Consider the following 115,343-nt stretch of genomic DNA (forward strand, 5'->3'; position numbering starts at 1 on the left):
GCCCCGAAATACTGCCCATTGAAACATGATCTTCTTGCCCCATTGAGGTTGGCACACTGTCAGCGGAAGGAGGGAAACACAGCGATTTGTTTTCTGTTACAAGTGCTGCTGTGGTGTACTGCGGGATCATCATGCCCGAATTCAAACCACCCGATGAGGTCAATAAGCGTGGCAAGCCATGTAAACCTTCAAGTAATAAATAACAACGACGATCGGCTATATTGCCCAGCTCAGCAGCTGCAATTGAGGCATAATCAAGCACCATTGCCAACGGTTGACCATGGAAACTACCACCAGAAATCGCCTCTTCACTGCTGATAATAATTGGGTTATCTGTCACTGAATTCATTTCGATTTCAGCTAATTCTTTAAGGTGATTAAACGCGTTACGCGATGCGCCATGAACTTGAGGAATACAGCGTAATGAATACGGATCTTGGACACGATCACAATTGCTGTGTGCCGCCATATTATTTGAGTCTTTAAATAATCGTCTCATGCGTTTAGCCACTTCAATATTCCCGGCAAAGGCTCGCAATTGATGAAGCTCTTCTCTAAATGGCGATTGGCTGCCTTGCATCCCCTCAATACTCATCGCCCCAGCGACATCAGCTAAATCAAGTAAATAACGCATTTTGGTTAATGCGGTAATTGCATGAGACAAAATAAACTGGGTGCCATTAATCAGCGCTAAGCCTTCTTTGGCATGCAATTCTAGCGGCTCAAGGTTATGTTCTTTGAGTGCTTGCGCAGCTGGCACGGTAGCGTCACCTTGCCAAAATTCACCTTCACCAATTAAGGGTAAAAATAAGTGTGATAACGGTGCTAAATCTCCCGATGCGCCGACCGAGCCTTGCTCTGGCACAGTTGGAATTAAATCAAGCTCAATAAACTTTAACATCCGTTCAACAACGGCTAAGCGAATACCCGAAAAACCTTGGCTTAACGCTTGGACTTTGGTGATCAGCATCAGTTTTGAAATCGGTTTTGCAATGGATTCACCGACGCCAACGGCATGGGTAATTAACAGGTTTTTTTGCAGTAAATGGGTTTCTTCTGGAGAGATTTGCGTGTCACACAAGGGGCCAAAGCCAGTATTAATACCATAAACTGCTTTGTCAGAAGCGGCCATGACATCAACGTTTTGTCGGCTTTTATTTATATTATCAATTGCTTGCTGGCAAAGTTCAGCTCGAATGCTGCCATCTACGATACCATTGACAATTTCTAAGTTTAATTGGTCAATTCCATATCTAAAGGTCATGTAACTTTCCTCTCTCATTATTCTTTATATGCCCTTTTGGGCGGTCAATGGCGTAATGCTAGCTTGCTGTGGTTGTTTTATAAATGCATAATAATCGATGTTTATTCCGATATTATCGAACTAATAAGGAAAGTGCCGATGCAAGTGCATGATGTTGACCTACGCCTTTTGCGTATTTTTGTTGCGATTGTTGAATGTGGCGGGTTATCGGCGGCTGAATCGCGCTTAAATATTGGCCGTTCGACCATTAGTTCGCATTTATCGGACTTAGAAGTCCGCTTGGGGATTACGCTGTGTAAACGTGGGCGCAGCGGCTTTGAATTGACCGAGTCAGGGCGGATCACTTATCAGGCATCGCTTGAGCTATTGCAACAATGTGGTGCCTTTGCCAGCACTGTTGCGAGTTCAAAAGATGAGTTATCGGGCCGAGTGACGCTTGCGATTATCGATACTTTGGTCAGTGATCCACGCTGTGGCGTTGCACAAGCCATCGCCGCACTTAAAAAGAACAGTAAAAATATTCAGTTTGACATCAATGTCTGTGAAGCACGCGAAGTAGAAACATCCGTGGTGAATGGCCGTTCATTAGTGGGCATTGGCGTGAGCCGTCATCATTTGCGGGGCCTCAATTACACCCCGCTGCATAACGAAAAAAACTATTTATATTGCGGGATCGGCCATCCTTTATTTGATTGCTCAGCCTCATCGGTGAGCAAATTACTGACCGAGGCCGAAGTCATCACCAGTAATTACATGCGCGACAAAGAGCTTAGAAACGATGGCTTAAACTACCAAAACAGTGCAATTGCCTATCACGACGAAGGGATTGCACACTTAATCTTATCGGGTCAGTTTATTGGCTACTTACCTGAACACTATGCAGCTCATTGGGTCGATAAAGGTCTCTTTAAAGCCATTAACCCCGCGCAATACTCTTATCAAATACCGGTGATGCTCATTACGGCAAAAACGGCCACCCCCTCGCCCTTAGCTGAGGCGATCATCAACGAAATAAAACGCAGCCATCAGTAACGTCTCGATGGATTAGGTATACTTGAAGCAATGAAGCAACGCGGGGACAACACGCCTGTTTTAATCATCGCCTCCTTTGAAGATTACGATGTATTGGTCAAGGCCATTAATTTAGGGGTGAAGGGGGATGTAATCAAAAACATCGAGTTAGAAGCGTTTATCGGTGCAATTACTACCGTCATCAGCGGTCAGCTCGTACTGCAAGATGCGGTCACGCACTATTTACTCAATCAACAAAATACCCCAAGTTATCATTTAACAGCAAAAGAGCTCAGTGTATTGCGCTGTATGTCGCTAGGAATGGCCAATAAAGCCATCGCGCTTTATCTCGATAATTCAGAAGGCACCATTCGAAATCACGTATCGCAAATCATCGGTAAATTAGCCGTGCAAGACAGAACGCAAGCGGTGATTAAAGCGATTCAAAACCAGTGGGTGTAAACCAGTGAGTATCAGCGTGAGTACCACGCCACATCTGTGCATGATACTCGCCGCCTAAACGCGAATTAGCGTTTGCTAAACAATAAAGTCATGCGATTAGATTCGCCGACGTTCTTGAATTTTTCTTTATCCGCTTCTTCTTTCACATTTAGCGAAGGAGGTAACGACCATACGCCGCCTTCAACACCGTCGACAATAATGCGGTCTTGGCTATTGTTATGAAAATACGCTTCCGCTTCTAAATCAAACCCGGCAGCATTGGCCACTTCCACAACATGCGACTTAGGTAAATACCCTTTTTTCGCCGTTTCAACAGCATCGTAACCTTCAGGCGCTTGATGTTGAACCACCCCAAGTTTTCCGCCTTTTTTCAGCATTTGGTTAAATTGACTGAATGCAGCAGCTAAATCGTTACTATTTTGTAAGCCATGTAAACCGCGAAATGTCAGCACGACATCTGCATCTGTGGTGGCTGTATCGACGCCTGCTTTAGGGTCAAAATCGGCCACAATGACTTTGCCATACACGCCTTGGTTGTCTGCCAGTTTCTTTTCAAAATTAGTGCGTGAGCGCTTACGGTATTCAGAGGCAACATTCGCTGGGTAATGAGCTGCGACTAACGTGCCTTGCTCTTTTAACATCGGCGCTAAAATCTCAGTGTACCAACCGCCACCCGGCATAATTTCAACCACTTTGCTGTTTGGTTTGACACCAAAAAAATCAAGCGTTTGATAAGGCTTACGGAATTCATCTCGCTGCTGATTTTTGTCACTACGGTGGGTGTTATCAACACTGTGATGACCATGTCCATCGGCCAATGACGCAAAGGGCACTGAAGCACACAGTAACAATGCTGCTGGAAGGAATCGCTTAGAATTGTTCATTTTAGTTTCCTGAGTTGAGAATAATTAACCCAGTTATACACTGACATTTGAATAATAGGTCACTGTTTGCGATGAAAAATTTTACACTTTACGCTAAATGACCCTGACACTCATTTCCTTACTCTGCGCGATACGCTTGCCCGGCCTGTAAACCGCACTGATGTGGCGCAGTATTTTTAAACGTAACAGGTATCGTTTGTCCGCACGGAAGCTGATTATAATTTGGCGGTAAATTTGGCCCACATTGTTGCACATCAAAATGCAAGTGATGCCCACCCGTTTGCCCAGTATCACCACTTTTCGCAATTAACTGCCCAGTTTTAACTCTTTGCCCTTCAGAGACCAACGCCCCATCATGGGTTAAATGGATATAGCGTGCAATTGAGCCATCATCATGGCGAATAAAGACATAATTTTCGTGAAGATCTTGACCATTACCATCATGAAACTGCTCCCTGATAGCCACGACAACACCTTCTCTTGCAGCAACAATCTCAGTCCCTATCGGCATGATAAAATCTAACGCAAACAGCCCAACGCCTTGAGTGGACTCTCGGTAATGTCCAGTCGACACCACCACTTCGTGAGTGGTACCAACTTGGTAAGGGAGCACATAAGGCGATGCTTCCTGACTCGAAAAAACACGGCAATCGAGGGCTGGCTTGGCAAACACTGCGGCACTACTGAATAGTAAGGAGCTTAAAATAAATGAAGTTTTTGTCATTGAACTGTCCATGATTAAAAACTAATTAGGCGAAGCAAAAATATAAAAGGTTTAAATAAGGAACAGACAATTAAAATTAATTGCATCAAACTGAATGACGCTGTCTAGGTGAAGTGGCTCACAAACAAGAATGCTCAAAGGAAGAAAGGCTGCCGATGACACTCAACAGCCGGGCACAATTAATGTGGTTTTTTAGCACCAAACTGGACGATTTCTTTACCGTTTTCAAATACTTCTTGTGTCACCCAACGGCCAAGTAGCAACTGATGGTTATTATCAAGCACAGCAACAAATGGGCGACCATTACTATTGTTGGTTGCCAATGCGATGCCTGCTACATCTTTGAGACCTAGGCCGCCTTTATCAACTAAAAGAACAAATGCTTCGAGTTCTTCAAGGGTTTCAATTAAGTCGTTATCATTAATCATACTGAGTTGCTCCGCTATACTGCGCCAATTCTGAAAGTGTGTAGAATAACAGGATTAAATACCGCGATAAACAATCAAAGCCCGTGAAGGGGCTTAACCTTTCAGATATTTAAACACTGTTTGATAGCAGCAACTCTTCGTCACGGCTAAGCTGAGCGTGATATTAGAGAAATGAAACCAGCATTTGCCCTCAACATCACTTTTCAAATTCACACTCTTGTCGCACTAGATACAGCAAGCCCCTTCACTGTTGTAACCTCAATGATGTTGTGCAATAGCCGTCGAGCTAGACCACTATCAACAATCGATAATATTACTTACATCATAGCTAACTTCAAAATACATCGGCTGCGATTTCAGCGATAGTTCAGATCTTGTTGTTTGTTTTTAAACCATGCAGCCCTTAAGGCGCTTCAACATCATACTGCGGATAGCTCCTGTTAATTGACGGATAAAACAAAAGGCAGTGCCATTGCGCAATAAAAACGTGATAATATAACATAACCAAGTGAGGCTAATCTGTTGGAAATGGCCCCCCTCAACCCTGCAGCCTTAACACTGGTGCTGACTGATTTATCTATCACTGATTTTACTGAAACATTTTTCGATTGGAGCAAGATATGAGTTTAAAAGAACGTATACCGGTCTATTTATTAACGGGTTTTTTAGGGAGTGGAAAAACGACCTTGTTAAATTCGCTGGTCAAACAACCTGGAATGGAGCGTAGCCTCATTTTAATTAATGAATTTGGTGAAGTCGGTCTGGATCATCTTTTAGTCAGTCATGCCAAAGAAGATGAAAATTTAGTGGTTGAGCTTGGCAGCGGCTGTCTGTGCTGTGCAACTCGAGGGGATTTTGCAAAGACATTGCGAGATACTCCGTGGCGATATGCTCGTGATGGCCAACCCCTTTTTGATCGAGTCATCATTGAAACCACAGGTTTGGCCGATCCGACTTCGATCATTCAGACACTCATGCGCGACCGAACAATCCATTTGCAATTTCGTTTACAAGGGGTTGTCACAGCAGTAGATGCCATCAATGGTGCGTCAACTATCACCCAGCACATTGAAGCACGTAAACAGGTGAGCGTTGCTGATTTATTATTAGTGACAAAAGCCGATTTAAATGTTGAAAAACACACTTTAGATACCTTATTGCAACAACTTGCTGAGCGCAATCCTACGGCCGATATTCAAATGACAAACAATGGCACTGTGGCCGCCAATTTAATTTTGCAATTAGATCACATCGAGCCAGCAGATTCGTCAATTCCACTGAAAAAATGGCTTAATATCAGTTCTGTTTCTGCACAACCCACAGGCAATAACCTCAAGGCATTTGCACAACTAAACCCGATTAGCGAGCCTCAGAATGATATCAATCGCCATAACGACCATATTCAAGCCCACAGTTTTATTTTTGATGAGCCCTTGAGTGAAGCAAAATTTGGTATGTGGGTGGACATCATGGTGCCACTTTTTGGTAAAAATTTGCTGCGTTTAAAAGGAATTATCAACATACAAGGTCATGCAGGCCCGGTTGTGATACATGGTGTTCAACACACCTATCACCCTGCGGCCTATTTACCTGAATGGCCAGATGACGACCGTCGTTCTAAATTAGTCTTTATCACCTACGATATCGATCGCCAAACGTTAGAGCGCACTTTTGAAGTGTTTAAAGAACGCAATTATGAAACTGAGGCCAAATTTCTCTCTGAAGCTCAAAACGAAGAACACTCAAAACAAGAATCAATCAGCGTGTAACCTGTCACCTCCTCTCTTTTTTCATCGCAATCGAGCGGATTGCTATAACAAATAAAGAGGAGGTAAAAACCTGTCGAGCTAAAGTGCGCAATCCAAGCCCAAAACGTCAAGTCAAAGCATTATTACTAAAGACAATAAAACACTTCGATAACAACAATTAACACTAGCGGGATCATTAGATTATTCGATAAGCTTACTGCTTAATTGGCCTAAAAAGAAGAATGATAACAGCATGACAAAAATGAAAGCCAAAGTATTGCGTTATGACGCCATTGATGTCGAAACCGTCTTTGCCAAAGAATCCGAGCTGCTTGATGCCATCAAACTCGGTCAACTCGACCAAGCCCTCTTATTATGGCAAAGCTGTGATCGCACTCTCGTATTGCCTGCTGGGAATAAGTGGCCGCAAACAGTGCTTCTGAACAATGCGCTCAATCAGATCGGTTGGCAGGTTTTAGCTCGCAAAACGGGCGGCGCACCTGTGCCACAAACTCAAGGGGTGATCAATGTTTCTTACCTTTATGCCCTTAATAACGATCAGCCTTATTCTATTCCTGATGCTTATCGTGATTTTTGCCAAATTTTGAGCTCATTTTTCAGTCATTGGGATATAAAAGTTGAGGTCCATGCGACACCTGGGAGCTACTGCGATGGTGACTACAACATCAATATCGCCGGTAAAAAAGTGGTTGGCACCGCCCAACGTGTTGTACTCAAAAAAGGCGGTGGTAAAGTGGTACTGGCACAAGCCTGTATTTTAATTGATGTTAATCCCGTTCAACTCGTAGCACCAGTCAACACTTGTTATCAACACAATCAGCAAACTGAACGTGTGCAGGCCAACGTGCACACTTGCTTATTTGATCACACCCCACACCGTCCAGAGCTTGACCAACTATATCAAACCTTGTACCAGTGTTTCGCTCAAGCACAGCGCACCCCAGCATAAGAACATGATAGAAAACGTGAAAACAATTTAGCCCGGATGATTATTTAAGCGCCGCATGATGCTACAATTGCTGCGTTTTTTTATCATTGGAGTGTCCCCCTTGAAATACTCGTTGTTCAGCTGTACCTTACTCTTGGCTCCCTATTCTTTTGCCGCAGATACTCAGCAACCAGACGCTTTGGCTCAGTACGCGGTAGAGCAATACCAAAATGCGCAAATTCATACCTTAAGCAACATGGTGTCATTTGAAACGGTCAACAAGCCAGGCACAGATACCCTGACCAATCCAGAGTTTATTGGCTTTAAAACCTTGCTCAAAATTAAAGCTGCAGAGCTTGGGTTTGATTATCAAGATCAAGGCCATACCGTTTTAATCGGCCTGGGCAACCAAGCCGAAAAAGTCACCGTTGTGACTCATGGCGATGTCCAGCCGGCAGATGCCAGCAAATGGCAGCACAGCCCATTTAGCATGGACATGACCTCAGAGCCGGGCAAAATGATTGGCCGAGGTACCGAAGACGACAAAGGTGCCATCGCCACCGCTCTCTATGCCATGAAAGCCATCAAAGACCAAGGCATCACACTCAATAACCGTATTGAATTGATGATTTACCTTGCTGAGGAGTCAGACTGGGAGCCATTAAAAACCTTTATGACCACTTATCAGCAACCTAAATATGCAGTAACGATTGATGCTTCTTATCCTGTTGTTGTCGCAGAAAAAGGCTGGAGTTTAATTGCACCTACGTTTTCGGCCGATTCAGCACAAACGGGCGTATACGTCACTCAATTGCAAGGCGGGGCGTTTGTCAGTCAAATCCCAGAAGACGCAAGCCTAATTCTTCATAACAGCACTCCAGAAACCTTAGCCCTAATAAAGGCCAATCTTGCACGTATGCCTGAGGTCAACGTTAGTTTGCACACTCAAGACAGTGGTCTGCTAATCAGCGCTAAAGGCGAATCAGCTCATTCATCAGAGCCTGAAGCAGGTCGTAACGCCATCGCCTATTTAGCCGAAGCATTAAAAGGTTTAGAACTTGAAAACAACAGCGATGGCCAAGCAATCAAGTTTATTAACCAGCTGATTGGATTAGATTTATATGGCAAACAGTTTGGTGATATTGCCTACGAACACGATTTTATGGGCCCAATGACAGTGTCACCCACATTAATCACCCGTAGCAAAAACGCAATCAAGCTATCGGTCAATATGCGCCGCCCAGTTGGTAAAGACGAAAACGTACTAAAAAGTCAAATCGATACCGCGCTCAACCAATGGCAGACCCGTAATCAAGTGGTATTAAAAGACATCACGATCAGCCTAGGTAAACCTATGCTGCTCGATAATGCGCCTCATGCCCAGGCCTTACTGGATATTTTCAAGCATTTTACAGGTGATCACGACGCTGGATTTGTCTCTATCGGGGGAGGAACCAATGCTAAATTATTCGATAACGCAGTATCATTTGGCCCTTCCATGCCGGGTAAAAAGTACACAGGCCATTCTGAGCACGAGTTTTTGACCGTGGAGCAAATCAAGCTCAACTTAAAAATGTACACCGCAATGCTGGTTAAGCTGGGCAATATGTAAACCACAGCACAATGCACTGAATCAGTCGCAACACAACGACTGAATCAGTGCACTTCATTCATCCAGTGCATCTGACTCTGTGTGTTGATATTTCCCCAATTAATGAAGGATTGATTATGATAGTGATATACGGAATAAAAGAGCAGTTAAACCCTGTCAAAGCAAGGCTTTCTGATGCCATTCATACTGCGATGACTGACGTATTAGGCCTACCCGAAAACAAACGGGCTCATCGATTTATCCCAATGGATAAATCAGACTTCTATTACCCCGAAGGCCGAAGCGACGCCTACACAGTCATCGAAATAAACCTGATGGCTGGACGTAAAATCGACACTAAGCGTACGTTAATTAAAGCTCTTTTTGCTTGCATAGAGGCCCAAGTAGGGATTTTACCCATTGATATTGAAATTACCATTAAAGAGCAACCCGCTCATTGTTGGGGATTTAGAGGGATGACAGGTGATGAAGTTCAAGATCTCGCGTATAAAGTGAATGTGTGAACAAGGACGATTTAGAACATGAATAAGCGTTTCATTTATCTCATTCTTATTTTACTTGGCGTAAGTATCGCCGCATGGCAGCTCACTGTCTCTGAAAAAGCCCCCCTACCTTCAACCGTAAAACCTGCGGTGACCGACTCTTTTTCCGCCGCTATACCTCACAAGCAAACCGAAAAACAGACATCGATCAACCCAGAAGACACTTCGCCCAATCCACAATTAACAGCTAACAACGGGCAAGCGCTTATTATCATGAATACGCCAAATTGGAAACTGGATGGCCAATTAGCTGACCACCTGCTCCAATTAAAAACAGCAGCGGATGCGGGAGATATTGACTCAACATATATCCTGGCTGAAAACCTCCAATACTGTTTTTCCGCCCCCCTTAACGATCAAGCTTTACAAGCAAAACTCGAGACAATTGCCACATACAGTGATGCTGGCGAAGCTGCTGAGCAAGCAATTGAAAAGTACACTTATTGCCAACACATCACGCAGAATGAACGCAACCAGTTTTATCACTACCTAGCCGATGCCGCAAAGCTCGGCTCTGTGGCAGCCCAAGCACGGTTTTCGAGCCTGACGCCGGAGTTTTATATGCAATCTCAAGGCTTTAAAACTCTGCAACGAGAGGCTTACCTTGCCAAACGAGATGCATTTAAGCAGCAAAAATTAGCCTTTTTAAGCCAAGCAGCCCAGCACGGCAATGAAATGGCCCTGATGACGTTATCTAACTTGCACCACACTCAGCAAACAGGTGAAAACAGCTTAGCTCACTCTTATGCTCTAAATAGGCTACTTATGGACATCACTCAAAGTGATGAAGTCTATAATCGCTATGCGTATTTTGAACAGCGCCAATATCCACAACTGTCTGAAAATGACAAGATGATTGCTGAAGAACTACTCACCCAATGGCGTGAAATCATTGAGCGTAACGGCACGCTCTACCCACATCCTAAATTTAACTAAGTTGCTATTTTAAAAAGCAGCAAATAAGAAAAGTACTAAATAAACAAATTATCTGCTTTCATGCTCTTTTGTAAGCCATCGCTATCACAACCAAACCGATGCAAGCTGATCTCTAAACGATCAGCGAATTAATTGCTCAACAACCCCCTTATGGTATGAATATCACCCCCCATAATTGAAAAATATTCACCTATTGGTGTTTTTAATTTATGCTTGAATCAATTCCAACTTGGCGCAAGATTGATGAAACATAAATATCCTCCTCTTCACTTACTGAGTATTTTTGAAGCCGCAGGCCGGTTAGAAAACTTCAAAGCAGCCAGTGAAGAGTTGTTTCTTACTCCCTCTGCGGTAAGCCACCAAATAAAAGCCCTTGAAGCCCATTTAGGGTTTGAGCTATTTCAACGAAAAAGCAGGGGCGTTAAGCTAAATGTCGCAGGTGAGGTATATTTAACGTTTATTCAACACGGGCTGAGCCAGTTTGAAGAAGGGACAAAAAAAATTACCCATCGCTTCTCATCGCCCTCTTTGAAGATATCATGCTTTACCACCTTGGCCAGTAATATCATTATTCCACAGTTAGGCGCCTTTCAAGCTGCACATCCAGAGATTGAAATTCGAATCGAGATTGGTAATCAATTAGTTGATTTACGTTACGATGATATTGACTTAGCCATTCGGTTAGGAGATGGAAACTGGCCCAATACAGTCACAGAGAAACTCAGTGATGTGAGTATTTCAGCGGTGTGCTCCCCACAATTTGCTCTGCAATACCAGCCACAATTACTCACAGATTTTAGCGAGATCCCGTTGATTGATGTAAGTTATATAGATAATGCCTGGCCAAAATGGGCACGCACTGTAGGAGTAAAACTTGGCTCCCGCGAGCACGCACTCACTTTCAATGACTACGATTCTGCAATGAATGCAGCAACGCAAGGCCTAGGCATGACACTGGCCATGTTTCCAATAGAAAACGCCTCATTAAGCCGTGGAGTGATTGTCGCACCATTTAATGAATTTAAGCCTTACCCGAAATCACTGTATGCGGTCTATCGCCAAAAAGATGCCAATCGCCATGATATTCGATGCTTTATAAAATGGCTAAAACAGTCTGAACTACTCACCCCATAATAGATGAATATGATTCACCTATTAGGTGAATATTTTCCTTTTGTCCCACCGCGAGTTTGTTTCTAAGATGCTCCTATTCCCTTAGCAAGCAAAATGACTTTTATTATGTTCAACCTAATCTGTCTTACCTCTTACCGTCTGATCGCAACTTTGGCGGTTCTGACACCATTGGCCATCAATTTAATCACACAAGGTGGTTTGGTCACGTCTTTGCTTTATGCACCCTTATTGACTTTGGTGCTGCTACTCCTTAGTGTCTATTGCGATACAAAACTAGTCGCAATGATCGCACACAAACAATATCTTTCCCGCTCCAACCAACTGAAAAAACAACAACTTGGCTTTTCAGCTATAGTAAAAACGAGTAATGAGCAGCAATAAAAACTAATTCAATATGCGGGAATAACCGACCCCTAATCAATAAATAGAGGCTCGGTTATCGATTTTGATAGTTGCTATTGATGCTGATTTAACAAGGTTTTCGCCCAGCCATAATCAGGGTTGATGTCTAATGCTTTTTGCCAATCTTGCTTAGCCAGTGCAAGCTTGCCTGATTTCATATTCACCACCCCACGCCAAGTATAAGTTTCAGCAAAGCCCCAGTGATAATTCGAATTCAAATCTGATTCGTAGGCGCTTATTGCATCAGTGAATGCGTCTTCAGCCTCTTTGCGGCTGCCACCAAACATACCCGGCGTATTAAATTTGGCAATACCTTGAATTAAATGCACCCGAGGATTATTGGGTGAAAGGGCTTTGGCTTCCTCTAGCATCGCGCTCGATTTTGCGCCATAAAACATCCCTTTCATTGGCTGCATGGCAATTTTATACCCATACACTTGCGCCAATAATGCTTTGATTTCAACTTCATTGGGCTGCGCTGTATCTAATGCTTTAAGCAAAACAATGGCGTCATCAATCCATTTAATGGCTGACTCTGTTTGCCCTTGTAAGTTAGCACTCAAAGCTAAACGGTACAAAGCAAACCCCTTATCATACCCTTCAACTTGCCCCACGAGTGCGGTTAACGCTGGTAAGTCTAATTGCCCTGCCGCAACTTCTATTTGATCGATTTCGTATTGACCTGCTAATGCGTGTTTACTGCTCAACATCGCCAGTGCAATACCACATACTGTAATGATTGATTTCATGTTGTTTCTCCTTTTAAGTTACGTAATGAGTATGGATAAAACAACACAGATAATTGAGGGTAGTTTGTCACCAATATACAATGACAAAAGTCATCAATTCACTTAGCGTAAATCTTCAAGAAAACAAGGCAAGTAAGCCTGGGTTCGATCACATAAGTTTATGCGTAAAAAGAAACTAATTTAGATGTAATGGCACGTATTGATGATGACGTTCTCTAAACGGTACGGTGTTTAGAGAACGTGACACCGATAGCTATAAGCGAATGCAATGGCCTAATGAGGGGAGATATTTGACTTTTTAAGCGCCTCTAAGATGGCAAATTTAGTGGCTGGTTTGACAATATAACCATTCAAACCTTGTTGGGCCCATTTTTTAATCATCTCTTTGTCTGTATTGCCGGTCAAAGCTATAATGGGTAGCTTCTCATACCCTTTGATAGTTCTGATATTTTTGGTGGTGTTATAACCATCTAGGCCAGGCATAAATAAGTCCATAAAAATGGCCGATATTTGATCTTCTTTTAAAATCTGAATGGCTGAATTGCCATTTTCAACCCCAAGCGCGCTGTACTCAGCATCCCTGAGAACCTTACAAATCATTTCTCTGTAAATTTCATTATCATCAACCACCATGACCTTTTTATCTTTTGCCGATACTGGTACCGGTGGTGACACTGGCGGGGCTGCTTTTTTAACTGGAGCAGCCGCTTTTAACTTTTCTTTTTCTAAGAACTCTTCTGAATACTGTTTTTTATTTTCTATGTTTTCTTTTTCTACATTATTTAACTCAGCATCACAGTGTTTAAGTGCTTGTTGATTGGACTTCAATCGACCTAAAATCTCGATGATATTATGAGATAGTTGGCCTTCTAGAGCCGAAATTAAAGGATCGAGGTATTCCTCACGCAAAATGTTATACAGCTCAGGTTCCGCACTTAACGAGTCGTCGTTAGGTTTTATCGTTTGCGCTTTAGTTTGTTCAAAACTGAGTTTAATTTCTTCGTGCTGCACAACGACTTGGTCAATAAGCGAAGACAGACTTTCATCTATTTTGCCAAAATGCTCTTCGCGGATCCGATTGATATTTTCTTCGCCTTCAAGTGTGTCGAACATACGTTGTAAAATTAACCTGAGTCTGAAATTTTCATACATAGGTTTATTAACAAAATAATCATCAAACAAGCCTTTGCTACAACACTTAAACGCGATGCCTGACTCTTTATTATCACAGAGTAAAATTGTTTTATGCCTATAATTGAACAGTTTTTTTTCGATAAGTTCTGCATATGTTTGCACGCAACTCGATACATGGGTATAACCCAAAAGCACAATAGGCGGTTTTGAATCAATCAACACTTGGTAAATATCCGCAGGCTTGACTAAAGCCCGAAAAGCATCAACCTGTGATGAAATAAGCTCACAGACTCCTCGGTTATCATCGATATCATTTGTCAGGAGGATAACTTGAGGATGGCGCTCAGCATGATCTAAAGATCGACTCATCTATTAACTCCTAATTTAGTTGTCCCATCTATACAGTGCACAAGATTAACTACCAATCCACTTTTAGCCGTCGATTGACACTCAACCAACGCAGAGTAAATCAGGGGGAGGTCAATGAATGAAAACTGCAGTTGAGCAAACTTTTTAGGGAATAAAGTTGCTTGTTTCACTATCAGTGCGGGTTTTTGACTGCTTGAAAAAAGCAATTTTTTCAAGCGTTCTACTGTAAAGAAAACCGATACAAAATGGCCGTTCCCCCTCCAAAATGAGCTGAGCACCTGACCAAATTTGAGCGCAAATATAGGCAAGAATAAAACGCTACAACACAACACTTTAAACAATAAATTCATATATTTATTTCTTTTTAATGATTAGTGAAACTCAGAAGTACCGACTCGCGATAGAAAAAACAGCTCTATTTTCGATGCGATTAATCTTCACTTTATAACATCGTAAAAACCAATTAAAAAATCAGTACGCTAATCAATTTAATATTATCAGAGCTTTTTTATTTTGCTGACGATACACGACTTATTATGTACTTTTTAACTTTCTTAAAAATGCGACTTAACAGCTCATTGTCGTCTTTTTTAAGTCAAGCTTTTCATCAAGTGAGGCATCCACTCACCTGCGAGCAATAACATTGCAACAAGCTCAACAGACATCTTTTTTACCTATTTGGCTTTAAAAAATCAGGATGCGCCCTTGCCATCAATCCAGCGATTAATTTCTTTGGCTTGTCTTGTTAACTCCCTATGTAAACTCTAGTATAAAAATCTCACAAAAGTATTAAGGTACGATTATTTATACCTTTTTTACAAACACTCTCCTTAAAAGTGATGACCAAGTGCGTTAAACGACTCTTGAGCATTAAAACCCTCAATACTCTCATTCAAGATCTGAGTCACAATCAATCTAATCAAACATTATTTCAACTGGCTATTCTCACCTCCCTTCTTAGCATTCAAGTGTTTGTCGCACGTATTAACTTTCTGACCATACATAAGATCATTTTTTATCCTAAGACTTCATGCAGCAATGTAATCAATGCGCTATATCGTGCAGGTAGCACCCTATTTTTCTTTTTTACAATAAAGAGCGTTTCGATCACAGGGGAAGCGGGAGTAAACACTGTCAACAAGTGAGCCTGTTCAAAGCTTTCGATTGCACGTTTAGGTAACACAGTAAAGCCAATCCCTTTTGCGATAGGCTGTAATATTTGACTGATCTGATTGATGTAACCAACTTCTGGTATATCTGAAATCACTAAAGTTTTTAAGTGCGGATCATGGGATTGCTCAATATAGATTGATAAGTAGTGCATTAAATCTGGGTGAGTAATCACTCCCATTTTAGTCAGTTGCTGAGCCAATCCCTGATTCTTAGCGAGCGGTTGCCCTAAAACCAAACACAACTCTTCATGGCCCAATACTTCTGTATCAAACAGGCTGCTATTTGGTGCATCTGTGACAATACCAATATCAATTAGGCCTGCTTGAAGATCAGCTAAAATTTGATGATTTGGTGCCGCTTTCAGCTTCATCACTAAAGACGGATAATTCAACTGTAAGTCAATCAGTTGCGTATACAGTGCCAGCGCCACAGCCCCTGACGACGCGACTAAACAACGCCCAGAGTGAGGGTCATCAAACGACAGCTGCGCCATTAATGCTTGCTCATTTTTAACTGATTTTTTAGCGTGTTGGTACACTAACCGACCCTGCTCTGTCACCTCAAAGCTCTTTTTGTCTCGATTAATCAACACAAAACCACACGATTGTTCGAGTTTACGAATATGCTGACTCACTCCTGGCTGAGTCATAAACAGCTTTTCTGCCGTTTTTGTAAAGTGGCCAGTCTCTATCAACGTGATAAAAGTCTGTAACCAAACTGGATTGAGCATGCATCACCATAATTAAACGTTATCAATTTAATTATAATTGATAATTTTAATTAATAAAAAATGATTCATACAATGAGTCCGTCACACATTAATCACGTAACAATGCAAGATGGAGCACAAAATGAAAATGAATCATATCGGCATAATGGTCGGCGACATGAGTCAAGCCGTTGAATTTTATACACAGGTATTGGGTCTTCGAATTATTATGAACACGACCCAAGTAAAAGAAGAACGCCACACTGCAATTGGCAAAATGTGTATCGCAGTATTTGGTGAAGGCTTCAAAGAGTTCAATATTGCCCACCTTGTTACTTCAGATGGGATTGGGGTGGAGCTATTTGAAATGAAAGAGCGCGATGAGCGTCATGAGGTCAACTTTTCTCGTGTAGGAATTTTTCATTTTTGTTTACAAACTAACGATTTTGCAGGTGTAATCGAAAAAACGCAGCGCTTTGGCGGCAAAGTGAGAATGGATATCATGCGCTATCATCCCGAAGACGACAGCAAACCCGCTAAAATGGTTTACCTTGAAGACCCCTTTGGCAATTTATTTGAGCTTTACTCGCATAGTTATGAACAAACTTATTCATCAGATTACGAGTAACCCATCCGTCCTATTATTTAACAGAACCACCTAACAACTGAGGGCTGAATAAAAGGCAAGCTTTTGTATTTACAAAATAAAACATCTTGAGCCATACAATAAACCGAGCTGATGTATCAGTTTTTTAAGTTCTGTATTGGCTCACTATTTCTTTAAGAGAATGTGACAATTCATTGAGGTTAGCAGCCGCTTGACGAGTCTCCTCAGTTGATTCATTAACATGAGTCACAGCCCCATTCACCTCAATGATACTCGCTCGCATATTAGTTGCATCTGTATGATTTTCTTGTGCTAACTGGGCTAACTGGGCATTTTCGTCGCTTAAAGTCATCACTGTGGTTTCTAACTCATGGAGTGATGTCACTGTGGTTTGCGCAGCTTCAACGGCGTCACTGGCTTTATTTTGATTATGTGCCATCGATTGAACCGTTGACGATATAGAAGAGACAATTTGATCTAAAATAGAATTAATTTCATATGTTGATGTGTGCGTTCTGGTTGCTAATGTTCTGACTTCGTCAGCCACTACAGCAAACCCACGGCCAGACTCTCCTGCTCTTGCTGCTTCAATCGCCGCATTGAGTGCAAGCAAATTAGTTTGCTCAGCAATTTCTGCAATTGTTTTAACCACAGAACTGACTTTGTCTCCGGCATTTTTTAGCTCTAATAACATCTCGGCCGACACTTGGATATCGTTTGACAGCTCGGCGATAATGCGCGCTGTTTGAGATAAGTTTGCCGATCCTCTGGCAACTTGCTCCGCCCCAACCAACGCCTTTTGCGAAGCTGAACGAGAGCGATGAGCACTATCACTTATACCCAGTTCTAGTTTACCCACTCCCTCATCTAAAGCATCCGAGGTGTTGCTAAGAAGACTAATTTGCGCTTCAGCGTGGTTACTGCTGTGATCTAATAAATTAATCGAATCAAATACTAACTTCGTAGCGTCGTTAATATTTTTGCTGGTTTGACGATAAGCATCAAGTAGCTGGTTGAAGCTTGCTGCCGCCACGTTAATTTCGTCTTTTGAATTTACTTCAACCGTTTTAGTTAAGTCCTTTGAATCCGCAATCTCATCAATTTGATTAGCCAAAGATAAAATGGGTGACACTATATTACTTTTAGCAAACCAAATAGCGCCAGCTGTTACCACCAGTACCGTAGCGATGATTAACCACAACCAAAGAGTCATATTATCGATTTCGCGAGACACTTCAGCAACGCTGGCTTCGGCATCTGATTTGACGGTTTGTTGAACCCGATTCATCGCTTGAGTAAAGCTATCCATCATTTGCTGTAAACTGGCGAGGTTTTCCCGCGCGGCATCCCAATCGACATTGGCTGCAGACATTATGACAGCCAAGTCGTTGAGTCGGCTAAAAAATAGTTTCGGTTTAAATTCAGCTGAAAAAGCCTGCAATGATGACATATTAGCCAATGAACGATTTAGCTTATCTTGGTTTGTATCGACAATGTCTCTAAATGCATCGGCATCAATGGTGTAACCATACAAACCGAATGCAGCCATCATCAGTTTATTGGCACTATTTGTTGCTGTGTTTACTGCTTGCAAACTAGGGAGGGATGCTTGAATAAATACATCGTTTGATTTGTCGACCATATACAGTTTTGAAGACAAAATAAAAGTAGCGACAACAATGAGCGCTAAGATAGCTATGTAGCCTAACAACACTTTTTTACTGATTGAGTTTAGTAAGTTCATAGTCCGTTCTTATATTGATGCGTTTGATTATGTATCGTTCAAATTTAAATGAACGGGCTTTTTGCAACTTAATTTCACAATATAGCTTAACTTTCTTGATTTGGTTGGAAACGACCAAAACAAGTGCCCGCGATATAATTGAAAAATAGAAGGTCTATTTAAGCGCCCATCCCTCCTTAAAATGATTGGTGAATCAATGTTTTGTTACAAACAAACTGTTGCTCAAGGCAAAACATAACAGGTAGATTATCGTAATTTAAATTTTTGATAGACAGGGAAAATCATGAAAGCAACGCTCAGCGTATTGGCTTTAACGGGGTTACTTGCCAGTAATATTGCACATGCAACGACAGTCGACAAAGCGCAAATAGACAGTGTATTTAAAGATATCAATCCGCATAATCCTGGTTGCAGCGTTGGCATTATTAAGGATGGTAAGTTAATCCACAAAGCCGGTTATGGCTTAGCGAATATGGAGCTAAATGTGCCCCTCGATGGCTCTCACGTTCACCGAATAGCTTCTGTCTCTAAGCAATTCACAGGCTTCGCTGTTCTGCTTTTGGCCGATGAAGGAAAAATTGATTTAAACGCAGACATTCGAACTTATTTACCCGAGCTCAGAGATTATAAAACGCCCGTCACAATTAATGCGATGTTAGGACATTTTGCTGGCATGGGCGATTACGACTTTGTCGATGAAAAATTAGATAAAGACGCATTCGTCCTTAAATCAACCATGGGGGGAGAGTTTCGCTTAGGTAACGAAGATTATTTAACAATTAATGAGTTTTACGATTACGTGAAAACCTTGCCTCTTCGCAATCAACCAAACAAAACTTTCCGCTATAGTAACTACGCCTACTTCTTACTCTCGATGCTGGTAGAACGCGTATCAGGTGAAAGCCTTCGCGATTACAGTGAGGCCCGCATCTTTAAACCTCTAGGTATGAGCCACACCTTTTTTAGCGATGAACCAACCGAAATTGTTAAAAACCGCGCCAGTGGTTATAGCAAACATGACAATGGGCACTACATCACCAGTATGACCAACCTATTTTGGGTCGGTGATGGCGGCTTACATACCTCAATCGAAGACATGGCTAAATGGGATGCTTATTTTTACAACCCTACTCTGGGTCAACACCCTAAAAAACTGTTAGCGCAGTTTTTGCGCCCAAATAATGTTGATATCACTATTGAAGGCCGCAAATACGCTAACGGCCAGTTTATTACTGAAAAAGATGGCCTACAAATTATTCACCACAGTGGCGGATGGCTGGGCACGGTCACTAATTATGAACGAATTCCTGAGAAGCAGTACGCGTCGATTTTATTTTGTAATGACACATCGTTAGATATTTCTAAATTTACAAGTAAGCTGCGCCAACTCGTTTTATGAACCGCCACATAGATAAACCGGACCACGCAGCAAATATGTACTGGCGAGTTTAACACTCGCCTTTTAGTAAGCTGTACTAAACTGGGTGGGGTTACAGCACAACCCAACGGCACGCCAAGTTAAATCTGAGGACTGGTATCGTCTTTATTGCTGGATCTCACCTAAAACCCAATGATTCTTTATACTTGCCCTGGGGTTGTACATGCGATAACACGAAACTCTCGTGTCATATGAGCCTGATCACTGAACCCAAATGACTGAGAAACATCCGCCAGATTTACTTTGCTATGTTGGCGTAAAAAATAGACTGCTTTTTTTATTCTTAAAATACGCTGGTACTGTTTAGGAGTCATCCCCAACCAGCGTTTAAAAAGGCGCTCAATTTGTCGTTGACTCAGTTCAACACTCTCATTCAGGTGACTCAACGAATCGTCTTGATCGATACATTCTAACGCTTTTAGCAAAGAACTAGGTATCAAATTAGTCACAGCCAGATTTCTGTCAGCCCACAAGTACAAAGCGTCAATTTGACTGTCGTGATCTTTTTGCACTCGCAGTTCAGAAAAAATTTGATAGAGGTTATATAGCCGATCTTGTTCTGGTGGTAATAGCGTTGGTTGATCATAATGCCGCCCTAATACACCATAACCCATTGCTGGGTGAAAGCGAATACCCGCAAGTTGCGCTCCTGAAGACAAAATAATCTTTTGTGCCTGTTTATTGGTAGGTAGCATTATCACACCTTTCGGCAGCACACTCTGACCAATTTGAATCTCGCCAGCAAGATTAAAAATAACACCACTGCCTGCATCAGAATACAGTGATTTTATTACCGGATCGGGTTGATTTACAGATGCAGACCATATTCCCTGCACAAAAGCAGACAACTGCCCCGTTGGCTGAGACAGCCGAAAATTGAAAGCTCTGTTAATGGAGTTATTACGGTTTATAACTGCCTACCTCTGGCTTAAATGTTTTAGCTATTCGGTTCCAGCTGATGATCGCATTAATTGCAATCGTCAAATCGACAACGGCTTGTTCACCCAATGCTTGTACCACTTTATCATAGCATGCATCATCGATTGGTTTTCCCAAAGTTAATTGCTCAGCCCAATCTAGCGCAGCGACTTCGGTTGGTGAAAATAGAGGCATATCACGCCACGCACTCAAACCGATAATACGTTCGGGAGTTTCGCCTTGATTTTGTGCTTCCTTACTGTGCATATCGATACAAAACGCACATTGATTGATCTGAGACACCCTGAGTTTAACTAACTCCCACACATGAAGTGTAACTTTTTTAGAAACATTAAACTGATCACGTAAATAACTTTCCTGTTCCATTAAAATCTGCATAGCTGGAGCAGCGAGGCCAAAATAGTTTGCACGTAAAGTCATCGTTTATCTCCTCAATAATTGAGGGAACAAAATAGCTTGTGGCTCAAACCAAGTATTGAATATTTCCGACATGCACAGGGTAACTACACGGGCAGCTGTTGCAATTTAGCTCTGAGCCAAAAAAATCACATGTCAGGTGCAACAGCTCAACTATTTCTTTTCTTCTCTTGTCTTATCACAGTTCAATTTCATATAAACTCGAATGACCATGAGTTTTGTGATCGTATACGATCGACGACTGTGTCATATCAGTTACGAAAACATCGTTAGGAATTTCACTGATAGCTTGTCGCTTTTTATCTCTAATATTAATGCTGTAGACTATTTGCTTATCTTGTTGTTGCTCGCAAAAATAGAGTTGCTGTTTGTCTAATTTAAAACACGAAGGTAAGCTTTTAATCCCTAAATCAGTGAACCTAATAAGCTCATTTTTTTGTCCAGTTCGATTATTTTGCACCAACGCCTTTGAGTTCAGATCATAATAGATCAGCCCTTTATCATTTCTTGTGGCAATATAGCCTGCATCTAGCGCAATGGTTTTAAGTTTTTTATCAGACAGATTTAAACTCAGTAAATCATAGGACTCTGCTGATTTATTACTAAAAAATAACTCATCTTCAAATTCAGACCAGCCAATCAGATTCGACCCATGGGGGAGCTCTGTTTTTGAGACTAATTTACTGTCACTGTTAGCGTAAATAATCAGGAACTTTTTTTGTTTTGAGAGCATAGAAAAAGCAATGAGATTTTCAGATGGTGAGAGCATGACTTTATCAATCAAATCGGCTTCGACTTCAGACACTCTGGCACTCCCAGATGCGTCCGCATTCCAAAGTTCATAGCTGCCAGTTCGGTTTGAAGCGAAATATAACCGCTGAAGGTTATGAGAAAGCACACCGTTAAAATCGATGCTTGGATGAGCAATATTAAGCGTTGTATGCCCTTTTGTCTGTATATCTAGTCGGCGGCTTTGAATGTTAAGGATCAAATTATCAAGGCCTGTAGACATATCGCGAATGGTGTCTTCAGGTTTGAGGGTTTTGATCAAACTAAACTTGGCCGTAGCTAAGTCATATAACCACACACCATTTAGTTTGTTGTTTTTACCCGCGATGGCTATTTGGCTGCCTTTTATATGTGCAATAGCCGATATTCGTGTCAGCGTGCTGTCTAAAAAAGTCGATTTATGATTTTTTACATTATAATGTGCCAGCTTTAATTTGTTTTGCTCGTCATTAGCGATATAAATAAGCGTTGTATCGTCAACGAATATAGGGTTCCAAGCGTTTAAACCCAGACCGATATATTCATATTCATTTTGCGCGTTGCCTACTTTCGTTAAAGCAATTTGTTGAGCACCATTTACACGGATGTTAAGCGCTAAATACGCATTATAAGGGCTAACTACAAAATCAGAGATCTGTTCTTGAAATGTTCTGATTGACAGCCATTGATTATCAACATATTGAAGTAATTGACACTCATCTTCACACTTTATTGTCGCTAAATGGTTATTTAGAAAAGCTAATCCGTGATAGCTTCCTGCTTTAGTTGTGAGTTGGGTTACTTTTCCTGAATTGTGTTCTTTTCTGAATATATGCCGACTTTGTTTGTTTCCTGCTGTAAATACTGAGTAATTATTTGTTGGTGCTTGTATGAAGTCAAACATAGAGTCACTTCTCGAATAAGACAGCTTCTCTTTGTAATCAAAGTCTTGACCTTTATTCGTCCAATAATAAAACCCTGTAATTATGACACTAAAAATAAAAAGCATCATCGCAAGGTGAATAGTATTGAAAGTGAGCTTTAAGTGTGCCGGATTGACTGAACGATGCACGCCATCAGGAATAAGCATATAGCCTTTTCTGGGGATTGTTTTTAAGTATTTGGGCTGTTTTGGATCATCGCAAAATAATTTTCTTAATTCAAAAATTGCACGAGTCACCAGTTCAGGGTCAACAATTTGATTGGGCCAAACCTGTTCTAAAATCTCAGCCTTGCTAAAGACCTTACCAGGCTCTTGAGCCAACAAGCACAAAACACTCATGACTTTAGGTTCGAGTCTAAATTCGCGATTAAGTAATTTTACCGAACTGGTTGCGGGCTCAATTTGATAGTCATAAATCTTGAACGAGTGCTTCATAACTGCATGAATTATATCTATATAGTTTCTCAATACTAACTTTATAAACTCTTCATTGCAATTAGGTCACTAATTTTTCATGCTGAAAAACACTTCCCTTGGATATAGGCATAAAAATGAAAACTAAAGTGTCATTAATAACATTGTGTTTGTCTGTGAATTGTTTTGCTGGTGAGATAGACCTTACTGTAAACAACAGCGGAACAATAAAATACAGCGATGCAACTTGCTCCGATAACTGTAAAGTCAATACTTCCAATAGTCGTGTTTTGTTTGAGCCTAATGCTGCCACAGCAAGTCGATTTTCTGATTGGTCAGGCCATATGTGTGACTATGGCAAAGGCGCAAAATTTGTTGAATCGCCAAAGCGAGTAAGTAATATCAACGGAGGGGCAAAAACCTTACAAGTGTTAGATATTGATAATGATGGGCAACCAGATTTGTTTGGCATTAGTCTTTTTTCTGGCGAAATTACCCAATTCGTAAATAAGGGAAATGGCGAATTTGAACCTAAAACAATTATTCAAAATTTAATCTACCCTGCTGCGCTAGACAGCATCGATTGGAATAATGATGGTTATGAAGATTTATTAGTCAGTGACTATGAAGCTTCAGTGATCAAAGTTTATCTAAATGACGGAAATGGTCATTTAAATTTCTCTGAAGATGTAAAAATATCGGGTGTAAAACCTTATTCATTTAGTGCCTTCAAGTCGCAAGATTCAGAGCATCCAAAGTTAGTAATTTCTAGTTTTTTTGCAGATACGAGTGGTGATTTATTTAAATTGGTAAATAGTATTTCTAACGAGAAAACAGCTATTTATAAAAGGCAAGGTGACCAATACAAAGAAACCCAAGTGGTAGCTGAACGAGGAGGCATTACCTTAGACTCTTATTTAGATAATGAAGGAAAACTGACAATCGTGTCGGCGGAAATTTCACACAAACAAGTCGCGACTTATTCAGAATCAGATAATTTCGCATTAAATGTGGTTGATACGAGTCGTGCACCATATGGTGCAGGTTTTGCTGATTTAGATAAAGACGGACTGCAAGATATTGTCACTGCTCATTATGGCCCTTTTAGTTTAAGAGTTGCTTTTGCAGCAAGCGCAAATACCTTTACAGCGACACAAGAAATAGCAACGGGTAATGATGGCTTGACTGCTGTCGCCATTGATGATTTTGATGCAGATGGACTGCATGACATTGCCACTGGGGAATTCAATAGCAATAAGTTTGAATACTACTCGATGAGCTCATATGTCGGCTGTGGGTTTAACAAAGACGCCAATGCGACCATTACAGCAAACTTTAGTCAAGCAACATCTACTGAGACGCCAGCCCCAAAACCAACACCAGAACCCAACTCTTCTGACTCAAGCTCAGGCGGAAGCTTTCCGCTCTGGTTGTCTTTCTTAGCTGGCTTATTATTTTTAAGACGCATTAAATAAGAAAAAAGCACCTGTTTAAGGTGCTTTTTTTCTTTTTAAGAAGGTGCAAATGTAGCTCCACCCCATTAAAGAAAAATGAGTCAGAAAAGAAAAAAAGGGTTACCCATTAGTTTCGCGAAATTGTCCCCCCAAAATTGGTCTTCTTAGAAATAAATATGCTTGGCGTGATAATCAACAACCAACTTACCACCTTTAAAATCTGCCAGTCCCATAAGTAGCATAGGCTCATTCTCATAGCCAAGCTTTTTAAATACAGGCATATCTGATGCAATTGTTTTAACACTGTTGATTATATGCTCACCAATATTGAATCTTACCTCGCCTAACTTTTGTTTTTGTATTGCTTTGCCATGCAAACCCTTAAGATAATCTTTGTCTTTTTGCTCTACATCAAGCTTTGCCAATAAATGTGAGTTGATAATGTTTACAGGCGAGCCTGTATCTAATACCGCATCAACACTGTGGCCATTAAACTCAACTTTAAATTTAACAAACTCTTCATCAAGCCAAAACGCTTGCGACTTTAAATCTTGAGTAACTTGCTCAGAGCAGGTTTGCTCATAAAAAGTGACTTCGTTTTTAGTAAAGTCGAATACTGTGCAATATTTTTCTAAAAAGCCATATCCTAGAATGCCCGGCACTTTTCCTTGCGCAGTTGTCAACACACTGAGATCTTGGGTAACGTAAGGAAGATCGGTGACTGACGTAAGGCCAACTCGCGTGTTGTTAACCTTAGCGAGTGTCAACATCTTCTTACTTGTTGCACTCGTTACTTCTTCTTGTTCAAGCGCGCTTTCTGGCAAGGCCAATTCGGCTAATAGGCTGTTTGAAATAACGCCTGCTGTGGCTGCGGTATCCAAAACCATAGGTACAGTGTCGGTATTATTTAACTGCGCATCCACCATAACATGACCATATTGTGTTAGCTGTATCGGCATAGTAACCGACTGCGTTTTTACTTGGTTTGCATTGCTTGAAAAAGCCAAAATACCCATGGCTACTGCGCTTAAAGTTGCTTTCATAAATCACCTGTTGTGTTCTTATTTGCTGTTGTTAGGTGTACTTTAAAAAGCAATTGTTAAGCAATTATCAAGATTTTTTAAAAAACCTTAATGAAAACCGAGCCCCTTGATTAGGCGCACTTTCCACTGTCAGTTCTGCACCTAACAGTTCGGCAAGTTGCTTGCAAATTGGCAACCCAAGCCCAAGGCTATTAAAATCGTTGCGTGACGTTTGTGCGCGGTAGAATCGCTCAAAAATATTATCGAGCTCATATTGAGTCATGCCTATGCCCTTATCTTCCACTACGATATCAATGTGTGTAGCAAAAGACTGTAAAGTTACCCTAATAACCTTTCCTGCTGCGCCATATTTAAACGCATTATCAAGTAAGTTAACTAAGATTTGCCTTAACCTTCTACCATCAGTGTGTAGCGTCACATCTAGTGCTAAATCTGCGGTTAAATCAATGCCAAGGGCATTTGCCTGAAGTTGGTACTTTGCCATCAAATCGGTAATAAGCTGCGTTATTTCAACTCTATTATTTTGTAACCTAAGTTGGTTTGATTCGGTGAGCGACAGCAGGCTTAAGTCATCTACTAGCTGGCTGAGCGAGTCAACCTCTTTACCGAGTATTCTTAGCTGCTCTGGCTCCATGGGTAGTATTCCATCTTCCATTGCTTCAACGCGCGAACGTATTGCGTTGAGTGGCGTCCGCAGTTCATGAGATAGGTCTGAATTCATTTGTCGATATTGCTGATGCAAACCTTGCAACCAAGTCGCAAGACGATTGAAACTCGCCATAATTTCACCCACTTCATCGTGCTTGGTTACGTTAATACGTGTTTCTAATTTGCCATTTTCGATGTCTTTAAAACTGTATTTAAGCTGCTTTAGTGGCTTTAAAAAATACCATGCCCCCAACCACGACAACAGCGCAGCAAGCAGCGATAACCCGAGTAAACTCAGCATAAATGCATCGGACAAACGCGACATCAACAAAGACTCTTGATGCTTTCGCTCCAACATGTTTTTTGGTAACCAAAACAAGGCATAGTCACCCGTAGCATCGCTGATTAATAACTGATCTTGGCTAAATTGAATTAATAATGGTGACTGATTTAACTGAGCAATTTTAAACTGATGCCCGCGCTCTACAGGAATATACTTAAGGCGTAAATTGGCCTCTGCCGAGGGGAGAATAATTTGCCCACCTTTCACTAATATAAACAACTGCTCAGCAAAGGCGTTAGATAACGCACTAAACTGCTGCTCAACAGTCGTGTTGGCTGGCAGAGTGTTCAGATGTGCTTCAACATCATCATTATCTAATAACTCTGTCGTCATTTGTACGACACTTCTTTGGTTAAACTCTACGAATGCATTACTTGCTGAGTACACACTTAAAAAGTAGTAGATTCCTAAAAGTGCAAAGGTGCAGCTCGCAACTAACAACGTAAACTTAGTGCGTAGCTTCATTGTGTTTTACTCGCAATAAACTGATAGCCTTGACCATAGTGCGTGGCGATGTAGGTTGGGTCTTTTTTACTATCACCTAATTTTTTGCGTAAATTGGCTAAATGAGTATCAACAGCCCTATCAGTAATATCACTGCGCCCCTGCCACACCAGCTCAATTAATTGCTCTCGCGAAATAATTCGCTTTGCATGGGTAACTAAACTAACCAGTATCGCAAATTCAACTGCTGTGAGTTTTATAGGCTCACCTGCCAATCTAACCAATTTGGCATCACTATCAATCTCTAACTGACCACATCGCCATACTTGGTGTGCACCTGTATGCTTGTAACTCCGTTTGAGTAATGCTTGTACACGCGACACCACTTCTCTTGGGCTGTAGGGTTTACACACATAATCATCAGCTCCTAAATCAAAGCCATGAATACGGTCCCTTTCCGATACCTTAGCTGTCACCATAATACTAGGAATGTCTTTATTGGTTGCACACTTTAACAAAGAGAAACCATCGCCCCCAGGCATCATCACGTCGAAAATAGCCAACTGAAATGCCAAGTTATCTAATGCTCGCTGCGCATCGACTGCGTTATCAAAATGGCTAACATGGTAGCCTTGCTTTTCAAGATAAAGCGTTAGGATCTGCGCACTGGCAATATCATCCTCAACATACAAAATTTTAATGGTGCTACTCATTGCTTTCCTTATGCGCGTTACTGCAAAGGAGACAACCTACAACAGCCATTCAATTATTGCAAAATCAGTGAGTGAAGAAAAAACGGGCGCGAGTAAAGATAAAGTGACTTTTGCTTGATACTCATAATAATTCAGCAAACGCCGACGGGGTCAGGTATTGTATCGTGTAACCGCCCGACTCACCGTTGAATAAAAGAAAAAGGGGTCAAAGAAAAAGGGGTCAAATCTTGACTTCACCCATCAAGCAACCTCGTAGCTCTTCCAATTGTAATTCAACCTTCTTATTTTCAATCATTAACGCATTTAATCTACCGACGGTTTTCGATATCGCCGAATAGTGTTTAACATTAAAAATATCTGCTAATGCCTGCAAATTTAATCCCGTTAAATCTTGGCACAATTTAATAGCAAACCAACGGGGTAAGTTTTTCTCTTTTCGCCCCTTTTTAACCATTACTATGCCACCTACCTCAACACTAAAATATTTAGCTACGTAAGCAATTACATCATCTGCTGAATGCTTTTTACTAACAAACTTTTTTTCGCTATTTGATGTTGCAATATAGTCCTTTATGTTTTCAATAAAGCCCTCACAACCGAGCACCGACAATAATTTTTTAGCACCATAAAAAGCACTTATTTCTTTGTTGTTTTCAAATTCCACAAACTGCTTATAAGCTGCATATTGACGCTTTTTACCTTGCAGCGAAAATATAAAATCTCGAACGAGCCATTTAGGCGTCGCTCCCCTTTTAATGAACGCTGAATAGCTAGACCATTTATACTTAGCCAGAACATCTACCAACGGGGTGCTCGTTTCAATTGGATTACGATGTATATACCGACTAACATGCAATAAGTAGTTATCGGCATCCACCAACACCGCTTTGTAGCGCCCTCTAAACAGCGTGCCATCTGTATTATGTGTTCTGTTAAAGTATTGAGTATAAAGGCCATTAATATGCTTCATTGCTCGGCCTAAATTAGCATCGGGGGTTTTAATTAGCAGGTGGTAATGATTAGTCATTAAACAATATGAATGCACCTCAATATTAAAGCGAAGGCTTGCTTGCTCAATGCAATATAAAAAATACTTAAAGTCGTCATCGCTCAAAAAGGTATTTTCACGCCCTCTTCCACGATTCATGACATGATAAAATGCGTTCTCATACTCTATTCGCAACGGCCTAGACATAGCAATTAACTCAATAAGCAGTAAACTATAAATCTAGATCCTTGATGTCTGAAGTCAAGATTTGACCCCTTTGATTCATAAATCTAAACCCTTGGTGTCTGAAGTCAAGATTTGACCCCTTCGGTTTTTTAATTCTTAGAGAACCTCCAAAATATACAAATAAAAAAGATTTTGCGAACGCACTTAAACATAGCTCAGTTAACCCTAGTGAGAGTAAGTTCGTATCCGAGATAACAGGGACAGTTTTTGCGTGTACTGGTGCTATAATTTCTTGGATTGTTTTTGTTGCCTCAGGTGTAGCTACACCAATATCTTTTGGAAGTAGCGCCGCAGTCTCTGTTTTATCCTTTAGTGCAGCGTCTGCAACAACACTCCAATGCGCGAACGGAGTAATGAGAAGTAGTGCAGAGAAATTTTTCCCTGAATTTAATAATTGGCTAGATTCTGAAGATTGGTATGTAAACACCGCAAAAGCTTTAGATTATATCTCCTTAGCTGGGGCTACGGCTGCAAGTGCTATCGCGGTAAGAACTCTCAAAATTGCAAACTCTAGTGGTGTCAGTTTTAAACAACTATTAGCAAATAAAAGTAGGCAAGAGAGAAGTCGAATAACTAGAGAAATAATAAGGCTTAAAGTACCTGGGATATCAAATAAAATGCTTAAAAAAATGCTTAAAATTAATGCGGTACCAAAGAGGTTTAATAACATACAAATTAATAATGAACTAAGAGCTCGTTTACGAGATTCAATAGCTTCCGCGCTAGCATTTACTGGCAGTGCGTTTAATGGCGAAATAAAAGGAATTGCAATTGGTGTTTATGAGAGCTTAGAAAGTGAAGGTTGAAGATCTCCCTGTCAGTGACTCTGTTCCCAAGTTAAAATATAGCTTAACTTGCGCTTTGTCTATCGTTGCTAGTGTTCTTAGCTACTCATCAGCGGCATTCTTAATATTAATAGTTCTTTGGCCTTATGAATCCGTTAAAGATTTAGCTCCTCGAATAATTGTTTTTTTCACTGGAGTATGCGCATGTATAACACTGGGTGTACTTTTGTCTATTGGAAAAACATGGGTCATAAAAATTTATAAAACTCTGGGCCTTACAGCGGTTTTGATCTCTACTTATGCGTTATTTATAATCATATTCCCTGCATTTCACACCCATCCTGTTTATGGTTTAAATATATCAGCCTTTATGATTTTTCTAAATTTACTGCTAACGATGTTGTTTTTTAGTAAGCAACTTAGAACAAGTGCGCTTGTTATCAAAAGATATAAAAGACGTCACAAACAGCAACTAATGTATCTTAAAGATCAGTTGCAGAAATAACTATTTGACCACTGATTTATACAGCCACACCTTAGATGACCAAACTTACAGATTTTCACGCCCTCTTCCACGATTCATGACATGATAAAATGCGGTCTCATACTCTATTCGTAAGGGCCTAGACATAACAACTCACTCAATAAGCAGTAAACTATAAACCTAGACCTTTGATGTCTGAAGTCAAGATTTGACCCCTTTGATTTTCATTGATTTTCTTTTTCAGTGAGTCGTTGTTTTTTCATTGTGGTGCTCCGTTGGTTTTAGTTTAAAGGAAAACTCTAATAACGAGATTCTGATTTTATGGGAGGGTTACAAAACCAATATAACCCCGTAAAGCTGATAATAAGGCATAACAACTGCTCATTACGCTTTTTCCTGCTGTAATAGTCTGTAATACGTTAGCTTCCACTCTTCTACTAAAGTTAATTCCGGCACTTAATGAGTTACCACAAAAAATTGAACACTCAGTTAGATAAACGATGATGTTATCAATTTAACTGGAGCAAACAGCAAAACTAAATGGAGATTACAATGGAATTATTAACTAATACAGCTCAAGTCTATTTAAATGGCAGTGATGATCGTGAAACGTATACCTTATATAAAGCGTCTTCTGCACAGAACCATGCGACCGCAGATGACCAAACATTAAAGGCAGCGTTGATTCGGGCCTTAAGTCAAGTTATCAGCGCAGATAAGGTTGAACAAGATCCTGGTGTTTTTAGAGTAAGAATTAATAGTGGAAACGGCTATTTAGTTTACAGAGTCGACGCGTCGGCATGCAAAGCGGTGATTTTTCATTATCATTGGAATTACAATTTAGATTTACCACTTAATGCAGCTTAAACATGAAAAGTAGGAGAGGTGACAAGCCTTTATTTATTAATATCAAAGGAAAGATAAAATGAATATAAAATTAAGCAAGCAACTACCCGCCATAAAAAATATTGAGCTAACGTTAACGACCATTCCAAATACTCAAGAGAATATTAAAGCGTTATATGCCGATGGTGCCGTTCAAAAGTTATTTAATGAGTTTGATCAAACAACCAATATTGCTGCAACGGTTCGCGATTTAACGCAAGCCGTTGACCTAGTTGCGCTTGCTTATCAAAATAGTTTTAATCATGGGCTTAGCTGTGCCCCCGTTGTTGCCCAAATAAAGTCGGGGTATTTAAGTTTAGTCAGTGAGTCTACTAGCAGCATATTGAATTTTAAAGACAAAAGTCAGTTAGCACTATTTAAACTATCAAGCGCAGGTATGATGTTAGATCGCATCAAACGCATAGAGGTTGGTGATCGAACTCAATATGACTTATGGGATAGTCAACTGGATGGTTTAATTGAAGCTAGCGGCACGGCGAGTAATAGCGATGAGTTTGAATATTTATATGAAGAACTAAACATTATCGCGAAAAACCTTGAACAACCTACGAGTGAAGTAAAGTCATCAGCTTTTGCTTTTAAATTAGCGGTCAATAAAATTAAACCGGCTATTGCAGCAAAAATTGAAGGTATTTCAACGGCTCAAAATCAAGTCAAACAGCACTTTGTGGCTACGCTGCAAGAAATTTCTGATTGTTCACGTTACGCCTTAGAAATGGAAGCGCGTACAGACAACCTTGTAAAACAATCTGCTGGGTTAAAGGATCAAGCTGACACAGCTTTCAAACAATGTGTTGAACAAGACGTTACAGAGAAAGAGAACCAGCGTCAGTTAGAAGCTCAAATGGCGAAACAACGCCAACGTCAGGTTGAATTGACCACACGAGAAACGGAATTAGAAACTGCGATTAGTGATGTTTTAGAAGATGAAAAACGGATAGAGAAAAAGCTAGAGGCTGCTTCTTCTCGAGCATTTTGGTCAAGTATCGTTGGAGCGGTGGGAAATGCCGTAGGCTCCGGCTTAAATGCTTATGCAAATTACAGCACTGGAGGGATGAGCAACTTAGCTGCTAGTTCTCGCATTCAGCAAAAAGTTGACCAAGCAGATAAAGAAGTTGATAAACAGAAAGAAAAGGCAGCGCAAGCAGAGAAAGACCAGCAAGCCGCTTCAGATACATACAAAGAAATACAAGCAGAGCATGATGCACTAGTTGACGCCCACGAGGAAATTGAAGAGCAGGTTAAGCAGAAAAAAGACGCACTGTCTGATGCAAAAAATAAGTTACCAGGGCTGAAAAAAAACTTAGCTGACTTACCTTCTATAGATGATACTGAAGCCGCAGATAAAACTAAGATTGATGAACTCAAGGAAAGTATTAGTGAGCTTGAAATCGACATTGAAGCGAAACAAAAAACACTTGATGAAGCCTTGAACAACAGTAAAGACCAACAGCGAAAAATTGATTTGTCTGCAAAGAAAGTCGCCCGTTCGAAAGTGACGAGTGAAGAAACAAAGCGAGCAGCTAGTGCAGCAGGGGCCGCCTTAACGTCCTTATCAGCGAGTATGGAACAATTTCATGAATCAGCTAAAACAGAGCTTGAAGCACTGAGTAATAAAGAAGAGTCAATAATTAAAGAACGCCGTGTATTACAGAAAGAGCGTCGTGATGTGGTAGTTGAGTTGGCGGGAATTGTTGTAGAACTTCAGCAAGCAGATAAAGCGAATGCGCAATTAGACCAATTAATTCAAGCACTGCGTATTACTGCACAAACCATGCAAAAGATTTTAGTATCGTTTAATCGCATAAAACGATTTTGGACATCCATTAAAGATAAGTGCCATGAGCTTTCAGAAAAAGGTAACACCTTAACCAATAATGTTACGCTTGCTCAAGACAGTGATTTTAAAGAAATGCAGGGGGTTATTGATGAAGTTTGTCAATCAAGCTTATTCAATTTAGTGCGCTCGTGGGCTGCGTTGTCTGCCTTGAATGAAATCACGCATTTTCATATGGTTAAAATATTAGACGACTTAGAAAAGAGTTTCGAACAAAGTGTCGATGTACAACAGCTTTGTTTAAAACTTAAAAATATTTTGGAAGAAGAAGTTCAGAGTATCGATAAAGCCATTGACAATAAGGCCGCTGTCATTGATGGAGAAGCGACCAAGGTGGTTAGTGAAGATGCTCGTGAAGCTGAAACAGTATAAAAGGAGGGGATTTTGAAAGCATTAGACTTTAATCAACAAAGCGCTAAAGCAGCGTGTCAAACCTTGCTTAACAAAGCCGATGCGCTGGCAGACCAATCTGGCGAACGGGCTAAAAAAACCAACGATGAAATATTTCAAATATTACATTCACTATATATTGCTTGTGATGAAAAAAGTTTTGAAGTTCAACATCTTGTTCAAGTTAAACGCGATCAATATCTTCAAATCAATCAACAACAGGTTAATCTGACCAAAGCTATTGATGACCAGCAAAATCAACTTAATCAAAATCAACAAGAACTTGCTAAAATAGACACCAACATTGCTCAGCTCCAAGATCAATTAGAACAAGAAAAGAATAAGTTAAAACAACTGCATGATAAAAAACACGAGCTAGAGCAGCGTCGTCTCGACCTGGCTAAATATTTTTGGGTACCATTTTATAATTATTATCTGATTGGTCGAACAATTGACGATGCCGTTGCGCAAATCCCCGCGGTTGAAGCAAAAGCCAAAGAGCTATCAGGTTATATAAAAAGATTGAGTAAAGAACGTGATCAGGCTAACACCCAGCATGACCAACATGAGGCGAAATTGCATGATCTTAATGGTCAAATGCAAAATTTATCAGCTAAGCAAAAAAACTTGGTCGATCAAGAGTTACACCTTTCTCAAGATTTAGCCATGCTTGAACGTGCTAGTAGGTTATTAACTGAATTTTCTGATGCTAGCGTTAATGCAGAAGAGCGTAACCGAGGACTCGACCGTTTTATGCAATTACTCAATAGTGACGAAAATATTGCACAAGCCAGTGGGTCGTTGTTTGTCAGCTATCGACAAGGTATCGAAATGCTTGGTGATATTCTTGATAAATATCCAAGATTAAACAGTCGAGAGTCCATCAGGGTCAAGTCTTGCATTGTGCAGCCCTAGACTCAAAAGAAGAATCAATGGGATTGCTTTTTACCTTTGACTAAATAATTTAATTTATCTTAAAGAAACAGCGGCCGAGCTGCGCCCGCTTTCACAAGCAGGCTTGCACCTACAACCAATTTCAAAGCAAACGAAGGTACTGATAAATTCCCCGTTATCATGCCCTGAAAATAAATCATTGATGAGTAATTTCGCGCATGGATGCGAGATAAGCCATGCTTGTATATGGATGTACTTTCATGGCGTTTACATTCACATCAATTAATTATTTGAAGGATTAAGCATGATGTCGGTGGCGCTGGGTGAGTCCAGAGAGGGGTGAGCGCTAGCCCCTCTCTGGCTGCAGTCGCCAGCGCGACAACAGTGCTAATTTAAAAAGTGGTTTTTCAATTTTAAAAGTAGATGTTTATTTGAAAACGGCTTTTAAAAAACTGTCGGGCTAAAGCCCAACCTACAAAAAGCGGGCTTGCACCTACACTCCCAATATCACAATCACACATTTCGCCCAACAAAAAAGGTAAACCGAGGTTTACCTTTTTTATCAAATCAAAATTTTAAAATTTCAATTATTCAGCGTAGCTGTCTACCGGTGGGCACGAACAAATTAGGTTACGGTCACCGTATACGTCATCGATGCGCGTCACGGTTGGCCAGAATTTGTTTTTCGCCACTGCTGGCACTGGGAAGGCAGCGTAGAAACGGTCATATGCACGATCCCACTCATTGCCAAGTACGTCACCTTGTGTGTGCGGTGCAAACACCAGTGGGTTGTTGTCTATTGTCCATTCGCCATTCACGATCTTATCGATTTCGCCTTTGATAGACACCATCGCTTCAATGAAACGGTCAATTTCAACTTTGCTTTCTGATTCAGTTGGCTCAATCATTAATGTGCCCGCTACTGGGAACGACATTGTTGGAGAGTGGAAACCATAATCTTGTAAGCGTTTTGCAACGTCCATTTCTGTGATACCAGAAGCTTCTTTTAATGGGCGTAAATCAACAATACATTCATGCGCAATGCGGTTGTTTTGACCACGATATAAAATCGGGTAATGCTTGCTTAGCTTTTCAGTTAAGTAGTTTGCATTCACAATCGCCATTTCTGTGGCTTGTTTTAAGCCTTCGCTGCCCATCATGGTGATGTATGCCCATGAAATAGGTAGAATTGCCGCTGAGCCGTAAGGCGCTGCAGACACGGCTCCATTGCCTTTGGTTGTACCCGGTACGTTAATTACGCTGTGGTTTGGCATAAATGGCGCTAAGTGTGATTTAACTCCAATTGGGCCAACACCTGGGCCACCGCCACCGTGTGGAATACAGAATGTTTTGTGTAAGTTTAAGTGCGATACGTCTGAGCCGATTGAACCTGGGCTTGTTACGCCAACTTGCGCGTTCATGTTCGCGCCATCCATGTACACTTGACCGCCGTGCTGATGCACGATGTCACACACGTCTTTGATGTTTTGCTCGTAAATACCGTGAGTCGATGGGTAAGTCACCATGATGCACGATAAGTTTTCAGCAACCGATTCAGCTTTAGCTTTTAGGTCTGCCATGTCGATGTTACCGTTTTTATCACAAGCAACGACTACTACTTTCATGCTGGCCATTTGCGCAGACGCTGGGTTAGTACCGTGCGCAGAGCTTGGGATCAAACACACATTACGGTGCGCATCACCACGAGACTCGTGATATTTGCGAATCGCGATTAAACCAGCGTATTCACCCTGTGCACCTGAGTTTGGTTGCAGTGATACGGCATCGTAACCGGTGATATTCACTAACCAATCATGTAATTCGTTAATCATGATTTGGTAACCTTCTGCTTGGTCTAGCGGGCAGAATGGGTGAAGATTGGCAATTTCAGGCCATGTAACAGGGATCATCTCTGCGGTTGCATTGAGTTTCATGGTACATGAACCTAATGAAATCATAGAGTGATTCAATGATAAATCTTTGTTTTCTAAACGCTTGATATAACGAAGCATTTCTGTTTCGCTATGGTACGAGTTGAAGTTCGGGTGCGTTAAAATCGCATCGTCACGAACCAATGCCGCAGGAATTGACTCAGACCCATTAGCTGTAATTGCCGCATCCAGTGCTGCGACATCTAAACCGTGGCCTTCGCCTAAGATTACATCAAATAACTGTGCGATGTCTTCACGAGTGGTTTCTTCGTTCACTGAAATAGACAGCTCACCGTCGTGGTTGGTCGCAAAGTTGATTTCAGCCGCTAATGCGCGCGCGACGATCTCGTCTTTGTTTTGCGTCAGCGTGATGGTATCAAACCATGTGTTGTGCTTTAAGCTCACGCCTTTTGCTTGTAAACCTGCCGCTAAAATATCAGCAAAACGGTGAATGCGCTCTGCAATCACTTTTAAGCCTTGTGGGCCGTGGTACACCGCATAAAACGCAGCCATGTTGGCCAGTAATACTTGTGCTGTACAAATGTTTGAGTTGGCTTTTTCGCGGCGAATGTGTTGCTCGCGTGTTTGCATCGCCATACGTAACGCATCGTTACCTAAACGGTCTTTTGAAATACCGATGATACGACCTGGTAATGAGCGCTTGTATTCGTCACGGGTGGCAAAAAATGCCGCGTGAGGACCACCATAACCCATAGGTACACCAAAACGCTGCGCAGAACCAAGCACTACGTCTGCACCTAATGAACCCGGTGATTTCAGTAATAATAAGCTCATGATGTCTGCTGCAACACAGGCGATGGCTTTTTTGCTGTGAACCGTTTCAATTAACCCTTGAACATCAACGATTTCACCAGAAGTCGATGGGTACTGGAATAACGCACCGAAAATGTCGTGGTTCGCTACGTCGGCCGCAGGAGCAACCACCACTTCAAAACCAAACTGGTCTGCACGCGTGGCCACTACGTCAATTGTTTGAGTGTGCACGTCGTCAGCGATGAAGAAAATGTTCGCTTTTTTCGCTTTTGCAACACGCTTTGCTAAAGCCATTGCTTCAGCCGCCGCAGTTGATTCGTCAAGTAATGACGCGCTGGCAAGATCTAACCCTGATAAATCAATCGATAAGGTTTGGAAGTTTAACAGTGACTCTAAACGACCTTGTGCGATTTCTGGTTGGTACGGCGTGTACGCGGTGTACCAGCCTGGATTTTCAAGTACGTTACGTAAAATAACGTTCGGTACTAATGTCGGGTGATACCCTTGGCCGATGTATGATTTGTATAGTTTATTTTTAGATACAACCGACTTTAAGTAACTAAGCGCTTCAACTTCAGTGCGGCTTTCACCGACTGTTAAGCCCTGCTCTAAACGAATACTTGCAGGCACAGTTTGAGCGATTAACTCTTCAACACTTGATACATTTAATTCAGCTAGCATGGCTGCAGTTTGTGCTGCGTCCGGGCCGATATGGCGACGGATAAAATCTTGCTTTTGCTCGAGTTGATCAAGAGATTTGGCGTGTGACATTAGTCCAGATTCCTATTAATCCAAAAAAAATTAATGTTGCAAGTTAGATTGGTTAACTTGCTAACAGCAATGCCGTTTTAAAATGGGGTTAAACACGACATTTTAAATCTTGTGTAATTTTAACAATTACTTAGTTTGTATTTAGCGTGTAATAAGCTAAATAACTAAACTATAAAAGCCCCTAATTTGGGGCTTTTATAGTCGAAGAAAAGCTTATTCTTCGTCGATAGATGCTTCGTAACCTTCAGCGTCTAGTAGGTTATCAAGCTCAGACACGTCTGATGCTTTAATGCGGAATAACCAACCGTCAGTGTACGGATCTGAGTTAACAGTTTCAGGCGCATCTTCAAGTAGCTCATTGATCGCGACCACTGTACCACCGATTGGTGCATAGATGTCTGACGCCGCTTTTACTGACTCAGCCACTGCACAGTCTTCACCAGCATCAACTTCGTCGTCTACGTCTGGTAATTCAACAAATACCATATCACCTAAAAGTTCTTGCGCGTGCTCCGTGATACCTACTGTGAACGTACCGTCGCCTTCATCGCGAACCCACTCGTGAGAAGATGCGTATTTTAATTCGCTAGGGATATTGCTCATTCTACTGTTCCTTCGACTAAATTATTTTGGGCCTTGACCCGAAACTGATTAAATTACTTTTTTACCGAAACGTACAAATGATGGAGCCACCACTTTTACGTCGACTAATTTTTTACGCATTTCAACTTGCGCTGTTTCACCAACGGTATTTGGTACGCGCGCAAGCGCAATACTGTAACCTAAGGTTGGTGAGAATGTACCAGAAGTGATTACACCTTCGCCACCTTCTACGATGACTTTACTGCCTGCGCGTAATACACCTTTATCTTCATAGACTAAACCAACAAATTTATCGACACCATTTGCTTTTTGTTTAGTTAAAGCATCACGACCGATGAAATCACGATCAGCGGGTTCCCATGCAATTGTCCAACCCATATTTGCGGCAAGTGGCGAAACTGTCTCGTCCATATCTAGGCCGTATAGGTTCATGCCCGCTTCTAAGCGTAATGTATCACGTGCGCCTAAACCCGCTGGTGCAACACCTGCGTCTAATAATTGCTGCCAAAGATCGGCTGCGTCATCGTTATGCACAACGATTTCATAACCTGCTTCGCCAGTGTAACCAGTTGTTGCGATAAATAAGTTGCCTGCTTGCACACCAAAGAATGGCTTCATGCCTTCAACTGCGGCATTTTGCTCAGCATTTAAAATCGTGGCTGTTTTAGCTTTTGCGTTCGGGCCTTGCACAGCAATCATTGCAAATTCAGGGCGCTCAGTGACTTCGACAGAAAAATCAGCAGAGATTTGTGCAATCCATGCTAAGTCTTTTTCGCGTGTGGCTGAGTTAACAACTAAACGATATTCAGTCTCAGAGAAGAAATAGATGATTAAGTCATCAATTACACCGCCGTCATGGTTTAACATGCCGGTGTAAAGTGCTTTACCTGGTACAGTTAATTTAGCAACATCGTTCGCAACTAATTTACGTAAAAATGCTTTTGCATCAGCACCTTTTACATCAACAATGGTCATGTGAGACACGTCGAACATACCTGCATCGGTGCGCACCGCGTTGTGCTCTTCGATTTGTGAACCGTAATTGATTGGCATTTCCCAGCCGTGGAAATCTACCATTTTTGCGCCAGCTTCGATGTGCTTAGCGTGAAGAACTGTTTTATTTGTCATAATATTCCTGCACTTAAGTAAAAGCCCTAACAGTCAGGCCGCTTCCTCATCATTGAGGGGAATAACATGGGCGGCGATTATACATAAGTTAATAATCTCTACCACTGATTTTCTATCTCGAATCATTCACTAAAGATGAGCCATTTGTTCAGATTTAAAACCTGTAAAAATTGCGCTACAGCAGTGAAAAACTCTAAAACTATCGCTACGTATTTGAAAACGTATAAAAAGCAAAAAAGCGGCTAAGCCGCGTTTGCATTAAATCCTAGCCCTGTAAAGCGAGATTGCCAGCTGGCTAATTCACTTTCGCTGGCTATGAGTTCATAGCGATGCACATTATCGCTGGAGATCGCAGTTAAAAACACCGCGCCGCTTTGGGCACCAAAACGCAACTGCTGATCAGATAAGCGTAAGCCTGGAGTTAATGAAAACTCCTCAACTAGGGTGGCAAATGCATCAACCCCTTGAACGGATAGCACGGCTAAATCTTCGCGAGCAATCACATCAATATCGAAATAACTTTCGAACTGTGTCAGCCAATTGGCAAACGTTTGTGGTTGGTTCGTATCGACCACAATGCGAAACGCAGATTCAGAAAAATAATACACGTCGAGCACAATATTTTGATGCGCACAAAACCCATTTACACGGCTTTCTAGGCCCATGCCCGCAGAGGTGAGTTTGGCCACATTGGCGACTAAAATCTGACGTAAAAAAGGTAACGCGGCACTGCCACCGATATCAAACACCCATTTATTGGTGATATACGCCGTGCTATTTGGCTGTGAGAGGACAGCACGCGAATCTAAGATATGGCTGGCAAACATGTTGGATTGAAACGCCATGGTCGTTACCTATTTTAATTGAATGTAAAAATTATATTGCGCGCGCAGATGAACAACAAATTGTAATTTTAAATATACTGATTAATAATACTTATATTAAAAGACGTTTAAATTGATAATGCTAATATGAAAAACATTCCATCGGATAGCCTGCGAACACTGGTGACCGTGATTGAAGTCGGCGGGTTTGCTAAGGCGGGCGAGCTTTTAGGCCTTTCTCAGCCTGCCGTGAGCTTACAAATTAAACGTCTTGAAGAAATGCTCGATACCAAGCTATTTAAAAAGCAAGGGCAGCGCCAAGTGCTGAATCACCAAGGTGAGTTACTGTTGCCTTTGGCAAAACAAATGTTGCAATTAAACGATGGTATTTTACAACAATTTAGCTCTGAAATTATCACGGGCAAAATCCGCCTTGGGATCCCCAGCGAATTTGCCGCCACCATTTTACCCGCCATAATTGGTGACTTTGTTTCGCTCTACCCTGATGTGTCACTCGAAGTAAAGTCAGAGCTCAGCAAGCAGCTGATGCATGTCAGCAACCGCGAGCAATTTGATTTAGTGCTGACCCTAATTGAACAACTTGATCAAAACGAACACCCTGTTTTTATGCAAGACGAATTGGTGTGGGTTGGAGATCTCAATTTAGCCCAAGAGCCTGTGGTGAAATTAATTGCCGCGCCTGAGGGCTGTATTTATCGACGCCGCGCAATTAAAGCCCTCGAAAGCGCCGGATTAAAATGGCGGGTGGTCTACACCAATGCAGATTTAGCCGGCCTCACTGCGGCACTCAAAGAAGGCCTCGGCATCACGGTGCTGGCCAAACAAACCGTGCCGAGTGAATTGACTTTTCATAAATCGACTCATACCTTGCCAGCGCTCGGTAAAATTGGCATCAGCTTGATTAAAAAAGCCCATGAGAGCGATTCTGCGGTCGATAAACTGGCCGAGTTTATCGCCCTGCGTTTGAAGTAAGTCGGCTTATTTAAACTATTACAGGAGTTTTTATGTTTGGTTGGTTAAATTGGTTTAAAAAGAAAGAGGCCTACCTTTGCCCTGTCGTGAATGGCATCATTAAAGAAAATGGCCTGCCGCTTGCGCATATTCAAGTGTCTCGAGAACTTATTTATATCGATGACGTCGAGCGCCTCGACCACACCACCACCGATGAACAGGGCCGTTTTACTTTCCCTGAAAAAACCATCATGTCGCGGTTAGCGGCTAATCCAATGGCCGAACAACGCGTTTCACAATATATTTATGTCGAACGAAATGATAAAAAGTATCAATTGTGGGGTACCTCCCAAACAGCCTACAATGAATTGCCTGAATTCAGTAAAAAACTGGCCTTTTTAGACTGTGATTTATCTAACCGCATGTTTTCTTTTGAGTTTAAGCGTCACCAAGGTGTAAACATGAAATATGTTTCAACCAGTATTTGCACTTGGGAAGATGATTATAATCCTTACATGCTTTATGATCACGATGGTAAAAAATATTTAATCAATAACAATGATATAAATGACTTAGAGGAGTATTAACAATGAATGGAACTCTTTCACCTGCCACATAAAATACTCCTAGGTGCATTGCTGACACAATAAAAGCACTTTTCAATGTTCCTGTTTTTAATTTTTTCTTGTAGACTATTTGCTCGATATTTTTATGGATTAGAAAATGTTTAATCGCAAGGAAAGCGACCCATCTTGTTTGCGCTTTGTTTTTCTTTTGATCCCCTTTTGTATTACTCACTCTCTTATAACCTTTATTCAAAAACAGGAGTTTTTATGTTTGGTTGGTTCAATTGGTTTAAAAAGAAAGAGGCCTACCTCTGCCCTGTCGTGAATGGCATCATTAAAGAAAATGGCCTGCCGCTTGCGCATATTCAAGTATCGCGAGAACTTATTTATCTCGATAAAATCGAAGTTGAGGGTCTTAACCACACCATCGTCAACGAAGTTGAGCTTATCGACTACACCATCACCGACGAACAGGGCCGTTTTACTTTCCCTGAAAAAACCATCATGTCGCGTTTAGCAGCAAACCCGATAGCGGAACACCGTGTCTCGCAATACATTTATGTCGAGCGACATAATAAAAGATACCAACTATGGGGCGCATCTCAATATACTTATAAAAAAGTACCTGAATTTATTAAGAAACTGGCATTTTTAGACTGTGATTTGAGTCATCGCTTATTGTCGTTTGAGTTCAAAAAAGAAGGGTACAATCGAAAATATGTGTCTACAAGTATCTGCTCTTGGAAAGACAATTACACACCTATTTATTTATACGATCATGACGGTAAAGAATATTATATTAACAATGGTGATTTAAATGACCTTACGGAGCGTTAAGATATGAATGGTACTAGATTTGTACTGCTAAGCCCACGTTGTTTATTTTGTAAAGGTTGTTAGATGTTCCTGTTTTGATTATTTTATTGTAGCCTATTTGCTTGATATTTTTATGGATTAGAAAAAGTTTAATCGCAAGGAAAGCCACCCATCTTGTTTGCGCTTTGTTTTTCTTTTGATCCCTTTTTTATTACTCACTCCCTTTAACCTTTATTCAAAAACAGGAGAGACGATGTTTGGTTGGTTAAATTGGTTTAAAAAGAAAGAGGCCTACCTCTGCCCTGTCGTAAATGGCATCATTAAAGAAAATGGCCTGCCGCTTGCGCATATTCAAGTGTCTCGAGAACTTATTTATATCGATGACGTCGAGCGCCTCGACCACACCACCACCGATGAACAGGGCCGTTTTACTTTTCCTGAAAAAACCATCATGTCGCGGTTAGCGGCTAATCCAATGGCCGAACAACGCGTTTCACAATATATTTATGTCGAACGAAATGATAAAAAGTATCAATTGTGGGGTACCTCCCAAACAGCCTACAATGAAGTGCCTGAATTCAGTAAAAAACTGGCCTTTTTAGACTGTGATTTATCTAACCGCATGTTTTCTTTTGAGTTTAAGCGAAACCAAGGTGTAAACATGAAATATGTCTCGACCAGTATTTGCACTTGGGAAGACGATTACAATCCTTTTTATTTATACGACCATGATGGCAAAGAATATTTTATCAACGATGGCGATTTAAACAACCTTACGGAGCGTTAAGATATGAACGGAACTCTTACACCTGCCACTTTAAATACTCCTCTGTGCATTACTGACACAATAAAAGTACTTTTCAATGTTCCTGTTTTGAATTTTTTCTTGTAGACTATTTGCTCGATATTTTTATGGATTAGAAAATGTTTAATCGCAAGGAAAGCCACCCATCTTGTTTGCGCTTTGTTTTTCTTTTGATCCCTTTTTTATTACTCACTCCCCTTAACCTTTATTCAAAAACAGGAGAGACGATGTTTGGTTGGTTAAATTGGTTTAAAAAGAAAGAGGCCTACCTCTGCCCTGTCGTGAATGGCATCATTAAAGAAAATGGCCTGCCGCTTGCGCATATTCAAGTATCGCGGCAACTGATATACATTGATGATGTAGAGCGCCTCGACCACACCACCACCGATGAACAGGGCCGTTTTACTTTCCCTGAAAAAACCATCATGTCGCGGTTAGCGGCTAACCCAATGGCCGAGCAAAATGTCTCACAACACATTTATGTCGAGCGGGATAATAAAAAATACCAGTTATGGGGTACATTTCAATCAGCCTACAATGAAGTACCTGAATTCAGTAAAAAACTGGCCTTTTTAGACTGTGATTTATCTAACCGAATGTTTTCTTTTGAGTTTAAAAAAGAAGGTTTCAATCGAAAATATGTCTCAACCAGTATCTGCACTTGGGAAGATGATTACAACCCTTACATGCTTTACGATCATGATGGAAAAAAGTATTTAATCAATAACAATGATATTAATGACTTAGAGGAGTATTAACAATGAACGGAACTCTTACACCTGCCACTTTAAATACTCCTCTGTGCATTACTGGCACAATAAAAGTACTTTTCAATGTTCCTGTTTTTAATTTTTTCTTGTAGACTATTTGCTCGATATTTTTATGGATTAGAAAATGTTTAATCGCAAGGAAAGCCACCCATCTTGTTTGCGCTTTGTTTTTCTTTTGATCCCTTTTGTATTACTCACTCCCTTTAACCTTTATTCAAAAACAGGAGAGACGATGTTTGGTTGGTTAAATTGGTTTAAAAAGAAAGAGGCCTACCTCTGCCCTGTCGTAAATGGCATCATTAAAGAGAATGGCCTGCCGCTTGCGCATATACAAGTGTCGCGGCAACTGATATACATTGATGATGTAGAGCGCGTTGATCACACCACCACCGATGAACAGGGCCGTTTTACTTTCCCTGAAAAAACCATCATGTCGCGGTTAGCGGCTAACCCAATGGCCGAGCAAAATGTCTCACAACACATTTATGTCGAGCGGGATAATAAAAAATACCAGTTATGGGGTACATTTCAATCAGCCTACAATGAAGTACCTGAATTCAGTAAAAAACTGGCCTTTTTAGACTGTGATTTATCTAACCGAATGTTTTCTTTTGAGTTTAATCGTAACCAAGGTGTAAACATGAAATATGTCTCAACCAGTATCTGCACTTGGGAAGATGATTACAACCCTTACATGCTTTACGATCATGATGGAAAAAAATATTTTATTAACAATGGTGATTTAAACGATCTTACGGAGAGAAAAAGATGAACGGAACTCTTACACCAAACACTGCAGCCACTGTTGCGGCTCGAGTTTATCAAATCAGAAAATCAGGCGACTTTTCTGGGGAGTTTCACACAGATTTTGAGAAAAATTTTGATTTAACTAATAACCAAATAAAAGGTATCAGTGGTGGATTAATTAACCAACTGCTCAACCGCCAAACCGGTTTTGCTTTAACTGCGGAGGGCATCACACCGGCTTTTAAGCAACATCATATTATTGCGATACGTGGTACACATTTCCCTTCTCTTTCAGACTGGCTAACTAATTTAAACATAGGGATCACCGGCGGCCCAAAAGGTGTTAAAGGCCATGCCGGTTTTCAAAAAACCTTTCGTAGCCTGCGCCCTGCTTTTAATGAATATATAAATCAACACCAACCCCGATGTATTCATTGTGTTGGCCATAGCCTAGGTGGCGCTTTAGCGCAGCTTACCGCTTTATGGGCGAGTGAGCGTGGCATTCCTACAAAGCTGTATACCTTTGGCGCCCCAAGAGTGGTGTTAAATCATTCTGTGCCGATAGCGCAAGCAAAAATTGAGCACCATCGTATGGTGCATGGAGCTGACCCTGTACCTAAAGTGCCTCTTTGGCCTTTTTCGCATACTACTGGCGAATATTTACTGGGCATGGGCAATAGCGCACGCATGAGTATTGGCGCGCATTTAATGGATAAATCACCAGGGTATTCCATTACTTCTTCTGCGTATTCTGATTTCGGCAGTATGTCGCATCGGTTTACCCCTTTGCATACCCAACGCGTAGAATTACGTTATGAGAATCGTCATCAAGTGAATTTTAGCCAACGCTGGCAGCAACGTATCAGCGATGCATTAATTTCTTTACTTAAAGATACAGGACAATATTCGGCGATTAGTTTACAAGCATCTCTAGGACTTGGCTTAAGTTTTTATGATATTTTAGCGCGCTGCTTAGAGGAAGTTGGCAAAGCCTCTTCGATTGCTTACGAGCAACTAAAAGGTCTGCTGGGCCATATGTTAGTATTTGTTGGTAAAACAGGCCAAAAAGTTGGAGAAATAACTGTGCAATTTATACGTTGGGTATTTGAGCTAATGGTTAAGTCACTTTACCGCTTGGCTAAATCAGCCATTAATAGCGTGTTTTAGCTAACTAGGTTACTTACTTTAAAATTTCAGGCTGTTTCAGTGCTTTTGAAACAGCCTACACACTTTTATTTACCCAGCGCTTGATCGGCAAATAGTTGCTTGAGCGGGCTGAGATTATCGACCAAGTTTAAACCGACACCACGAATGAGCTTTTTAAGCGGGTGTTGGCCTTCAAATAACTCTTTTAAACCCTGCATCATCGCAATATGGGTTTGCGCATCGGCTTTGCGGCCACGCTCATATTGGCGCAGCAGTGCATGGGGAGCAAACACGTGTTGTTTACTGCTTGGTGCATCAGCTAATAATTGCAACAAATAGGCGGCATCTTTTAGGCCTAAGTTCATTCCTAAGCCTGCCAAGGGGTGAATGGTGTGCGCGGCATCGCCCATCAGAATAACGCGATTATCAAGCCATGTTCGGGCATAACGCATTTTAAGCGGGAATGCTTGACGAGCGCTAATCACTTCACACAAGCCACATTGGCCATCAAATTCACTCATCAATGCTTTATTAAATTCCTCATCGGGAAGCGCCAACAAGGATTTAGCGCGACTGGGTGACGTTGACCACACGATGGAGTGAGTGTTGGCCTCGGGTAAAGGTAAAAAGGCCAATGGGCCATCGGGTAAAAACACCTGACGCGCCACTTGTTGATGCGGCAACTGGGTTTTGATCGTGGCGACAATCGCATGGTGATCATAATCCCAAAATGTCATGGGCATTTTGTATTGCTGGCGAATCGCTGAATTTGCACCATCACAGGCCACCAGCAATTTTGCGATGATCGGGGTGCCATTTTTTAGGGTTAAAAAGACATCTGTGTCGCTTTGATGAATTTGCTGATACGGACTATCAAACATCACTGTTGCATGGCTGTATTGTGCCAATGTTTCGAGTAATGCTTTGCGGATCACATCGTTTTCTACAATGTGGCCTAAATGACTGAGATCTTGCTCATTGGCCGCAAAACTAATTTTGCCAAACGAGTCTTTATCACGTACATCCATAGTGGTGTAAACCTGCGCACGCATCGCCATCATGGCTGGCCATGCGCCCAGTTCTTCAAATAATGCCTGACTGGCTAAGCTCAACGCGCTCACTCTTAAACTGTATTCATCAGTTAATTGCTCGGGGACGCTACTTTCGGGTGCGGCGTCCAGTACAACCACTTCGACCCCTTGTTTAGCCAGGCCTAAAGCCAGTGTCAGACCCACGCAACCTGCGCCCACAATACACACTTGGGTTTGTTTCATGATCGAAATCCTTGACGGGTATGTCCCATTAACTGCTTAGCCAGTGGCTTTTTAAACCTAGGGCTAAGCTCTAAACTGGTTAAGCCAATACTGCGGCCCAGCGCAATCATGCGCGATGGATTTGAAAAGAGTTTCACCAGCGAATCGGTTAAGCACAGCACAGTGCCAATGTCTTGTTTCCGCTGTGCTTGGTATTGTTTAAGCACCCTGTACCCACCGATATCTTGCCTAGAAGTAAGTGCTTGAGCGATGATATCAACTAAGAGTTCAATATCGCGCACCCCTAAATTAAAACCTTGCCCTGCGATGGGGTGCACCGCATGTGCGGCATTCCCAATAATAACCGCACGATGGCTGATAAACTGGCTGGCTTGACCTTTTATCAACGGATACTGAGCGCGCATACCCACTTTGCAAAAATGCCCAGCTCGATAACCAAAAGCGTGTTGCAGTTGCGCTAAAAACTCGGAATCACTCGCCGTGATCAGTGACTCAACATCTTTTGGAGCTGCGCACCAAACCAACGAATAGCGATTTTCGCTCATCGGCAGCAATGCCATGGGTCCTTGCTCTGTAAAGCGCTCAAAAGCTTGTTGTTGATGACCACCACTGACTTCAACATTAGCAATCACTGCCGACTGTTCATAAGCGTGTTGGCTAAATTCAATATTAAGTAAGCTGCGCCCAACAGATTGAGCGCCATCAGCAATGATGACTAAATCAGCACTCAGTTGGGATCCATCCTGCAAGGTCAAATGATTTGCGTGTTGTTGCTGTGACATTGCGGTGACTTTATTCGGGCAAAAAAGCGTAATGTTGTGCCCTGTTAATAATTGATGCAACGCCAAACCAAATGGTTTTACTTCGACCACATAGCCCAATGCCTCGACTTGATACTCTTGCGCGCTGATATGGGTTTTACCAAAATGCCCCCTATCTGACACTTGCACAGTTTCGATGGCACTCACATAAGGAGAATAAGGCTGAAACAAACCTAAATCACGCAGGTATTTCGCACTGTGGTGCGCAATCGCAATGCTGCGTTCATCAAAGCTTGGTTGCGCTTTATCATTAGCTGCAAAGGCTTCAATAACAGCAATAGTCAGAGTGGGACAGCGTTTAGCTAAACAAAGCGCTTGGCTGGCACCAATAAGCCCGCCACCAACAATGACGACATCAAAATGGGGCTGTTGTGACTGCACGCTCATTCCTTATGCTTGCATTAATGCTTCAATGTCTGTGATGGTTTTTGGCACATCAGCAGTGAGTACTTCATGCCCACTGTCGGTGATCACCACATCATCTTCGATACGAATGCCAATCCCTTTGAATTGCTCTGGCGCAACCGCATCATTGGCGACATAAATACCGGGCTCGATAGTCAATACCATGCCCGGCTCGAAAGGACGGTCTTTTTCGTCTTGTTTATATTCACCGACATCGTGCACATCTAACCCCAACCAGTGGCCAACGCCATGCATGTAAAACGCTTTAAACGCTTGGTTTTCAATAAGCTCATCAAGCTCACCTTGCAATAGCCCCAAATGAATCATGCCTTGGGTGAGCACTTTAATGGCAGCATCTCCCGCCATTTTTAAGGTGTTGCCCGGTTTGACAAGTGCTAATGCCGCTAATTGTGCATCTAACACCAATTGATAAAGCTGTTTTTGCGGGGCAGTAAAGCGTCCGTTTACAGGAAACGTGCGGGTAATATCTGCGGCATAACCTTGGAGCTCACAACCAGAATCAATCAGCACTAAATCCCCCGCCATCAGCGGTGCGCTGTTTTCAGTGTAGTGAAGAATATTGGCATTATCGCCCGAGCCGACAATTGTGCCGTATGCTGGGTGGCGCGCACCGTTCATCGCATAATGATGATGGATTTCTGCTTCTAACTGATACTCTGTCGCCCCCGCTTTGGCATACTTCATTGCACGAACATGTCCATCTGCACTGATTTTGCCAGCTTTGCGCATTAAATCCAGCTCATAGTCTGATTTAAACAACCGCATTTCGTGAATTAAAGTGCGAATATCTTTAATGGTATTAGGCGCTTTTAAGCCACGTTTTGGACCGTTACGTAGCGTGTTGATGTGTTGCCAGATTTGCTGATCGAAATCTGGATAAGTGCCCTGTGCAAAATAAAGGCGTTGCTGCCCATTGATGAGGTGTTGCAAATGCTCGTCTAAGCAATCTAAACCAAAGCTCGCATCAAAACCTAATTGAGTTTGAGCTTGCTCGGGCCCCATGCGACGCCCGCACCAAATTTCTGCCATTTTATTTTTTGGTCGACAAAAAAAGGTCGTTTCGATTTCTGCACCTGGCGTCAGTACTAAGACGGCATCAGGCTCGTTGAAGCCCGTTAAGTAAAAAAAGTCACTGTCTTGGCGAAACGCGTATTCGGTATCGCGACTGCGGGTAAGTTCTTTGGCGGCAGGAATAATCGCAACGCTATGAGGATCCATTTTGGCCAATAAACGGGCACGTCTTTGCTGAAATTCGCTCATCATCTTGCTCACTTTTTAATGAATAGTTTTGTTTTCTGCCGCAGTCGTGACTTGTTTTTCGCCTAATTCAGCGAAACACAATAAAGTTGAAATACGCACGTACTCGACAATTTCATACAAGGCTTGTACATCTTCATCTGTTTCGTCAAAGTGGGTATCTAATTTACTGATTTCTGTAAAGTCTTGGATCACTTCTTTTACATCGGCCGATAAACGTCCGTAATCTTTTTGTTTTAAACCAAAACCCAGTAAAAATCCCGAAATCCAAGCGATCACCGCATTGGCCTGATCCGATAAGGTTTCTTCTTCATCTGGCAAGAACAGTTCAAAATGCAGCTCTTTATCGTTGAGTTTGCTGCTAACGTGGGTGTACATACTGCTAAGAAACGTTTTTAACTCACCACTGAATGATTGCCCTTCATTAAAGACATCGCTCAACAGCGCTAAGTATTCTTTACTGTCTATTTCTAAGCCACACGACAGTAATCCACTAATCACACCGTGCACTTCTGCTGGCATAACAAATACTTGATGTTTTTCGAGTAATAACTGTGCGTCTTGGTAGCTGAGTTTTTCAATCATGGCAGGGTTCTTAACGTGTGTTTAGAGTTAACTATAAGATTAATGCTACCACTGGGCTAGCTGCAACTCCAATAAATTCACGATAACAGTGCGATTTTAAAGCACTTTGTTTAATTAAGCCGCGCTTAGACGTTTAATTACAATAAAAAGGTAGAGCTTTAGTCATAGTCTTATATACTTAGGTTGTTCTCTGGAATGTTGGTGTGTGGGTTAAGTCCCTGAGCCGATAAATTTTTTGTTAGGGACGCAGTTTATTAGCTATTGTGCAAGCTCGGCATGTACCGAGAAGCCTGCGGTTAGTTGTTGTGTTCCGCCTTGAACCTTAGGGTTCAAGGGCTGACACTCGCTACCGCGTTCCGGAGACACTCCTTCCCTTGGTTAAAACCCGAAGTTTCAAATTTTTTAAATCACACTCAAATCAAACTAAATAAAAGCAAGTGCCTACGCACCTACCAAGCCATTTAAAATGGTAATTTAAAAACGAGACAAACTCCTCTTTTACAACAAAAAAAAGCTCAACTCGAAAGTTAAGCTTTAATTGTGTTGTGGGCTTTATTTTATACCAGTTACAATTTAAGCCAACGAGGGATCATGGCTGGTTTGATTGCCCCGCAGTATTACTTTCGCTTTTTCGACCAGCATATAATTGACCGGCACTAACAACAAAGTAATAAAGGTCGCAAATAAAATACCAAATCCTAATGACACAGCCATTGGGATAAGGAACTGCGCTTGAGTTGATTTTTCAAATAAGAGCGGCATTAAACCAATAAACGTAGTTAAGCTGGTCAACATGACTGGCCGAAAACGCGCTGCGCCAGCCGTTAACACTGCATCCATTAACTCGCACCCTTCTAGACGTTTTTTATTAATAAAATCAACCAACACTAATGAGTCATTCACCACAACACCTATCAGTGCCAACATCCCAAGTAAGCTCATAATGGTCAGTTCCATCCCCATAATCCAGTGCCCCATCACCGCCCCTATCATGCCAAATGGAATAATACTCATCACAATGAGTGGCTGAATATACGATTTAAACGGAATCGCCAATAACCCATAAATAATGAAAAAGACAAATAACAGCGCCCACGCCAATGACCCAAAAGACTCGCGTTGCTCTTTCGCCTCGCCTTCTAAGGAGTGGCTAATTCCCGGGTATTGTGCCACTAGTTCATCAAGATAGGTTTTTAAATCGGCTTGTAAAACCGTCATATTGGTGTTGGATTTTTCGATATCCGCGGTCACGTTGACGGTGCGATAACGGTCGATACGATAAATCGATGAGGGACTTTGACCCGCAATCAGGGTGGCCACATGCGATAATGGGACCGCGCCGCCGCTTGGAGTATCAATTAAAATTTCTTGTAAATCCGCAATAGACCGACGCTCTTCTATTGGTAAACGTACCATCACCCGTACGTCATCTCGTCCACGTTGGATCCGCTGTACTTGCGAGCCAAAAAACGCATTTCGCACTTGGCTGGCCACATTGACTCGAGTTAGTCCAAGCGCTTGGCCTTGTGTGGTCAGTTCTATCTGCAGCTCTTGTTTTCCGTTTGATAAGCTATCGGCGATATCAAATACCGTCGGATAGGTTGCTAAGCGGTCTTTTACTTTACTGGCCACATCTTTTAAGGTCGCTAATGAGCTCCCCGTCAGCTGGACATTAATTGGATCAGATGAACGGCCGATTTCAGCTCTAAATGTCAGGCTTTCGGCTCCTGGCACCACACCAATGAGTTTTCGCCATTCACTGACCAGTTCACGAGACGTCACTGAGCTTGAGCGTTGCTCGGGTGGAATAATTTCAAAACGGACCCCCCCGGAGTTCGACGCACCACCGCGCCCACCTGTGGTAGCCAAGATATTCATGATGACACTTTTTCCTGTGTCTTCATCAACATACTTATCTTGTAGCTCTTTCGCTTTGTCAGCCATTTTCAAAATAAACATATTGGTGACTTCAAAAGGCGTACCTGTGGGTAAGGTCAGGTTGACTCGAACCGTTTCACTTGGGATCCGAGGGAAGAATATAAACTTAGTCCAGCCACTCATCACTAAAGCTAAAATAATCACAAACACACCAATAAAGCTGCTCAATGTCGCCAATTTGTGGCGCAGCGCCAGTTTTAAAATGGGTTGGTAATAACGCATGATGGCATTTTCAAAACCATCGGCAAATTTTTGTTGAAGTTGTTCCAGTTTGTTGGGCCCCGACTTTTGATGCCGCATTTTGAGGTATTTCAAATGTGCAGGCAGGACAAATTTCGATTCAATTAATGAAAACAATAAAACTGGGATGACAATAACTGGAATTTGGGCAAACAGTGCGCCACGCGCGCCTTCGATAAAGGCTAATGGTAAAAAAGCCGCCACAGTGGTTAAGACACCAAATGTGACAGGGGTGGCCACTTCTTGAGTACCACGGATTGCTGCTTGCTCACCACTTTCGGAGGTTTTTAAATGTGTGTAGACATTTTCACCGGTGACAATGGCATCATCAACCACGATTCCAAGCACTAATATAAAGCCAAATAAACTCATAATATTGAGTGTGATGCCAAAAAGAGGCATCGCAATAAAGGCACCCATAAATGAAATCGGGATCCCGATAAACACCCAAAACGCAATCGCCGGACGTAAAAATAAGGTCAACAATGCCAACACCAAAATGCCACCTTGCAATGCACTGGTTGTTAAAGTTGCAATGCGGTTTTTAACGACTTGAGAATCATCGTCCCAAAAGCTTAACTCAAACCCTTCTGGTAAACGCTCTTGTTGCTGTTCAATATACGCTTTAACTTGATCGGCCACTTCAATTGCACTTTGCTGACCAATGCGATAAACATCTATAAAAGCAGCTTGTTTACCATTAAAGCGAGTGCGGATGGGCGTTTCTTCAAATTCATCTTTAATTTGCGCAATATCGCCTAACCGAATAATCGAACCATCCGGGTTGGTTTTAATCGCAATTCTAGCAAACTCATCTTTGCGATAGGCTTGGCCTTTTGAGCGGATCAGTACATCGCCACCTGAAGTTTTTAAATTACCCGCCGACACATCCGTACTCGAACTCCCAATAGCATTGGAAATATCTTTTAAACTTAAGTCATATTGGCGCAGGGTATCTTGGGAGATTTCGATGGCAATTTCATAATTTCGTACGCCACTTAGCTCAACTTGTGTGACTGCTGGCAAACGCAGTAGTTCATCTCGTACTTTTTCGGCGTACTCTCTGGTTTCTTTTTCACCATAAATACTGGCCACAGTCACAGCTATCACTTCGCGTTTTCGCTCTGCTAAGGCAACGATGGGCTTTTCGGCATCCGCTGGAAACGTATTAATCGCATCGACGCGGCTTTTTATATCTGCGAGCATTTCTCTAGGTTCATAGCCGGTATCAACTTCGATGGTGACCGATGCGGATCCTTCAGAGGAGCGACTCGAAATCTGCTTAACCCCTTCGAGATCTTGAACGGCTTCTTCTATGCGGATCGCAACCCCTTGTTCAGTATCTTCAGGGGTTGCACCACGCAGCGAAACACTGACACTGATTCTGTCAGTCTGAAACGATGGAAACACTTCAAGCGGAATTTTACTTGATAAGCTAAATAGTCCAGCCAATAAAATGCTGATCATTAACAAATTCGCCGCGACATGATTTTTGGTAAACCAAGCGATCATCCGGCACCTCCAACTAAATTAAGGCGTTGCATTAACTTCATGTTATTTGGCCCCTTCAGCAGCTCGGGCTTTTTTACGCTCTGCGATCAGCTCGTCGACTGTTATTCCACGCTCTTTTGCAGCTTGCTCTAATCGAGCTCGGCGGTCACTTTTTTGCTCTACAGCGCCCGTTGGCAAGTCTTGGCCATTCACTTTTACAGGTGTGCCTGAACTCACTTGCCCAAGCGCAGTAGTCACTAGTAATTCATTTTGCTCTAACCCTGCGGCAACAATGGCATCGTGGGCATTTTGCCAACGCAGTGTTATATCTTTGCGCTTTAAAATTCCTTGATTCACTGTGTACACGTAACTACCTTGATAAATAGCACTATTTGGGATCACAATGACATTCTCTAGGGTTTTACCTTGAATTTGGGCACTCACGTACTGGCCTATTTTAATCGGTGAAATTTGATTGAGCTTTGCCTGATAAGGGTCATCAATTTGTGCCACGACGTACAACTGTTGAGAGGAGGTATCAATGGCACTTTCAGTGCGTACCACTCGCCCTTGCCACATTTGGTCACGCACTAAGTCTGATCGAAAGGCAACTTCGCTGCCAAGTGGCGTTTGTGCAACATCACGAAATTGCTCAGGCAAGGTGATCAGCTCTAAATCTTTGTTTTTGATTGGTAGTCGAATTTCAACGTAATCTACGGCATAAATACTGGCAAGTTGCGCGTTATTACTCACCACTTGACCTAAATCGACTTGTTTTTTCAAGATGCGTCCCGCATACGGTGCGACTATTTGTGTGCGTTCTAGCGTTAATTGTGCTTTTTCGAGCTGCGCTTCTGCAGAGAGCACTTTGGCTTTGGCTGCTTCTAGTTGCGGTTCACGTAGTACCAGTGCATTGGCCTGCTGGCCATTACCTAAACGCTGCCAATCTGCCAAAGCCTGCTTCACCCGAGCTTGCTCTTCAAGGAGTCCTTGTTTGGCAGACATTAAGCTTGATTGCGCAATTTTAACTTCCGCTTTGTGATCGCGATCATCGAGTTGTATCAGCACATCGCCAGCTTCAAAAAAGCCGCCATCACGGAATTGGCTACTGGTATGTGTGATTTGACCACTGGCTTGAGCGACCAACACACTTTGCGTACGAGGTTGCACGACCCCGTAACTGTTAATAGCCACCTGATATTGCTGCGGTTTAATCGGTAACACATCCACAGTCATTTGCGGCGCAGCCGAAGGTTTACCACGCGCGCTTGTTGGTGGGTTAGCAGTTATCAATTTAAATAACACGATAGTGACAACAATGATCCCTATCGGTAAAAGAGTTTTTTTATTCATTTTCACGGGCTACTTCGCTTTTATGTCTGTGGAGGTCGATTTTGCAAAATCACCGCCGAGTGCTAAATGCAAATTGATTCGATTGGTAATGAGCTGTGTTTTTATTTGAATTACTGAGCTTTGCGCATCAAAAGCTCGTTTTTGTGACTCTAGAACGGTGGTGTATTCAACCAAACCACTTTGATATTGTTCAAACGATAATGCCTCCGCTGCTAATGCGTTTTCTTGTGCTGCCAAGGTTGCAAAATAACGCTGCTGAAGGCTTTGCTCTGCGGTGAGTGCATTTTCGACCACACTAAAGGCATCAAATAAGCTATTAAGGTAGGTTTGTTCTGATTGCTCGCGCTCTAAACGTGCCCGCTGTTCATTTGCCGCTAAACGCCCGCCATTAAAAAGTGGCGCTGATATGCCACCAATTAATGACCAAGCCAATGAAGATGGCGACAAAAGTTCATCGATTTCAGCGCTGCTATTGCCTAATGTGGTCGTTAAATTGATACTTGGAAACCGCTGTTTGTGCGCATAGGCCAGTGCCGCATCTTTGCTCAACAATTGATACCAACTAGCAATTAGTGCGGGTTTTCGAGTGATTAAATGTGATGGCAAGCCGGTTGGAATCTCTGTCATTAATAATGGCAATTCGGCATCAACCGTAATTCCCCCTTCAGGATACTCGCCAACTAAACGCTCTAGCACTCTTTTGGCTTGGCTCAGCAAAGCTTGTTGGCTTGCGACGCGAGAGCGTTCGTTATTAAGCTCGTTTCGGGTTAAATACACATCTAAGGCACTGCTCAGACCTTGCTGATACCCAGATTCAATAATGGTTAGATTTTGCTGTGCATTGCTAACTCGCCCTTGATACAAAGCCATGAGCTTTTCAGCTTCAATAATCTTAAACCAGGCCGTGACCACTTCAGCGACTAACGTTTGTTTTGCTTGTTCAAAACTGGCTGTTTGCGCTAAGTATTCTAGGTTCGCTTGCTGCTCTGCATCAGACAATTTACCCCAAATATCCAGCTCATAGCTGAGATTGAAATTGAGTGAGTGGCTATTACTGTAGTTTACAGGCTGATTGGTTTTACTACGTGCGCTTCGCATTGATAAGTCTAAACTTGGCCAAAATGCGGCACCTGAAGCAATTAATTGCTGTTCTTTAATAGCAACCGTATACGCCTGCGCTTTAAGCAAATGATTGTTATCGAGTGCTTTGGTGACTAGTTGCTGTATTTGAGGATCTTCTAACTGAGATAACCAGTTATTTTCTATCGATTCTGAACCATTATTTTGTTGCCAATTGTCAGGTACATTTAGTTGATTTTGGTAATCAGGCATTATTTTATCGGTGCTGATACAGCCGCCGAGCACTAAACTAATACCTATTACTACGGGTTTAATATTTACGCCCATTTAATTCCCCGTTAATGAAAAAAGATATCAACTGCACGTTGATCATTAGTGAGAGTGTAATCGTTGAGTAAATCTAGTCTCAACTAACTTTACATACACTTACATTTCATTGGTACGCAGAAAAATTAAAATAGTTTTCTGTTATTGATAATAAAGTGTATACCCCAATATCTGTTACATTCTCATTTTTACATTCTCAAGGATTCGCGATGCCGTGGCTTAAATGGATTTACATTGTGATCAGTGCATCCATTTTAGTATTTGGTCAAGCAAATACCGGCCAGACTCGCAATAATCAATCTCCATTACCTAGTTATAGCGTCTCGGTTTTATTCCATAAAATACGCAATCAATTTTATTTAACTTATCAAACCAAAAAACTTCACGCCTTTTTAATACTCGTACAAGTCAAACAGCCACTCAACATTTGCCATTTGGGACTCTTTCTTGAGCGGTTTTGGTCAGTCAAAACCAGTTCAATTCGCTTAAAACTGCTAAGAGGACTCCTTAGCCAAAAATCGACTCATCAAAAATAGTCCTACTCACCTGTCTTATTTTTTAAACAAGCACCTTTTCCCTGCTCAAAGACACTCTTTGAGTTGTGCTTGCTGTTGATTCAATATTTTTATTTTATGAGCATGCTATGAACTTAAGCTATTTGATTTTTATGACTATTTACCAAAACATTTCCGATTTTTGTGCCTGTTTTTTACAAGTAAACTTACCTGTACTCCTCGTTTATTCGGCACCTTTTGCCTCCTTTTTGCTGTTTGCACTGTCGATACCAAGCCTTATCAGAGCCGCTAAAAAGCAAAAAGCGCTCGCATTTGCCCTCGGTTCGTTAATTCAAATGGTGATCCCTGATCCTTATGCTGAGCGAACAATTAAAATCGTCGCAGAACAAAAGCAACAGAAAACCAAAAAAGAGAAACAATTTAAGGGCTTGAAAATACCCAGATAGATAAATTTGCTCAAAGAGAGATATGTTAGAGAGGCCGAAAATAGGCATTATGAAAGTTTTTTTTCAGCCACAAAAAAAGCCAAACAAGTGTTTGGCTTTAAATGGATGGTGCCTCGACCCGGAATCGAACCAGGGACACGAGGATTTTCAATCCTCTGCTCTACCGACTGAGCTATCGAGGCACAATGTCTGTGCTGCCTTTAAAGGCGAATAAATGGTGCCGACTAACCGAGTCGAACGGTTGACCTACTGATTACAAGTCAGTTGCTCTACCAGCTGAGCTAAGTCGGCACACTAAATTTTTTGTGTTATTTCAAACACGCTCTAATGAGCTAATAAATGGTGCCTCGACCCGGAATCGAACCAGGGACACGAGGATTTTCAATCCTCTGCTCTACCGACTGAGCTATCGAGGCACAATATCTGTGCTGCCTTAAAGGCGAATATAGCACTTCGACTTAACAAGCCGAACGGCTTACTTAAACTGAGTGACTGATTACAGTTACTTCACTTAAGTTCACTTTAAAAATGGTGCCGACTAACCGAGTCGAACGGTTGACCTACTGATTACAAGTCAGTTGCTCTACCAGCTGAGCTAAGTCGGCACACTAAATTTTTTGTGTTATTCCAAACACGCTCTAATGAGCTAATAAATGGTGCCTCGACCCGGAATCGAACCAGGGACACGAGGATTTTCAATCCTCTGCTCTACCGACTGAGCTATCGAGGCACAATATCTGTGCTGCCTAAAGGCGAATACATTTTTCGACTTTACAAGTCGAGCGGCTTACTTAAACTGAGTGACTGATTACTGCTACTTGCTTAAATTCGCTTTAAAATGGTGCCGACTAACCGAGTCGAACGGTTGACCTACTGATTACAAGTCAGTTGCTCTACCAGCTGAGCTAAGTCGGCACACTAAATTCTGTTGTTAAAAAAACCTCATCAAGTGAGGTTAATGGTGCCTCGACCCGGAATCGAACCAGGGACACGAGGATTTTCAATCCTCTGCTCTACCGACTGAGCTATCGAGGCACAATATCTGTGCTACCTAAAGGCGAAAACATTTTTCGACTTTACAAGTCGAACGGCTTACTTAAACTGCGTGACTAATTACAGTTACTTCGCTTAAGTTCGCTTTAAAAATGGTGCCGACTAACCGAGTCGAACGGTTGACCTACTGATTACAAGTCAGTTGCTCTACCAGCTGAGCTAAGTCGGCACACTAAATTCTCTGTACTTAGTTAAAAGTACGATACTACGCCTGTGCACCATAAATAAATGGTGCCTCGACCCGGAATCGAACCAGGGACACGAGGATTTTCAATCCTCTGCTCTACCGACTGAGCTATCGAGGCGTGCGGCGTATTAGACGTTTTTTGCTTTTCTAAGTCAACACCTTTTTTGAATGGTTGGTTTGTTTGCCCAATTTTCAAACAACACAGCATGGTCAATATAATTCAGCCTATAAATTCAGCTCAATCTCCTCCATTACTGTTTCAAAATAAACAACAAAAAAAGAAAACTGCAGAGAATGTTGCGATTACCCAAAAAGTTACCTATAAAATAGAGACTTAGCATTAGACTAATGACACGTTTTAGTAATATATTAGTGACTCTGTGCCAAAACAATGCTTTTTTACTAGTCAGGAATATTTACAAAATGAACAACAATTCTCTTTCCCCTATCAAAGGATTACACAGCATTCTGTTTATTGCACTTCTTCTGGTCATCATATGCACTGGATACACTAGTTCATTATTCCCAACTAAAACAGGCCAAACAGCTAAAGAACAACTGGTTGATATTGCTAACAAAATAGATCGCCCTCTTGCAGACTCTATAAATTTGTTTGGTTATAATACCGCAATTCAAATCTTGTTTTCTGCAAAAGCTATCAACCCAGCTCTCGAGTTGCACCTGTACAGAAAAACCAAGTCCGGTGAATTACAGCTCGTAAGCCAAACCGTTAAGAAAACATTAGATCCCACATTGGCAAATAAAGTTACCGAGCAAGACGACTCCATAACAATTGAGCATTTGCTTGAAGTAAATGACTCTGTCACTGGCTTACTTATCATTGAGCATAAAAAGGAAAAGCCGAGTTTCACACAATTTTTTATATTTTTAGCTATAACGTGTGTTGTTGCACTTTTAGCTTGGTTTTATTTACCTATTTTTGTTGCCAAACGAATTCAAACTAATTCACAAAAACTCGCTGATGAGCTCATTCTTATTACAGAAAAAAAGGATTACCACTTAAGTGTATCGACAGATATTGGTTTAGGGCTAAAAAACTTAGCACTCCTGATCAATAATTTACTACTGAGCGTCAAAGAAAACGAAGATTTGCACAATAAAGCTGAAGAGCAATTGCATAGCCTTCAGGTTAATCTTGAAAGACAAGTTATCAATCGAACTCAAGAGCTCGAAAAAGCAATATTGTCTGCAGAGCAAGCCAACGAGACAAAAACAACCTTCTTAGCCACTATGAGTCATGAAATTCGTACTCCTATGAACGGTATAATTGGCACAATTGATTTATTACGCCATACCGAACTCAGCGGTGCGCAATTTCGATTAAGCAGTATTATTCGAGATTCTGCGTTTTCATTACTTGGCATACTAGATGACATCTTAGATTTTTCTAAAATCGAAGCTGGAAAATTACACATCGATTATGTGGCTTTTTCTGTTCCTCAAATCGTTGAAGAAGTGTCGCGGGTTATGTCATCCATTGCACATAAAAATAATTTAGAACTAAATCTGTTTATCGACCCAAATATTCCACAAGGATTACTAGGTGATCCTGTTCGCGTCAGGCAAGTACTATATAATTTGTGTAGTAATGCAATTAAGTTCACGAGTTCAACTGATGATCGAGTCGGTACGGTTGCTATCGAGGTACTTTTAGCAAATAAAAATCATGATTTTAATACTGTAGATTTCAGAATTTCTGATAACGGCCGCGGGATGAGCAAAGTTCAGCTAGCACGAATTTTCCAACCTTTCAGTCAAGCCGAAGACAGTATAACCCGCGAATTTGGTGGAACAGGTCTAGGTTTATCTATCTGTAAAAGCCTCACTGAACTCATGTATGGCCAAATAAAAGTTAGCAGTGAAATTGGTATTGGTAGTGAGTTTTGCATTAGCATTCCTTTCACGCTCAGTGATGGTGCCACTATCGAGCATAAAAACCGCCTTAAAGGAAAAAAGATTGCTTTATATAGCCCTGAAAAAGCACAAAAAGACTATGTAAAACGTTATTTAGACTTTTTAGGGGCGCAAGTCTATGAGTACCAACAAATTGACGCTGAACAAAAGTGGCAGAACTCTGAGGGTTTAGTATGGTTAATCAATGGCATGCACGATATGGAAGAAGTGAATAAACAGTTGCGTCGTTTAAGTTACCTGCTAGAAGAAAACCAACAGCAAGTTATAGTTTTAAGTAAACTTAGTGAAGCAAAACTAACTTGCAAAAATGTATTTTATCTAAATGCATTACCACTATGCAAAAGCAGTTTATTTAACTCTTTGTTTATTGCATTTGGCTTACATCAGCCTAAAACAATCAAATCGAGCAAAACATTTAATCAGTATCAATCTGTTGAAAGTGCGCGGTTAAGTAACCAACTCATTTTACTAGTTGAAGACAATCTAATGAATCAACAAGTTATTACAGATCAACTGCACTTACTTGGTTATGGGGTTGAAGTTGCAAACGATGGTGAGCAAGGATTGAGAATGTGGCGAGAGGGCAGTTATTCATTAGTGTTAACTGATTTACATATGCCTAAAATGTCTGGCTATGATTTAACCAAGGCTATTCGTGATGAAGGCCCTGAACGCGCTGATTTAGAATCAGAAAGTATCATTATCGCAATCACAGCAAATGCTTTAAAAGGTGAGCGTGAGAAGTGTTTATCTCATGGTATGAATGATTACATCACCAAACCAGTCGAGTTAAATGTACTCGAAAAGGTTATTTCTCACTGGTTACCCATAGAATCAGAGAAAGTCGTACAACCTATCGATCTAGAAAGACTAACAAGTTACATTGGTGAAGATCGCTCACAGCATGCGCATTTTCTCAATATGTTTATCGAACACGGCAATGGCATGATGCAACAGCTCAAGTCGGCGGTGATACACGATGAGTTTGGCGAGTTAGCAAGTATTGCCCATCAATTAAAATCAACTGCGCAAACTATTGGCGCGTTTAAACTGGCTAATTCTGCACAAGATCTTGAGTCTGAATGCTCCAAACAGAATATGGATCATCAAGTGATTGAGCACTTTAGAGACGATATTGAGCAACACTTCTTCGAAGCTAAACAATTTATCGTTCAGCTTCTTGAGCAAAACGAATCATAAAAAAGGAGACCTTAGTCTCCTATTCTTATACTGGCTTATAGCCCTCTATTTCAACTTCTTTACCTTCAAACAAGAAGCCGACCATTTGTTCTTCTAAAAACTTTCTATGCTCTAAATCCATCATATTTAGATGTTTTTCATTAATAAGCATAGTTTGTTTATGCTGCCACTGGGCCCAAGCTTCTTTGGAAATATTGTTAAATATCTTTTCACCCACTTCACCAGGGTAGAGTTGAAACGCTAAACCCTCAGCTTCTTTTTGTAGCTTTTGACAAAATACTGTACGTGCCATTGTGATACCTCAATAGTCTGATAGGGCTTTATTCTATCGCTGATTTCAATTGATTAAAATCTTTAATCAATTTCTTTGTCGGTGTTGCAAGGCCAACTTTTGGTGGCGACTGCAAATCATACCAAATCTCATTATTGTCAGAGATTTCTTTAAGAGGTGCACCTAAACAAACTACCACTGGCGTAATCGTCAACTTAAAATGGCTAAAAACATGCGTAAAAGAATCGGCATCATGCGCAAATTCTGTGATGCCTTTTTGCGCCAAATACGCGAGGAGTCGCTCTTTTGTTTCAAATTCAAAAAAACAATGTAACCCTCCCCAAATACCTGCGTTGGGTCTGCGTTCAAGCAACAGCGAATTCTGATGATGCAGAATTAGCATAAAGCAGGATTTCTCTGGCACTGATTTTTTCGGTTTTGAATGGGGAAAAGCTTTAACAACACCTTGTGCAAAAGCACTACAGCGGGTATTTAATGGACAAGGATCACAATCATATTTAGCGCGCGAGCATAAACTCGACCCTAGATCCATCATGGCTTGATTGAACTGGGTAACATTATTTTTTGGAGTAATTTGTTCTGATAATTGCCAAAGGTTATTTTCAACCTTTTTATTTCCATACCAGCCCTCAACTGTAAAAAAGCGCGCCAACACTCGTTTAACATTGCCATCTAAAATAGGATGATGCTGAGCCAAAGATAACGATAATATCGCCCCTGCCGTCGAACGGCCAATCCCCGGTAGTGCGATCACCTGTTCGATATCAGATGGAAAGACCCCTTGAAATTGCTCAGTAATAATCTTAGCTGTTTTATGTAAGTTTCGAGCTCGGGCATAATAACCTAGGCCAGTCCAATGATGGAGAACTTCATCTTCAGACGCATTTGCAAGCGCTTCAATAGTCGCAAAGCGTTTCATAAAACGTTCAAAGTATGGAATAACGGTCGCCACTTGAGTCTGCTGAAGCATAATCTCCGAAACCCACACTTTATAAGGCGTTTTTGCTAATTGCCAAGGAAGGGTTTTACGCCCGTAGAGCTCATACCAATCGACTACTTGATCGGCAAACCAAGTTGCTAAATCTCTATTGATTTCCATCTAAACCACTTCTATGGAACTAAATTGCTGTCAGTCTATTGTCACAAACAAAAAGGTCAAGGGATTTACTTGTGATCGCGCAGACTTAAAGGGATAATATGCGACCCAATTTTTCCAGGTAATTGAAATATGAGTGAACAGCTTAAAAACTCGCTTGAACAAGCAGAGCAAGACGGTAAGTTTATCCGCACCATCCGTAGTTTTGTTAAGCGTGAAGGTCGTTTAACCAAAGGTCAAGCCAGTGCCATTGATCAAAACTGGGCAACAATGGGCCTAGAGCATAAAAATGGGCGACTCGATTTAAGCCAAGTTTTTGGCAATGATAATGACGTTATCTTAGAAATTGGTTTTGGTATGGGTAAATCTTTAGTTGAAATGGCCGCCAAATCACCAGATAAAAACTTTATCGGCATTGAAGTCCATCGACCAGGTGTTGGTGCCTGTTTAGCTGATGCAGCAGAAGCTGGTATTACGAATTTGCGTGTATTTGAGCATGATGCCATCGAAGTCTTGGCCGATTGTATCGCCGATGGTGCGTTAGCGGGTTTACAGCTATTTTTCCCTGATCCATGGCACAAAAAGCGTCATCATAAACGTCGTATTGTACAAGCTGCGTTTGCTGAGAGTTTACGTCAAAAACTTAAGATAGGTGGTGTTTTCCATATGGCGACTGATTGGGAAAACTATGCAGAGCATATGCTAGAAGTTATGCAGGTGGCGCCAGGTTACAACAATTTGTCTGAAACAAAAGACTACATGCCGCGCCCTGACTTTCGCCCTTTAACTAAATTTGAGCAACGTGGTCACCGCTTAGGCCATGGGGTATGGGATTTAATGTTTGAACGTACCGCCTAAATAAAGACTGATGTCTTTTAGGTGTTAATTGAGCCAATGAATTCATTGGCTTTTTGCCATTTTTATATGAGTGATTTAACGATGTTAACCAACCCAAGCCAAGTTCTATTACGTAACGAACAAGCACTCTCAGCCTCGTCTATTTTAGTAATTAACTTTGAGCAAGATGGTTTTTTAGCCGCATTAAAAACGCTTGTACCAAATGCGAAAATCACTGCTTTTACAAGTAACTTTGCAAATGCTGATTGGGCTAACACACAATCTGGGATTGAGGTAAGTTTAGCCACGCAATTACCTGAACAGTGCTTTGAGCTAGTGATTTTTTACTACCCAAAAGCCAAACCAGAAGCGCTGATGTTAATGGATAACATTCGTGCTATTTCTGACCCGAATACACGCTTACTGATAGTCGGCGATAACAAGGGCGGCGTTAAGTCATCAGAAAAGCAACTCAAAGATCATGCAAAGTTTGGCCGTAAAATCGATTCTGCACGTCATTGCGCTTTATATCAGTTTAGTCAATTAACTCCCAATCCTAATTTTGAGTTAAGTCATTATTTCAAACGATTTAATGTAACACTTAACGGCATCAGCATTGACGTAATGAGCATGCCAGGAGTATTCAATCATGGTGCGCTGGATAAAGGAACCGAATTATTACTCAATCACATCACCCCACCATCTTCAGGTGTTGTATTAGATTTTGGCTGTGGTGCAGGGGTGATATCGGCTTATTTAGGTAAAACCAACCCTCATTTGTCTTTTCTATGTTTAGATGTCAGTGCCTTTGCAGCCAAAGCGACTGAATTGACCTTACGAGCAAACCAAATAGACGGAAATGTACTCCTCAGTAATGGGCTACAAAAACTGACTGATAAAGTCGACCATATAGTCACTAACCCACCTTTCCATACAGGACTGAGTACTGACTACGATATCACTGAAACCTTTATCAAAGAGGCAAAAAAAGTGCTAAAGCCAAATGGCACAGTGACCATAGTTGCCAATAGCTTTCTAAAATACCCGCCTTTATTAGAACAAGCGTTTGGCCAGTATCAGCAAGTATGCAAAAACACTAAATTCACCGTTTATCGAGTCGAGAGTTAAACCGTCGACTATTGCTAGCCATGGTTTGTGAGAAATAATATCAGCCTTGGGTGAAATACTTGTAAAAACAGCTGCCAACATCTAGATTTTGAAGATAAAATAAAAAATCTTGTGATGAACAATGCACTTTTAATTCATTGCTTAACGCACAGATTAGATTTAACATTAAATGTGTTAGCTAAACTATAGGCGATGTTGATAAGTATATGTCGGGAATCAGTCATACCATAAGCATACAAAAAGCTTTAATCAGAACCGTCATGCTGATCACGACTCTTTGTCTTGTTTTGTCTATTTCTGTTTCTACCTACCTAGACATCGAAAAACAACGCAGCTTTGCACTCGAAAAACTCGCAACTTACGCCGATATTATTGCATTTAACGCACAGGTTTCATTGCTTTTTGATGATAAAGAAACAGAAAAAAAGCGCTTAGAAGGATTTCGAGCTGCGACAGTTATCGAAAATATTCACATTTATAAAATTGATGAATTCACAGATGAAGTAACATTTTTCGCCAGTTTTAATGCCACAAATATCCCGCCCATTCCAACACGCATAGGCAAACTCGCCAATGCTACTAAGCCAGTATTTATTGAACATCATATCGATATTGTTCGGCCTATTGCTTTTGAAGGCATCACACAAGGGTATGTGTATATCCGCGGTGGTTTAAGCGCGCTAGATACGTATATTAACGAAAAACTCATCATCAATGTGATTGTGGCGCTGTCTGTGTTATTACTGGTGTTTTTGATCACCATCCGGATCCAACGACGTTTTACACTCCCCATAGAAGCCCTAACTAAACTCGTGCAAGAAGTGTCAAAAAATAAAAATTACGATGTTCATGCACCGCACGCAGAGATATCTGAACTAAACCAATTAGGCTCGAATCTTAATATTTTATTTTCTCGCACTAAAGCCCAGCTTGAACGTCAGAAAAAAGACGAATTAGAAATTCGTCAACTTAACCAAAACCTCGAAGAAAAGGTTAACCACCGGACAACTGCACTTAAAGAAGCCAACCAAGAACTTCTCAATACCCTAGAGCGGATGCATCAATATCAAAACAAAATTGTTGAAAATGAAAAAATGGCCTCTTTAGGTCAGATGGTAGCTGGGGTGGCTCATGAAGTTAATACACCTATTGGGCTCGGCGTAACAGGCTCCACATTACTCAAAGATAAATTAACTGAAATTCAAACCGCCTTTAATAGCAAAACCCTAACAGCATCACAGATGGAAAGATTCATCAACGATGGCATTGAGAATTTAGACTTAATTTACCGTAACCTTAATCGTGCAGCAGATTTAGTCTCAAGCTTTAAGCAAGTCGCGGTCAATCAAGATACGGAGCTCGCTTCTTCAGTCAATATCACTGAGTTAGTTAACAACGTTTTACTTACGATGAAAACTGAGTTAAGTGTTTGTGCGCATCAAGTTCATGTTGATTGCCCAGAAAACCTGCTTATTCAATCAAAATCAGGTCCATTACAACAAATTTTTCAAAACCTAATCAGCAATTCATTGATCCATGGCTTGAGCGTAGAAAAACCGGGTAACATTAACATTGTTTTCAAATCAGAAAATAACGCGATTAGAATTGATTACCTTGATGATGGTAAAGGCATGCCAAACCATATCAAGAAACGTATTTTTGATCCTTTTGTCACGACAAGACGCGGAGAAGGTGGCAGCGGTTTAGGCATGCACCTAGTTTATAATTTAATCACTCAAGCACTGGGTGGCTCGATCATTTTGCTTGATGATAGCGATAAAGGCGTTCATTTTGTAATAGAACTGCCATTAAATGAAGGGTTATAGAATGAAATTAGCCCTCATCTTGCTACTCTTATTAACCAGTATGAACTGCAAAGCAAAAACAATTGAACAAGTGCGCTCTGCATTTATATTTCAGATGTCAAAATTTATTGAATTCTCCAAACCTATCGGTGAAGGTGTCTCATTTTGCTTTTTTGATAAAAATAATGGGCCCGCGCAACTCCTTTCTAGCCATACAAAATTAATTAGCCATGGCAAACCGATCATTGTTCATTTATTAGAAAAAATCAGTGCAACCACTGAACTAAATCAACAATGCAACATCATATACTTGGATGAATTAAGTTATTCTAAAATCAATCGTGATTGGCTGAATAAAATAGATTCAAATATTGTAATTATCGGTGAAGATATTCGCTTTATTGAACAAGGTGGATTGGCTGCGCTGATTAAAGAAGGCAATAAAATTAAACTGTATATTAATAAAGAGAAACTCAACAATAGTGATTTAAAAATTGGCTCTCGATTACTAGCACTCGCTAAATTTTATCCTGAGTAATTTTACTTGTTAACATATAGAATAGCCCCTATAATCATGCAATCTACGTTCAATTAACATCTTTTGAATTAATTGTAAATAAAACTTTTCCAAAAGGTTATTAAAAATGCAAACGCCTGTCATTCTTATCGTTGAAGATGAAGACGTAACTAGATTAAACCTAGTCAGTTTATTCGAAGCTGAAGGATATAAAGTAATAGAAGCCATTGATGGCGAAGATATGCACGAGAAAATTTCAGCAAACGATGATATCAATCTTGTTGTGATGGACATCAACTTACCAGGAAAGAATGGACTTATTTTAGCCCGTGAATTGCGTCAAAAGCGTAACATTGGTTTAATTTTCTTAACTGGCCGTGACAACGATGTCGATCGTATTTTAGGGCTTGAAATTGGCGCTGATGATTACATCACCAAGCCGTTCAATCCGCGAGAATTAACAATTCGTGCCCGAAATTTATTAACTCGCACCGCAAGTTCAACTGATGAAGGCGAGCTAGGTTCAGATGGTGTATTGACCTTTAATGGTTGGGAGCTTGATGAAAATAGCCGCTGCTTAACTTCACCAAATGGCGAAGCTAAGCGTTTACCTAAAGGCGAGTATCGAGCTTTACGTCTAATGCTTGACTCTCCAGGGCGAATTTTTAGTCGCGAGCAGTTAATTAAGCACATGACAGGCCGTGAGCTTCGTGCTAATGACCGCACTGTGGATGTAACAATTCGTCGTATTCGTAAACACTTTGAAAGTGATGAAAGCACTGCTGAATTAATCAGTACAATTCACGGTGAAGGCTATCGCTTTATTGGTAAACTTGATAGCTAGTTCGTAAGCTTATCTAAATATTCTTGAAGGGCGTCTAGCCCTTCTTTTATTTGTGCTGGTAAACACTCAACCCAGTTCTGTAATTGCCCATCAGTGCTGACTAAGGCTTTATTCTCCATCTCTTTGGCACTCGCTTGTACCTTGAGTAGCCCAACTGAACCAGCTGCCCCTTTGAGCTTATGAGCAACCGACTTATACTCTTCATAATCATGTTCCGTAAGTGCCGTTTCTAGTTCCTTTAAGTACTGAGGCCACAACTTATTAAACAGTTGACTGCTTTTTGCAAAAACACCTACCCCCATTGAATTCACGAAGTCATTGATTGTTTCAAGTACGAGCAAATCACTGGAGAGCTCAAGTTGCTGAATTGGCGGTGCTATTGGCAGTTCTTGAGGGGCGGTATGAGAAAAGAGCTCAGCGAACATTCGGTCAAGCTTTACTGTACTAATGGGCTTCGCGAGCGCCCCCTGAATACGGATTCCCGCCAAATCTTCTTCCGCTCTACGGACGTTTGCAGTCAAAGCAACAATAGGTAAATGGTCAAAATTAGGATCTTGACGAATAATACTAGCGACTTCATCACCATTGATGTCAGGTAATTGCATATCTAATAAGATGAGATCGAGATCATCTTCAGTCTCAACAAATGCTAAAGCATCCTCGCCGGTTTCAGCCCACAGCACCTCATGCCCCCGCTGTTCTAATAAGTTTGTTGCAATTTCTGCATTTAATGGCACATCTTCGACTAATAAAATATTGAGACCGCGTCCACTATAAACGTCTTCTCGAGGCGCATTTGATAGCTTGAGCGGTATTTCTATTTTGAAGCAGCTGCCAATACCTATTTCGCTTTTAACTGTAAGCTCGCCATCCATCGCTTCAATTAATGCTTTAGTAACCGCGAGTCCAATTCCAGAGCCAAGAGCATTACTGTTATTAATATCAGGCACTTTATAGTACATATCAAAAATGCGATTGATCTGATCGACGGCAATACCAATCCCAGTATCAACGACTTCAATCATCAACCATGATTGAGCTTTTCGGTACTCACGCACGCAGCGAAGCTTAACCGAACCTCTTGGGGTAAACTTCACTGCATTATTAATGAGGTTCCATAACACCTGTCGTAAGCGAGTGGGATCAATCTCAGCATAAATATCCAAAACACCATGCTGCTCAACATTAAACAGTAAATCTTTTTGTTGCGCGATTAACCCTCCAAAGTTAATCACATCATTCAAAAAGTCTGAAACATTGACACTTTCACATGCAATATCGAGCTGATCACGGTCAACTTTATCTAAATCAATAATATCATTAAAAATATTACCAAGTGTTTCTGCACTTGAGAAAACCGTATTACACCAACTGCGTTGATTAGCTGAGAGCTCTGTTTCAAGTAACATCCGCGTTAAACCCACAATACCATTTAACGGCGTTCTTAACTCATGACTCAAAGTCGCAATAAACTTCCCTTTATCTTTATAGGCTTGCTCTAAAGCTTGCTCAGCTTCTTTTCGCGAAGTGATATCACGGCCAAAACCTAATAAACCTATGTATTCATGCTTGGCATTAAAGAAAGGAACTTTGCGCATTTCAAACCATCGCGCTTCATTATTTACATTATATTCAACATCTAAGGTCAATGAAGCTTGTTGTTGCTCGACTTCTTTGTCTGTTTTTAACACTGAGGGTAATAATGAAGGGGAATAGATTTCTTCTGCTTTTTTTCCGATCAACTCTGAGGTAGCAATCCCCATCACTTCTTCAAACTTACGATTACAGCCCGCGAAGTTGCCTTGCTCATCTCGGTAATAAAATAAGTCAGGAGATGAGTCAACAATCGAACGTAACAACACCCCTTGCTCAGCGAGCTCAAGCTGAGTTTTTTTCCGCTCGGCTATTTCTTTTCTTAATTCATCGATAGCACGTCGTTTGGCATGAAAAGCCATTTTACGTTCTTCAATTTCATTATTTAGCCTTTGAATGTTATCGCTAAGATTTTGATTTAGATGCTTTTCTTGTTGAGTTGCATTTTCTAAGTAAGCAAAAGAAGCATGAAGCTGCTGAATTAGATCTATCACAACGTAAACAAAAATTGGCGCTGACAGTGCAGAAAAGACCATAATGCCTATCACATCAGCCCACTTTACCATTCCTTCCACAACATAATAATATGTACAAGAAACGATTAAAGCGCAGACCAAGCAAAATAGGTATAACAAAACACTGGAGCGACCTACCCCCTGCTTTGCCACAAAAGATGAGATAAGACGAGCCCAAGGGCTAAGGGATGATTCAATCATAACTTAGTATTAACTCTTGTATCTGCCCGTCGAAAAATGATCGCAGGTTAGTTGATTAATATTTGATTTGTAACACCACTAAACGAACAACGAGACTCTTTATCGCCATCAAGCAATAACACCCCTTGTCTGGCAGCACTACTCGCACCTTTAACCAATTGTAGCGTATAGTTTATTTCTTGCAGTTGACCAATCGCAACTGCAGAACTCGCACCGGTATTACATAACATTTGACTAAACTTGAAGTAATTATAGCGGGCAAAAGGCTGCGATGAGGTCACCGTTGGGTTTGAGCTATTTAAGCGAGTGGCAATTTTCCAAGGGGCAAAATCAGGTGCAACACTCGCATTACGATAAACAACTTTATCTTGGTGGGTAAAGTAATGACTAATATATTCACCTGTCGCCATGTTTGGTGCCAGCTTGCCGTCTTGGATGTCAAAAATCCAAAAACCACCACTGCCAATGACATCAAATGTCACACTGTCGCCTTTTTCACTTTCTTCAATGCTGATTGCTAATGCCGTTTTTTTATCTAAACCGAAGCTCATTTGTGTTTGCGTCTCGTAGGCGACTTTTAACAAACGTGTTTGTCTGGCTAATGATGACAGCTGAGTATCAATTAAGCCGTAAGGGAATAAACCTAACACCCCTTCAGATAGATAATTGAGTTCGCGTTCTGCTTCAGTTGAAATGCAATCCACACCAAGATTACAGACTTCATTAGCACCTAAATACACATTACTTGGCTCAATCATCACTTGAGCACCTTCGCCTGATAAAATGGTATTACGAGAAGCTAGGCTATTAATACTTTGACCTTCGACCGCTAGGATCAATTGCTTATTAGTCAGCATCTCTTTTATTTTTAATAATTCAGGACTCGCTTCACCTGTCGGCTTGTTTAAAGCATGTGAGGCTAATAAGTTACTGCCATCAGCGATATAAATCGCATCGGCACGTTTAATGTTATCTAAAATACTGTCATCTTTTCGACACGCAGATTCTTGCAGTTTAAACAAATCAGGGTACAGAATATTACGACGAAAACTCCCTAACTTTTGAATTTGAAACTGAGCAAGCTTGCTGCAGGCGTCGGCATCATACTCTTTGACTGATAATGCTGTTTGCATTGCTCCGTCTAACGGCAACCAAATTACTTCAAAGCCGAGCTGCTCAAATAAACCAGTGTAATAATCGACTTTTTGATAAGGGTCACGGCTCACACCTGTCAGTAACGCGACTCTCGGTTTACGTTTTTTACCTGCAACCTGATGCGCTCGCTGATAAAATGCTTGATATGCTAGCAGGGCTGATTCATTGTTAGTTGCCAATAAATCAACTTGAGTTTTCAAGCGTTTTCCCGAGCGAGCTGCTTGTTTTTGCTCAAGTAAGTCAAATAAATTGTTGCGCTCAAATTCAAACAGCCCTGACCAAACATCGCGCCCTTTGATTGTTTCATCTTGATGGGTAAAAGAGCTGCGGCGAATTAAACGAACAAACTCACGCTCTGATAGTTGCGATGCTTCAATTTGGGGTTTTAACGATTGCATCATTGCAATGACTTGTGCGCGAAGCTGCGGCTGTTCAGTCCAACTAAAATCAGCTAAGCGAGTTATCGCTTCATCTGTAACTTGATAAATCGGCCCTAATTTAGCACTTTCATCAAATCCAGTTTGCTTTTTCGCAGGCGAGCAATATCTATCCATATCACTTGAACAAACTTCAAGTTCTTGACCGAACAAAAATAAATTTGCTTGCTCTTGTGCAATACTCTGATAGGCATTTAAAAGCGCTATCACGCCTAAAAATAAACTAGCAAGCGATTTAGTGTTACGAATATTCATTGAAAGATACCATTTTATTATTATTTTTTAATAACTAAGCATGCAAAGCGCACCAAAAAGCAAAGCGCATAATCACTACATTCTACCAATAAGTAACTGTACTTAAAAGAATATATGAGCAAACAAATGATCTTTTATCGTATTCTGACTGAGCGATTCCTTAAAGCTTGAAAAGCTTATTAAAAATAAATTATATTCCCACCATAATACTTGAGTGTTTTTGTAAGGTATTATGAACAAACTTGTCTTTTTTTCATTTTATAAAAAAAGCACCATCGCGTTTTTTATTGTAGAATGGCGCGTTTTTCAGCATAGGCTATTTCTGGGAGTAAACGAACCAATGCAAAAATTCATGCCTGACATTGCCCACTCTGCTGAGGCATTACAAGAAGGGACACTCGACTGGGTTGGAATGAGCCAAATAGAGCTTCCACTCGTGGTCAGCAGCAAAGACTGCCCTGACCAGCATGTATCTGCATTAGCTGAAGCCTTCGTAAATTTGAATGATCCGCAAGCTAAGGGTATTCATATGTCGCGCTTATATTTGGCGCTTGATGAATTTTCTAATCAGCAAACTTTGACACCTGAAACCCTAACCACAGTATTAGACCAATTTATTAGCAGTCACCATTCGCTTAGTGACCAAGCCCAAGTAACGCTAAAATTTGATTATCATTTGCGTCGCCGTTCTTTATTAAGTGGAAAAACAGGCTGGAAAGCTTACCCAGTTGAAATTACTGCAACATATAAAGAGCAAGTCGTTACACTTGAGCTGAGTGTATCAGTTACATACTCATCTACATGCCCATGCTCTGCTGCGTTAGCGCGTCAACTCATTCAACAAGCGTTTGATCAACAATTCACCGAACAAGCTATCGATAAAGATCACATTATGCAATGGCTGGGCAGCACTCAAGGTATTGTTGCCACACCGCATTCTCAACGCTCAATAGCGCAAGTAAAGGTCAAGCTCAATCAACGCGATAGCCACTTTGATATTTTAGGCTTGATTGATGCACTTGAAAATGAACTCAAGACCCCCGTCCAAGCCGCTGTGAAACGTGAAGACGAACAAGAATTTGCGCGCCTCAATGGCCAAAATTTAATGTTTTGCGAAGACGCTGCTCGAAAAGTAAAACATATACTCAATCAGCAAAGCGCCTATTCAGACTTCTGGTTGCGTATCAACCATTATGAATCTTTGCATGCCCATGACGCTGTCAGTGTTGCAGTCAAAGGTGTAGAGTCAGGCTACACCGCTTAAACTTCAAATGGGTTTATGTTGTTTGATACCCAACGTAAACCCGATCGCGCCTTACTTTAAGTCATCATTTTTGGCATAAATTGTGCTTTAAACAGTTAGTGTCAATTTGTTGTCTTGGAGTAGTTATGGAATTTGTACTGTTATCAATATTAGTGTTGGTCGTGATTGCAGCGGTCATTGCGGGGCGAATGACCGACAGTGGCAACCCCTACCCTTTTAAAAGTAAAACCAGTTTATTTACGCAAGTAGAAAAATCATTTTTAACCTTGCTGGAACAATCTGTCGGCAATGATTATAAAGTTGTCAGTCGCGTTAAGTTAGTCGATGTGATTGATTTTAAACCGGGTATCAATGAAAAAAATAAGCGCACAGCGCTAACTAAAGCCAAAAATAAACAGCTCGACTTTGTATTACTCGATAAACAAAACCTGAACATTGTGGCTGCGATAGATTTAGTAAACAACAATAACAAAGAAGGCCATAAGGCTCAAAAAGATTGGTTTGTCGGTGGCGCGCTTGAATCAGCTGGCATCCCGCATATTCGTATGAAAGTCAAAGCAGGATATAAGTCGTCAGAAGTACGCCAAGCTATTTTGTTCAAATTAGGCAAAAAAGCAGTCAAGCCGCCGATAGTCAAAGCAAAAACGATTATGCGTCCTGCGGTATTATCCCCTTCTCAAATGAAAGCATCGAATTCCACCGCACTTGCACAAGTCTCTTAGTAATATGTGCAGCGCAATGCGCTGCACATTAATTATTTCAGCCATCAATTAAGTGTCTTATTCAAACTTAAAAGCGGTGATTTTTTAATTCGCTAAGCCTTTGATTCTCGCATTTTTAAGCTTTCACAGTATAATCAGCACAACTAGAAAGAGGATTATATTTTATGAATATCGGTATCATTGGCGCAATGGAGCCTGAAGTAGCTATTTTGCGTGACACCATGACACAAGTGAATACAACCCAAGTCGCTGGGTTTACTTTTTATACAGGCCAATTAGCTGGGCACTCAGTTACTTTAGTCCAATCGGGTATTGGTAAGGTAGCATCAAGTATCGCTACCACATTGTTGATCGAACGATTTTCACCTGATTGTATTATTAATACAGGCTCTGCCGGTGGATTTGAACAAAGCTTAAATGTAGGCGATGTAGTTATTTCGTCTGAAGTTCGCCACCACGATGTTGATGTCACTGCATTTGGTTATGAGTTCGGCCAAGTGCCTAATATGCCGGCAGGATTTACAGCTCATGCATCTCTGATTGATGCAGCACAACAAGCAATTGCCTCATTAGGTAATGTGAAAACCATGACAGGCCTTATCTGTACCGGCGATTCATTTATGTGTGATCCTGTTCGTATTGAAGCGACACGCTCACAATTCCCATCAATGCTTGCCGTTGAAATGGAAGGCGCTGCGATTGCGCAAACCTGCCATCAGCTAAACACTCCATTTGTTGTGATCCGTTCATTATCAGACATTGCCGGGAAAGAATCCCCTGAGTCATTTGAAGCGTATCTTGTCACTGCATCAGAAAACTCTTCGAAAATGGTCATTGCGTTATTGACTAACTTACAAGGTGTGGCTCTTTAAGTGCTACTTGATATTGCCCAACAACATTTGGGTTTTATCTTGTTGCTTGTGGCAATTTGTGCTGAGCGCATTTTGCCACTTACTCGTGCCTACCACCCATTCACTTTATTAAAGCTAATTTTCAGCAATATCCAATCCCGTATTTTTGATTCAAAATCTTCTGTTCAGTATCAATATATAGCGGGTACATTAGGGTTTATTTTACCTATATTAACTCTACTGATCTTAACGTGGGGTATTGTGTCCTTTGCGATTTACCCGCAGTGGCTCTCGGTGTTTATTTTATATTTATGCATTGAAAGTAAGGAACTCGAAAGTGCCACCAAAAAAATTCCAACCTTGCTCAAACATAACCAAAAATCAGCTGCTCGCGACTTGCTTAGACTTTGGCTTAGAAGAGACACTCATTCTTTATCGGAAGTTGGCATAATTAAAGCGGGCATTGAAACGCTCGTGCTGAGATTAGCGCGCCACTATTTTGCTGTAATTTTTTGGTTTTTAGTCGCAGGACCTTTTGTCGCATTGAGCTACCGACTGATTAACCTAGTTCACAATACTTGGTCTAAAAAAGTCACTCCTGATTCAGCTTTTCTAAAACCGATTCAAATAGTTGACTACCTATTTGAGTGGATACCTCTGCGCTTAGTTGCGTGCTCTATCGCTCTAAATAAACAGACTCGGTTGGCGGTTCGTTATATGAGTCAATATGGGCAGTTCTTCTATCAAAAAAACTCTGGCTGGTTGATAAGCGCAACCGCGGCGACAATGCAAATACAATTAGGTGGTCCCGCCTTGTACCAAAAAAAGCGATATGCGAAAATGCGTGTTGGTCAAGGTCCGTTGCCTTCGACTCGTGATCTACTTCACGCTTTGGGCATACTTAATCAAGTAAAAATTTTATGGTTAAGTGTCATTATATTACTGGAGATCGCCGTTGCTTTTCTTAAAATTTAAATGGATATTGATTTTTTTAGTTTGCACTTCATTTTCGTCTTTAGCCACACAACGTATCGCAACCTTAGCTCCCCATTTAACAGAATGGGCGTATTCCCTTGGTTTAGGTGAACAAATAATCGCGGTGAGTGCTTACAGCGATTACCCTCTAGACGCGAAAAATAAACCGATAGTATCTGACGCAAATGGCATTAACTTAGATGCACTTGTGCGTTTAAAACCAGACTTAGTATTAGCATGGCAAGGTAGTACTCAATTAGCGCAAATAGAAAAACTTCAGCGATTAGGGATCAAAGTACACCTTTCTAACCCACACACTCTTGAAGATATCCCTGAACAGCTGATGCAAATAGCCGAACTCACAGGCACGACAACAATTGCAACACAGTTAAACGATTCGTTTTTAACCCAATTAGACTCCCTTAGAAAAAACTATCAGCATCGCGCAAAGCAACGGACTTTTTTTCAAGTCTGGCATTCGCCGATCATCACATCCAATGGTGATAGTTGGATCCAAAACTTATTAGATGTCTGCGCATTAACTAACCCATTTTCAGAACATTCTGTCGCTTACCCAACAGTCAATAAAGAACAAGTCATGCTTAAAAATCCTGACATTATTATTATTTCAAATAAGAGCCCAAACAGTGGTCATGGTGATATGTGGTCAAGCTTGAAAATGATTAATGCGGTGAAAAATGAGCGAGTGTTTTACATCGATCCTGATTACTTACATCGTTTTACAGCAAGAGTATTACAAGGCTTAGAACACCTCTGCCAAATTACCGCGCCAATAAAAAACTAAAATAACCAAAGAATTTGATAAATAAAAAAGCGATAACGGAGTGCGTTATCGCTTTTTTTTATTTGCAAACAACATTTATTCTACTGAGATCTTAGCAAACTTACGTTTACCTACTTGATAAATTTCTTGTGTCCCTTTACTTACTTCAAGCTTGGTATCTGTAATTTTATCTTCGCCATTTAACTTCACTGCACCTTGTTTAATCATGCGCATGGCTTCAGATGTACTTGCGACTAATCCTGCTTCTTTTAATAAATTAGCAATTGAGATAACGTCAGATTCAATTGTAACTGTGACTTCAGGAATATCATCTGGTAGTGCTTTCTTTTGGAATCGATTAATAAAATCTTGATATGCAGCCTGTGCATCTTCCTCACTATGGAAACGAGCAATCATTTCTTGCGCAAAAGAAATTTTAATATCGCGTGGATTTTTACCCTCTGTCACTTGCGTTTTCAGGTCTTCAATTTGCTCTATTGATAATGCACTTAATAACTCGTAATAACGCCACATCAAATCATCAGAAATAGACATTATCTTACCAAACATCTCTGTCGGGCTATCGGTAATACCGATATAATTCCCCAATGACTTAGACATTTTTTGCACACCATCCGTTCCTTCAAGAAGGGGCATCATTAAGACAGTTTGCGGCTTCTGCCCTTCGCTCTTCTGTAGCTCTCGGCCCATCAGTAGATTAAAGCGCTGATCGGTTCCACCGAGCTCAACATCTGACTCCAATGCCACAGAATCCCAACCTTGAACAAGTGGATATAAAAATTCATGTATCGCAATTGGTTGACCACCGGCATAACGTTTCTTGAAATCATCTCGTTCAAGCATACGAGCAACAGTTTGGTTAGATGCCAGCTTAATCATCCCTGCAGAGCCAAGCTTTTCCATCCAAGTCGAGTTAAATGCAACCGTTGTTTTCGCAGGGTCTAAAATCTTGAATACTTGCTCTTTATACGTCTCGGCATTAGCTAACACATCTTCACGCGTCAATGGTTTACGGGTTACATTTTTGCCGGTTGGATCGCCAATCATGCCTGTAAAATCACCAATTAAGAAAATCACTTCATGACCTAAGTCTTGAAAAGTCTTCATTTTATTAATTAGTACTGTGTGCCCCAAATGTAAATCAGGAGCTGTTGGATCAAAACCAGCCTTAATTTTAAGTTTTTTACCTGATTTAAGCTTTTCGACTAGCTCTTCTTCGATCAGTATTTCTTCAGCACCACGTTTGATTTCTGCTAACGCGGCTTGTAAATCAGCCATTGATTTCTCCAAATAACATTAAGCTGAGAATGTTGGCAAAAAACAACAACTCGTCTTTTGTCACATTGCACATATTTCCCCGATTCTAACTCATTATTTATGGACTTTAAATGCACAAACCACTGGTATTAGCGCTATATTCGTTATATGCTGAAAATTGTTATAAAGTAGCGTTTAGTTAGAAAAGGTTAATCATGGTTGCTGTTGTCCACAAATTACCCCAGAAACATAAAATACTTATTCTGGTATTTTTCGCAGTAATTTTAACCTTAACCTTAACGACCTCTGAAAAAGCCAAAGCATCTAAAGATAATAACCAAACAGGGCTAGAGATTGGAAAACGTTATGATGTTGCAGTAAAAATTGCTGAAGAATCAGCAATTGAGCCAGTAAACACTGAATTTCAAGCCAGCAATAGCGAAGAAATCACCTATAATGCTTTCACAGTCAAAAAAGGTGATAATTTAGCGCTAATATTTAAACGCGCCGGGTTTTCAGCCCAGACTCTTCACAAACTTATCAATACTGACAAACAAACCAAGCAATTAACCAATATACATCCAGGTGATGTGCTTTATTTTGCCAAAGATAGTGATGAGCAACTTACTCATCTAAAATATGAACTCAGTCAAACAGATACCTTGTTAATATCCCTTGGTGAAAATCAAACCTATCAAAGTTCCATTTCCAGTAAAGAAATTGAAACGCGGAACCAAATTACATCTGGCACCATTCGAACTAACTTTTGGAATGCAGGGATAGAGGCTGGTTTAACCGAAAAGCAAATTATGAATTTTGCAGATATTTTTGGTTGGGATATCGATTTTGCCAATGACATTCGCAAAGACGATAGCTTTACATTAATTTATGAAACTAAGCATATTGAAGGTGAGTATATAGGCACAGGCAATGTAGTCGCGGCTGAGTTTATTAACCAAGGTGAACATTTCGCTGCAGTCTTACATCAAGATGGCAACTATTACACGCCTGAAGGGCGTAGCATGCGCAAAGCTTTTTTACGTGCGCCGGTTAACTTTAAATACATCAGTTCAAGTTTTAACCCCAGAAGAAAGCATCCTGTCACAGGTCAAATTAGAGCCCATAGAGGGATAGATTACGCAGCCAAAACAGGCACACCTGTGATGGCTTCTGGTAATGGTAAAGTAATCAAGTCAGGTTATAGCAAATATAACGGGAACTATGTTTTCATCCAACATGGTACCCAATATGTAACTAAATACCTTCATTTGCACAAACGAAAAGTTAAAACAGGTGCAAAAGTCAAACAAGGGCAACTAATAGGTACTGTCGGTGCAACTGGTCGCGTAACAGGCGCGCATTTGCATTATGAATTTTTAGTCAATGGTGTTCACCGTAACCCTAAAACGGTTAAATTACCTAAGTCTGAGTCATTGAATACGACAGAGCTAGCTAAGTTTAAACCTATTGCAGACCAGATGCTGGCGCAATTAATCGTCAAGCGAGAATTGCAACTAGCGATGAACTAATCGCAGTTTTTACTCTATAAAAGGCTGTTTTTTAACAGCCTTTTTTATTCTTTCAAAAAACTCTCCCAGCTCAGTTTTGCTTTCCTATACTTATAATTAAGCAGTTTAGGAGGTGAAGATGACCATATTAAAATCGTGTTTAATTATCTTTTTCTGTACCTCAACACTTACGACGTGCAGTGAAACGCCTTATCAATATCGACAAGTTTTGACGGTTGCAACTAATACACCAGCCCCTCTGATTCAAGTTGACACTCACCTGCGTTATAGTCATAGGCCAACCGATCCATATCCCTATCCAATACAAGTTGGCGAAATTGGCCCGACTTTACCGCTATTTTCTGGCGATTTAACCTACCCATTTGCCTGTTCAACTTGGGAATCCGGTCTTGGACAACCTGAAGTTGATAATAATGAATTATTAGGCACCCCAGTATTTTTAGAACAGCGTGGCCAACTGACCAACAAAGTCATTGGCTATAGCAAAGACTGCGCAGTTAAAACACAAATCCGCTTTTTCATTGCAAGCAGCCCTGAGCACAGCACAGAAGTGTTTGATCTCAATACTTTAGAACTCAAACAAAATGAAGTATTACTTCGAGTCGAACAAGGTACCATAAATCGCTACATCTATACGCTGATGATGCCCATTGAAAGAAGTGAGTGGACGGATAGAACAGCCAAAAGCTTGTGGAACAAGCGCTTGATTTACCAATTCGCAGGTGGTGTTGGGATTGGCTTTCGCCAAGGAAAATTTGCCCCACAAAAATTGATTGAGCGCCGCTTTGGACAGCTCAAACAAGGTTATGCTGTTATTTCGAGCTCTGGTAACAAAACCAGCCATACTTACAATATGCTGCAAGCTGAAGATACGGCCATTAGAGTAAAAAAACAATTTATCAGCCTCTACGGTGAGCCTCTCTACACTGTTGGCATAGGAGGATCGGGAGGTGGCCTTGCACAATACCTTCTCGCTCAAAATGCCCCAGGATTGATTGACGGTGCACTGCCTTTATATTCTTATCCTGATATGGTCAGCCAAACCTTGTATGCGTTAGATTGTGATTTATTCAATAACTACTATACCTTTCGCAGCGATCTGGCGTATTGGGATGACCAAACAAAAAAGCGGGCGCTTGAAGGGCTCAATAGTGAACAACTTGAACATAAGTCTTGGTTTTTTTATCCTATAAACCAATTACTCAATGCTAAGCCCATTTATTTACCCAAAATTTATAGTGAGTGTGTAAATGGTTACTTTGGTTTAAGTGCTCTAGTTAATAACCCTGATCAAGGCTTCTTACGGAAAACCTATTCACCTCATGTTAAAGAGATAACCCATTGGAGCTATTGGCAAGATTTGGCCAATGTGTTTGGCAAAGATCAACATGGTTTCGCTAATTCAATCTGGGATAATCAGGGTGTTCAATATGGCTTGAAGGCACTGCAAGAAAACATTATTACTGTTGAACAGTTTATCGACCTCAACTACCACATTGGCGGCTGGAAAAGTGCCAACGAAATGACTAAAGAACAACTGCTGTTTATTCCTTTTACAAAAGTTGGTATTTGGCTCACTCAGTGGAGCAATCATAATATTACCGAAGGCTCTGGAAAACCCGCACCTCGCAGTAGCGCATCGACAAAAGCAATTGAAAATGCTTATCGATACGGGCAAGTGTTTTTAGGCTACAACGACATTCCGACTATTGATATACATCATTACCTTGAAGCTAAGCTCGACATGCATCATGTATCAACTGTCTTCGCGACTCGCCTACGAATTTTAGAACAAACAGGCACGGTAAAAAATCACAAAATTTGGATAGCAGATCCTAACTACACCCCCATGGATGAAGCTTTTCAAGCAATGGATGACTGGTTGCTAGGAGACAATCCTAACGAAGCGCTTTTAAGTGATCGCTGCTTCGATAAAGATGGGAAAATTATCGCTCAAGGTGAAACCGTGTGGGACGACAACTGGAATAATCGGCCGCAAGGTGACTGCGCAAAACATTTTCAAATATACACCAATAGCCGCATCCAAGCTGGCGGGCCATGGCAAGGTAGCATTTTCAAATGCCACACTATTCCAGTCAAGCAAGCCATTGAAGAAGAGCGCTATGGTGAGCATCAGATGCAGGCTTATTTAACCCAACTGGCTGAGATTTTCCCTGAAGGGGTGTGTGATTATACGAAAGGCGATAGCGCTAAGCCGCTTGCATTAACGCAGCAACTTGCACCATAAAAAAGAAACATACTAGCGATCTTTTAAACGTGATTAGCTTAAAAATAGGTGATTAACGAGTTGCGCGAGCAATAGAACAAACACCATAGGCCAAATAAATCGACTAATTTTAGCTTGCTGCGTTTGATTATAATGCGGACCAAACCGCTCTATCAAAGGTAACACCACCACAAGCGCGAGCACTAATACACCTAATATAACCAAAACAGTCAAGTTCACTTCCTTATCAGCAAGATAATCGAACGTTTACTTTACTGGGTTGAAATCGAATTTGCCAATAAAAAAGCGGCCTAATAGGCCGCCAAAAAGTAACTACGTTGGGAGACGTGCCACAAAAAACTATCCAACTAGTGCCAATAGAATACCCGCTGCAACTGCACTACCTAATACACCGGCCACATTTGGGCCCATTGCGTGCATTAATAAGAAGTTATGCGGGTTAGATTCCAACCCAACCTTATTTACAACACGTGCAGCCATCGGTACTGCCGATACCCCCGCAGCGCCAATAAGAGGGTTAATTGGTGTTTTAGAAAACTTATTCATTAACTTAGCCATGAATACACCTGAAGCGGTACCGATACCAAATGCAACGGCACCTAATACTAAAATACCTAAAGTTTCGACTGTTAAGAACTGCTCAGCAGACAACTTAGAACCCACCGCTAAACCCAAGAAGATAGTCGTGATATTAATCAGTTCATTTTGCGCGGTACCACTTAACCGGTCGACCACTCCAGATTCTTTCATTAAATTGCCTAAGCAGAACATACCAACTAACGGTGCTGCTGCTGGCAAAAACATGGCAGCTAATGCTAATACCATCAATGGGAAAATAATTTTCTCCTTTTTAGAAACAACCCGAAGTTGCGGCATTTGAATCGCACGATCTTCTTCTGTTGTTAACGCTCGCATAATGGGCGGTTGAATAATAGGCACTAACGCCATATAAGAATATGCAGCAACAGCAATCGCACCAAGTAGCTCAGGAGCGAGCTTAGAAGCTAAGAATATCGCCGTCGGACCATCTGCCCCACCAATAATTGCTATCGCAGATGCATCAGCCAAACTAAACTCAAAGCCAGGGATAAAGTTCAGTAATATCGCACCAAATAAGGTCGCAAAAATACCAAATTGTGCAGCGGCTCCAAGAAGTAACATTCTTGGATTGGCAATTAACGCACTAAAGTCCGTTAAAGCCCCCACCCCCATAAAAATTAATAATGGGAAAACACCGGTATCAATGCCAAAATAGTAGACGTAATAAAGCAACCCACCCGGCTCTGATAAACCCGCTAATGGTATGTTCGTCAACAAGGCCCCAAACCCAATCGGCACAAGCAAAAGAGGCTCAAACCCACGTGCGATAGCTAAATAAAGGAGTATAAAACCAACCGCAATCATAATGAGTTGTGGCAGGACAAAATTGGCAAGCCCTGTTGCTTGCCACAAGTTAAGCAATGCTTCCATAAAAACCTCTACACTAATGACAACAAAGGTTCACCTGTCGTAACAGAGGCACCTTCAGAGGTAAATATTTCAGCAATCGTACCTGAGCTAACAGCACGGATTTCAGTTTCCATTTTCATTGCTTCCATGATGATAACAACATCCCCACGCTCAACTTGCTGACCAGGCTTTACTTTCACTTTGAAAATATTACCAGCCAATGGCGCGTTTAGGGTTTCACCACCTTCTACTGACGCAGATTGCGGAATTAGCTCACTATCTTTAAGCTGCACATCTTTTAATTGGCCATTTGGCGCAACAACAACGTCATATACTTTACCATCAACTTGAACGCTATATTGTTCAGGCGCACTATCCGATGCCTTACTTACTGATGCCGTATTGCTCTGTGTTGGTTTTTCACCTGTAGGTACGGGCTCAAATGCTGATGGATTATCTTTATTTTTAAGAAATTTCAGACCTATTTGCGGAAACAGTGCATAAGTGAGGACATCATCAATGCTTTGGTCGGCTAACTGAACCCCTTCTTTTTCTGCAATGTCTAAGAGCTCTTTTTGCAATATATCAAGTTCAGGCGCAATCAGATCAGCAGGGCGACAACTAATTGCTTGCTCTCCGGCTAATACCCGCTCTTGCAAAGCTAAATTAACTGGAGCTGGTGTAGAGCCATACTCACCTTTTAAAACACCTGCGGTTTCTTTAGTAATTGTTTTATAACGCTCCCCTGTGAGCACGTTAAGTACCGCTTGTGTACCAACAATTTGAGAAGTTGGCGTCACTAATGGTAAAAAGCCTAAATCTTCACGCACTTTCGGGATCTCTAACAAGACCTGATCAAGCTTATCACCCGCACCTTGCTCTTTGAGTTGATTTTCCATGTTGGTCAACATACCACCAGGTACTTGTGCCAACAAAATACGACCATCAACCCCTTTAAGGCTTCCTTCAAAGGCTGCATATTTTTTACGAACATCGCGGAAATACGCCGCTATTTCTTCAAGCTCACCTAAATTTAAACCGGTATCTCGCGCAGTCCCTTCAACAATTGAAACTATCGTCTCTGTTGCACTATGGCCATAAGTCATACTCATTGATGAAATAGCTGTGTCGAGCATATCGATACCCGCATCAATGGCTTTTTGGTACGTGGCGGTACTTAGACCTGTTGTTGCATGACATTGCATCGCAATTGGGATTGAGACTGTTTGTTTAAGCGCTTTAATCAACTCTTCCGCATCATAGGGCTTTAATAAGCCAGCCATATCTTTGATACATATAGAGTGGCAACCCATTTCTTCAAGTTGCTTGGCCAGCGTTAACCACATATCTAAAGTATGAACAGGGCTGACGGTATAAGAAATCGTACCTTGAGCATGAGCCCCCACTTTAATGGCCGCTCTAATTGCAGTTTCAAGATTCCGAACATCATTCATCGCATCAAAAATACGGAATACATCTACACCATTGGCATGGGCACGCTCAACAAATTTTTCAACGACATCATCCGCATAATGACGGTAACCGAGTAAATTTTGGCCGCGAAGTAACATTTGTTGCTTGGTATTTGGCATCGCTTTTTTTAAAGCACGAATACGCTCCCAAGGATCTTCACCTAAATAACGAATACATGAATCAAAAGTAGCTCCCCCCCATGATTCAATAGACCAATACCCCGCTTGATCGAGTTTTTCTGCTATAGGTAACATGTCTTCAAGACGTAAACGTGTCGCTAATAATGATTGATGGGCGTCACGCAGAACAAGTTCGGTTAATTTTAATTTAGACATTTCTGACCCCTATTATTTTTGTTTATTTCGGTACTGATGAACTGCGGCTGATATCGCTGCGATATGTGCATTGCTCACACCCGGAGCTTTAAAACTTGCCTGTGATTTAGTCACAACTGGCTCAGGCTCTTGGCCAATTAAATGACTCATTAACTTAATTGCACCAATGAGTATGGCTAGAAATATAAAAACCACCGCCATACCAGTTAGCATTAAATTAGCAGCCTGCACTAAACTTGACGCTATATCCATTTCCTCACCCCCACGAATAAGCAGATAAATAACCACTTAAAATAGATAAAAATTCAAAATCAACAATCATATCCATCATAATCACACGCAAATGATTGTCAATTGGTAAAACCAATTAATCATAAGCTAACATAGCAAACATAAAATTAACAGTGAACAACATGTAGATTTTTCAAGCAGACATATAAGCGATGAATGATCGACATAGCCCAAACTAATGAAAAATAGGACTCTTTCAAAGTTATTTATAAATATCGGCAATGGATTTCAATTAAGAAATACATCCAAAATGCTTAAACAGATAAATTGGTATTACCAATTATACAGCTAAACCTATTAACGTTAACGTAAACTACCACGTGCATAACCAATGAATAACGGACATCCATCAAACTAAAAGTTTTTGAAATTGATTCAATTCGACAAAAATTAAAAATCACCTCTACTTAACTAGCTGTAATTTCAAATTAATTAATTAAAACAGCTCATAAAGTAAACATTTTAATACAAGTTCACAAAAAGGCCCTTATCACAAAAACCCATAAAAGGTACAAATAAGATATATTACAATTATGTAACAATCGTTCTAAAGTGAACATGGAAATAACAGGTACAAAAGGGAACACACAATGAGCAACAACAACCACTCACTATTAACTATGAGCCTAGCTGCAGCTTTAATTTCTGCCATTTTCAGTCAGAAGACAAATGCGACAGATTACCACGACACACAATTTGAATTATCACCTCAAGCGCTCACAACTGTAAAAAGTAATAGTCTACAGATTATCTCTACGGAAGCGTTTGTCTTTAGTAATCAACTTAATACTATCGATTGGGGCAATTACTTTTCACTTTATGCCCCCTCTTTAGTGCATAAACAAGAAGTTATTTTGCATTGGGCGGGTTATGCCAGTATTAATCCAAAATTATTACTGGCGCTAATCGAACTACAAAGTGAATTAATTTCAGAACCGGATACTGAAAAATTGACCTCTCCTTTGGAAGGTCTCTCCAGTAAGCAAGGGTTTGATCAGCAAATTGAAGATGTCGCACTGCAACTTAATGCTCGCTTTTATGCTTTTGAGCAAGCACTCACAAAACAATCAACACAGCACATAACTTCAGATACACCAGCCACATTAGCATTGATTAGCTTGCTAAATCACAACAACAGCCGTACTCACCAACCAACCGAGAATGTGCAGAATAAAAACTCACTCACCGAGCTTTTAACTCGCTATTCATCGTTATTTGATGGGGAGTCTTTATTAATTGACCCGCAGTCAAATCCGCAATCACTTACAGCTCCTCAAGCGATTGAATCGGCAGCAAACTTTAACCTTTCGTTTCCGTGGCCAAGCGGTTATGCCTGGTATAGCGGCGGGGCTCATTCCAATACAGGATCTGGTTATCCTTATTCTTCATTAGATTTTAATAATGGCTCAGGTGGTTGGGGCAGCAATACCCCTTGGATTCAGGCGTCGCATGGTGGGACCGTGACGCGATATTCATCATGTAATATCCGAGTTACTCATCCCAGTGGCTATGCAACAAGCTATTACCATATGGATCATTTGCAATACAATTCAGGTGACGTGGTGCCTGCTGGTGCTTGGTTAGGACGCTATGCTAGTCGTTACTCACAAGCATTATGCCAAGGTGGTCAATCAAGTGGCCCACATATACATTGGTCTTTACTTTATAACGGCCGCTTTGTCTCATTACACAATCAGTACATTAGTGGTTATCGCGTCGATGTTGGGAACAGCAATTATGATGATAATTGCGCAAACTTTTACTTCGAAAAAAATGGTTATCGTACCTGCGCTTGGCGTCGTTTATACCGCTAACAAAAAAGGGGAAAAAGACACATGTCTTTTTCCCCTTTTTTCAACCTTTAATAGCTGAGTGTATAAATGTCATCGCTTCCTCATTCATGCATTCTTTCGATAGATAATGACGCCCCTGGTTTTTTGTCACAAGGATCACGCCCAAAGGTGTATCAAGTAGATCAGTTAAATCGGCCCATTTAATCGATAATTGATGATGGATACTTTGTGTCGCTATTTTTTCTTCATCGATTATCAGTGTCACCGTAACATTAGCTGAGCGACTCCACATTTGCCTAGTCACCCACCAAGGTTTTCGATAGTAATAAGCGATTAGCTCTAACACCCCAATCCCCATTAATAAATATGCTGGAAACTTACTAGCCTCATTGACTGTATTGAGCAAAAAACCAATAATAAACATCAGTGAAGCAAAAATTAGCTTTCGCTTAGGGGCTAAATTAATAATCTCAGACTGCTCGAAGCACTCTGTAAAATAGGCTTTATTTAGCACGAAATTAAAATTAAATGACATGGAAACCCAGCATAAAAAAGAACAGATCATACCCTAAAGATACACGACTGCCCATACTATCTCGATAAACCTCATATTAATCACCATCTTCAATAATAGTATCAATATCATCTATCCACTTATTGAACTCTTTTATTAAGTGACGCTGTTGTTTTGCTGATAACGTGGTGAGGATCCGCGCTTGTAATGCAGCATGTGTGTGCTTATCAATGGCAGAGAGTGCAATGAATTGATCTGATTTGTATTGTTCCGTGTTTACAATTATTTCGGTTAATTCTACCCTAAACTCGAATTCATCTAATACCGTTTGTGTGAATACATTCCGTAACGCGTCTAATCGGCGTTGTTTGTATTCAAATCTATGATTTCTTGTTGAAGCCGTAGCTAAAGCCGCTTCTTTAATGAGTGATACTTGCTCATCACTTAATTTATCCAGCCAGTTTTTGTAGCTACTAAGCATTTGCTCAATGCGTACCTCAACTTTCTCTTGCTCACTCAACTCTTCGAATTCACTAAATTGACGAGATATTTTTTTACTAACATTTTCAACAAATTCTTGTTTTTGTTGTGCCGATAAACTGACAGCTAACCCTAATATCGGATCATTTGCCTGGCGGACCACATCTTGCCAATATATTTGGGATGTTTCTCGCCACTCAAGTAATTGTTGTGCGTCTAATGGCTTGTTTAACGCCGCTTTTATTTCAACTAATAATTCACGATATTGCGGTAAAGCATGGCTGCGATGCCAGCGTCTTAGCTTTTCAACCTCAGCTTTGAGCTGTTTTGATTGTTGCTTGTCTAAATCAACGTAATCATCAACCCAATAATCAGCAAGCCAAGGAAGGTTGTTGTATATAAACGTCGTTGAGCAGCCACTTAAAGCAAAAACGCACAAAATGATCAGTATAAAATTACGTGAATTCATCGCCAGTTAAACTTAAGAATGATTAATTAAAACTATACGCCAAATTGCAGCAAACTGATCAATGTATATGTAACAGAGAGTAACTAACGATAAAATAAAAATTTTAGGCATAAAAAAACCTACATAGTTGTAGGTTTCTCATTCATCCTAAGATGAAAATGGTGGACGCAGGAGGATTCGAACCTCCGACCGCTCGGTTCGTAGCCGAGTACTCTATCCAGCTGAGCTATGCGTCCGCATTGATGAGTGTGTTTAGTTCATGCTCTGAACCTTTCTAATGAAGCCTAGAAAGAAGACATAAAAAAACCTACTTAATGTAGGCTTCTTATTCATCCTAAGATGAAAGATGGTGGACGCAGGAGGATTCGAACCTCCGACCGCTCGGTTCGTAGCCGAGTACTCTATCCAGCTGAGCTATGCGTCCATATCGGATAGTCAAGTTTTAGTTCATTACCAGAGAACTTCAATTTTTACATCGAGAAAAGATGGTGGACGCAGGAGGATTCGAACCTCCGACCGCTCGGTTCGTAGCCGAGTACTCTATCCAGCTGAGCTATGCGTCCATATCGGATAGTCAAGTTTTAGTTCATTACTAGAGAACTTCAATTTTCACATCGAGAAAAGATGGTGGACGCAGGAGGATTCGAACCTCCGACCGCTCGGTTCGTAGCCGAGTACTCTATCCAGCTGAGCTATGCGTCCGGATTTACAAGACAACCATTTAAAAATGGCGGAGAAGGAGGGATTCGAACCCTCGATAGGGCTACAAACCCTATACTCCCTTAGCAGGGGAGCGCCTTCGGCCACTCGGCCACCTCTCCGTCTTGTGGGGCGTATAATAAAGAATTCAGAAAATAAGTCAAACACTTTTCTGTGCATTTTAAGTCGTATGACTATAGTTTGAACAGAAGCGCTTATTTATTGAATTTATTGCGCAATAACCATACTCACTCCCAAGGTTTTACGCAATTAAATATTCACTGAAAACTTAATAAGCAACGCTCTACAATTATTGACTTGCTTTTGCAGGTATATATTTCTCTAGCTTTAGCTTCTTTAAAAGTTTTTCAGAAGCACTACCCGTTACCGCCACAACAATTAACCCTCCCCACGCAATCATAGAAAATCCAGCCGGTACATTCACAACGGCGATGACTTTTAAGTATTTACGATTAAAAAAGAGCGCCAAAATTGTCGGAATAAAATAAATCGCTAACATCAGCGGAACAACAATCGCATATTCCATGGCTGTCATATTAGTAAATAGTGCGGTTAAATCTTCCATTTTAATTTCCTCTAGGTGATTTCGTTTGGCTTGTTTAGTGAAGCCAAGAATAGCGACTAAAATCACAATCCCGCAGACAAAGTGTTAAACGGTCAATAAAGGTGATAAATGAGCAAATTTTAAGGGCCGATGTATGGATTTCCCAGATTTTAATAGCCAGTTCATGGAAAAAGTTCCGGCAACTTACATAAACATGACTCAAGTTCTGTCTAAAAGCGCATAAGAAACATAAAAAAACGCCGCTTATATAAGCGGCGTTTTTTACTTAAATCAAAGTGATTAGTCTGCTTGTGGGCGCATATGCGGGAACAAGATCACATCTTTGATGGTTGATGAATCAGTAAAGAGCATCACTAAACGGTCAATACCAATGCCCTCACCCGCTGTTGGCGGTAAACCATATTCTAACGCACGAATATAATCTTCGTCGTAGTGCATTGCTTCATCATCACCGGCGTCTTTCTCTTCAACCTGACGTGTAAAACGTTCTGCTTGATCTTGTGCATCATTCAGCTCTGAGAAACCATTTGCCAGCTCGCGACCACCTACGAAGAACTCGAAGCGATCGGTTACAAATGGGTTGTCATCGTTGCGACGAGCAAGAGGCGACACTTCCCACGGGTAACCCGTAATAAACGTCGGTTGGATCAACATATGCTCTGCAGTTTCTTCAAAGATTTCGCATAAGAATTTACCTGGACCCCAGACACATTTCTCAGGAATTTTAACATGAACTTGCTTCGCATACGCTTTTAGCTCTTCAAAATGATTCTCTGGATCATTAAAAACTTTGGCATCAAAGTCAGGGTTATATTTTAAAATCGCATCAGCCATGCTTAAACGCGTAAATGGTTGACCAAAGTCATATTCAACTGAGTCAATCACCTCACCGTTGTCATCTTTGGTTGTATTCACCACAACAGGGCTACCGAGTACTTCAGTTGCGACTGTACGTAGCATGTCTTCAGTGATATTCATTAAATCGATGTAATCCGCATACGCTTGGTAGAACTCGATCATCGTGAATTCTGGGTTATGACGAGTAGACAAGCCTTCATTACGGAAGTTACGGTTAATTTCAAACACACGGTCAAAACCACCGACGACTAAACGTTTTAAATAAAGTTCCGGTGCAATACGCAGATACATGTCGATATCAAGTGCATTGTGGTGAGTAACAAATGGACGTGCAGAAGCACCACCAGGGATCACTTGTAGCATCGGCGTTTCGACTTCCATAAAGTCGCGGTCTGCCAAGAAACGGCGAATTCCTTCAACCACTTTTGAGCGAATACGGAACGTTTCACGAGTTGCTTCATTAGTGATTAAATCAACATAACGTTGACGGTATTTCGTTTCTTGATCGGATAAGCCATGGAATTTTTCTGGCAATGGACGTAATGATTTAGTGAGTAACTGATACTCAACCATATCAACATACAAATCGCCTTTGCCCGACTTATTTAACGGACCTTTAACGCCAATGATGTCACCAATATCGAGTTGACCGTACTGTTCTTTAAGTGCTTTTTGCGCTTCTTTTGATGCGTAAGCTTGTACGCGACCTTTCATATCTTGAACAACAAAAAACGGTCCACGTTTAGCCAAAATACGACCAGCAATTGATGCTACGTAGTTCAGTTCTACTAGTTCTTCTTTCGATTTATCACCAAACTCAGCTTGCAGATCAGCCGTGTAATGTTCACGACGGAAGGTATTTGGATGACCGTTTGCCGGGCAGTTCACGCGAATAGCATCTAACTTGCCACGACGCTCAGCAATTAACTTATTTTCATCTTGGATTTGATCAGTCATTTTTTAGCTCTTTTTTAGCTTGGTGGTTAAAGGCCAGATTTAAGGCTGGCTTCAATAAATTTATCAAGGTCGCCATCAAGTACGGCCTGCGTATTACGGTTTTCAATGCCCGTTCGTAAATCTTTAATGCGTGAATCATCTAACACATAAGAGCGAATTTGGCTGCCCCAACCGATATCAGATTTCGCGTCCTCTTGACTTTGCTTTTCTGCATTTTGTTGCTGCAATTCAAGTTCAAACAATTTCGCTTTTAACTGCTTCATAGCTTGAGCTTTATTTTTGTGTTGTGAACGTTCATTTTGACATTGCACAACTGTATTAGTCGGTACGTGAGTAATACGCACAGCAGATTCTGTGGTATTAACGTGCTGACCACCAGCACCCGATGCACGATAAACATCGATACGTAAATCAGCCGGATTAATATCAATCTCTATATTATCGTCAATTTCTGGGTAAACAAACGCAGAGGCAAACGAAGTGTGACGACGGCCACTTGAGTCAAACGGGCTTTTACGTACAAGGCGGTGAACCCCGGTCTCTGTCCGCAGCCAGCCATAAGCATACTCACCAATAAAACGGACTGTCGCCCCTTTAATGCCTGCAACATCGCCATCGGTGGCTTCTACTAATTCAACTTTAAAGCCTTTAGCTTCACCCCAACGTAAATACATGCGAAGTAACATGTTACACCAGTCTTGGGCTTCTGTTCCGCCCGAGCCCGACTGTAAGTCTAAATACGCATCATTTTGGTCAAAATCCCCCGAAAACATACGTCGGAATTCTAACGTTGCCAGTTTTTCGACTAATTGCGCCGTTTCGCTTTGCGCTTCGTCAAAGGTTTCTTGATCTTCAGCTTCAACCGCTAACTCAACTAACCCTTCAGCATCATCAGCGCCAGCAATTAAATCATCGATTGTTTCAACTACGGTTTCAAGTGCCACTTTTTCACGACCTAAGGCTTGGGCGCGCTCAGGTTCATTCCATACGGCTGAATCTTCCAATTCACCGTTAACTTCTTCTAATCGCTCTTTTTTTGTAGGGTAGTCAAAGATACCCCCGAAGAAGTTCGGTACGTTCGCGGATGTCCTTGATTTGATTAATCACAGGATTCACTTCAAACATGTATATTTACTCCAAAAATACTCAAACACAGTGAACATAGCTGAAAATGCTAAAAGTCACAGATAGAATTAAATCGGCGAATTTTAGCAAATATTTTCATTGAACGTGAGGACTTAATACGAATATTTTAAGAATAAATTAGAACCAAAAGCATCAGGCTGACACCTAGATGCCTCAACGCTCCTAGCAAGGCAGCCCGCCATTCAAAATGAACTTGCTAAAAATCAGTCAACTAAGCTATACCTTTTAGCTCTCTCACGAGCAGCTGTAAACTGAATTTCCCTCTAAATTCATTGATATCAAGCACAAAGGCGGCTTCAATTTGTTGCACCGCCGAATTAGGCCAACGCTGCAAATCGACATTAAACGCAATCGCATCGAGCAATAAACCACAGCGATGTTTTAAAACCAATTTTAAATGCTTTTCACCCACAAGGCGCTGTTGTACCACCGCAAACTGATCGGCAAATACCGGTTCAGGGAATGATTGCCCCCACGGCCCTGAATTTTTAATCAGCTGAGCAAAATCAAGGCTGTAGCACTCACTTGGCAACTCTCCATCCGTTAAAATAATGCTTTTTTTATGTTCCTCGCTTAAGGTCGCAGTCACTGCGTCAGTATAGAGCCGCTTAAACCGCGCAAAGTCATTGGCACGAATCGACAAGCCTGCTGCCATCGCATGACCACCAAATTTCAAAATAAGTCCAGGATGCGCCGTGCTAATTGCCTCGAGTAAATCACGCATATGTAAGCCTTCGATTGACCGACACGAACCTTTAAGTTCATCATTGTCACCCAGTGCAAAAATAATCGTCGGTCGATGGTACTTTTCTTTTAGGCGCCCCGCTAAAATACCAATCACGCCTTGGTGCCAATCATCTTGATACAAACACACGGCATCGGGTACTTCGGATTGCGTTTTTAGCAATTTATCTAACGTGACTTGCGCTTCAACCTGCATGCTTTGTTCTATTTCTCTGCGCTCTTGATTCAAACTATCAAGTTCGCCTGCAATACGTCGCGCATGATTAATCTCGGGGCTAAGCAAACATGCAATCCCCAAACTCATATCATCAAGGCGGCCAGCCGCATTTAGCCTTGGCGCTAATGAGAAGCCAAAATCAGAAGCCGATAAACGACTGGCTTGGCGCTTTGCGACATCGATCAGCGCAACAATACCTGGGCGAGTGTTACCACTGCGTATTCTTGCTAATCCTTGATGTACTAAAATGCGATTATTGGCATCTAAAGATACCACATCGGCGACCGTGCCAAGTGCTACTAAATCAAGCAGCTGTGCAATATTTGGCTCTGCTTGCCCTAATTGCGAAAACCATTGCTGTTCGCGCAAATAATGACGCAGCGCCACCAGCAAATAAAACGCCACCCCGACTCCGGCTAAAGATTTAGATGGAAACTCACAGCCTCGCTGATTAGGATTGACGATCGCATCGGCATTAGGCAGTTGCTCACCAGGTAAATGATGGTCGGTAACAATCACCTGCATGCCAGCTTGTTTAACTATATCCACGCCGGCCACACACGAAATACCGTTATCAACCGTAATCAACAAATCCGCACCCAAGGCCACGACTTGTTCAGCTAACTGTGGGCTTAAACCATAACCAAGCTCAAAGCGATTCGGCACTAAATAATCAACATACTGAAAACCAAACATTTTTAAGCCCGACATTAAAGTCGCGGTACTGGTTGCGCCATCGGCATCAAAATCACCTACTATCAGAATTTTGCTTTGCTTTTTTAAGGCGTCAATCAGAATGCTACTGGCCTGGTCAATCCCTTTGAGTAATTTAAAACTCAGTAAAGCGGCCGCATTGTGAGTGAGTTCGTGGTCATTTTTCACCCCTCTGGCTGCATATATTTGCCTGATTACAGGGTGAATAGCCGCACTTAAGTAGCTATCATCCACACGAGGGCGAGTGATTAATTGTTTTTGCATTGAATATCTTTTACCGAGAAAAAAGTGACAAAAAAAGGCCTTTCGGCCTTTTTAATAAATAAACAAAACTTATTGAACAGACTCAAGCTGTGCTTTTAGTGCTGCAGCAGGTTGGTAACCAGGAATAAGCGTCCCATCTTCTAAGATAATGGCAGGCGTACCATTGATGCCAAAGCTCTGGCCTAATTGGTAATGCTCACCGACTGGGGCACTGCAGTTGTCAACTTTGGCCACTTTCTCGCCTGCTTTGGCGTCAGTCATGGCTTTTAATTTATCGCTCGCACACCACACGTTCATTAAATCGTTATATCCTTCGCTACGCATACCACCACGAGGAAACGCTAAATAACGCACAGTGATACCCGCATCTAAGTAATCTTCAATTTCGCGGTGTAATTTACGGCAATAGCCACAGGTAATATCGGTAAATACTGTAATTTGATGCTTTTCTTCTGGGGCTTTATACACAATCATCGAATCTGTGTATTCTGCGACACCGTCTTTACGGACGCCACTAAGGGCCTGTTCGGTTAAATTGATTCGGTTATCTAAATCAATCAACGTGCCTTGAATTAAAAACTGACCCGTTTCATTGGCATACATCACACCTTTGTCGGTGATCAATTCTTTTAAACCTGGAATTGGGCTCGGTTTGATGTCTTTGACCGTTAAACCTAAAGCTTGAAATTTTTCAACAATCGGGTTGACTTCAACCACTGTATCACTGCTTACAACCGTCGGCGCAGCCATCGAACCAAATGATGCAAAAGCCAAAGCCACTAATAATTTTTTCATATCAATCTCTTTAAAGTAATTCTTCTCAATAAGACCGTGATTTGGCCCAAATAATTCCATTATGCACGCGGATGATGCGCTTGATGGAGCGATTTTAACCTTTCTTTAGCCACATGGGTATAGATTTGCGTGGTCGAAAGATCGCTGTGCCCAAGCATCATCTGTACAACCCGTAAATCTGCACCATGGTTAATCAAGTGCGTGGCAAATGCATGACGTAAAGTGTGTGGCGATAAATCCGATTTCACCTCTGCAATAATCGCATAATGTTTAATCCGATGCCAAAATGTTTGCCGCGTCATACCTATCCCACGCTTAGATGGAAAGACAAAATCCGTCGCATGCTTGATGAGCTGCGGCCGCCCTTGTTTGATAAAACGCTCAATCCAATCTTGCGCTTCTTCTCCCATAGGTACTAAACGCTCTTTGTTCCCTTTACCTTTAACAAATACAACCGCTTGGCGCAAATTTATTTGCTCTATTCTTAGCCCCACCAGCTCACTAACTCGCAAACCAGTAGCATAAAGCAATTCCAGCATGGCTTTATCGCGTAAGCCTATAGGGTCGTCCAAGTCTGGTGCATCGAGTAACCGCCCCACCTCTTCTTCAGACAAGGTTTTAGGCAAGCTTTGCCCTGCTTTAGGTTGCCCAATATGAGTCATCGGGTTAAAGCTCAGTTGCTTTTCTCGAATAAAGTACTGGTAAAACCGTTTAAGCGCACTGACGGTTCGCGCGGTACTGCGTGGTTTAAAGCCGTTATCGAGCCGATAAGCTAAATAAGCTTGAATATCTTGCTGTTCAACCAACAACAAGCCCCGAGGCAAAATAAATTCAGCAAATTTAGTGATATCCGTTCGATAAGCAGCCAGCGTATTTTCACTGACCCCTTGTTCTAACCAAATTGCATCCAAAAATTGCTCTAATAAGCCATCAGGATCCGTAAATGGCGCTTTTTCTTCACTCAATGTTTCAGTTCCCACTTAACTCAATACCAATTCACTGCTGCATACGGTAGACTGCGCCCCATATCATAACAACCCCAAAAGAAGTGATAAATACCATGAAAATTGGTTTGTTTTACGGTTCAACAACTTGTTACACCGAAATGGCCGCCGAAAAAATACGCGACATCCTAGGCGATGACATCCTAGAGTTACACAATATTAAAGACACTGCATTAAAAAACGCTGAGCAGTACGACTTTGTTATTTTTGGCATTTCAACCTGGGATTTTGGTGAGTTACAAGAAGATTGGGAGTCAAAGTGGGATGATATTAACGAGGTTAATTTAGCCGGTAAAACCATCGCCTTATTTGGCATGGGCGACCAACAAGGTTACGGCCAATGGTTTCAAGATGCCTTAGGCATGTTACATGACCAAATCGCCCCACAAGGTGTGAAGTTCATTGGTTATTGGCCCAATAGCAGCGATTACGAATTTGAAAATTCCAAAGCCCTCACACCCGATGGCAACCACTTTGTTGGCTTAGCGCTAGACGAAGATAGTCAATACGAGCTCAGCGATGAACGTATCGCCACTTGGATAGAACAAGTTTTAGAACAATATCAAGCAAGCCTATAACACTCTTTTTATTAGCTATACAATGGACTTCAAGGTTCACGTAGGCAGCAAGCGCATGACTTTCATGAGTCATCGATGCATGAGATTGAGGTGAAGGCGCGCGGCCAACAACCGAGCATCTTAAAAGACGACGGGTATAAAATGTGTTACAGGGTCTAAAAAAGCCGTGTATTAATAACAATTAATACACGGCTTTTTTGCTATTTATTCGCTAAAGATCATTAACAGCGTAAGCAGTCAATGAACTTCCTTTGGCAATAAATAATACACCGTTGTCAAGTGCTAATAAATTGCCACCGCTTGGTAAAGTGACAACGGACTGATCGTTGATATCAATAATAAAGGTTTCTGTTCTACTCGCAACAATCACTTTATTAAGCCCCACCACAATATTTGAATAATTAGCAGAAACATCAACCTGCCACATCACTTGACCGTTTAATTCATCAATTTGGACTAAAAAATCATCTTTATAAGCATAAATATACCCCATAGCATGGCTTAACGACCGAGGCGGGTTGAAGTCTGAAACTTTAAAATCATTAATCACCCAACCAGTAGATAGAGTATTTAAATTAAAACGTAACAATTGTTTATCGGTTTGAATAATTAAAGCCTGATCACGGCTATGCGTTACTAACTTTATTGGATCGTTAAGTGCAACATCAAATAGCAACTCATGAGTTAAATAATGGTAGCCTTTAATTGTATTTTTTTCTGAGACTACAACTGTATCGTTTGCGACAACCTGCAACTTACTTTCCAAAGATTTATCAATATCATCTGACTCACCAGTTAATGCTTGAGTATCTGTATTATAAACAACTTCCCAAGAATATTCGGTAATACGCACTTGATTTTTATAAGCAATAACCGTGGACTCATTAGGTGATTTGGAAATATAAGAACCTGTATTATGAGAAAATTCTCTAACGCCACTTAAGTCTTCTATGTTGAAGACTCTACTGGGAGGTATGGGTCCCCATGGACCATACGAATAACTATCATTTGTATAAAATAACTTATCATTATGTAAAATTGGCAAGGTCAAACGATAGGATTCTTTTTTTGACCTTAATTCATTTCCAGTAACAGCATCAAGCACATATAAAGATCCAAATGAATTATCATACCGCGAGCGATTGTAATCATGAACCATTGCATATACGTTGTTATCTTGAACTAGCAATTGTTGGATATCAGTTCTAGAGTCCCTGAAAAATGACTGCTGCCATAGCGGCCTAACTTTTGTGGTATCAATATACTGCAAGGTAAAGTTAGTTTTATTGGCATTAGCACCATACATAGCCCAAGGTAATTGCTGCGGCACATCGGTGGCATTAAACAAATCAGTATTTAAATAAAACTCCTGCGCATTAGAAAAGCCATCTGCATCCGAATCTGCATGACCATCTTGACTATCGAGTGGGTTAAATTGGTTATTACGCTCCCACCAATCGCCTAAACGATCACCGTCTGTATCAAATAAAACGGCCGATGTCAGATAGGTTTTAATTTCATCGTAATCCGATAGCCCATCGCCATCAGTATCAGCTAATCGAGGTGAAGTCCCAAGTGTCGCTTCTTCTTGATTTGATAGGCCATCTGCATCTAAGTCCTGATCAGCATCATTGGCATTAACATTAAGCTGATGGGTAATTTCATAACCATCGCTCATGCCATCACCATCACTATCTGCATTATTTGGGTTACTAAAATGAAGAGTAACTTCGGCAAAATCCGACAAACCATCATTATCAGAGTCGGACGAATTAGCTTGAGTTTGGTATTGATTGACTTCTTGTTCGTCGGTTAAACCATCATAATCGGTATCGGCTAACAGAGGGGATGCCGCATATTGCAGCTCAATACCATCATTCAAGCCATCACTATCAGTATCAGCTAATGCGGGGTGAGTCCCTTGTTTAAACTCAGCCAAGTTATTTAAACCATCATTGTCATTATCTTGCAAAGCATCACTAGCATCACTATCATTTAATTGATATTGCAACTCCCACCAAGCAGGCAGCCCATCGTTATCGGCATCGGTACTAAACTGATAGTCAAAATCGAGGGTATTAGTTTGGCCATTGTAACTGACAATAACCAAACTATTTAAGTAAGGCACTAATGTAGTTTTTTTCTTCCAAGCGCTTTGGACAATAAACGTCTCCGTTAATTCATCCCAACTCACTAAGCGAGCTGCATAATCCTCCACCTCAACGGCAAATAAACGATTACTGATTGAAATACTCTGTTTTAGCTTTCGTTTAAACTCTTCCGACAGCTTACCTAGCGCCTGACCCGAAGTTAATGAGAATTTTTCAGCGTTTGAATTCACTAAATAATTAAAAGCGGTATAAAGCCCTGGCAAGTAAGGGCTGTCGTATGGTTTTTTAAAACCAATGCTTTTATCCTCGATAATCGCGCCGCTTTGTGGCTCTATGATAATAAAGTGTTTAGCATCAAGATATAAAGTGTGGTTTTTAGCTGACCAAGTGCTTAAGCTTAAAGAAATACGAGGTTTAATTTGGGGGTTGATTAATACTGCATCTGCATTAAGTAATTGCAATGCAGTGGTTTCAACAGCCAAAGTATTATTGAGCATTTTCATTGCGTTTATTGGCGCATTAAACTGATAAAATGCAAGCAACTGAGCTTCTGGCTTAGAGACATCAATATAGTTTATTTCACCCCACTCAGAGGCGAGGTATAACCGCTGTAATGTATCGGAATAGGCAATATGTGCCACCTTGAATGAAAACGGTGCATCACTTTTAAAATAGATTGGTGTTAAAAAGCGCTGCTCGGCCAGTGACCATACCAATATCACTTTAGAGTAAAGCAAATAGATTCTATCGCCAGCACTGACAATATCGTTAGGAGCACCATAAGCACTTTTTGCGTAGTCACATTGCCCATTTGTAGCTTGCTCGCTACTCCAACACACATATTCAGTTGGAAACTCATCAAGCTCTAACCATGTAGTTGAATCAGCTTGGCTTTTATCTGCATTCCAAAAATCAGGGTAACCGTCTTGGTCAGTATCAACTGATGCCGCAGCATCTAACGGGAATGCATCTTCTTCATTGAGTATGCCATCTAAATCACTATCTGAAGTAAATTCAAACTCTTCAAAAAAGTATCGACCTTTAGAACGATATACAACAGAAACCGTGTCACCTTTAGCTGAAGCTAATGAAATATAATCATATCCAAAGTTTTTCTTGGCGATGACACGGCCTTGCTTATCAATTTTATGTATATCTGCTTCACCACAATTGCCATAATTAGCTACTATAGTTGTATTTGAGTCACTCGAAATAATTCTGCTGCCTAATATGTTATCAGTAAACTTATGCTTATATCGACCTTGTTGCACTAATGTCCCTGCAGAAAATATCTTCCCGTCAATTAAATTTGTTAATTCTTTGCCATCGTCAGAAATTTGAATTGGAAACGGGGGGATACACCCACCAAGAAACCCATACTCATAAAAATTTTCATTAATACTCAGTGCTGATTTTATCTGAACATCATCGTTATCAACAAATACAATGTACCGGTTAATCGCAGAGTTTTCTCGATGTACTCGATGGAGGCTTTTACTTGTAACGGAGTAAACAGATTGTGAATCACTAGGAGAAGGCATAAAGCGCTCGTAACTTGGGTAGGGATCGGCTTTTTTACCATCATTACTCTTAGCCACGATTTGGGCCTCTTTTGACAGTAATGTATACCCTCCCATAGGATAATAATGATCTGCATTTCGATACTGCTGATAGTCATAACTCTTGCTATAATTTGGAACTATCAATTTATTTACAACTAAAAGAGGTCCAGAACTCACTAAGCTTTCAATATATGGTGGGGCTTTGTAATCTGGATTGTAAATATCCTCAAAAAAGACTTCATGAAAAGGAAGCACTTGATAGCTCGCGTCGACGGAGTAAATCATTTGTGCTAAGTCTGCAGTTTTTTCAGTAAAGTAGACCTTATTGTGCCCTGCATGATAGACCAAATTAGCAAGTACATATTCTGATTGATGAATCACACTAAAATGCTGATTGATTTTGTTTTGCAGTAATATCCGACTAAAACTAGTAACAGGATCATCTGTTCTATAATTGAGATTATAAAAATATTCATTGTCGCGCGCTTGAATAATAGAACTCGGGCTATCACCGAGCCAAGTTAAGTAACAGCGACCCGCTTCGCCATCTGTATTTAAATAACAATTATTATCACGAGGATAACTATCGGCTGTATCAGCTGTGCCATCGTTATCATCATCTGTATCGGCATTATTACCGATACCATCTTTATCAGTATCTACGGTTTCAGTTGGATCTAACGGTAAGTCGTCTTCATCGTCTGGTACACCGTCATTATCATCGTCAGTATCGGCATTATTACCAATGCCATCCTTATCGGTATCGAGTGTTTCGGTGCCGTCATTTGGAAACGCATCGGCATTATCGCCAACCCCATCATTATCACTGTCTTTTGATTCGCTTGCATCAAGAGGAAAGGCATCATCGGCATCAAGCACACCGTCGTTATCGTCGTCGGTATCGGCATTATTACCAATGCCATCTAAATCAGTATCAACAGATTCTGTGGCATCCAATGGAAAGGCATCGTTAGAATCAGGAACGCCATCGTTGTCGTCGTCGGTATCGGCATTATTACCAATACCATCTAAATCAGTATCAACAGATTCAGTAGCATCCAATGGAAAGGCGTCGTTAGAATCGGGAACGCCATCGTTATCGTCGTCGGTATCGGCATTATTACCAATGCCATCATTGTCGGTATCAATGGTTTCGGTTGGGTCTAGTGGAAATAAATCATTTTCATCAAAAACACCATCGTTATCGTCATCTAAATCAATTTGATTTGGAAAACCATCCGTATCGGTATCCAGACCTAACGTTTTAGGAGTGAAATTATTAGCCAAGTCACTCAATGCTGATGTATCAAGTCCAGAGCTTAGCAGTATCTGTTCTTGTACCAACAATGATTTGATTTCATTCAGACTAAAGGGGTCTTGAGTCATAGGATCCCCATCCTTGTCAGAATGAGTGACAACTAAATGTGGGATGGGGGCTTGCTCGATAGCAGTTTGATAACGCGAAACTAACGGGCCATCAAATTGAGATAACTGCCCAGAATACTCGGCAGCTACTAACTGTAAACTTTCACTTACGCCAACCCCTAGGCTAACACTAATAAATTCAAGTAAGGCTGCAAATGCTTCATTTTGCACACGATGACTAAGTAAAGCTGCAAAATCAGATGAAGCACCTAATAAAGGTGCATCAGTTAATGGGTTATATGTAGTTGCTAAACCAAAATTAAGTTTAGTTTGTACCTGCTCAATTGCTTTTAATAGTGCATCATTAACACTATTACCTTTTAACGTATATTGATTAGCCACTTGGCTTATTATGGTAGTGAGTGGCGTGGCATTAATGGCTGTATTTGCGGTCAGTTGCTCTGCACTTAAGATTGAATAAAGCTGAGGTAAAACTGGTTGTCGTCCGGTAGTAATATCGATTGTTTTGTCATTACTTAAAACTTCAATCAGGTAAAAGTCACTGAGAGGCTCACTGACTTTTATATCTGTAAAGGCAGCCAGCTCATTAGTACTACCCGAGGTAATTAAGCGCCCTTTAAAGTCGGCTTTGGTGTCATCTAACGCATAAATATTTACAGTAGCGTTTTGCAGTGGCCCTTTTACGGCATAGCCTTTTATAGCAAAGCTTTTAACTACCGGCAGTATTGGCGTCGTCGGTGGTGTCGGTTTATCCGAAGAACCACCACAGCCGTTTAATAAAAGAGCCGATAAAATGACAGGCAATATACGATGAGTTACATTCATCTAATTCAATCCCTTGATTTTAATTTATTATTTTAAAAGAACGAATTTACCATAACAGAAACAGAAACAGAAACAGAAACAGAAACAGAAACAGAAACAGAAACAGAAACAGAAACAACAGAATATTTTTTACATCTTCAAATAAAAATCTTTACATAACTTTATATAATCAGGGTGATAGCCATCACCTTGATGTATCGTTAATTCATCCTCAAAGCAGGTTGCCTCTCGCTTACTCACTTCTATCAGTACTCTTTTGACTGGTTTTTTTGGAGTGGTTTTCACATAGGTAATACGACTTAAACAAAAACCATATTCAATCGAGAGTGTATTAATCTGAGCTAAGTTTTCAGCTGGCAAGACTAAGGCTAATTTAGCCTCGAGTGTACCTAGTCGGTAAAAAGCGTCAAACAAATCGGTAAAATTTAAACTATCTGTATGGCGAGCGGTATTTCTGGCTACATTGGGGCCTTTTAAACTGCTTTGAAAAAAAGGCGGATTTGAGACAATAAGATCAAACTGTCTCGCTGTTTGTAGCGTTTTAATATCGTGTTCAATCACATCGATACTGGGCCACGGGCTCTGGGCTATATTTTCTTTAGCCTGAAACGCAGCTTTTGAATCAATTTCAATCGCAGTGACACTCGCCGTTGGATTACGTTGTTTAAGCATTAGGCTAATTAACCCACTCCCCGCACCTATATCGAGTATTTTCTGAGCGCTTTCTACGTGAGTCCAAGCTCCCAGTAAAATCCCATCGGTACCAACCTTCATTGCGACATCAGAATGGTTGACATGAAACTGTTTAAATTGAAAACCTGACAAACGAACCTCTTAAATGCTGCACAATACAATTGGTATAACGAACCAAGCCAAGTATAATAACAGCTAATTGTCCTTTATTTATGATGTCTTATGCAATTTGCCGACTTGGATCTTGATCAAAAAATTATTAATGCAGTAGAAAAAGCGGGTTACAAAACCCCTACTAGCATTCAACAGCTAGCCATTCCTGAAGCAATGGCGGGTCGTGATATTCTAGCCTCAGCCCCAACGGGTACAGGTAAAACGGCAGCGTTTTTACTGCCTTCTATCCAGTATTTACTTGATTTTCCTCGTCGAGATCCTGGTTTTGCTCGCATATTAATTATGACTCCAACTCGTGAGCTGGCCTACCAGATCCATGAGCAGTGCGTGCTGTTTGCTGCTAATACGCATTTAAAAATCGGGGTCGTGACCGGCGGGATTAACTACGGTAGTCATAAAGACATTTTTGAAAAAAATAACGACATTCTGATCGCGACACCGGGTCGCTTAATGGACTACATGAAAACTGAAGAGTTTCATGCTGAAAATGTCGAAATTCTTATTTTAGATGAAGCCGACCGTATGCTTGACATGGGCTTTCGAAACGAAATGATGAAAATTTGTGATGAAGCGACCAATCGTCGCCAATGTTTCTTATTTTCAGCCACCCTTGAAGGCGACAGTGTTGAGCGTTTTGCCGACAAAATTCTTAACGATCCCGCACTCCTTGAAGCTGAAAGCTCACGCAAAGAACAAGGTAAAATTTTGCAGTGGGTTCATTTAGCTGACTCCCGTGAGCACAAACTCGATTTACTCGAAGCCATTTTGAAAGCCGAAGACATGAGCAAAGCCATCGTGTTTGTCAAAACACGTGAAAAGCTCGAAGAGTTAGTTGGTCAATTAGTAGCTCGCGATATAAAAACAGCATGGCTTCGTGGTGAAATGCCACAAGATAAACGCATGGCTGCCATGGCAAACTTCCAAGCTGGCCGTATGAATATACTGGTCGCGACCGATGTTGCCGCGCGTGGGATCGATGTTGATGATATCAGCCATGTGGTTAACTATGACATGCCACGCAGTGCGGATGTCTATGTGCATCGTATTGGTCGAACTGGTCGTGCGGGTAAAAAAGGCATCGCTATTTCATTAGTTGAAGCTCACGATGTCGGCATATTGAAAAAAATCGAACGTTACACTGAGCAGAAGTTAAAGCGCCGTAATATCAAAGGCCTTGAAGCTATGCATAAAGAGGCTAAGCCACCAGCTAAAAAACGTAAAGATCCCATTAAAATGAAAGCGAAAAAAAAGCTTAAGAAAAAAGCAAAAAAGTAACGTTTTTTGTGATTTAATTTACAAAAAAGGGCTCACAGAGCCCTTTGTTTGTTTCTACGTTAACAATCTTTATCCAACGATGGGGTTAATTACAACCACCATTATCAGCCCATATATTATGTTGGCCTGAGTTATCGGCGGGGTTGTCTCCTCGAGTCCACCAATTTGCCGTGTACTTAATATTTTGATGAGCGACTTGATCGCCTGCTACATAAACTGCACCTGCAGACCAAGCCACCAAACCAGCGCATCCTTGCTGTGACTCACTCACATTTACTTGCCGCGATTTAGTAGCTTGCAATCCTTCCGCATCTTTTACCGTCAAGGTCACAGAATACGTGCCAGCTTGCGCATACGTATGATTGGGAGAAGCTTGTGAAGAGCTGGCTCCATCGCCAAATGTCCAAGCATGGCTGACCACGCCCTTATCATCCGTAGAGCTGTCGCTAAAACTAACGGCTAATTGCTGAGTGTTAAAACTAAAGTTTGCTGCTGGCGCTTGATTGGTTTGACCCCCTCCCCCATTACAGTTTCCAACACGTTTCCAAACATTACTAAACACTTCTGGGTTTGCTCCAGTGGACCACCAAGTCGCTTCATACTGTTTTTCGTTATAAGCCACATTGTCGCCGACTTTATAAGCTGTGGACGGATTCCACGCTGCTAAACCATCACAGCCCTTATTTGGATCGGTATTAATAGTCACTTGTTGTGAATACGTGGATGATTGTTCGGCGGTATCTGTGACAGTAAGGTTGACCGTATATCGGCCATCAAGAGTATAAGTAAAGCTAGGGTTTTTCTGGGTCGAAGTCGAGTTAGCAGCGTCGCCAAATTGCCAAGCGTAGCTGACAATACCTTTATCGTCTGATGACTGGTTATTAAAAGACGCTTGATTGCCAGTCACTTTAACACTGAACAACGCGACTGGCGCTTTATCTGTCCCACCACCGCTTCCACAATCGTTCGCTAAATAATCAGAGGCCGCTTTTGCTTGCACAATACCATAACCATAAGAAGTATCGCGCCCTGATGCGCCTTTATCTTTTGCCGTGGCATTGAGTGCATCGCGAACTTGTTGATTACTACAACTAACATTATTGCTCCACACTAATGCCGCAACACCCGAAACATGTGGGGTAGCCATCGACGTACCGCTAATACTTTTATAGCCATTGTTGTTCCAAGTTGAATTCACCCCAACACCTGGGGCAGCAATTTCAACTTGATTATTAAACTGTGAAAATGACGCTTTGTTCTCTGAGCTATCTACAGCTGCAACAGATACAACAGAATCATACGATGCTGGGTAACTCAAAGAGCTATTTCCATCGTTCCCTGCTGCTGCAATATGGAGCATGCCTTGCGCATAACTATTTGCAAATGCTTGGCGCTCCGCACTCGATGAACCACCACCACCTAAACTCATCGAGGTAATATTCGCGCCTGCTGCCTGACATTGACTAATGGCTTTAATTAAATCTGAGCCATATGCCCAACGTCCTTGATCGTTAAACACTTTAACAATGTGAAGGCCTAATTGCCCCGATGGATTCACCCCAACTACACCTTGGTTATTTCCACCGATAGCCGCGATTGTACCGGCCACATGCGTGCCATGGCCATTGCCATCGTTATACCAATTACCGGTATCATTACTGCCATAACCATCATCACCAGTCACACCTGAGTTCGGTAAATCTGGGTGATTTAACGTATAACCCGTGTCCATGATACAAACTTTACGATTACCACTCATCGCATCCGATAGTAGCTTGGCTTGCACCATATTAATGCCATAAGGCGTACTTTCGGCTGATAAATAGCGTTTGGGATCCACTTCGATACTGGCTACATTTGGATTGTTTTGAAGCAAAGTTTTTTGCTCAGCGCTAAGCGCCAATGCCACACCATTGATAGAAGGTAATGCTTGCACCACCTCAGCCTGCACAGACGCAGCAATTGATTGCGCCATATTTTGCTTCATTGTCGCAAGCTGATGAGCAGAAGTGCTTTGGTTAAGTTCAAAGACCTGATTCATTTTATACTGAACAATAAATCGCTCTTTACCCGCTGGCTCATTTTGCTGCTCCGATGCGATGCTATGGAACCCCACCCCACCAAGTAGCGCCATTAAAATAGCATTTTTACGAAACTTAACTGTGTTGTACTTGCTCATTTGTTGCAACTCCAATGTTAATTAATTATGTTTTTTTAGCTTTTGCGAATAACGTTACAAAATATTCACACACCTAAAAAAGCAACAAATGATAACGCTGTCAATTTTATATTTTGCACACTCACCCACTCTTTCAAAGAGTCTGACTATGTACCGATAATTTTACAAACTCGTCAATTAAACAGCTAAATATCGAGATTACTCAAGAGTATTTACTCAAATTAATACTGAAATGAGCCTTGCTTGTATCGAATTTAGGACAGTTTTTATAACTAAAAGAAATGCGTTCATGCTTTTTTAATCTGAGCCGAACGAATAGATTTAACGCAGTGAACGACACAAAAAACGCGACTTCTTGTCGCGTTGTTTCATTGTTATTTTATTGTTCAGCTCGCAAGAATACCGGTTCGTGATCTTTGCTTGTTTGCTCCGGGCTAAAGTAATACCCTTCACAATCAAACTGCTGCAATGCCTCTAACGACGTAATTTGACCATCTATGATGTATCGCGCCATCATACCGCGTGCTTTTTTGGCATAAAAACTAATCACTTTATATTGCCCATTTTTACAATCTTTAAAAATCGGCGTGATAATCGTACCGTTAAAAGCTTTTTTATCAACAGCTTTAAAGTACTCATTAGAAGCCAAGTTCACTAGCAACTCAGTGTTATTCTCAACTAACACACCATTGAGTTTTTCAGCTAAGACTTTGCCCCAAAATTGATATAGGTTACTCCCTCGCTCATTTGCCAAGCGAGTCCCCATTTCTAAGCGGTAAGCTTGCATTAAATCCAATGGTTTTAAAAGGCCATACAACCCAGACAAAATTCGCAAATGAGCTTGTGCATAAGCAAGATGGGTTTCATCCATTGAGTGTGCATCTAAGCCACCGTAAACATCTCCATTAAATGCAAACAAGGCGGGGCGGGCATTTTGCGGGGTAAAAGGCATCGACCACTCACTAAAACGCGCGGCATTTAACCCTGCTAATTTATCGCTAATTTTCATTAAACTGCTTAGCTCGGCCGGTGCTAATTGTCGACACACTTCGATAAGTTGCGCACTTTGGTCTAAAAACTCGGGTTGAGAAAATTCAGTGGTCGCAATCGGTGTCTCAAAATCTAAATTTTTCGCAGGAGAAATAACGGTGATCATAATCGCTTATTTACTTAAAGAGTATATGGGCACAATTTCAACATTTATTAGCGCTAAAATCACGCTTTTGTGCCAGATTTATTAAAATTATCATCTGACATTGTCGACTGCTTTTCTCTTGTTTGCAGGTAAGCCTCCATGTTAAATTGGCATTTTTACACTGCTTTTTCCTCTCATTTCTATTCACACTGTGATGACGGATTATTTTGTAATCAGTACGGACATTTGACCTGTGAGAAGGCGTTAATTTAAGTGCAATATAAATCTATTAAGGTATATTCAAAACAACTTAACATATGATGTTGTTAAGTCTTTTTTGGAATGAGGAACTCCCATGAGCACAGTCTTAGCGGCTTTAAAAGCCCAATCAACTATTGTTGCCGATACCGGTGATATCGAACAAATTAAAAAACACACACCACAAGATGCAACGACTAATCCGTCTTTGCTATTAAATGCAAGTAAAATTGCTGCTTACCAGCCTTTATTACAACAAGCATGGGCCTATGCGAAAGAAAACCAGTCTGATGAAGCCAAGCAAGTAGAACTAGCATGTGACTATTTTGCGGTATTAATTGGTAAAGAAATCGCCGATGTCGTTCCAGGTTATATCTCGACCGAAGTCGACGCACGTTTATCATTCGACACTGATGCGATGATCAATAAAGCAAAAGAGCTATTAGCGCTGTATCAAGAGCAAGGTGTCAGCCAAGATAAAGTCCTAATAAAAATCGCCTCGACGTGGGAAGGCATAAAAGCCGCCGAAGCACTTGAAAAAGATGGCATTAAGTGCAATTTAACCTTGTTATTTAGCCAAGCTCAAGCGCGCGCCTGTGCTGATGCTAACGTTTTTCTAATCTCTCCATTTGTAGGACGTATTCTTGATTGGCATGTCGCAAATGGCATGGAAAAGCCAACCGATCCACTCCAAGATCCTGGAGTGCGATCCGTTCGGAGTATTTATGAATTTTACAAAACCCATGGTTACGATACTGTTGTTATGGGAGCAAGCTTCCGTAACACAGGTGAAATACTAGCGCTTAGCGGTTGTGACAAGTTAACAATCAGCCCTGCTTTATTAAGCGAATTAGAAGCCATGACCGAGGCCCCAAATTACCAACTTGAGCAATTTAGCGTACAATTTGATAAGCCTGCACCGCTTTCAGAAAGCCAATTCCGATGGTTACACAATCAAGATGCGATGGCGACTGAAAAACTAGCCGAAGGCATTCGTGCATTCGCTGCAGCTCAAGTTGACCTTGAAAATTGCTTTAAAAAACTATAAACAAAGGATTTAATAATGCCGCAAATCAGCATTGAACAAAGCTTACACAATAGCTTGTTAAATGCTGCACAAGAAGTGCAAAAGCTCCATTTACTGGAGCTTTTTCAGTTGCAGCCTACTCGTGCAGAAACATACCGCTTACATGTCTCTCCTCTGTATTTAGATTACTCTAAGCAAGCACTCAACCAACAAGCTATCGAGAGTTTAATTGCACTAGCTGAACATAAAAACCTCACGAGTGCACGTGATGCGATGTTCCGAGGTGATGCAATCAATCATACTGAACAACGTGCCGTATTACACACAGCACTTCGTAACAGCCAACGCTTGAGTCAAGAAGATGCACGCACAGCAAAAGACATCGAGCAAACAAAGCGGCGAATGCTTGATTTTGTAGACGGCATTATTAACCAATCTCTACTCGGCTTTACCGGCAAAGGGATCACTGATGTAATTAGTATTGGCATTGGTGGCTCTTTTTTTGGGCCAAAAATGCTCCAAAGCGCCCTGATAGAACAACGCAACAGTGCAATCAATGTGCACTACCTTGCAAATATCGATGGCGCACAAGTGAAGCAAATGCTTACTGCGCTTAATCCCGAAACAACTTTGGTCATTGTCGCCTCAAAGTCATGGACAACAGCCGAGACGCAACTGAATGCAGGCGCAGTCATGTCGTGGTTCAAAAGGCACTTTAGTGACGCTCAAGCAATCAAACAACATTGGGTGGCACTTACTGCAAAACCTGAACAAGCACAAGCTTTTGGCATCAGCCCTGATTATATTTTCCCACTGTGGGACTTTGTCGGTGGCCGTTACTCTGTGTGGTCTACAATCGGCTTACCACTAGCGTTATCGATTGGCCGAGAAGGATTTGAAGCATTACTTGCTGGCGCAGCAGTTATGGACGAGCATTTTTGTGACGCCCCTCTGGACGCCAACATGCCCGTTATGTTGGCATTGATAGGCTATTGGCAACAAGTCTATCTGGGTCATACAAATTTGATGGTTTTACCTTACAGCCATGGTTTAAAAGCTCTTCCAGCTTATTTGCAGCAGCTCGATATGGAAAGCAACGGCAAATCTGTCAACGCTCTGGGTAACGACATCGCCTATTCTGGCCCTATTCTATGGGGCGCTGAGGGCACAAACTGCCAGCATTCATTTATGCAGCTTTTGCACCAAGGCAAACAAAAAGCCATGATTGACTTTATTGTCCCAGCTAAAGGTGATCCGCTTTATCCTGCTCACCACAGCATGATGGTGGCAAACTGTTTAGCGCAGTCACAAGCATTAATGCAAGGAAAAACCACACAACAGGCATTTGATGAATTAATCGCTTCAGGTACAGATCAACGGTCAGCGGCTGAACTTGCCAAACATAAAGCGATGCCAGGCAACACGGGTTCAAACACCTTAATTATTGATGAACTGTCTCCTTATACTTTAGGTGCGCTACTAGCTTTGTACGAACATAAAGTATTTTGCCAAGGGGTTTTATTTGGCATTAATAGTTTTGATCAATGGGGTGTAGAACTCGGAAAGCAACTGGGTCAAGCATTAATGTCTGCGCTCGAAAGCCAAGATCTCAGTCAACTCGATCCATCCACTCAAGCATTACTAAAACACATCAACATTTAGCTGCACAAATAACCAATCAGGAACACCGCAGTTTGGTGTTTCTGATTAGTGCTTTTTATCCCCACCAGAGCGGCACAGTCACCAAACTTTCATACTTTTGTAACGTTTGCGCCATCTATTAGTTTTATTTTTGACCTTGTTGTGATATTTCTATTTGCGGGATTACCAATGAAAAGGAGTGAACCATGGATAATCTAGATGACATCTTAACAATGTTAGAAAATCCAGTGAAACCAGCTAAAAGCTCTGCAAAGAACCAAAAAAGAAAATGGCGAGAGATTGAAGCGTTAAAGGATAAACACCGTTTGCGTAAAGAACTGCAAGACTTGGATTGGTCACACGATATTGGTTTGGAAGAACTAAATTTTTAAATCCTAACAGGCTCATTCACCATGAGCCTTTTTCATTTTTAATAACTAAACAACCAAGCGTCACACTTGCCAATCGATGGGCTGTTTACCTTGGGAAATTAACTGCTCATTAATTTTAGAAAAATGCTGACAACCAAAAAAACCTCGATAAGCCGACAAAGGCGATGGGTGTGGTCCAGCGATCACCGTATGTCGCTCTCGATTAATTTTTTTACCTTTTTTTTGCGCATGTGCGCCCCAAAGCACAAAAATAATGGGCTCATCTCGCTCATTGAGCACATGGATGACTTCATCCGTAAAACGCTCCCAACCCAAGTGCTTATGAGAGTGAGCCAGACCTTGCTCTACAGTTAATACGGTATTAAGCATTAGCACGCCTTGCTCTGCCCACTTTTGTAAATAGCCATGGTCGGGCATACAAAACTCAGGAATATCCGTCGCTAATTCTTTATACATATTCACTAAAGACGGCGGCGGTTTTATACCCGGTAAGACCGAAAAGCATAAGCCATGTGCTTGATGCTCACCATGATAAGGATCTTGTCCAAGTAATACGACGCTAACTTGTGAAAATGGTGTACTGTCAAACGCATTAAATACTTGCTCGTGTGGAGGAAAAACCTTCACCCCCTCTGCACGACGCTGTTCAACATACGCCAATGTATCGGCTAAATAGGGCAACCTTTGTTGCTCGGTAATAAAATCAGACCAATTCATAACAATACTTGATTATGCTAAAAATCGAATTATGCCATAACCTAACATAGAGGTATAAAAAAGCCGGCGACTTAGCCGGCTGAAATTATCTTGCAAGTTAAGCAAGCTTAATCAGTAACGCCTCGCGTAAGACATGATAATCGTTCGCTAAATCCTCCGCTAAACAGTTTTTCGCTAAGGCATCAGCTAATGGTTTCGGCATGTCTAGCTCAATTTCAAGAATACGTTCAACACTTTCTTTAAATTTAGCTGGATGGGCTGTCGCTAAAAATACCCCTACCCCCTCTTCCGATAAATCACGTTTTAACCCCTCATAAGCAATGGCGGTATGAGGCTCAGCTAAATAACCTTTATCCTGAAGTTGATGCATCACTTCTTCTGTTTTCGCTTCATCTACTGAATGCGAAAAAAAGTGCTCATAACTGAACCAGTTGTTATCGAGCATATGTTGTACGCGCGGCCAGTTATTGGGTCGACTTACATCCATTGCATTCGATAACGATTCTTTTGTATCGCTAGGAGACCAATCTTTACTGACTAAAAAGCGAGGTACGGTATCATTTTGATTGGTTGTTGCTGATAAGTTTGCAACAGGCAGTCCAATGACCGCGCCTATCATTGCGGCGCACACGTTACCAAAGTTACCACTTGGCACCGAAATGTGCGCTTTTGCACGTTGGGCTTTAGGTAACCGAGCTAACGCCTCAAAGTAATAACACACTTGAGCCAGTAAACGACTGATGTTAATTGAATTAGCTGAATTCAAACCGAGACGCTGTTTAATTTCATCATCTAAAAATGCCGCTTTAACCATGGCTTGGCAATCATCGAAACTGCCATCAACCGCATAACAGTGAATATTTTCCCCAAGAGTCGTGAACAGCTTTTGCTGCGCCAACGAAATTTTGCCTTTGGGGTATAAAATCACCACATCAATATTATCTTTTTTATAAAAAGCATGCGCCACAGCAGCGCCTGTATCACCACTTGTCGCAGTTAAGATTGTCGTTTTGTTGCCTTGGCTGAACTCAGCTAAACACTCTGCCATAAAACGGCCACCAAAATCTTTAAAGGCCAAAGTGGGGCCATGAAATAACTCTAAACAATAAATGTTTTTTTCTACTTCAACTAATTTCAAATCAAAATTAAATGCACGCTCAACCAACCCAGACACTTGCTCTGCAGTTAACTCATCACCGATTAAGTGCTTTAGAATGTGGCTACTTCGCGTCACAAAGTCCATCTCTAATAATTCGTCGACATTCGTAAGTGGCGCTAATGAATCGGGAAAAAAGACCCCTTGATTGCGTCCAAGCCCTGTTTTAACGGCTTGAATGAACGACACTTGCTCTGAACTGTCTTTTAAATTGTGTAATAACATCTTACGCTTCCTTTTCTAATACGCGAGTGCCGAGTGTATCTAATTGGCAAATATGACAAAAACCTTGATCGTTTATATAGTTTGCAGCTAACCAGTCCGCACATTGCTGAGCCGTGGTTAAATCAGTACACACAGCAAAAAGAGTGGGGCCTGCGCCTGATATACTCATCGCTTTGGCTCCTAGCTCTGGCAGCGCTTGCTTTGCTTGGGCAAACCCTTCAATCAAGGCCGCACGATGA

95 protein-coding genes, 14 tRNA genes and 1 other RNA gene (2 of these 110 running past the window's edge) are annotated in these 115,343 nt (G+C 41.2%); 46 read left to right on the plus strand and 64 right to left on the minus strand.

The genetic code is table 11. The annotated features are described in order from the left end of the window. On the minus strand, positions 1 to 1,264 hold the 5' portion of the coding sequence (hutH, locus tag AC3KVK_RS11955) for a histidine ammonia-lyase (protein ID WP_490313166.1). 230 nt of this gene lie to the left of the window's left edge; the window shows 1,264 of its 1,494 coding nt (coding positions 1-1,264); its start codon is at positions 1,262 to 1,264; its stop codon lies beyond the left edge, outside the window. A 138-nt stretch (positions 1,265 to 1,402) separates the two neighbouring features. On the opposite strand from hutH, the gene AC3KVK_RS11960 reads away from it, so the two are divergent. Continuing rightward, positions 1,403 to 2,296, plus strand: a complete 894-nt coding sequence (locus tag AC3KVK_RS11960) for a LysR family transcriptional regulator (RefSeq protein ID WP_490313165.1) — start codon at positions 1,403 to 1,405, stop codon at positions 2,294 to 2,296. 30 nt (positions 2,297 to 2,326) lie between these two features. Continuing rightward, on the plus strand, positions 2,327 to 2,737 hold the full coding sequence (locus AC3KVK_RS11965; RefSeq protein WP_490313164.1) for a response regulator transcription factor: 411 nt from the start codon (positions 2,327 to 2,329) through the stop codon (positions 2,735 to 2,737). A 65-nt stretch (positions 2,738 to 2,802) separates the two neighbouring features. Here the strand turns inward: AC3KVK_RS11965 and AC3KVK_RS11970 are convergent, their stop codons facing one another. The 3 genes from AC3KVK_RS11970 to AC3KVK_RS11980 all read right to left on the minus strand — a co-directional run bounded on the left by AC3KVK_RS11970 (position 2,803) and on the right by AC3KVK_RS11980 (position 4,773). Beyond that, positions 2,803 to 3,621 (minus strand): class I SAM-dependent methyltransferase, encoded by an 819-nt coding sequence (locus AC3KVK_RS11970; protein WP_490313163.1) that lies wholly within the window; start codon positions 3,619 to 3,621, stop codon positions 2,803 to 2,805. A gap of 118 nt (positions 3,622 to 3,739) precedes the next feature. Beyond that, complete coding sequence (locus AC3KVK_RS11975; protein ID WP_490313162.1) at positions 3,740 to 4,345, minus strand: M23 family metallopeptidase; 606 nt, start codon at positions 4,343 to 4,345, stop codon at positions 3,740 to 3,742. A gap of 179 nt (positions 4,346 to 4,524) precedes the next feature. Then, the gene (locus AC3KVK_RS11980) at positions 4,525 to 4,773 is read right to left on the minus strand and encodes a hypothetical protein (protein ID WP_490313161.1); all 249 of its coding nucleotides are present in this window, start codon (positions 4,771 to 4,773) and stop codon (positions 4,525 to 4,527) included. Positions 4,774 to 5,393: 620 nt separating this feature from the next. On the opposite strand from AC3KVK_RS11980, the gene AC3KVK_RS11985 reads away from it, so the two are divergent. The 7 genes from AC3KVK_RS11985 (at position 5,394) to AC3KVK_RS12015 (ending at position 12,075) form a co-directional block, all read left to right on the plus strand. Further along, positions 5,394 to 6,542 (plus strand): CobW family GTP-binding protein, encoded by a 1,149-nt coding sequence (locus tag AC3KVK_RS11985; RefSeq protein ID WP_490313160.1) that lies wholly within the window; start codon positions 5,394 to 5,396, stop codon positions 6,540 to 6,542. 232 nt (positions 6,543 to 6,774) lie between these two features. Continuing rightward, positions 6,775 to 7,491 carry a lipoate--protein ligase family protein gene (locus AC3KVK_RS11990; RefSeq protein ID WP_490313159.1) on the plus strand — a complete coding sequence of 239 codons (717 nt, stop codon included), beginning with the start codon at positions 6,775 to 6,777 and terminating at the stop codon, positions 7,489 to 7,491. Between the two features lie 55 nt (positions 7,492 to 7,546). After that, positions 7,547 to 9,082, plus strand: coding sequence for a dipeptidase (locus AC3KVK_RS11995; protein WP_518526911.1), 1,536 nt, complete (start codon positions 7,547 to 7,549; stop codon positions 9,080 to 9,082). A 116-nt stretch (positions 9,083 to 9,198) separates the two neighbouring features. Continuing rightward, a complete protein-coding gene (locus AC3KVK_RS12000) occupies positions 9,199 to 9,585 on the plus strand; it encodes a tautomerase family protein (RefSeq protein WP_490313158.1) in 387 nt (128 codons plus the stop codon). Between the two features lie 18 nt (positions 9,586 to 9,603). Continuing rightward, on the plus strand, positions 9,604 to 10,560 hold the full coding sequence (locus AC3KVK_RS12005) for a hypothetical protein (protein WP_490313157.1): 957 nt from the start codon (positions 9,604 to 9,606) through the stop codon (positions 10,558 to 10,560). A gap of 243 nt (positions 10,561 to 10,803) precedes the next feature. Then, positions 10,804 to 11,694 (plus strand): LysR substrate-binding domain-containing protein, encoded by an 891-nt coding sequence (locus AC3KVK_RS12010; RefSeq protein ID WP_490313156.1) that lies wholly within the window; start codon positions 10,804 to 10,806, stop codon positions 11,692 to 11,694. Positions 11,695 to 11,787: 93 nt separating this feature from the next. Continuing rightward, positions 11,788 to 12,075, plus strand: coding sequence for a hypothetical protein (locus AC3KVK_RS12015; protein WP_490313155.1), 288 nt, complete (start codon positions 11,788 to 11,790; stop codon positions 12,073 to 12,075). A 74-nt stretch (positions 12,076 to 12,149) separates the two neighbouring features. Here AC3KVK_RS12015 and AC3KVK_RS12020 read toward each other — a convergent pair whose 3' ends face one another. From AC3KVK_RS12020 to AC3KVK_RS12030, 3 genes are all read right to left on the minus strand, one after another. Continuing rightward, positions 12,150 to 12,845: a tetratricopeptide repeat protein gene (locus AC3KVK_RS12020; RefSeq protein ID WP_490313154.1), complete on the minus strand. Its 696-nt coding sequence runs from the start codon at positions 12,843 to 12,845 to the stop codon at positions 12,150 to 12,152. 273 nt (positions 12,846 to 13,118) lie between these two features. Further along, entirely contained in the window at positions 13,119 to 14,348 is a 1,230-nt protein-coding gene (locus tag AC3KVK_RS12025; RefSeq protein WP_490313153.1) for a response regulator, read from the minus strand. Between the two features lie 1,015 nt (positions 14,349 to 15,363). Then, positions 15,364 to 16,251 carry a LysR family transcriptional regulator gene (locus AC3KVK_RS12030; protein ID WP_490313152.1) on the minus strand — a complete coding sequence of 296 codons (888 nt, stop codon included), beginning with the start codon at positions 16,249 to 16,251 and terminating at the stop codon, positions 15,364 to 15,366. 121 nt (positions 16,252 to 16,372) lie between these two features. Here AC3KVK_RS12030 and AC3KVK_RS12035 point away from each other — a divergent pair, with 121 nt between their 5' ends. After that, on the plus strand, positions 16,373 to 16,858 hold the full coding sequence (locus AC3KVK_RS12035; RefSeq protein WP_490313151.1) for a VOC family protein: 486 nt from the start codon (positions 16,373 to 16,375) through the stop codon (positions 16,856 to 16,858). A 124-nt stretch (positions 16,859 to 16,982) separates the two neighbouring features. Here the strand turns inward: AC3KVK_RS12035 and AC3KVK_RS12040 are convergent, their stop codons facing one another. Further along, positions 16,983 to 18,581: a methyl-accepting chemotaxis protein gene (locus AC3KVK_RS12040; protein WP_490313150.1), complete on the minus strand. Its 1,599-nt coding sequence runs from the start codon at positions 18,579 to 18,581 to the stop codon at positions 16,983 to 16,985. 283 nt (positions 18,582 to 18,864) lie between these two features. On the opposite strand from AC3KVK_RS12040, the gene AC3KVK_RS12045 reads away from it, so the two are divergent. Beyond that, on the plus strand, positions 18,865 to 19,980 hold the full coding sequence (locus AC3KVK_RS12045; RefSeq protein WP_490313149.1) for a serine hydrolase domain-containing protein: 1,116 nt from the start codon (positions 18,865 to 18,867) through the stop codon (positions 19,978 to 19,980). A gap of 179 nt (positions 19,981 to 20,159) precedes the next feature. Here AC3KVK_RS12045 and AC3KVK_RS12050 read toward each other — a convergent pair whose 3' ends face one another. The 3 genes from AC3KVK_RS12050 to AC3KVK_RS12060 all read right to left on the minus strand — a co-directional run bounded on the left by AC3KVK_RS12050 (position 20,160) and on the right by AC3KVK_RS12060 (position 23,521). Then, positions 20,160 to 20,867: a helix-turn-helix domain-containing protein gene (locus AC3KVK_RS12050; RefSeq protein WP_490313147.1), complete on the minus strand. Its 708-nt coding sequence runs from the start codon at positions 20,865 to 20,867 to the stop codon at positions 20,160 to 20,162. Positions 20,868 to 20,919: 52 nt separating this feature from the next. After that, positions 20,920 to 21,378 carry a carboxymuconolactone decarboxylase family protein gene (locus AC3KVK_RS12055; protein ID WP_490313146.1) on the minus strand — a complete coding sequence of 153 codons (459 nt, stop codon included), beginning with the start codon at positions 21,376 to 21,378 and terminating at the stop codon, positions 20,920 to 20,922. Positions 21,379 to 21,553: 175 nt separating this feature from the next. Continuing rightward, on the minus strand, positions 21,554 to 23,521 hold the full coding sequence (locus tag AC3KVK_RS12060) for a winged helix-turn-helix domain-containing protein (protein ID WP_490313145.1): 1,968 nt from the start codon (positions 23,519 to 23,521) through the stop codon (positions 21,554 to 21,556). 116 nt (positions 23,522 to 23,637) lie between these two features. On the opposite strand from AC3KVK_RS12060, the gene AC3KVK_RS12065 reads away from it, so the two are divergent. Continuing rightward, positions 23,638 to 24,975: an FG-GAP repeat domain-containing protein gene (locus tag AC3KVK_RS12065; protein ID WP_490313144.1), complete on the plus strand. Its 1,338-nt coding sequence runs from the start codon at positions 23,638 to 23,640 to the stop codon at positions 24,973 to 24,975. A gap of 143 nt (positions 24,976 to 25,118) precedes the next feature. Here AC3KVK_RS12065 and AC3KVK_RS12070 read toward each other — a convergent pair whose 3' ends face one another. The 4 genes from AC3KVK_RS12070 to AC3KVK_RS12085 all read right to left on the minus strand — a co-directional run bounded on the left by AC3KVK_RS12070 (position 25,119) and on the right by AC3KVK_RS12085 (position 29,340). Further along, on the minus strand, positions 25,119 to 25,997 hold the full coding sequence (locus AC3KVK_RS12070) for an aspartyl protease family protein (protein ID WP_490313143.1): 879 nt from the start codon (positions 25,995 to 25,997) through the stop codon (positions 25,119 to 25,121). A gap of 67 nt (positions 25,998 to 26,064) precedes the next feature. Then, positions 26,065 to 27,453, minus strand: a complete 1,389-nt coding sequence (locus AC3KVK_RS12075) for a sensor histidine kinase (protein ID WP_490313142.1) — start codon at positions 27,451 to 27,453, stop codon at positions 26,065 to 26,067. After that, positions 27,450 to 28,145: a response regulator transcription factor gene (locus tag AC3KVK_RS12080; RefSeq protein WP_490313141.1), complete on the minus strand. Its 696-nt coding sequence runs from the start codon at positions 28,143 to 28,145 to the stop codon at positions 27,450 to 27,452. Before AC3KVK_RS12080 ends, AC3KVK_RS12075 begins: the two co-directional genes overlap by 4 nt. Before the next feature lie 220 nt (positions 28,146 to 28,365). Beyond that, a complete protein-coding gene (locus tag AC3KVK_RS12085) occupies positions 28,366 to 29,340 on the minus strand; it encodes a transposase (RefSeq protein ID WP_490313140.1) in 975 nt (324 codons plus the stop codon). 392 nt (positions 29,341 to 29,732) lie between these two features. Between AC3KVK_RS12085 and AC3KVK_RS12090 the strand changes: the two genes are divergently transcribed. The 5 genes from AC3KVK_RS12090 (at position 29,733) to AC3KVK_RS12110 (ending at position 34,696) form a co-directional block, all read left to right on the plus strand. Then, on the plus strand, positions 29,733 to 30,185 hold the full coding sequence (locus tag AC3KVK_RS12090; protein ID WP_490313139.1) for a hypothetical protein: 453 nt from the start codon (positions 29,733 to 29,735) through the stop codon (positions 30,183 to 30,185). After that, a complete protein-coding gene (locus tag AC3KVK_RS12095) occupies positions 30,175 to 30,669 on the plus strand; it encodes a hypothetical protein (RefSeq protein WP_490313138.1) in 495 nt (164 codons plus the stop codon). Before AC3KVK_RS12090 ends, AC3KVK_RS12095 begins: the two co-directional genes overlap by 11 nt. A 531-nt stretch (positions 30,670 to 31,200) precedes the next feature. Further along, positions 31,201 to 31,515 (plus strand): hypothetical protein, encoded by a 315-nt coding sequence (locus AC3KVK_RS12100; protein ID WP_490313137.1) that lies wholly within the window; start codon positions 31,201 to 31,203, stop codon positions 31,513 to 31,515. 58 nt (positions 31,516 to 31,573) lie between these two features. Continuing rightward, a complete protein-coding gene (locus AC3KVK_RS12105) occupies positions 31,574 to 33,763 on the plus strand; it encodes a coiled-coil domain-containing protein (protein ID WP_490313136.1) in 2,190 nt (729 codons plus the stop codon). Between the two features lie 12 nt (positions 33,764 to 33,775). Continuing rightward, positions 33,776 to 34,696 carry a coiled-coil domain-containing protein gene (locus AC3KVK_RS12110; RefSeq protein ID WP_490313135.1) on the plus strand — a complete coding sequence of 307 codons (921 nt, stop codon included), beginning with the start codon at positions 33,776 to 33,778 and terminating at the stop codon, positions 34,694 to 34,696. A 566-nt stretch (positions 34,697 to 35,262) separates the two neighbouring features. Here the strand turns inward: AC3KVK_RS12110 and gcvP are convergent. The 4 genes from gcvP to AC3KVK_RS12130 all read right to left on the minus strand — a co-directional run bounded on the left by gcvP (position 35,263) and on the right by AC3KVK_RS12130 (position 40,727). Next, complete coding sequence (gcvP, locus tag AC3KVK_RS12115) at positions 35,263 to 38,151, minus strand: aminomethyl-transferring glycine dehydrogenase (protein WP_490313134.1); 2,889 nt, start codon at positions 38,149 to 38,151, stop codon at positions 35,263 to 35,265. Between the two features lie 213 nt (positions 38,152 to 38,364). Then, positions 38,365 to 38,754, minus strand: a complete 390-nt coding sequence (gcvH, locus tag AC3KVK_RS12120) for a glycine cleavage system protein GcvH (protein WP_490313133.1) — start codon at positions 38,752 to 38,754, stop codon at positions 38,365 to 38,367. Positions 38,755 to 38,802: 48 nt separating this feature from the next. Further along, the gene (gene gcvT / locus AC3KVK_RS12125; protein ID WP_490313132.1) at positions 38,803 to 39,882 is read right to left on the minus strand and encodes a glycine cleavage system aminomethyltransferase GcvT; all 1,080 of its coding nucleotides are present in this window, start codon (positions 39,880 to 39,882) and stop codon (positions 38,803 to 38,805) included. Between the two features lie 242 nt (positions 39,883 to 40,124). Next, a complete protein-coding gene (locus AC3KVK_RS12130; RefSeq protein ID WP_490313131.1) occupies positions 40,125 to 40,727 on the minus strand; it encodes an aminomethyltransferase family protein in 603 nt (200 codons plus the stop codon). Positions 40,728 to 40,853: 126 nt separating this feature from the next. On the opposite strand from AC3KVK_RS12130, the gene AC3KVK_RS12135 reads away from it, so the two are divergent. The 7 genes from AC3KVK_RS12135 to AC3KVK_RS12165 all read left to right on the plus strand — a co-directional run bounded on the left by AC3KVK_RS12135 (position 40,854) and on the right by AC3KVK_RS12165 (position 46,549). Beyond that, positions 40,854 to 41,699, plus strand: coding sequence for a LysR family transcriptional regulator (locus AC3KVK_RS12135; RefSeq protein ID WP_490313130.1), 846 nt, complete (start codon positions 40,854 to 40,856; stop codon positions 41,697 to 41,699). Positions 41,700 to 41,731: 32 nt separating this feature from the next. Further along, a complete protein-coding gene (locus AC3KVK_RS12140) occupies positions 41,732 to 42,265 on the plus strand; it encodes a DUF6795 domain-containing protein (RefSeq protein ID WP_490313129.1) in 534 nt (177 codons plus the stop codon). A gap of 246 nt (positions 42,266 to 42,511) precedes the next feature. Next, positions 42,512 to 43,081, plus strand: a complete 570-nt coding sequence (locus tag AC3KVK_RS12145) for a DUF6795 domain-containing protein (protein ID WP_490313128.1) — start codon at positions 42,512 to 42,514, stop codon at positions 43,079 to 43,081. Positions 43,082 to 43,313: 232 nt separating this feature from the next. Continuing rightward, the gene (locus tag AC3KVK_RS12150; RefSeq protein WP_490313127.1) at positions 43,314 to 43,847 is read left to right on the plus strand and encodes a DUF6795 domain-containing protein; all 534 of its coding nucleotides are present in this window, start codon (positions 43,314 to 43,316) and stop codon (positions 43,845 to 43,847) included. 137 nt (positions 43,848 to 43,984) lie between these two features. Next, a complete protein-coding gene (locus AC3KVK_RS12155; protein WP_490313126.1) occupies positions 43,985 to 44,623 on the plus strand; it encodes a DUF6795 domain-containing protein in 639 nt (212 codons plus the stop codon). A gap of 136 nt (positions 44,624 to 44,759) precedes the next feature. After that, positions 44,760 to 45,407, plus strand: coding sequence for a DUF6795 domain-containing protein (locus tag AC3KVK_RS12160; protein WP_518526912.1), 648 nt, complete (start codon positions 44,760 to 44,762; stop codon positions 45,405 to 45,407). Beyond that, on the plus strand, positions 45,404 to 46,549 hold the full coding sequence (locus AC3KVK_RS12165; RefSeq protein ID WP_490313124.1) for a lipase family protein: 1,146 nt from the start codon (positions 45,404 to 45,406) through the stop codon (positions 46,547 to 46,549). Before AC3KVK_RS12160 ends, AC3KVK_RS12165 begins: the two co-directional genes overlap by 4 nt. Positions 46,550 to 46,614: 65 nt before the next feature. Here the strand turns inward: AC3KVK_RS12165 and AC3KVK_RS12170 are convergent, their stop codons facing one another. The 4 genes from AC3KVK_RS12170 to AC3KVK_RS12185 are packed head-to-tail and all read right to left on the minus strand — an operon-like array spanning position 46,615 to position 50,891. Next, positions 46,615 to 47,802 carry an FAD-dependent oxidoreductase gene (locus AC3KVK_RS12170; RefSeq protein WP_490313123.1) on the minus strand — a complete coding sequence of 396 codons (1,188 nt, stop codon included), beginning with the start codon at positions 47,800 to 47,802 and terminating at the stop codon, positions 46,615 to 46,617. Then, positions 47,799 to 49,004: a 2-octaprenyl-6-methoxyphenyl hydroxylase gene (ubiH, locus tag AC3KVK_RS12175; RefSeq protein WP_490313122.1), complete on the minus strand. Its 1,206-nt coding sequence runs from the start codon at positions 49,002 to 49,004 to the stop codon at positions 47,799 to 47,801. Before ubiH ends, AC3KVK_RS12170 begins: the two co-directional genes overlap by 4 nt. Before the next feature lie 9 nt (positions 49,005 to 49,013). Further along, on the minus strand, positions 49,014 to 50,309 hold the full coding sequence (pepP, locus tag AC3KVK_RS12180) for a Xaa-Pro aminopeptidase (protein WP_490313176.1): 1,296 nt from the start codon (positions 50,307 to 50,309) through the stop codon (positions 49,014 to 49,016). Between the two features lie 15 nt (positions 50,310 to 50,324). Next, complete coding sequence (locus AC3KVK_RS12185) at positions 50,325 to 50,891, minus strand: UPF0149 family protein (protein WP_490313121.1); 567 nt, start codon at positions 50,889 to 50,891, stop codon at positions 50,325 to 50,327. A 184-nt stretch (positions 50,892 to 51,075) separates the two neighbouring features. On the opposite strand from AC3KVK_RS12185, the gene ssrS reads away from it, so the two are divergent. Then, a non-coding RNA gene (gene ssrS / locus AC3KVK_RS12190) (6S RNA) lies at positions 51,076 to 51,258 on the plus strand. A 206-nt stretch (positions 51,259 to 51,464) separates the two neighbouring features. Here ssrS and AC3KVK_RS12195 read toward each other — a convergent pair. The 3 genes from AC3KVK_RS12195 to AC3KVK_RS12205 are packed head-to-tail and all read right to left on the minus strand — an operon-like array spanning position 51,465 to position 57,320. Next, positions 51,465 to 54,581, minus strand: a complete 3,117-nt coding sequence (locus AC3KVK_RS12195; RefSeq protein ID WP_490313120.1) for an efflux RND transporter permease subunit — start codon at positions 54,579 to 54,581, stop codon at positions 51,465 to 51,467. A 42-nt stretch (positions 54,582 to 54,623) separates the two neighbouring features. Continuing rightward, positions 54,624 to 55,913 carry an efflux RND transporter periplasmic adaptor subunit gene (locus AC3KVK_RS12200; protein WP_490313119.1) on the minus strand — a complete coding sequence of 430 codons (1,290 nt, stop codon included), beginning with the start codon at positions 55,911 to 55,913 and terminating at the stop codon, positions 54,624 to 54,626. Positions 55,914 to 55,922: 9 nt separating this feature from the next. Next, positions 55,923 to 57,320 carry an efflux transporter outer membrane subunit gene (locus AC3KVK_RS12205; protein WP_490313118.1) on the minus strand — a complete coding sequence of 466 codons (1,398 nt, stop codon included), beginning with the start codon at positions 57,318 to 57,320 and terminating at the stop codon, positions 55,923 to 55,925. A gap of 209 nt (positions 57,321 to 57,529) precedes the next feature. Here AC3KVK_RS12205 and AC3KVK_RS12210 point away from each other — a divergent pair, with 209 nt between their 5' ends. Beyond that, on the plus strand, positions 57,530 to 57,856 hold the full coding sequence (locus tag AC3KVK_RS12210; protein WP_490313117.1) for a hypothetical protein: 327 nt from the start codon (positions 57,530 to 57,532) through the stop codon (positions 57,854 to 57,856). Between the two features lie 107 nt (positions 57,857 to 57,963). Next, positions 57,964 to 58,281 (plus strand): hypothetical protein, encoded by a 318-nt coding sequence (locus AC3KVK_RS12215; RefSeq protein WP_490313116.1) that lies wholly within the window; start codon positions 57,964 to 57,966, stop codon positions 58,279 to 58,281. A gap of 106 nt (positions 58,282 to 58,387) precedes the next feature. On the opposite strand, the gene AC3KVK_RS12220 is transcribed toward AC3KVK_RS12215, so the two are convergent. From AC3KVK_RS12220 to AC3KVK_RS12260, 9 genes are all read right to left on the minus strand, one after another. Further along, positions 58,388 to 58,463 (minus strand) — tRNA-Phe (locus AC3KVK_RS12220). A 33-nt stretch (positions 58,464 to 58,496) separates the two neighbouring features. Continuing rightward, positions 58,497 to 58,572 (minus strand) — tRNA-Thr (locus AC3KVK_RS12225). Between the two features lie 49 nt (positions 58,573 to 58,621). Beyond that, a tRNA-Phe gene (locus AC3KVK_RS12230) sits at positions 58,622 to 58,697 on the minus strand. Positions 58,698 to 58,810: 113 nt separating this feature from the next. Next, positions 58,811 to 58,886: transfer RNA gene (locus tag AC3KVK_RS12235), tRNA-Thr, on the minus strand. Between the two features lie 49 nt (positions 58,887 to 58,935). After that, positions 58,936 to 59,011 (minus strand) — tRNA-Phe (locus AC3KVK_RS12240). 109 nt (positions 59,012 to 59,120) lie between these two features. Continuing rightward, positions 59,121 to 59,196: transfer RNA gene (locus tag AC3KVK_RS12245), tRNA-Thr, on the minus strand. A gap of 44 nt (positions 59,197 to 59,240) precedes the next feature. After that, positions 59,241 to 59,316: transfer RNA gene (locus AC3KVK_RS12250), tRNA-Phe, on the minus strand. A 111-nt stretch (positions 59,317 to 59,427) separates the two neighbouring features. Further along, positions 59,428 to 59,503 (minus strand) — tRNA-Thr (locus AC3KVK_RS12255). A gap of 60 nt (positions 59,504 to 59,563) precedes the next feature. Then, positions 59,564 to 59,639 (minus strand) — tRNA-Phe (locus AC3KVK_RS12260). A 305-nt stretch (positions 59,640 to 59,944) separates the two neighbouring features. On the opposite strand from AC3KVK_RS12260, the gene AC3KVK_RS12265 reads away from it, so the two are divergent. Next, a complete protein-coding gene (locus AC3KVK_RS12265; RefSeq protein WP_490313413.1) occupies positions 59,945 to 62,656 on the plus strand; it encodes a hybrid sensor histidine kinase/response regulator in 2,712 nt (903 codons plus the stop codon). A 25-nt stretch (positions 62,657 to 62,681) separates the two neighbouring features. On the opposite strand, the gene AC3KVK_RS12270 is transcribed toward AC3KVK_RS12265, so the two are convergent. Together AC3KVK_RS12270 and mutY are read right to left on the minus strand one after the other, a co-directional pair. Further along, the gene (locus AC3KVK_RS12270) at positions 62,682 to 62,948 is read right to left on the minus strand and encodes an oxidative damage protection protein (protein WP_490313414.1); all 267 of its coding nucleotides are present in this window, start codon (positions 62,946 to 62,948) and stop codon (positions 62,682 to 62,684) included. 28 nt (positions 62,949 to 62,976) lie between these two features. Continuing rightward, positions 62,977 to 64,047 (minus strand): A/G-specific adenine glycosylase, encoded by a 1,071-nt coding sequence (mutY, locus tag AC3KVK_RS12275; RefSeq protein ID WP_490313415.1) that lies wholly within the window; start codon positions 64,045 to 64,047, stop codon positions 62,977 to 62,979. Between the two features lie 129 nt (positions 64,048 to 64,176). Between mutY and trmB the strand changes: the two genes are divergently transcribed. From trmB to arcA, 5 genes are all read left to right on the plus strand, one after another. Beyond that, positions 64,177 to 64,902, plus strand: a complete 726-nt coding sequence (gene trmB, locus AC3KVK_RS12280) for a tRNA (guanosine(46)-N7)-methyltransferase TrmB (protein WP_490313416.1) — start codon at positions 64,177 to 64,179, stop codon at positions 64,900 to 64,902. A 36-nt stretch (positions 64,903 to 64,938) separates the two neighbouring features. Next, positions 64,939 to 66,009, plus strand: coding sequence for a methyltransferase (locus AC3KVK_RS12285; RefSeq protein ID WP_490313417.1), 1,071 nt, complete (start codon positions 64,939 to 64,941; stop codon positions 66,007 to 66,009). A gap of 260 nt (positions 66,010 to 66,269) precedes the next feature. Further along, the gene (locus AC3KVK_RS12290) at positions 66,270 to 67,835 is read left to right on the plus strand and encodes a sensor histidine kinase (protein ID WP_490313418.1); all 1,566 of its coding nucleotides are present in this window, start codon (positions 66,270 to 66,272) and stop codon (positions 67,833 to 67,835) included. Between the two features lies 1 nt (position 67,836). Continuing rightward, a complete protein-coding gene (locus AC3KVK_RS12295; protein WP_490313419.1) occupies positions 67,837 to 68,352 on the plus strand; it encodes a YfiR family protein in 516 nt (171 codons plus the stop codon). Between the two features lie 106 nt (positions 68,353 to 68,458). Then, the gene (arcA, locus tag AC3KVK_RS12300; protein ID WP_490313420.1) at positions 68,459 to 69,175 is read left to right on the plus strand and encodes a two-component system response regulator ArcA; all 717 of its coding nucleotides are present in this window, start codon (positions 68,459 to 68,461) and stop codon (positions 69,173 to 69,175) included. On the opposite strand, the gene arcB is transcribed toward arcA, so the two are convergent. Both arcB and AC3KVK_RS12310 read right to left on the minus strand, forming a co-directional pair. Further along, complete coding sequence (arcB, locus tag AC3KVK_RS12305) at positions 69,172 to 71,484, minus strand: aerobic respiration two-component sensor histidine kinase ArcB (RefSeq protein ID WP_490313421.1); 2,313 nt, start codon at positions 71,482 to 71,484, stop codon at positions 69,172 to 69,174. The two genes, arcA and arcB, sit on opposite strands and share 4 nt — an antisense overlap. A gap of 47 nt (positions 71,485 to 71,531) precedes the next feature. Then, entirely contained in the window at positions 71,532 to 73,331 is a 1,800-nt protein-coding gene (locus AC3KVK_RS12310; protein WP_490313422.1) for a type 1 glutamine amidotransferase family protein, read from the minus strand. A gap of 340 nt (positions 73,332 to 73,671) precedes the next feature. On the opposite strand from AC3KVK_RS12310, the gene folE2 reads away from it, so the two are divergent. The 5 genes from folE2 to AC3KVK_RS12335 all read left to right on the plus strand — a co-directional run bounded on the left by folE2 (position 73,672) and on the right by AC3KVK_RS12335 (position 77,948). After that, entirely contained in the window at positions 73,672 to 74,595 is a 924-nt protein-coding gene (gene folE2, locus AC3KVK_RS12315) for a GTP cyclohydrolase FolE2 (RefSeq protein WP_490313423.1), read from the plus strand. Positions 74,596 to 74,720: 125 nt separating this feature from the next. Then, positions 74,721 to 75,317 (plus strand): DUF2726 domain-containing protein, encoded by a 597-nt coding sequence (locus AC3KVK_RS12320; RefSeq protein ID WP_490313424.1) that lies wholly within the window; start codon positions 74,721 to 74,723, stop codon positions 75,315 to 75,317. A 164-nt stretch (positions 75,318 to 75,481) separates the two neighbouring features. Beyond that, positions 75,482 to 76,189 carry a 5'-methylthioadenosine/S-adenosylhomocysteine nucleosidase gene (gene mtnN, locus AC3KVK_RS12325; RefSeq protein ID WP_490313425.1) on the plus strand — a complete coding sequence of 236 codons (708 nt, stop codon included), beginning with the start codon at positions 75,482 to 75,484 and terminating at the stop codon, positions 76,187 to 76,189. Further along, on the plus strand, positions 76,190 to 77,143 hold the full coding sequence (locus AC3KVK_RS12330) for a cobalamin biosynthesis protein CobD/CbiB (protein ID WP_490313426.1): 954 nt from the start codon (positions 76,190 to 76,192) through the stop codon (positions 77,141 to 77,143). Then, the gene (locus tag AC3KVK_RS12335; protein WP_490313427.1) at positions 77,124 to 77,948 is read left to right on the plus strand and encodes a cobalamin-binding protein; all 825 of its coding nucleotides are present in this window, start codon (positions 77,124 to 77,126) and stop codon (positions 77,946 to 77,948) included. The genes AC3KVK_RS12330 and AC3KVK_RS12335 overlap by 20 nt, the downstream gene beginning before the upstream one ends. A 75-nt stretch (positions 77,949 to 78,023) precedes the next feature. Here AC3KVK_RS12335 and tyrS read toward each other — a convergent pair whose 3' ends face one another. Then, a complete protein-coding gene (gene tyrS / locus AC3KVK_RS12340) occupies positions 78,024 to 79,226 on the minus strand; it encodes a tyrosine--tRNA ligase (protein ID WP_490313428.1) in 1,203 nt (400 codons plus the stop codon). Positions 79,227 to 79,420: 194 nt separating this feature from the next. Between tyrS and AC3KVK_RS12345 the strand changes: the two genes are divergently transcribed. Both AC3KVK_RS12345 and AC3KVK_RS12350 read left to right on the plus strand, forming a co-directional pair. Further along, positions 79,421 to 80,734, plus strand: a complete 1,314-nt coding sequence (locus AC3KVK_RS12345; protein WP_490313429.1) for a peptidoglycan DD-metalloendopeptidase family protein — start codon at positions 79,421 to 79,423, stop codon at positions 80,732 to 80,734. Positions 80,735 to 80,852: 118 nt separating this feature from the next. Continuing rightward, entirely contained in the window at positions 80,853 to 82,982 is a 2,130-nt protein-coding gene (locus AC3KVK_RS12350) for a DUF6351 family protein (protein ID WP_490313430.1), read from the plus strand. 33 nt (positions 82,983 to 83,015) lie between these two features. On the opposite strand, the gene AC3KVK_RS12355 is transcribed toward AC3KVK_RS12350, so the two are convergent. The 4 genes from AC3KVK_RS12355 to AC3KVK_RS12370 form a co-directional block, all read right to left on the minus strand. Further along, positions 83,016 to 83,195: a hypothetical protein gene (locus tag AC3KVK_RS12355; RefSeq protein WP_490313431.1), complete on the minus strand. Its 180-nt coding sequence runs from the start codon at positions 83,193 to 83,195 to the stop codon at positions 83,016 to 83,018. A gap of 126 nt (positions 83,196 to 83,321) precedes the next feature. After that, positions 83,322 to 84,452, minus strand: coding sequence for a sodium ion-translocating decarboxylase subunit beta (locus tag AC3KVK_RS12360; protein WP_490313432.1), 1,131 nt, complete (start codon positions 84,450 to 84,452; stop codon positions 83,322 to 83,324). Between the two features lie 8 nt (positions 84,453 to 84,460). Beyond that, positions 84,461 to 86,239, minus strand: a complete 1,779-nt coding sequence (gene oadA, locus AC3KVK_RS12365) for a sodium-extruding oxaloacetate decarboxylase subunit alpha (protein WP_490313433.1) — start codon at positions 86,237 to 86,239, stop codon at positions 84,461 to 84,463. A gap of 12 nt (positions 86,240 to 86,251) precedes the next feature. Next, a complete protein-coding gene (locus AC3KVK_RS12370) occupies positions 86,252 to 86,491 on the minus strand; it encodes an oxaloacetate decarboxylase subunit gamma (protein WP_490313434.1) in 240 nt (79 codons plus the stop codon). A 629-nt stretch (positions 86,492 to 87,120) separates the two neighbouring features. Between AC3KVK_RS12370 and AC3KVK_RS12375 the strand changes: the two genes are divergently transcribed. Further along, positions 87,121 to 88,344: a M23 family metallopeptidase gene (locus tag AC3KVK_RS12375; protein WP_490313435.1), complete on the plus strand. Its 1,224-nt coding sequence runs from the start codon at positions 87,121 to 87,123 to the stop codon at positions 88,342 to 88,344. Between the two features lie 40 nt (positions 88,345 to 88,384). Here the strand turns inward: AC3KVK_RS12375 and AC3KVK_RS12380 are convergent, their stop codons facing one another. From AC3KVK_RS12380 to xerD, 13 genes are all read right to left on the minus strand, one after another. Then, on the minus strand, positions 88,385 to 88,858 hold the full coding sequence (locus tag AC3KVK_RS12380; RefSeq protein ID WP_490313436.1) for a YcxB family protein: 474 nt from the start codon (positions 88,856 to 88,858) through the stop codon (positions 88,385 to 88,387). A gap of 76 nt (positions 88,859 to 88,934) precedes the next feature. Further along, positions 88,935 to 89,786, minus strand: a complete 852-nt coding sequence (locus AC3KVK_RS12385; RefSeq protein WP_490313437.1) for a DUF6279 family lipoprotein — start codon at positions 89,784 to 89,786, stop codon at positions 88,935 to 88,937. A 159-nt stretch (positions 89,787 to 89,945) separates the two neighbouring features. Beyond that, a tRNA-Arg gene (locus tag AC3KVK_RS12390) sits at positions 89,946 to 90,022 on the minus strand. Positions 90,023 to 90,133: 111 nt separating this feature from the next. Then, positions 90,134 to 90,210: transfer RNA gene (locus tag AC3KVK_RS12395), tRNA-Arg, on the minus strand. A gap of 62 nt (positions 90,211 to 90,272) precedes the next feature. Beyond that, positions 90,273 to 90,349: transfer RNA gene (locus tag AC3KVK_RS12400), tRNA-Arg, on the minus strand. 62 nt (positions 90,350 to 90,411) lie between these two features. After that, positions 90,412 to 90,488: transfer RNA gene (locus tag AC3KVK_RS12405), tRNA-Arg, on the minus strand. Between the two features lie 26 nt (positions 90,489 to 90,514). After that, positions 90,515 to 90,607: transfer RNA gene (locus AC3KVK_RS12410), tRNA-Ser, on the minus strand. A gap of 188 nt (positions 90,608 to 90,795) precedes the next feature. Beyond that, complete coding sequence (locus AC3KVK_RS12415; protein WP_490311490.1) at positions 90,796 to 91,071, minus strand: superinfection immunity protein; 276 nt, start codon at positions 91,069 to 91,071, stop codon at positions 90,796 to 90,798. A 279-nt stretch (positions 91,072 to 91,350) separates the two neighbouring features. Continuing rightward, a complete protein-coding gene (gene lysS, locus AC3KVK_RS12420) occupies positions 91,351 to 92,886 on the minus strand; it encodes a lysine--tRNA ligase (RefSeq protein ID WP_490311491.1) in 1,536 nt (511 codons plus the stop codon). Between the two features lie 26 nt (positions 92,887 to 92,912). After that, positions 92,913 to 94,011, minus strand: a protein-coding gene (gene prfB / locus AC3KVK_RS12425; protein WP_140372819.1) for a peptide chain release factor 2 whose coding sequence is annotated in 2 segments (ribosomal slippage) — positions 92,913 to 93,935 and positions 93,937 to 94,011 — 1,098 coding nt in all. Because the reading frame shifts where the segments join, the coding sequence is not laid out codon by codon here. A gap of 232 nt (positions 94,012 to 94,243) precedes the next feature. Further along, a complete protein-coding gene (recJ, locus tag AC3KVK_RS12430; protein ID WP_490311492.1) occupies positions 94,244 to 95,971 on the minus strand; it encodes a single-stranded-DNA-specific exonuclease RecJ in 1,728 nt (575 codons plus the stop codon). Positions 95,972 to 96,040: 69 nt separating this feature from the next. Next, the gene (dsbC, locus tag AC3KVK_RS12435; protein ID WP_490311493.1) at positions 96,041 to 96,766 is read right to left on the minus strand and encodes a bifunctional protein-disulfide isomerase/oxidoreductase DsbC; all 726 of its coding nucleotides are present in this window, start codon (positions 96,764 to 96,766) and stop codon (positions 96,041 to 96,043) included. Between the two features lie 59 nt (positions 96,767 to 96,825). Beyond that, positions 96,826 to 97,731, minus strand: a complete 906-nt coding sequence (xerD, locus tag AC3KVK_RS12440; protein ID WP_518526913.1) for a site-specific tyrosine recombinase XerD — start codon at positions 97,729 to 97,731, stop codon at positions 96,826 to 96,828. Positions 97,732 to 97,826: 95 nt separating this feature from the next. Here xerD and fldB point away from each other — a divergent pair, with 95 nt between their 5' ends. After that, positions 97,827 to 98,348 (plus strand): flavodoxin FldB, encoded by a 522-nt coding sequence (gene fldB, locus AC3KVK_RS12445; RefSeq protein ID WP_490311495.1) that lies wholly within the window; start codon positions 97,827 to 97,829, stop codon positions 98,346 to 98,348. 211 nt (positions 98,349 to 98,559) lie between these two features. Here fldB and AC3KVK_RS12450 read toward each other — a convergent pair whose 3' ends face one another. Further along, positions 98,560 to 104,232 carry a hypothetical protein gene (locus tag AC3KVK_RS12450; RefSeq protein ID WP_490311496.1) on the minus strand — a complete coding sequence of 1,891 codons (5,673 nt, stop codon included), beginning with the start codon at positions 104,230 to 104,232 and terminating at the stop codon, positions 98,560 to 98,562. Between the two features lie 129 nt (positions 104,233 to 104,361). After that, on the minus strand, positions 104,362 to 105,057 hold the full coding sequence (locus AC3KVK_RS12455; protein WP_490311497.1) for a tRNA1(Val) (adenine(37)-N6)-methyltransferase: 696 nt from the start codon (positions 105,055 to 105,057) through the stop codon (positions 104,362 to 104,364). Between the two features lie 90 nt (positions 105,058 to 105,147). Here AC3KVK_RS12455 and srmB point away from each other — a divergent pair, with 90 nt between their 5' ends. Further along, positions 105,148 to 106,374 carry an ATP-dependent RNA helicase SrmB gene (srmB, locus tag AC3KVK_RS12460; RefSeq protein WP_490311498.1) on the plus strand — a complete coding sequence of 409 codons (1,227 nt, stop codon included), beginning with the start codon at positions 105,148 to 105,150 and terminating at the stop codon, positions 106,372 to 106,374. Positions 106,375 to 106,459: 85 nt separating this feature from the next. Here the strand turns inward: srmB and AC3KVK_RS12465 are convergent, their stop codons facing one another. Together AC3KVK_RS12465 and yaaA are read right to left on the minus strand one after the other, a co-directional pair. Next, positions 106,460 to 108,553, minus strand: coding sequence for a S8 family serine peptidase (locus tag AC3KVK_RS12465; protein WP_490311499.1), 2,094 nt, complete (start codon positions 108,551 to 108,553; stop codon positions 106,460 to 106,462). A 379-nt stretch (positions 108,554 to 108,932) separates the two neighbouring features. Further along, positions 108,933 to 109,709: a peroxide stress protein YaaA gene (gene yaaA, locus AC3KVK_RS12470; RefSeq protein ID WP_490311500.1), complete on the minus strand. Its 777-nt coding sequence runs from the start codon at positions 109,707 to 109,709 to the stop codon at positions 108,933 to 108,935. A 334-nt stretch (positions 109,710 to 110,043) separates the two neighbouring features. Here yaaA and tal point away from each other — a divergent pair, with 334 nt between their 5' ends. The 3 genes from tal to AC3KVK_RS12485 all read left to right on the plus strand — a co-directional run bounded on the left by tal (position 110,044) and on the right by AC3KVK_RS12485 (position 113,006). Then, positions 110,044 to 110,994: a transaldolase gene (gene tal / locus AC3KVK_RS12475; protein WP_490311501.1), complete on the plus strand. Its 951-nt coding sequence runs from the start codon at positions 110,044 to 110,046 to the stop codon at positions 110,992 to 110,994. Between the two features lie 15 nt (positions 110,995 to 111,009). Then, entirely contained in the window at positions 111,010 to 112,635 is a 1,626-nt protein-coding gene (gene pgi / locus AC3KVK_RS12480; protein WP_490311502.1) for a glucose-6-phosphate isomerase, read from the plus strand. 185 nt (positions 112,636 to 112,820) lie between these two features. Beyond that, positions 112,821 to 113,006, plus strand: a complete 186-nt coding sequence (locus tag AC3KVK_RS12485; protein ID WP_086742575.1) for a DUF3545 family protein — start codon at positions 112,821 to 112,823, stop codon at positions 113,004 to 113,006. 60 nt (positions 113,007 to 113,066) lie between these two features. On the opposite strand, the gene ung is transcribed toward AC3KVK_RS12485, so the two are convergent. From ung to thrB, 3 genes are all read right to left on the minus strand, one after another. Then, positions 113,067 to 113,723, minus strand: a complete 657-nt coding sequence (ung, locus tag AC3KVK_RS12490) for a uracil-DNA glycosylase (protein ID WP_490311503.1) — start codon at positions 113,721 to 113,723, stop codon at positions 113,067 to 113,069. A 97-nt stretch (positions 113,724 to 113,820) separates the two neighbouring features. Further along, complete coding sequence (thrC, locus tag AC3KVK_RS12495) at positions 113,821 to 115,104, minus strand: threonine synthase (protein ID WP_490311504.1); 1,284 nt, start codon at positions 115,102 to 115,104, stop codon at positions 113,821 to 113,823. 1 nt (position 115,105) lies between these two features. Beyond that, positions 115,106 to 115,343: the final stretch of a homoserine kinase gene (thrB, locus tag AC3KVK_RS12500; protein ID WP_490311505.1), read on the minus strand. The gene runs 701 nt beyond the window's last position; only the last 238 of its 939 coding nucleotides appear in the window; its start codon lies beyond the right edge, outside the window; the stop codon is at positions 115,106 to 115,108.

This window comes from Pseudoalteromonas sp. J2K-J979, from assembly GCF_058169715.2.

What these genes read in the sequence shown, in the direction of transcription:
- AC3KVK_RS12145 (WP_490313128.1), top strand. Translation starts at nt 42,512, where the DNA reads ATGTTTGGTTGGTTCAATTGGTTTAAAAAGAAAGAGGCCTACCTCTGC.
- AC3KVK_RS12200 (WP_490313119.1), bottom strand. Translation starts at nt 55,913, where the DNA reads ATGAATAAAAAAACTCTTTTACCGATAGGGATCATTGTTGTCACTATC.
- lysS (WP_490311491.1), bottom strand. Translation starts at nt 92,886, where the DNA reads ATGACTGATCAAATCCAAGATGAAAATAAGTTAATTGCTGAGCGTCGT.
- AC3KVK_RS12045 (WP_490313149.1), top strand. Translation starts at nt 18,865, where the DNA reads ATGAAAGCAACGCTCAGCGTATTGGCTTTAACGGGGTTACTTGCCAGT.
- mutY (WP_490313415.1), bottom strand. Translation starts at nt 64,047, where the DNA reads ATGGAAATCAATAGAGATTTAGCAACTTGGTTTGCCGATCAAGTAGTC.
- AC3KVK_RS12010 (WP_490313156.1), top strand. Translation starts at nt 10,804, where the DNA reads ATGAAACATAAATATCCTCCTCTTCACTTACTGAGTATTTTTGAAGCC.
- AC3KVK_RS12020 (WP_490313154.1), bottom strand. Translation starts at nt 12,845, where the DNA reads ATGAAATCAATCATTACAGTATGTGGTATTGCACTGGCGATGTTGAGC.
- AC3KVK_RS12140 (WP_490313129.1), top strand. Translation starts at nt 41,732, where the DNA reads ATGTTTGGTTGGTTAAATTGGTTTAAAAAGAAAGAGGCCTACCTTTGC.
- AC3KVK_RS12160 (WP_518526912.1), top strand. Translation starts at nt 44,760, where the DNA reads ATGTTTAATCGCAAGGAAAGCCACCCATCTTGTTTGCGCTTTGTTTTT.
- folE2 (WP_490313423.1), top strand. Translation starts at nt 73,672, where the DNA reads ATGCAAAAATTCATGCCTGACATTGCCCACTCTGCTGAGGCATTACAA.
- AC3KVK_RS12105 (WP_490313136.1), top strand. Translation starts at nt 31,574, where the DNA reads ATGAATATAAAATTAAGCAAGCAACTACCCGCCATAAAAAATATTGAG.
- AC3KVK_RS12375 (WP_490313435.1), top strand. Translation starts at nt 87,121, where the DNA reads ATGAGCAACAACAACCACTCACTATTAACTATGAGCCTAGCTGCAGCT.
- AC3KVK_RS12380 (WP_490313436.1), bottom strand. Translation starts at nt 88,858, where the DNA reads ATGTCATTTAATTTTAATTTCGTGCTAAATAAAGCCTATTTTACAGAG.
- AC3KVK_RS12290 (WP_490313418.1), top strand. Translation starts at nt 66,270, where the DNA reads ATGCTGATCACGACTCTTTGTCTTGTTTTGTCTATTTCTGTTTCTACC.
- dsbC (WP_490311493.1), bottom strand. Translation starts at nt 96,766, where the DNA reads ATGAAAAAATTATTAGTGGCTTTGGCTTTTGCATCATTTGGTTCGATG.
- AC3KVK_RS12370 (WP_490313434.1), bottom strand. Translation starts at nt 86,491, where the DNA reads ATGGATATAGCGTCAAGTTTAGTGCAGGCTGCTAATTTAATGCTAACT.
- AC3KVK_RS12060 (WP_490313145.1), bottom strand. Translation starts at nt 23,521, where the DNA reads ATGAAGCACTCGTTCAAGATTTATGACTATCAAATTGAGCCCGCAACC.
- AC3KVK_RS12265 (WP_490313413.1), top strand. Translation starts at nt 59,945, where the DNA reads ATGAACAACAATTCTCTTTCCCCTATCAAAGGATTACACAGCATTCTG.
- AC3KVK_RS12130 (WP_490313131.1), bottom strand. Translation starts at nt 40,727, where the DNA reads ATGGCGTTTCAATCCAACATGTTTGCCAGCCATATCTTAGATTCGCGT.
- arcB (WP_490313421.1), bottom strand. Translation starts at nt 71,484, where the DNA reads ATGATTGAATCATCCCTTAGCCCTTGGGCTCGTCTTATCTCATCTTTT.
- pepP (WP_490313176.1), bottom strand. Translation starts at nt 50,309, where the DNA reads ATGAGCGAATTTCAGCAAAGACGTGCCCGTTTATTGGCCAAAATGGAT.
- AC3KVK_RS12005 (WP_490313157.1), top strand. Translation starts at nt 9,604, where the DNA reads ATGAATAAGCGTTTCATTTATCTCATTCTTATTTTACTTGGCGTAAGT.
- AC3KVK_RS12210 (WP_490313117.1), top strand. Translation starts at nt 57,530, where the DNA reads ATGCCGTGGCTTAAATGGATTTACATTGTGATCAGTGCATCCATTTTA.
- AC3KVK_RS11995 (WP_518526911.1), top strand. Translation starts at nt 7,547, where the DNA reads ATGATGCTACAATTGCTGCGTTTTTTTATCATTGGAGTGTCCCCCTTG.
- AC3KVK_RS12075 (WP_490313142.1), bottom strand. Translation starts at nt 27,453, where the DNA reads ATGAAGCTACGCACTAAGTTTACGTTGTTAGTTGCGAGCTGCACCTTT.
- AC3KVK_RS12320 (WP_490313424.1), top strand. Translation starts at nt 74,721, where the DNA reads ATGGAATTTGTACTGTTATCAATATTAGTGTTGGTCGTGATTGCAGCG.
- ung (WP_490311503.1), bottom strand. Translation starts at nt 113,723, where the DNA reads ATGAATTGGTCTGATTTTATTACCGAGCAACAAAGGTTGCCCTATTTA.
- AC3KVK_RS12450 (WP_490311496.1), bottom strand. Translation starts at nt 104,232, where the DNA reads ATGAATGTAACTCATCGTATATTGCCTGTCATTTTATCGGCTCTTTTA.
- AC3KVK_RS11985 (WP_490313160.1), top strand. Translation starts at nt 5,394, where the DNA reads ATGAGTTTAAAAGAACGTATACCGGTCTATTTATTAACGGGTTTTTTA.
- trmB (WP_490313416.1), top strand. Translation starts at nt 64,177, where the DNA reads ATGAGTGAACAGCTTAAAAACTCGCTTGAACAAGCAGAGCAAGACGGT.
- AC3KVK_RS12150 (WP_490313127.1), top strand. Translation starts at nt 43,314, where the DNA reads ATGTTTGGTTGGTTAAATTGGTTTAAAAAGAAAGAGGCCTACCTCTGC.
- AC3KVK_RS12065 (WP_490313144.1), top strand. Translation starts at nt 23,638, where the DNA reads ATGAAAACTAAAGTGTCATTAATAACATTGTGTTTGTCTGTGAATTGT.
- AC3KVK_RS12185 (WP_490313121.1), bottom strand. Translation starts at nt 50,891, where the DNA reads ATGATTGAAAAACTCAGCTACCAAGACGCACAGTTATTACTCGAAAAA.
- AC3KVK_RS12070 (WP_490313143.1), bottom strand. Translation starts at nt 25,997, where the DNA reads ATGAAAGCAACTTTAAGCGCAGTAGCCATGGGTATTTTGGCTTTTTCA.
- AC3KVK_RS12205 (WP_490313118.1), bottom strand. Translation starts at nt 57,320, where the DNA reads ATGGGCGTAAATATTAAACCCGTAGTAATAGGTATTAGTTTAGTGCTC.
- AC3KVK_RS12040 (WP_490313150.1), bottom strand. Translation starts at nt 18,581, where the DNA reads ATGAACTTACTAAACTCAATCAGTAAAAAAGTGTTGTTAGGCTACATA.
- AC3KVK_RS12025 (WP_490313153.1), bottom strand. Translation starts at nt 14,348, where the DNA reads ATGAGTCGATCTTTAGATCATGCTGAGCGCCATCCTCAAGTTATCCTC.
- AC3KVK_RS11975 (WP_490313162.1), bottom strand. Translation starts at nt 4,345, where the DNA reads ATGACAAAAACTTCATTTATTTTAAGCTCCTTACTATTCAGTAGTGCC.
- AC3KVK_RS12015 (WP_490313155.1), top strand. Translation starts at nt 11,788, where the DNA reads ATGACTTTTATTATGTTCAACCTAATCTGTCTTACCTCTTACCGTCTG.
- tal (WP_490311501.1), top strand. Translation starts at nt 110,044, where the DNA reads ATGAGCACAGTCTTAGCGGCTTTAAAAGCCCAATCAACTATTGTTGCC.
- AC3KVK_RS12035 (WP_490313151.1), top strand. Translation starts at nt 16,373, where the DNA reads ATGAAAATGAATCATATCGGCATAATGGTCGGCGACATGAGTCAAGCC.
- gcvP (WP_490313134.1), bottom strand. Translation starts at nt 38,151, where the DNA reads ATGTCACACGCCAAATCTCTTGATCAACTCGAGCAAAAGCAAGATTTT.
- AC3KVK_RS11965 (WP_490313164.1), top strand. Translation starts at nt 2,327, where the DNA reads ATGAAGCAACGCGGGGACAACACGCCTGTTTTAATCATCGCCTCCTTT.
- gcvT (WP_490313132.1), bottom strand. Translation starts at nt 39,882, where the DNA reads ATGACAAATAAAACAGTTCTTCACGCTAAGCACATCGAAGCTGGCGCA.
- AC3KVK_RS12000 (WP_490313158.1), top strand. Translation starts at nt 9,199, where the DNA reads ATGATAGTGATATACGGAATAAAAGAGCAGTTAAACCCTGTCAAAGCA.
- pgi (WP_490311502.1), top strand. Translation starts at nt 111,010, where the DNA reads ATGCCGCAAATCAGCATTGAACAAAGCTTACACAATAGCTTGTTAAAT.
- AC3KVK_RS11990 (WP_490313159.1), top strand. Translation starts at nt 6,775, where the DNA reads ATGACAAAAATGAAAGCCAAAGTATTGCGTTATGACGCCATTGATGTC.
- AC3KVK_RS12135 (WP_490313130.1), top strand. Translation starts at nt 40,854, where the DNA reads ATGAAAAACATTCCATCGGATAGCCTGCGAACACTGGTGACCGTGATT.
- AC3KVK_RS12310 (WP_490313422.1), bottom strand. Translation starts at nt 73,331, where the DNA reads ATGAATATTCGTAACACTAAATCGCTTGCTAGTTTATTTTTAGGCGTG.
- AC3KVK_RS12170 (WP_490313123.1), bottom strand. Translation starts at nt 47,802, where the DNA reads ATGAAACAAACCCAAGTGTGTATTGTGGGCGCAGGTTGCGTGGGTCTG.
- tyrS (WP_490313428.1), bottom strand. Translation starts at nt 79,226, where the DNA reads ATGGCTGATTTACAAGCCGCGTTAGCAGAAATCAAACGTGGTGCTGAA.
- AC3KVK_RS12270 (WP_490313414.1), bottom strand. Translation starts at nt 62,948, where the DNA reads ATGGCACGTACAGTATTTTGTCAAAAGCTACAAAAAGAAGCTGAGGGT.
- AC3KVK_RS12285 (WP_490313417.1), top strand. Translation starts at nt 64,939, where the DNA reads ATGAATTCATTGGCTTTTTGCCATTTTTATATGAGTGATTTAACGATG.
- AC3KVK_RS12080 (WP_490313141.1), bottom strand. Translation starts at nt 28,145, where the DNA reads ATGAGTAGCACCATTAAAATTTTGTATGTTGAGGATGATATTGCCAGT.
- srmB (WP_490311498.1), top strand. Translation starts at nt 105,148, where the DNA reads ATGCAATTTGCCGACTTGGATCTTGATCAAAAAATTATTAATGCAGTA.
- mtnN (WP_490313425.1), top strand. Translation starts at nt 75,482, where the DNA reads ATGAATATCGGTATCATTGGCGCAATGGAGCCTGAAGTAGCTATTTTG.
- AC3KVK_RS11970 (WP_490313163.1), bottom strand. Translation starts at nt 3,621, where the DNA reads ATGAACAATTCTAAGCGATTCCTTCCAGCAGCATTGTTACTGTGTGCT.
- AC3KVK_RS12415 (WP_490311490.1), bottom strand. Translation starts at nt 91,071, where the DNA reads ATGGAAGATTTAACCGCACTATTTACTAATATGACAGCCATGGAATAT.
- AC3KVK_RS12165 (WP_490313124.1), top strand. Translation starts at nt 45,404, where the DNA reads ATGAACGGAACTCTTACACCAAACACTGCAGCCACTGTTGCGGCTCGA.
- AC3KVK_RS12360 (WP_490313432.1), bottom strand. Translation starts at nt 84,452, where the DNA reads ATGGAAGCATTGCTTAACTTGTGGCAAGCAACAGGGCTTGCCAATTTT.
- gcvH (WP_490313133.1), bottom strand. Translation starts at nt 38,754, where the DNA reads ATGAGCAATATCCCTAGCGAATTAAAATACGCATCTTCTCACGAGTGG.
- AC3KVK_RS12385 (WP_490313437.1), bottom strand. Translation starts at nt 89,786, where the DNA reads ATGAATTCACGTAATTTTATACTGATCATTTTGTGCGTTTTTGCTTTA.
- AC3KVK_RS12100 (WP_490313137.1), top strand. Translation starts at nt 31,201, where the DNA reads ATGGAATTATTAACTAATACAGCTCAAGTCTATTTAAATGGCAGTGAT.
- AC3KVK_RS12295 (WP_490313419.1), top strand. Translation starts at nt 67,837, where the DNA reads ATGAAATTAGCCCTCATCTTGCTACTCTTATTAACCAGTATGAACTGC.
- AC3KVK_RS12345 (WP_490313429.1), top strand. Translation starts at nt 79,421, where the DNA reads ATGGTTGCTGTTGTCCACAAATTACCCCAGAAACATAAAATACTTATT.
- oadA (WP_490313433.1), bottom strand. Translation starts at nt 86,239, where the DNA reads ATGTCTAAATTAAAATTAACCGAACTTGTTCTGCGTGACGCCCATCAA.
- AC3KVK_RS12195 (WP_490313120.1), bottom strand. Translation starts at nt 54,581, where the DNA reads ATGATCGCTTGGTTTACCAAAAATCATGTCGCGGCGAATTTGTTAATG.
- AC3KVK_RS12465 (WP_490311499.1), bottom strand. Translation starts at nt 108,553, where the DNA reads ATGAGCAAGTACAACACAGTTAAGTTTCGTAAAAATGCTATTTTAATG.
- yaaA (WP_490311500.1), bottom strand. Translation starts at nt 109,709, where the DNA reads ATGATCACCGTTATTTCTCCTGCGAAAAATTTAGATTTTGAGACACCG.
- AC3KVK_RS12485 (WP_086742575.1), top strand. Translation starts at nt 112,821, where the DNA reads ATGGATAATCTAGATGACATCTTAACAATGTTAGAAAATCCAGTGAAA.
- AC3KVK_RS12055 (WP_490313146.1), bottom strand. Translation starts at nt 21,378, where the DNA reads ATGACTTTACGTGCAAACTATTTTGGCCTCGCTGCTCCAGCTATGCAG.
- AC3KVK_RS12090 (WP_490313139.1), top strand. Translation starts at nt 29,733, where the DNA reads ATGAGAAGTAGTGCAGAGAAATTTTTCCCTGAATTTAATAATTGGCTA.
- recJ (WP_490311492.1), bottom strand. Translation starts at nt 95,971, where the DNA reads ATGCAAAAACAATTAATCACTCGCCCTCGTGTGGATGATAGCTACTTA.
- AC3KVK_RS12215 (WP_490313116.1), top strand. Translation starts at nt 57,964, where the DNA reads ATGAACTTAAGCTATTTGATTTTTATGACTATTTACCAAAACATTTCC.
- thrC (WP_490311504.1), bottom strand. Translation starts at nt 115,104, where the DNA reads ATGTTATTACACAATTTAAAAGACAGTTCAGAGCAAGTGTCGTTCATT.
- AC3KVK_RS12155 (WP_490313126.1), top strand. Translation starts at nt 43,985, where the DNA reads ATGTTTAATCGCAAGGAAAGCCACCCATCTTGTTTGCGCTTTGTTTTT.
- AC3KVK_RS11980 (WP_490313161.1), bottom strand. Translation starts at nt 4,773, where the DNA reads ATGATTAATGATAACGACTTAATTGAAACCCTTGAAGAACTCGAAGCA.
- AC3KVK_RS12085 (WP_490313140.1), bottom strand. Translation starts at nt 29,340, where the DNA reads ATGTCTAGGCCGTTGCGAATAGAGTATGAGAACGCATTTTATCATGTC.
- AC3KVK_RS12030 (WP_490313152.1), bottom strand. Translation starts at nt 16,251, where the DNA reads ATGCTCAATCCAGTTTGGTTACAGACTTTTATCACGTTGATAGAGACT.
- AC3KVK_RS12350 (WP_490313430.1), top strand. Translation starts at nt 80,853, where the DNA reads ATGACCATATTAAAATCGTGTTTAATTATCTTTTTCTGTACCTCAACA.
- AC3KVK_RS11960 (WP_490313165.1), top strand. Translation starts at nt 1,403, where the DNA reads ATGCAAGTGCATGATGTTGACCTACGCCTTTTGCGTATTTTTGTTGCG.
- arcA (WP_490313420.1), top strand. Translation starts at nt 68,459, where the DNA reads ATGCAAACGCCTGTCATTCTTATCGTTGAAGATGAAGACGTAACTAGA.
- fldB (WP_490311495.1), top strand. Translation starts at nt 97,827, where the DNA reads ATGAAAATTGGTTTGTTTTACGGTTCAACAACTTGTTACACCGAAATG.